Here is a 114311-nt window from a genome sequence, read left to right as displayed (position 1 = left end):
AGCCGTACGCGTCCTGCACGATCGCCTTCACGGCGCCATCCCTTCCCGATCCCCGTATTGAAATACTTGTTCGAGTGGCACCGCGAAGACGCGGGCGATCCTGAAGGCCGTCTCCAGCGAGGGCGAGTAGCGGCCCTTCTCGATGGCGATGACGGTCTGGCGGGTCACGCCGATGCGCTCGGCCAGCTCCGCCTGGGTCATCTCCGCGGCCTCGAAGCGCAGGATCCTGATCCGGTTCGTGATGCCGGTCGGCTTCACCACGACTGGAACCCCACGCGGTAGGCGGCGAGCTTGACGAGCGAGCCGAGCACCGCCGAGAGGACGAAGCCCAGGTAGAGGGCGTTCGAGATCCAGAAGCGGTCCGCTCCGGCCATCGAGAGGATCAGCGCGGTCACGGCGCCGATGGCGATGAAGGACTGCCCGGCGTGCTCGCCGAGGAGGCCGATCTCCTTGTCCCGCTGGTCCTTGACGTCGGCCTCGCCGGGCTTGGCCACCGCCATCGCGATGTTGAGGAGGATCGCGGCCCCGATGGCGCCGCCGACCGTCCAGAGCAGCGGAGTGACGTACGGGACTTCCGTGAGCGGGATCCCCTCGCCGGACCGGCCCAGCACGAGCGCCAGGTAGACCGCGTACCCGATGACCGCGACCACCCCCATGATCCATGAACGCTTCTCTTCGAAGGCCATGCCCGCACCCGCTCCCGTGTAAAAGAACTTTGACATCACGAAGGTAAAAGGATCCATACCTCGTGTCAACAATTTCTTACATTCGCCTCGCGCGGGCTCCTCCCGGCCGCCGCTGTCACCCGGGCGCCCGGCCCCGCTGGCACCGCGGCCGCACCCCGGGCTTGCTGGACGCATGAGACCAGAAGCACCGGGGACGACCCCGGTACAGAGCCTGAGCACCCCCAGGGCGGCGGGGCTCGCGGGGGTCCTCTTCGCCGTCCTCATGGCGGCGGCGATCGTGCTGGCCCGGATCGGCCTGCCCGAGGGAGGCGGCGCGGCCGAGATCGAGGTCACCTCGGGGCAGCGGGACGCGGTGACCACCGCGCTGGAGCTCGTCCCCTTCGCGGGCATCGCCTTCCTGTGGTTCATGGGCGCCCTGCGGGAGCACTCCGGCGAAGCCGAGGACCGGTTCGTGTCCACCGTCTTCCTGGGCAGCGGGCTGGTCTTCGTCGCCTGCCTCTTCGGCGCCGCCGCGGCCGCGGGGACCGTGCTGGACGCCGATCAGCCCCAGGAGTTCGGCCGCCACTTCGCCTACACGCTGCTGACCACGTACGGGATGCGGATGGCCGCCGTGTTCGTGTTCGCGACCTCCACGATCGGCCGCCGGCTCGGTGTCTTCCCGCGCCCGCTGGCGCTGACCGGGTACCTCGCAGGCCTGGTGCTGCTGGTGGCGGGCTCCTCCCTGCCCTGGTCCGAGCTGGTCTTCCCGGCCTGGGCCCTGCTCGTGAGCCTGTACATCCTGCGGTCGGGCCGGGGCCGCCCCGGCCGGGCCCCCGGGCCCGCTGCCTGACGGCGCCGGGACCTCACTCCAACGGCCTCCTCGGACGGGCCCCGCGTCGGCTGCGCGCGCACGCTGGTCCGGGAAGCCCAGGGGGGCACCGAAAGGACCACACCTTGCTGAGGCTCGTCGTCGATCTCAACCGGTGCCAGGGATACGCGCAGTGCGCCTTCCTCGCCCCCGACGTCTTCGCTATGCACGGGGACGAAGGGCTGCTCTACGATCCGCAGGCCGAGGACGCCCAGCGCGAGCGCGTGGCCCAGGCCGTGGCCGCCTGCCCCGTGCAGGCGATCCTCGTCGACGAAATGGACCTGGCCGCCACCGCCACCGCCCGCTCCGGCGCCGGAGGGGAGGCCTCCGATGGCTGACACCGCCCTGGACCAGCTCAAGCGCTCCGGCCGGATCGTGGTCGTAGGCGCCTCGCTGGCCGGCCTGCGGGCCGCCGAGGTCATCCGGGAGAAGGGCTTCGCCGGCTCGCTGACCCTGATCGGCGACGAGCCCCACGAGCCGTACGACCGGCCGCCCCTGTCCAAGCAGGTGCTGCTGGGCAAGGCCGACGCCGAGCGCACCCTGCTCCCCCGGCGGCGGGACATCGACGCCGAATGGCGCCTAGGCGCCGCGGCCACCGGGCTCGACATGGCGGCCCGTACGGTGAAGCTCGCCGACGGCGAGGAGGTCCCGTACGACCGGCTCCTGATCGCCACCGGGGTCCGCGCCCGGCCCTGGCCGAACGAGGCCGAAGCCGAGCTCGCCGGGGTCTTCACCCTGCGCACCCGCGAGGACGGGGCGGGCCTGGCCCGCGCCCTGGCTGCCGGACCGCGCCGGGTCCTGATCATCGGCGCCGGGTTCACCGGCTCCGAGATCGCCTCGGCGTGCCGCGAACGCGGGCTGGAGGTGACCGTCGCCGAACGCGGCAACGGCCCCCTGGTCGGCGCCCTGGGCGGGGTGATCGGGGCCGTGGCCGCCGAACTCCACCGGGAGAACGGCGTGGACCTGCGGACCGGGATCTCGGTGACCGCCCTGGAGGGCGACTCCACCGGACGGGTGCGCGCCGCGCACCTCTCCGACGGCACCACGCTGGAGTGCGACGTGGTGGTCGTCTCGCTCGGCGCCCAGCGCAACACCGAGTGGCTGACCGGCTCCGGGCTCGGCGCGGGTCCGCGCGGCATCGCCTGCGACGCGGGCTGCCGGGCCTTCGACCTGCGCGGGATCGTCACCGACGACATCTACGTGGCGGGCGACGTGGCCCGCTCCCCGCACGCGCTGTTCGGGTACCAGTTCCTGTCCCTGGAGCACTGGGGCAACGCCGTGGCGCAGGCCGAGACCGCCGCCCACAACATGATGAGCGAGAGCACGGACCGCCGCCCGCACCTGTGGGTGCCGGCCTTCTGGTCCTCCCAGTTCGGGGTGAACATCAAGTCCGTCGGCGTGCCCTCCATGGGCACCGAGATCATGATCACCCAGGGCTCCAGGTCCGAGCGCCGGTTCACCGGGGTCTACGGCTACCAGGGCCGGGTCATCGGCGCCGTCACCTTCGACAACGGGCGCTGGCTGCAGTTCTACGAGAAGCAGATCGAGAGCACGGCGCCGTTCCCGCCCCCGTTCACCACGGTGGACCGCCGGCCCGACGGGCAGCGGCCGATCCCGGCCGACTTCCCCGACCCCTCCGTGCCCACGCACGGCCCGACCATCACCCTCAGCGGGTACTCGCCGGCCGACCGCCGGATCGCCACCTTCACCCCCGCCGGGCACTGACCCGCACGTTCCCGGAGGACCCCCATGGCCCACGGCATCCTGAGCCAGATCCTGGACTATTCCAGCCGCGCGAACCCGTACCCGCTGTACGAGGAGCTGCGCAAGACCCCCGTCTTCCACGACGGCACCGGCCCCTACGTCATCAGCACGTACTACGACATCCAGAGCCTGCTGCACGATCCGCGGCTCAGCTCCGACGCCCGCAACCTGGCCGCCACGGCCGGGGACCCGCTGGCCGAGGGCGGGGAGGCGGAGGAGACGGCGCTGCCGCCGAGCTTCCTGAAGCTCGACCCGCCGGAGCACGACCGGCTGCGCAGGATGACCAACCGGCCCTTCGGGCCGCCGCACTCCCCGCGCCGCGTGGACGGGATGCGCGGCGGGCTGAAGGACATCGTCTCCGGTCTCATCGACAACCTCGGGGACACGGAGGACATCGACCTGGTCGACCAGTTCGCGTACCCGTTCCCGGTGACGATGATCTGCCAGCTGCTCGGCGTACCGCACGAGGACGAGCCCAAGTTCCACGTCTGGGCCGACACCCTCGCCGCGAGCCTGGACCCCGATCCGGACGCCGATCCGGCCGAGCGGCAGCGCGAGACCCACGACTCCCGCATGGAGCTGGGCATGTACCTGGCCGGGCTGATCGAGCAGCGCCGCAAGGATCCCGGCGAGGACATGCTCTCCCAACTGGCCGTGGGACACGGGCCGGACGAGTCCATGTCCACGATGGAGCTGCTGAGCACGGCGGCCCTGCTGCTGATCGCCGGCCACGAGACCACGGTCAATCTGATCACCAACGGGATGCTGACCTTGCTGCGCAATCCGGACGTGCTGGCGAACCTGCGGCGGGAACCGGGGCTCGCCGTGCCGCTCGTGGAGGAACTGCTCCGGTTCGAGCCGCCGGTACAACTGCTGCCGCAGCGCACGCCGTTGGTGGACATCGAGGTCGGCGGGATCACCATTCCCAAAGGTTCCTCGATGTGGCTGATCCTGGCCTCCGGCAATCGTGACCCGAATCGCTTCGAGAACCCGGACCGCTTCGACCCGTACCGCAAGGACATCCAGCACCTGGGGCTGGGCAGCGGTATCCACAGCTGCTTCGGCGCCCCGCTGGCACGGCTGGAGGCCCAGCTGGCGCTGACCGAGCTGGCCCGGCGGCTGGAGAACCCCCGGCTGCTGGAGGATCCGCCGCCCTACCGGCAGAACGCGGTGCTGCGCGGGCCCCGGCACCTGCGGATCGCCTGCGACGGGATCCGCGCCTGAGTGGACGCCGGGCGGGCCCTGGACCGCCCCGGTCCGGGGCCCGCCCGGGGCTACCAGCCGAAGCGGCGGTCGACCTCGCGCTCGAACTCATCGAAGGTCAGCACGTCGTCGCCGTCCGCGTTCGCCCGGTCGAAGAGGGCCGATGAGGTGTCGACGTCGCCCACGGCCCAGAAGGGCAGATCGCCCTGGGCGGCGAGGGTGGGGCCCTTGCTGCGCAAGGCCGTGATCACCTCGACCCGGGTCAGCACCCCGTCGCTGTTCAGGTCGAGCGCGTCGAAGAGCTTGCGGGCCTTCTCACTCATGACAGGTCCTTTCGATGGACTGCGCGGTGCGGGAGACGACGGGGCGCGGGCCCCGGGCCCGTCAGCTTATGACCCGCCTCCCCGCCCCCGTCCGCCGGTGTCCCCCGCTACCGCACACCTTCCGCCAGGGCCGCCACCGGCGGCGCCTCGCGCTGCTGCGGGACCGGCGACACCGGGGAGACCAGCGGGACCCCCGCGAGCGGTTCGGAGCGCAGGTCCTCCTGGTGCAGCGCCACCGTCCGCGTGGGGGCGGGGATCGAGATGCCCTCCGCCCGGAACCGGCTGTGCAGCCGCTTGATGAACTCGTGCTTGATCCGGTACTGGTCACTGAACTCGCCGACGCCGAGGATCGCCGTGAAGTTGATCCGGGAGTCCGCGAAGGTGTGGAAGCGTACGGCCCCTTCGTGGTCGGGGACGGCGCCGTTGATGTCCGCCATCACCCCGTCGACCACCTCCAGGGTCACCCGCTCCACGTGCTCCAGGTCGCTCTCGTAGCCCACACCCACCTGGACCATGATCGACAACTGCTGCTCGGGCTGGGTGAAGTTGGTCATGTTGGTGCGCGCGAGCCGCCCGTTGGGGATGATCACCAGGTTGTTCGACAGGTTGCGGACCACGGTGTTGCGCCAGTTGATGTCGACGACGTACCCCTCCTCGCCGCTCGTCAGCCGGATGTAGTCACCGGGCTGCACCGTCTTCGAGGCGAGGATGTGGACGCCCGCGAAGAGGTTGGCGAGGGTGTCCTGCAGCGCCAGGGCGACCGCGAGGCCACCCACGCCGAGCGCGGTGAGCAGGGGCGCGATGGACACGCCCACGGTTTCGAGGGCGACGAGCAGACCCATCGCCAGCACCAGGACGCGCGTGATGTTCACGAATATGGTGGCCGATCCGGCCACTCCCGTCCGCGCCTGAGCCACGGACTGGACGAGGCCGGCCACGACGCGGGCCGCGCCGACGGTGGCCACGAGGATCAGCAGCGCGGTCAGCGACTGGTTCACCCACCCGGAGACGCGCGGGCTCAGGGGCAGTGTCGAGGCGGCCACGGCGGCGCCCGCGATGACGGCCGCCGCCGGTGCGAGCGCGCGCAGCGCGTCGACGATGATGTCGTCGCCGCTCCAGCGGGTCCTGAGGGCGTGCTTGGCCAGCCACCGCACGAGGGCGCGCAGGAGCAGTCCGGCGAGCCCGCCCGCGGCCAGGGCCAGGCCGGCTATCAGCCAGTCGTGCAGGACGAGGTCCCGGGTCAACGGACGCCCTCCGTCACTCGCCGGACCGGGGCGGCGGCGGCATGTCCTGCGGGCCGCCGGATGAGGGGTGTGGGTGTGGGTGTGGTCACCTTGTCACCTGTCAGTTCGTCGTGCGTGGGGGCGCGTTCGCGCACGCGTGCGCATACGGAACGGGGTGCCATCCTGCCCCATGATCAACTCGGCGGCGCAGGTGGGCCCGGCCGGGGGCCGACGTGATCAGGTGCGCGCAGCGATCAGGCGTCCCCGCCCTGTGGCCGGCCTTCGCCGGGAGCCCCGGGGTCCCCGGGTGCCTCGGTCGCCGCCGGGTCCAGGATCCGGTTGAGGAACTCCCTGGTCCGCTCCTCGCGGGGAGCCCCCACCACCTGGGCCGCCGGCCCGTGCTCGACGACGACTCCGCCGTCCATGAACACGACCCGGTCCGCGACCTCGCGGGCGAAGCTCATCTCGTGGGTGACGACCATCATCGTCATGCCCTCGCCCGCCAGGACCCGCATCACCGCCAGCACCTCGCCGACGAGTTCGGGGTCCAGCGCGGAGGTCGGCTCGTCGAAGAGCATCACCTCCGGCCCCATCGACAGGGCCCGGGCGATCGCCACCCGCTGCTGCTGGCCGCCGGACAACTGGGCGGGGTACGCACCGGACTTGTCGGAGAGGCCGACACGGGCGAGGTTCTTCTCGGCCACGGCCTCGGCCTCGGCCCTGCCCCGGCCCAGGACGCGGCGCTGGGGCAGGGCGAGGTTGTCGCGCACGCTCAGGTGCGGGAAGAGGTTGAACTGCTGGAAGACCATCCCGATCCGGCGGCGTACGGCGTCGATGTCGACGTCCGGGTCGGTGACTTCGGTGCCGCCGACGAAGACCCGTCCCTCGCTGGGCTCTTCGAGCAGGTTCACGCAGCGCAGCAGCGTCGATTTCCCCGAGCCGGAGGGGCCGATGACGCACACCACCTCGCCGCGGGCGATGTCGAGGTCGATGCCGCGCAGGACGTGGTGGGCGCCGAAGGACTTGTGCAGCCCCCTGATTTCGATCTCCGGGCCGTCCGTGGCCGTCGTGTCCACCGCTGGGGCCTCCTGTGGCATGTCTTCCTCACACGGCCTTGTCCGCGCGGGCCTCCAGGCGGCGCACCACGAAGCTCAGTGGCACGGTCACCAGGAGGTAGCACAGGCCCGCGACCAGGATCGGGGTGGAGTTGGCGGTCTGGCTGGCGAGGTCCCGCCCGAATTTCGTCAGTTCGCGCTCCGAGAGCGTCACACCGAGGAACAGCACGAGCGAGGAGTCCTTGAACAGCAGGACGAGTTCGTTGGTGAGGGGCGGGATGACGATGCGGAAGGCCTGTGGGATGACGATGGAGACCATGGCGCGCGCGTGCGAGAAGCCCAGCGAGCGGGCGGCTTCCATCTGCCCCTTGGGCACGGCCTGGATGCCGGCCCGAATCGTTTCCGCCATGTAGGCGGCGGCCACGAGTCCCAGCCCGATCGCGACCTTGCCGTACGTGCCGCCGGGGATTTCCGTACCGGGGAAGGCCAGGGGCACCGCCACGCCCACGAAGATGAAGATCAGCAGGGCCGGGAGCCCCCGGAACAGCTCGATGTAGACGCTCGCGACCCACCGGTACGGGGCCACGGAGGACAGCCTCATCATCGCGATGACGAGGCCGAGGACCAGGCCGAGGAGGAACCCGGACGTCGTGTAGATGACCGTGTTGCGCAGGGCCGTGGTGATGATCTCCGGGAAGAGCCGCAGCGCCAGGTCTTTCTGGGCGAACTGGTTCTGCAGTCTCCCCCAGTCCGCGGTGACGGCGATCAGCACCAGTACCGCGACGAAGAGCGCGTACTGCAGTCCCTGCGAGACCCGGCGGCGCTGGCGCCGGGTCAGCCGGGAGGTCACGGGGTGGTCTGGGGCAGCGGGCCGATCCACTGCTCGTAGAGCTTCTTGTAGGTGCCGTCGGCCTTGGCGTCGGTGATCGCCTTGTCGATCGCGGCCACGAGGGCGGTGTTGCCCTTCTTCACCGAGAAGCCGTACTGCTCGCCGGTCTCGATGTTCTGTCCGAGGGTGAACTCGGCTGCGTTCTTGGGGTCCTTGAGCCAGCCCTGGACCACGGGGTAGTCGATGACGACCGCGTCCACCTGGCCGGTGCGCAGTCCGTTGATGACCGCGTCCGAGCTCTCGAAGGCGACGGGGTCGAAGCCCTGGGCCTTGGCGTAGCTCTCACCGGTGGTCTCGGCCTGGGCGCCCAGCTTCTTCGACTTCGCCTTGAGGTCGGCGAGCGAGGTGACGCCGCTCTTCTTGGTGGCGAGCAGCGCCTGCGTGGCGTCGAAGTAGGGGACGGAGAAGTCGACGTTCTTCTTCCGCTCGTCGGTGATCGTCATACCGGCGGCCGCGAGGTCGCATTCGCCGGAGTTCAGGAAGGCGCCGGTCTTGAAGTTCTCGAAGGGCGTGTCGAGGATCTTCTGCTCCACCTTGAGCCGGCTCGCCACCAGGTCGACCAGGGCCACGTCGAAACCGACGACCTTGCCGTCCTTCTCGAACTGGAACGGCGGATAGGGCAGGTGGGTGCAGGTCGTCAGTTTGCCCTTCTCCACGACGGGCACCCCGCCGGCCGCCTCGCTCGGGCCGTCATCGCCCGAGGAGCATCCCGCGACGAGGAACGCGCCCGCCGCCGCGGCCGCGGCGACCATGCGGATTCGGGGGCCTGCGGGGCGCTTGCGGTTTCCTCTGGCCGTCCGGAACACGGTTGACCTCCACGAGTGCGGGGCGAGCGGCGATCACGGAACGGGACCGTCCGCGGCGATCGTAAGCCACGGGAAGTGCCCGCTGAGGGATCTTCCGCCATGCGTTCCGGGGGCGCCAGGGCGGATCCGGCCATGATCGCCCGGCTGCCGGGAGGTTCCGGTCGATCTGCCGCCGCACGGACCCGCCGGGGCGGATCCGTGCGGGGCCCTGGCCTACGCGCTGGACCCCGCCCCGGCATCACGCCCCGGCGGCCCCCGCCGTAGCCGCCGTCAGCGGGTCCAGCTCGCGGCGGCGCCGGCTGATCGAGTCGGGGTCCCAGCCCGGACGGGGTACGGAGGCCAGCAGGAGGCGGGTGTAGGGGTGGCGGGGGTCGGTGAGGAGCTCGTCGACCGGCCGGTGTTCCATCGTGCGGCCGCGGTACATGACGAGCGCCTCGTCGCAGACGTAGCGGACGACGGCCAGGTCGTGGCTGACGAAGACCAGGCCGATCCCGGTGTCGCGCCGGATGTCGGACAGCAGGTTGAGCACCTGTGCCTGGACGGAGACGTCCAGGGCGGACACCGCTTCGTCGAGCACCAGGACTGCGGGTTCCACGGCCAGGGCCCTGGCGATCGCGGCGCGCTGGCGCTGCCCGCCGGAGAGCCGGCGGGGCAGGGCGGCCGCCTCGCGGTCGCCGAGGCCGACCTGGGCCAGCAGTTCCCGTACCCGTGCGGTCCGGGCCGTCCGGTCGGACATTCCGTGCAGCCTGAGGACTCCGTCGACCGTCTCGCCGATGCTCAGTCGCGCGTCGAGGGAGAGATAGGGGTCCTGGAAGACGATCTGGACCGCCTTGGCGCGGGCCAGCCGGGCCGGCCTCCCCCGTACGGAGGCCGCCAGCGGCCGGCCCTGGACCAGGATCTCGCCCGCGTCGGGGCGTTCCAGGCCGATCAGCATCCGGGCGGTGGTGGTCTTGCCCGAACCGGATTCCCCCACGATGCCGAGCGCCCCGCCGGCCCGGACGGAGAACGACAGGTCCTCGACGGCGACGACCTCCGTCCCGCCGGTCCGGTAGGTCTTGCGCAGCCCGGTCACCCGGAGGAGCTCCGGGGCGGTGTCCTCGTGCGACTCGGTCTTCAACGGTCCTCCTTGGGCGCGAGCTCGGTTGCGGGATCGGGCCCGAGCTCGGGCGCGAGCTCGGCGGCGCGGTGGCAGGCGACCTCGGCCGGTCCGTGCCGCAGGAGTCGCGGCGGGGACTGGTCGCAGCGGCCCGGTTCGGCGAACCGGCAGCGGGGTGCGAAGGCACAGCCGGGCGCCGACTCCAGCAGGCCCATCGGCGCCCCGGGGATGGGGGTGAGGCGGTCGAGGGGGCCTTCGAGGGGTGGAGAGGAGCCGAGCAGGCCCGCGGTGTAGGGGTGGCGCGGGGAGGAGAAGAGTTCCGCCACGGGCGCGGTTTCGACGATCCGGCCCGCGTACATGACGTAGATCCGGTCGCTGACGGAGGCGGCGAGTTCGATGTCGTGGGTGATGAGGAGGAGTCCGAGGCCGCGTTCGCGCTGGAGCCGGCCGAGCACGGCCAGGATCTCGGCCTGGGTGCTGACGTCGAGCGCGGTGGTCGGTTCGTCGCAGAGCAGGAGCTTCGGCTCGGCGGTGAGGGCCGCGGCGATCACGACGCGCTGGAGCATGCCTCCGGAGAGCTCGTGCGGGAATTGGTTGAGGTGGCGGACGGGGTCGGGCAGGCCGACCGCGTCGAGCAGTTCGGCGGCCCTGACGTTCGCCCGGGCCTTGGACCAGCCGTGCACCAGGCGCAGCGGTTCGGTGAGGAAGTCCCCGACCCGGCGCACCGGGTTGATGGCGGCCCGGGGGTCCTGGTAGATCATCGCGGCCTTGTTCGTACGCACCTCGCGCAGGCCCGCGGGGGTGGCGCGTACCAGGTCGGTCCCCTCCACCCGGACCCGGCCGCCGATCTCGGCGCCCTGGGGGAACAGGCCGAGGGCGGCGCGGGCGGTGACGGACTTGCCGGAGCCGGATTCGCCGACCAGGGCGACGACCTCGCCGGCCGCGACGGTGAGGCTGACGCCGTCGAGGAGGGGGCGGGCCATCGCGGGGAGGGTGACGCGCAGGGCTTCGTAGGCGAGCAGTGTCATCGGGAGTCCCTCCCCGCGAGCCGGTCGCCGAGGTCTTCCCCGACGACGTTGAAGGCGACCACGACGAGGACGACGGCCACGGCCGGCGCGATCGCGGAGAGCGGCTGCCCTTGCAGGACGGCCGCCTGACCCTGGTTGATCATGGCTCCCCAGTCGGGGGTGGGCGGCTGTACGCCGAGCCCCAGGAAGGAGAGGGCGGCGAGGTCGAGCAGGGCGTAGCCGAAGTTCACCGTCGACTGGGCGAGCAGCGTCGGGGCGATGTTGGGCAGCAGCCTGCGGACGGTCACGTACAGGGGCGAGTGGCCCTGCACCTGGTAGGCGGCGATGTAGGGCCGGGATTTCTCCCGGACGGCCAGGCCTCGTACGAGGCGTGCGGTGTACGGCATGTAGGCGATGGCCATGGCGATCACCGGAGCCGTCATCCCCTTGCCGAACAGGGCCACCGCGAGGATCGCGAGGAGCAGCGCGGGGAAGGCGAACAGGACGTCGAGGACCCGGCCGACGGCGGTGTCGATCCAGCCTCCGCGCCAGGCGGTGAACAGGCCGACGGCGACGCCGAGGACGGTGGAGAACAGGACGACCGCGAGCGGTCCGGCCAGGCTGGTGCGGGTGCCGACGAGCAGCGCCGAGAGGGTGTCGTGGCCGCCCTGGTCGGTGCCCAGCCAGTGCTGGGTGCTGGGCCCCAGGAGGGTGTCGCCGAGCTGTCCGAAGGTGGGGTCGTACGGGGCGATCCAGGGTCCGAGCAGTGCGATGAGCACGAACAGGACGAGGAGCGCGAGGCAGGTCCGCTGGAGCCGGCTGCCGCCGAGGCGGCGCAGCCGGGCGAGCGGGTCGCGCCGGGTGCGGGGGGCGAGGGGCGTGGCGCCCGTTTCGGGAAGGGTGCTCATCGGATGGCTCATCGGGCGCTCCCGGCCGCGGCCGTGCGCGGATCGATCAGTGGCTGGACCAGGTCCACCAGGGCGTTGACGACGACGAAGGCGGCGACCACCAGCAGCACGATGGCCTGGACGACCTGGAAGTCGAGCTGGTCGACGGACTGCACCAGCAGGGAGCCCACGCCGGACATTCCGAAGGCGGTCTCCACGATCGCGGTGCTGACGAGCATGCCGGAGACCAGGAGGGCGGAGACGGTGACGATCGGTCCGAGCGCGTTGCGCAGGACGTGCCGCCGGATGACGGTGCGCCGTGGCGCTCCGCGGCTCAGCGCGACCTCCACGTGGTCCCGGGAGAGTTCGTCGAGCATGGCCGAGCGGGTCACCCGGGTCACCAGGGCCGTGAAGGTCACGGACAGGGCGGCCGCCGGGAGGATCACGTGGTGCAGCCGGTCCATCAGGCCCTCGCCGTTGCCGATGGTGGGGAACCAGCCCAGCTGCACCCCGAACACCGACCTGAGCAGCAGGGCGGCGACGAAGGCGGGCGCCGCCGCGCCCACCGTGACGAGCAGCATCAGGGAGCGGTCGGTGCGCGAACCCCGGCGCAGGGCGCCGACGATGCCGGAGCCGATGCCGAACACGGCGATCATCAGGCCGGATACGGCGATCAGCAGCAGGGAGGAGGGCAGGCGCGACCAGATGACGGAGGAGACGTCCTGGTGGAAGAGGTAGGAGCGGCCGAAGTCGCCGTGCAGCACCCCTTCGAGCCAGTTCCAGTACCGGACCAGGAAGGGTTCGTCGAAGCCGTACTGGCCGCGCAGCGCGGCGAGGTCCTCGGGGCTGGGGCTGCGTCCCTTGATGAGGAAGCTCGCCGGGTCGCCCGGGGCCAGGAAGAGGGAGGAGAAGACGAGGAAGGAGGTGACGAGCAGGGTCGCCGCCATGCCGGCGAGGCGCCGCAGCACCCGTACGGCGCGGGTGGTCGCGGCCGTGGCCGCGGCCGTCATCCCCTGGCTCCGATCTCGGCCGCCCACGGGTAGTAGAGGTAGGCGATGGAGGGCTGGACGCCGGTGATCTTCTTGCCCATGAACACGCTGACGGGCAGCGTGTAGAGGGGCAGCCAGGGCAGTTCGCGCGCGGCGATCTTCTGCGCCTCCGCGTTGGCGGCCGCGTGGTCCGCGGGATCGTAGGCCCCGACGGCCTTCTCGACGGCGGCGTCGAAGGCCGGGTCGGACCAGTTGCCGTAGTTGCTGAAGGCTCCGGTCTCCAGCGAGGCGAACATGTCCAGCGGGTCGGTGATGGACGTGTACCAGAAGGTGAGGAAGAGGTCGATGCCCTCGCGGGCCGCGGGGTCGGTGAAGAGGGTCGTGTACTTCTCCGCGGAGAGGGAGTCGATCTGCGGTTTCAGTCCGATGGCGGTGGCGGCCTGGGCCACGGCCTGGGTGATGATCGTGGTCTGCGAGTCCAGCGGGCTGGTCGCGATCACGACCTTCTGGCCGTTCACTCCGGCCTCGGCGGCGAGCGCCTTGGCCTTGGCCGGGTCGTACGGGTACTTCGGCAGGTCCTTCAGGAGTGCTTCGCGCGTCGCCGGGGGCGCGTCGGCCCACAGGTTGTCGGTGACGAGCGAGTCGGAGACCTCGCCGACCCCGCCGGCGCCCGCCTTGACGATGCCCTTGCGGTCGATGGCCATGAGGAGGGCCTGGCGGACCTTGGGGTCGCCGAGGGGGCCCTTGAGGTTGGCGACCACCTCGTCGGCGACGGTGGTGTTGCGGCCGAAGTAGAGCTTTCCCGCCTGTGTGGAGCCGAGTTGGGCGTAGGCGTTCGGAGGGACCATCCAGCCGCCGTCGACCTCACCGCTCTGGAAGGCGTTGACCCGGGTGGTGGCGTCGGTGAGGAAGACGAACTTCACCTCGCCGGACTTGGCCTTCAGGTCCTGGTTCCAGTAGCCGTCGAACCGCTCGAGGGTGAGGGACTGGCCGGAGGTCCAGGATCCGAAGGAGAAGGGTCCGGTGCAGTTCACGCCGGTCTGCGGATTGCCGTAGTCCTTGCCGGACTTGGCCAGGGTGGCGGCGGATTCCACGGTGCCGGGGCCGGCGGCCAGGTACTTGTTGAAGGTGGAGTCCGGCTTGGTCAGCGTGACGGTGACTTCCATCGGGCCGGTCTTGTCGATGGACTTGACGTTCTTGTACTGGTTCGCCCAGACGCTGGCGGTCGCGGGGTCGAGGTTGCGGCTCAGGGAGGCGACGACGTCGTCGGCGGTGAGCACCGTCCCGTCGTGGAAGTGCACGCCGGGGCGGATCTGGTAGACCCAGGTCGTGGGCGTGGGGTTGGTGTACGAGGCCGCGAGGCCCGGGGAGGTCGTCAGGTCGGGGTTCCAGCGCAGCAGGCTCTCGCAGACGTTGGAGAGGATCTGGTTCGGCGGGAAGTCGAAGGAGTACGCGTAGTCGATGGTGGTCGGCTCCGCGTAGACGGACCAGGTGAAGGAGTCCACGTTCCCGGTGGCGGCGGGCGTCTTGTCCGTGATCTCGTACGCGGCGGCCCGGTCCGCGCCTTCCTTGTCGGGGGCGGCGGCGCCGCTGCAGGCGCTCGTGACGAGTAGGGCGGCCGAGGCGAGGGCGGCGGCCGCGGCCTGGCGGAGGCGGCCGCGGCCGCGGTACAGCGGGTATCCCGATCGGGTGGATGACATCGTCTGGCTCCCTGAGGGATGAGCTCGGTGGGGTGGGTGACGCCCGGCCGGTGGCGGCCCGGCCGGTGAGTCGCGTGCGGTGACGACTCAGGCGGTCTCGACTCAGCGGTCTCGACTCAGCGGTCTCGACTCAGGCGGTCGCGGCGAAGACCAGTTCGCCGTCGATGTACGTGCGCAGCACGCGGGTGTCGGCGATCTCCATCGGGGGATGTGCGAAGGGGTCCCGGTCGAGGACGACGAGGTCCGCGTACTTGCCCTCCTCGACGGTGCCGGTGACCTCGTCGAGGTGGTTCACCCAGGCACTGCCGGCGGTGTAGGCGGTGAGCGCCTGGGAGAGGGTGAGCGCCTGCTCGGGGAAGAAGGGCGGCGCCGGTTCGAAGGTCCCGGTGGCGCCCGGCGCCTCGTCGGGTACGGAGCGGTTGACGGCGACGTGGATGCCCCACAGCGGGTTGGGGCTGCTGACCGACCAGTCGCTGCCGGCGACCAGGCGGGCTCCGGCGCGCTGGAGGTCGCCGAACGGGTACTGGAGGCGGGCCCGTTCCGGTCCGAGGAAGGGGATCGTGAGCTCGTCCATCTGCGGTTCGTGCGCGGCCCACAGGGCCTGGATGTTGGCGGCCGCGTCCAGGCTCGCGAAGCGGGCGATGTCGTCCGGGTGGACGAGCTGGAGGTGCGCGAGGTGGTGGCGGTTGTCGTTGGCGCCGTTGGCCCCGCGGGCTTCGGCGAGGGCGTCGAGCACCTCGCGGACGGCCCGGTCGCCGAGCGCGTGGAAGTGGATCTGGAAGCCTGAGCGGTCGAGCCGGGCCACGGCCTCGGTGAGCACCTTCGGATCGATGAAGCTGAGCCCGGAGTTGTTCGTGGCGCAGCCGCAGCCGTCGAGGTAGGGCTCCAGCATGCCCGCGGTGAAGTTCTCCGCGATGCCGTCCTGCATCATCTTCACGCTGGTGGCGTTGAAGCGGCCGACCCGTCCGGTGCGGCGGCGCTCCTCGATGTCGGGTATCTGTTCCAGGCCGCGTTCGCGGTCCCACCACAGGGCGCCGACGACACGGGCGCGCAGGGAACCCTCGCGGGCGGCGCGCAGGTAGACGCCGTAGTTGTCGGGGTTGCCGGGGAAGGAGCCGATCATGGCGTCCTGCCAGCTGGTGACCCCGAGGGAGAAGAGGTGCTCCTGCGCCGCGAGCAGGCCGGCGAGCGCCTCGTCCGGGGTGGCGATGGGCACGTGGTGTGCCACCAGCTCCACGGCGCCCTCCTGGAGGGTGCCGGCCGGGCTTCCGTCCTCCTCCCGCTCGATCCGGCCGTCCGCCGGGTCGGGGGTGGTGCGGTCGAGGCCGGCCACCTCCAGCGCCCTGGTGTTGACCCAGGCGCCGTGGCCGTCCCGGTTGGTGAGCAGGACGGGCCGGTCCGGGACCACCGCGTCGAGCAGGGCGCGGGTCGGCGTGCCGCCGGGGAAGACGTCCATCGACCAGCCGCCGCCGCGGATCCAGACCGCGTCGGGATGGGCGGCGGCGAATTCCGCGACCACCGCGAGGTAGCCGTCGACGGTGTGTTCCTCGCTCAGGTCGCAGCCGAGCATCTGGACGCCGGCCACCGCGGGGTGCACGTGGGCGTCCTGGAACCCGGGGACGAGCAGTCCTCCCGCGAGGTCGACGACCTCGGTGTCGGCGTCCGCGAGCGAGCGCACGGCGGCCTCGTCGGCCACGGCGACGATCCGGTCGCCCGCGACGGCGACGGCGGCTTCGATCGGGGTGGGCGAGGTTCCGGTGAAGACCCGGCCCCCTACGAAGACGATGTCGGCACGCGGCCTGACCGGCTGCCTGGTGTTGCCCATCGACGCATCCTTCGGCTCGTTCGGCTCGGCGGGCGAGGCCCGCACGGCTGGTTCGTTGAGGAGGAGTGAACGGGAGCGCAACATTGTTGTCAACGGTGTTGCGCTCGCTCTGTTCCACATCGTTACACTGGCCCCACCATGCCGAAGTCATCCGACACACCCGCCCGGTCCAAGCGCGCCGGCAGCCAGCTCACGCCCGACGCGATCATCGAAGCGAGCCTGCGGATCGCGGCTCGCGGCAGCGAGGACGCCTTCACCGTGCGGCGCCTCGGCGAGGAGCTCGGCGCCGACCCGACCGCGATCTACCGGCACTTCCGCGACAAGGACGAGCTGCTGCTCTCCGTCGCCGACCGCACGCTCGGCGAGGTGCTCGACCGCATCCCCGAGGGGCTCGACTGGAAGGACCGGCTGCGGGCACTCGCCGACGGCTCCCTCGAAGTGGCGCTCAGGTACCCGGTGGTCGGCTCGACCATGGCCAGCCGGACCACCCGCAGGCCCAACGAGTTCCGCGTCGTGGAGCTGATCCTCGGCGCGGTGACGGAGGCGGGCCTCGAGGGGGCGGAGGCGGCCGTCCACTACCGGATGGTCGGCGACTCCCTCCTGGCCTACGTCGGCCAGCGCGCCGCCTACCTGCTGTTCGACCCGGAGGTCCGGGCCGCCGACGAGTCCTCCTGGAACCGCGAGTACCGCCTGGTCGATCCCGCGGGCTTCCCCAACATCACCCGGCTCGGTGCCCAGCTGGCCGAGGTCACGGACGAGCAGATCTTCGAGGCCAGGGTCGAGGCCCTGATCACCGCGATCGAGAACCGGGTCGCGTCCCTCGGCGAGGCCTAGAGGCCAGGCAGTCCCTTTCGGATCGTGCCCGGTCACCCGGCCGGGGAACGCGGCGCGGCCCGGGATCAGGTGCCGTACCTGATCCCGGGCCGCGTTCAGCCGTCCACCCACCGGGCCGGAGCCCGTGCGGTCATCTCCGCGGAGCCAGCCGCTCCCACAGGAAGGTGTGGACCAGCGCCCCGTTGAAGGCGGCCTGTCCGTGGTCGGTGGCGCCCGAGTGCCCGCCGCCGAGGTGCTCGTGGAAGAGCACGGGATGCCCCGCCTCCCGCAGCCGGGCCGCCATCTTGCGGGCGTGCCCGGGGTGGACGCGGTCGTCGCGGGTCGAGGTCAGCAGGAGCAGCGGGGGGTACGCGGGCCCGTCCGTCCGGACCTGGTGGTACGGGGAGATGCCCTCCAGGTGGGGCCGGTCGGCCGGACTGTCCGGGTCCCCGTACTCGGCGATCCAGCTCGCCCCGGCGAGCAGCTTGTGGAAGCGGAGCATGTCCATCAGCGGCACGTGGGCGACGACCGCACCGAACAGCTCGGGATCGCGGGTGAGCATCGCGCCCATGAGCAGCCCGCCGTTGCTGCCGCCTTCGATGCCGAGCTGGGCGGGGGTGGTGACGTCCCGGGCGATGAGGTCCCGGGCCACGGCCGCGAAGTCCTCGTAGGCCCGGACCCGGTTCGCCCCGAGCGCGGCCTTGTGCCAGTCCGGCCCGTACTCGTGCCCGCCCCGGATGCCGGCCACCACGTAGGTGCCGCCGCGCGCGAGCCAGGCGCGGCCGGTGACGGCGCTGTAGCTCGGGACCATGGAGATCTCGAAGCCGCCGTAGCCGTAGAGCAGGGTGGGGCCGGGACCCGTGCGGTCCTCGGGGCCGACGACGAAGTACGGGACCCTCGTGCCGTCCGCGGAGGAGGCGAAGTACTGGCGCACCGTGAGGCCGGCGGTGTCGAAGAGGGCCGGGCCCTGCTTGACGGTCTCGTCGGCGCCCGCGGGGGCCGTGCCCCGGTAGAGCGTGGACGGCTGGAGGTGGCCCGCCACGTTCAGGAAGAACTCGTCGCTCACGTCCGGGTCGGTGCCGGTGACGGAGGCCGTGGACAGCGGCGGAACGCCGGACAGGGGCGTGCGGCTCCAGCCGTCGGGGCCCGGCCCGGGGGTCAGGATCTCCAGCCGGGAGGAGACGTCGACGCTGGTGGTGAGGATCAGGTGGTGGCGGGTCCAGTTCCAGCCCGCGAGGGCGGTGTGCTCGTCCGGGGTGAAGAGCACCGCCGCCTCGCGCTCCCCCGCCCGGAAGGCCTCGAAGTCGAAGGCGAGCAGGCTGCCCGCGGCGTGGCCGAGCCACGGCGACTTCGGCGCGACGATCAGCCACTCCCGGTGGACGGAGGCACTGGCGTCGTCCGGGACATCGATCTTTTCGGGCTCGGCCGCCCGATCCGGAGTTCCGGCCCCGGGAAATCCGTCACCGGGATGTGCGTCGCCGGGGATTCCGTCCCCGGGGATTCCGCCCCCGGGGAGGAGGAACAGCTCCTGCTTCCAGAAGTCGATCTGCCGGTGGGCGAAGTCCCGTTCAAAACCGGGCGTGTCATCGCGCCAACCGGTTGCGGAGATGTCCGTCGGCCGGCCCTCGTAGACCGTTTCCGCCTCCGCGAGGGGGGTGCCGCGCCGCCACTGGCGCACCTGGAGGGGGTAGCCGCACACGGACATGGAGCCGGGGCCGAAGTCCGTTCCGATCCAGACCCGGTCCCGGTCGATCCAGCCGATCTGGGTCCTGGCCTCGGCGACTTCGAAGCCGCCGGCGACGAACTCCCGGCGCTCGAGGTCGAACTCGCGCACCACACAGGCGTCCGCGCCGTCCCTGGACAGCATGACCAGGGCGTGGCGGTGATCGGGAGCCAGGACGGCGGCGCCCGCCCAGGCCCACTTCTCCCCCTCGGCTTCGGCGAGCGCGTCCAGGTCCAGGACGGGCTCCCAGTCGGGCCGCTCCTCGCGGTACTCCTCCAGGGTGGTGCGCCGCCACAGACCGCGCACGTGGTCGGCGTCCTGCCAGAAGTTGTAGAGGTGGCGTCCCCGGCGGCGCGCGTACGGGATCCTGCCGTCGTCGTCGAGGACCTCACGGATCCCCGACTCCAGCACCTTGAACCCGGGATCCGAGGTCAGCGCGGACACCGTTTCTTCATTGCGGTCGCGCACCCAGGAGAGGGCGGCCTCGCCGGTGACGTCTTCCAGCCAGAGATGGGGGTCTTCATTGCTCATCCGCCGATTGTGCAGGATCGGAGGGCCGCCGCGGATCGTCCGTAAATCGGTTGCTCCGGGACCGTCGGCCGCCGACGATGGCCCGTCGTGAGCAGATCCCGTTTCGCCTCCGTACTGCCCGACCTGTCCCCCCTGCGGTCCAGCCCCGATTTCCGGCTGTTGTTCTACCAGGGCACGGTCACCTATTTCGGCTCGTTCATGGCGATGATCGCGCTGCCGCTGCAGATCAAGCACATGACGGACTCGCCGTTCGCGGTCGGCGCGATGGGCCTGGTGGAACTGCTCCCGCTGGTGGTCTTCGGCCTCTACGGCGGCGCCCTCGCCGACGCCGTGGACCGGCGGCGGATGATCCTGCTGACCGAGGCCGGGCTCGGGGTGCTCGCGCTGATCCTCCTGGTGAACTCGGCCCTGCCGACCCCGATGCTGTGGCCGCTGTACGTGGTCGCGGCGTGCGTATCGGCGCTGACCGGCCTGCAGCGGCCGGCCATGGACTCGCTGATGGCGCGGATCGTGCCGCACGACCAGCTGACGGCCGCCGCCGCGCTGAACGGGCTGCGCTACCAGTTCGGCGCCATCGCGGGTCCCGCGGTGGCCGGCCTGGTCGTCGCGTACGCCGGGTACGCCTGCGCGTACGCGGTCACCGTGGCCGGGTTCCTCGTCTCCGTGCTGCTGTGCCTGCGGCTGCGTCCGGCTCCGCCCGCACGGGACGCCGAGCGGCCCTCGCTGCGGGGGATCGCCGAGGGGGCCCGGTACGCGTGGAGCCGGCCCGTGCTGCTCGGGACGTACGCCGTGGACATGGCGGCGATGCTCTTCGCCTTCCCGAACGCCATCTTCCCCTTCCTCGCGGACGAGCTCGACGCGGTGTGGGCGCTGGGTCTGATGTACGCGGCGGGCGCGGTGGGGTCACTGTTGCTGGGGCTGACGAGCGGCTGGGCCTCGCGGGTACGCCGGCACGGGCTCCTGGTGGTGTGCGGGGCGGCGGTGTGGGGGCTGGCCATCGCGGCCGCGGGCTGGTCCGGGAACATCTGGCTGGTGCTGCTGTTCCTCGCGGTGGCCGGTGCGGGCGACATGCTCAGCGGGCTGGGGCGCGCCACGATCTGGAACCAGACGATCCCGGAGGAGCTGCGGGGCCGCCTCGCGGGCATCGAGGTGCTCTCGTACACCGTCGGCCCGCAGCTCGGTCAGGTCCGGGCGGGCACGATGGCCGGCTGGACGGGCACCCGCGCCGCCTTCTGGAGCGGCGGACTCGCCTGCGTGGCCTCGGTGGCGGTGCTGGCCGCCCTGCTGCCGAAGCTGATCTCCTACGACGCGGAGACGGACGAGGACGCACTGCGGCGGCGGGCCGCGAAGGAGGAGCCGCAGCCGAGCGGGGCTCCGGCCTGACCCCGCCGCTCATCCCTCGGGGGTTTTCTCCCCCGGGGCGGGGCCGCGGCCCGGGAGGGCGGCCGTCAGGGTGAGGGCCAGCAGCAGTCCGCCGGCCGTCGCGGCCAGCGCCGGACCCGGTCCCCACAGGGTCCAGGCCGCGCCGAAGAGCAGGGAGCCCGCGAACCGCGCCAGGGCCTGCGCCGTCTGGAGCACCGCCAGCCCGGTGGTGCGCAGCTCCGGGGGCAGCAAGGGCCCGGCCGCGGCCATCAGCACCCCGTCGGTGGCCGCGTAGAACAGGCCGAGCAGGCCGAGGACCCCGCACACGAGCACGGGCCCGGGCGGCAGCGGAGCCAGGAGCAGCAGGCAGGCGCCGAACAGCAGCAGGTGCCCGCCGAGGAAGACCCGGCGGCGGCCCAGCCGGTCGGCGAGCCGGCCGAATGGCAGGGCGGCGAGCAGGAACACGGCCGCGGTGCCGACCGGCAGCAACGGGAACCAGGCGACCGGCAGCTCCAGGCGCCGCTGGAGCAGCAGATAGAGGAACGCGTCCCCGACGGTGAACAGGCCGAGCACGGCGGCGGTCAGGCAGAGCCGCCGCAGGCCCGGTATCCGCAGGAGGGTCCGGGCCGGGGGCGTCCCGGCCGCCGGTGCGGGCGCGGGGCTCTCCCGTACGAACAGGGCCAGGACCAGCACGCCCAGCACCGCGAGGCAGCAGCTCACGGTGAAGACGGCCTCGTAGCCGTCCACCGCCACCCACAGCACGCCGAACGCGGCCAGCGGCCCCAGCAGGGCCCCGGCCGTGTCCAGCGCGCGGTGCACGCCGAAGGCGCGGCCCTGCTCCCCCGGCGGGCAGGACAGCGAGATCAGCGCGTCGCGCGGGGCGGTGCGCAGGCCCTTGCCGGTCCGGTCGGCGGCGAGCACCGCCGCCACCGACCAGGGCGTGGTGACCGCGAGCAGGGCCGCCTTGCAGGCGGCGGAGATCGCGTAGCCGGTGCCGGCGACGAGCTTGCGGCGCCGCGTGCGGTCCGAGACCCGCCCGCCCACGAGGCGCAGCAGCGCGGTGGCTCCCTGATTGAGCCCGTCCAGGGCGCCGAAGGCGAGCGGGGACATCCCGAGTCCGGCCACCAGGTACAGCGGCAGGACGGCGGTGACCATCTCGGCGGAGACGTCCGTGACCAGGCTGACCGTGCCGAGGGCGAACACCGTGCCGGGGACGGCCCGCAGGGGGCCCTTCGGAGCGGGAGGGTCTGCGGTGATGTCCGCCGCACGGCTGGTCGACAGGTACACGGGTGCCTCCTTTAGAACCAGGTGAGGGTGAGGGGGAAGGTGGTGGTGGCGGTGGTTGGGGTGGTGTCGGTGGCGGTGGCGGTGATCTGGAGGGTTCCGGTGGCCCAGGGTTTGCCGGTGATGCGGCCGGTGGCGGCGTCGAGGGTGAGGCCCCAGGGGAGGCCGGTGGCGGTGTAGCGGACGGGGGGCTTGCCGCCCGTGGTGGTGAGCTGGATGGTGCAGTTCTGGTTGAACTTGCAGGACTGCGGGCCGGGGTTGGTCAGCTTCAGGTCCGCCGAGGTCGGTGTCGGCGTGGGCGTGGGCGTCGGGGTCGGGGTCGTGGTTGAGGTCGAGGTGGGCGTCGGGGTCGGGGTGGTCGAGCCGAACACCTCGCTGATCGGCTGGACGTTGGCGGCGTTCCCGGCGTGGGTCGCCGTGCCGAACAGGTCCTCGAAGGTGCGCAACAGGTGGTGGTGGTTGAAGGCGGTGGCGTAGGTGCCCGTCTTGACGTTCGCGCCGTAGAAGACCGTGGCGATCTGGTTGGAGCCGAGGTAGTTGTCCTCGTCCCAGGTCAGCACGAGCAGGCTGTTGTTGGCCTTCGCCCACTGCGCGTAGGCGTCGATGTTGTTCTTCGTCCACGTGTCGCCCGTGCCGACCGAGCAGGAGTGCATGTCGTTGCACTGGTTGGGGACGACGAACGACAGGTTCGGCAGGGCGGCGAAGTTGTTCTGCGGGAACTGCGCCCAGGTCTTCCCGGTGTTCAGCGGCACGTTCTTGAAGGCGAACCACGGGTTGTGCTTCTGCGCGTACTGGCCGTTGGTGCACGCCGTGGAACCCTCGCTCGGCAGATCCTCGTTGTACGTCGCGAAGGTCTTGCCGGCCGCGATCAGCTCCTGGCCGAGGTTGGGCGCGGTCATCGACTGCGGGGTGTAGCAGCCGTCCCCGGTGATGCCCTGGGTGGCGCCGGAGAAGAGGTTGAAGTAGTTCGGCTGGCTGGGGTGGGTCAGCGCCTTCATTCCGGTCAGGCTCGCGCCGCCGCCCGCGAGCTGGTTGATGTACGGGGCGTTGGCGCTGCCGATGATCTCGCCGTACTGCTTGTTCTCGTACACGACGACGACCACGTGGTCGTACGCGGGGAGCGCGGCCGCGACCGTTGGGGCCGCGGAACCCCGCTCGGCGGCCTGGGAGTTGGCGATGGTGAAGGCGCCCAGGAGAGCCAGGGCGCCGAGGGTGGCGATGCCGGCGGCCAGGGCGGACCGGTGGGCCCGGTGTCTCGCGCGTGCGGTCGTGCCCGGACTCGGGCTCGTGCCCGGACTCGGGCTCGCCGGCGTCGGGGGGCGGAGGGGCATGGGTGGTTCCTCCTCGTGATGAGTGGTGCGGCTCGGGGTCGGGACCGGTGTCGGGACCCGAGGGGTGCGGTCTCACGCCTCGCGGCGGGCCGCGCCCGCGACGGTGACGTTCAGGAACCGGGGTACGGGCAGGGCCCGGTCGCGGAAGTCCTCCGCGACCGCCGCCCGCACCTCCGTCAGCCGGGCCCCGGGCAGCAGGACCAGGACGCTCCGCCCCGGCCGCTGCCCGGGCTGCCAGGCGCTGAGGGCCCCGGCCCGGCGGGCGCACGCGACGGCCCGGGCCAGTTCGGCCGTACGGTCCTGCGCGCCGTCGGGGTCCGGCCGGAGGGCCAGCAGCACCAGGCGGGACCCCGACGCGGCGGGGTCGAAGGCCACGTACCGCCGCCGGCGCCGCCGGGGCTCCGGCCGGGGCGGGCCGTGGCCGAGCAGCAGGGCCCTGCCCGGCCGGGCGAAGAGGGCGCCCCGGCGCAGGGCGTCGTCGCCGTCCGGCAGTGCCCGCGCCAGCAGCCGGGCGAGCCCCGCCCGGTCCGGGTCCTCGCCCGGCGGTGTGTGGACGTCGGCCACCGCGAGCGCCACCGCACAGGCGGCGGCCTCCTCCGTGGCGAGCCCGGCGGCCGCGGTGAGGGAGCCCTGCACGTGCAGGTCGGTCCCGCCCCGGCCGTACCCGGCCCGGGCCAGCGCGCGCAGCAGGGCGTACGGGCGGGCGGCCCAGGCCGGGGTGGCGGGCTGCGGCCCGGACAGGATCAGCGGCAGGTCGCAGCCGTCCGCCGGGTGGGCCAGGGAGCTGAGCCGTACGAGGCCGTCCGTGCGCGGGGCCGCCGCGGCCGCCACCGGCCAGCCGGCTGCCGCGACGAGGCCCGGGGAGCCCAGGTGGAAGGTGTACGGGGCGCTCCAGACCGCGGCCGGGGGCCGGCCGTGCGCGGCCTCCAGGGCGTAGGCGACCAGGCGGAAGAGCGGGTCGGCGGTGGCCCGGCGGGCCAGGTCTCCCCCGATGGGGGCCTGGGGGCCGGTGGGGGCTTCTCCTCTGCCGGAGGCGGGGCCGGTGGTGGTGGTGTCGGTGGTGGTGGCGGCGCCGGTGGTGGAGTCGGCGAGCCCCGTGTCCGGGGCCGGCCCGGTCCGCGCACCCGGGCCCGTCACGGCTGGTCCTTGCGGGCCAGCATCCGGTAGGCGTTGCCGCCGTCCATGGTGCGGGCCACCGCGGTGCGCAGCCCGTCGAGCACCGCCGCGGCGGCGAAGCAGGGCAGCGCCGCCACCCGTACGCCGCCGGCGAGGGCGCGCCGGCCGGTGGTGGCCGGGGGCCCCCAGGGCCGGTCCGGGTCGGGGGCCAGCCGGGTCGCGGTCAGGGCCACCGCGCCGAAGAAGTCGTTGCCCTGGTGGGCCGGTCCGTGTTCCTCGGCGAGGACGGTGAAGCCCCGTTCGGCCAGTGCCTCGCGCAGGTTCGCGGCGGGGATCAGGTGCTGGTGCTGCGGCTGGAACCAGGGCAGCCAGGCCGGTCCGAGCAGCCGGGCCATCCGGGAGTCGGGGTCGGGGAGTTCGATGGCGAGATGGCCGCCGGGGGCGAGGACGGCGGCCGCCGTGTCCAGTTCCGTGAGCGGGTCCCGGGTGTGCTCCAGGTAGTGGTACATGCTGACGACCTCGTACTGGCCGGCCAGTTTCACCGCGAACTCCGGGAACTGGCCCTGGTATCCGGTCTCCACCCAGCCGCGCCGCTCGGCCTCGCGGACCCCTTCGCCCATGTCCAGCCCGTCGAAGCGGGTGTCGGGCCAGACGGCCCGGGCCGCGTTGCAGAAGTGGCCGTGGCCGGTGCCGACATCGAGCCAGGACCCGGGCTCGGTGTGGGGGCGGAGCATCTCGGCCCGGCCGCGGTAGGCGGCGCCGAGCCGGCCGAAGACGGTGGCCGCGCCCTCGCCGCCGCGGCCGTCGTAGAAGTCCCTGTAGTAGAACTCCAGTCCCTCCGGGGACAGCCGGGGGTTCTGGAAGACGTGCCCGCAGGCTCCGCACTGTTCCAGGGTGAACCGGCCCGGCTTGCCCTGGAGCAGGTCGGGCACCCGGACCCGGACGGTGAGCCGCGGGGACCCGCACCAGGGGCAGTGCGGCCGGCGCGGTTCGAGGAACCGGTCGGTCCCGGCGGCCAGGTCGGCCCGGTACGCCCGGACCGACTCGGCGCGGACCGCCCCGGCCACCGCCCCGGCCACCGCCCCGGCCTGCTCCGTGTCCGCTGCGGTGGCCCGGCCGTTCGCGGGCGGGTAGCCCCCGGGTCGCGGGGTACGGGCCGTCGCGGCGGCCGTACGCAGGGCCGCGCCGAGGGAGCGGACCGGCCGGGCGGCCGTGGCCCGGGCGAGGTCGCCCGGGCGCAGGGCTGCGCCGGGCCGGCCGAACGCCAGGTAGGGCTGGATCCAGTACAGCCCCGCCGCGGCGGCCCCCCACCGGCCCTGGCGTGCGGCGACCCCGGCCAGCAGGGCCAGCCCGGCGAGCTGCGCGGCGGCGAGCGGTCCGGGCGGCAGTCCCTGGGCCCGCAGTTCGGCCGCCCGCGCGGCGCCGCGCCCGTCGGCGGGCGGGCCGCAGCTCAGGGCGGGCGCGATGGCCAGTCCGGTGGCGTCGGCGGCGTACTCCTTCACGCGCCGGGTCATCGCCATGAGGTCCGCCGGAGTGGTATCCGGGCCCGCCGGGTCCACCCCGGCCCGGGCGAGCACCTCCTCGGCGACGAGCACGGCGAACCCGGCCCCGCGCCCCTCGCCGAGCCGGTCCTGCCGGTATCCGGCCGGGTCGACCAGGCGCAGCAGGCCGAGCAGCCGCTCGGTGGGCAGGTCCCCGGGCAGCAGGTCCAGTACCCGCAGTCCCTCCCGGTCGGCGTGCGCGCAGGCCGCGAGGAAGGTGGCCGCGTCGGACTCCACCCCGCTGGCGGTGAGCAGCCGCCACCCGGCGGCGCGCGGTACCCCGGCCTCCCTGTACTCGGCCATGGGCAGCACCGGGACGGCCGCCAGCCGGCGGGCGGCGCGCACGGTGCCCGCGCCGAGGGCGGCGAGCAGCAGGGCGGAGGTCCACCGGATGCCGGGCAGGAGCGGGGGCGCGGCACGGGGGATCCGGGCGGGGGAGGGGGGCGGGGTGGGCGTCACAGGAGTTCCTCCAACCGGTCGGCCGCGGCGGCGGCCCCGCCGGCCGCGGCGAATGAGGCCTGGATCCGCCGGGCGCCCCGGCGGTGGCCGGGTTCGTCCAGTACGGCGGTCAGCGCGTCGCGCAGTTCCTCGGCCCTGGTCCTGCCGAACCGCACCCGCACCCCGGCTCCGGCCTCCACGACCTGCCGGGCGACGATCGGCTGGTCGTCGCGGATCGGGGCGACCACCAGCGGCAGGCCGTGCGCGAGGGCCTCGCAGACGGTGTTGTGGCCGGCGTGGCAGACGACCGCGTCCAAGTGCGGGAGCAGTTCCAGCTGCGGGACGCTGTCGCGCAGCAGTACGTTGCCGGGCACCGCCCCGACCAGTGGGGCCGGGGCTGCCAGGATCAACTGCACCTCTTTCTCCAGCCGTTCGGCGGCGCCGAGCACCGCACCGTAGAACCGGCCTCCGGCCTCCTGGTTGAGGGTTCCCAGCGAGACGAGAACCCGTCGCCGCTCCGGATCCAGCTGCTCCCAGGGGAAGCCGGGAGTGGGCGGACGGGCCCCGAAGGCCGGCCCGACGAAGGCGTAGTGCGGCGGGAACTCCCGCCCGCCTCCGACCAGTTCGCGGCTGGAGAAGACCAGGACCAGCCGCTCCGAGAACCGCGGGTCCCACGGCTTGCCCGTCGGCTCGGGCTCGGCCCCGCACTCCGTCAGCAGCCCGGCGATCCGCGCGGCCACCCACTCCCCGACCTTCGGGAAGTCCGCGAAGGGGAGGGTGAGTTCGGCCGAGGTGCTGGCGGAGGTCACCCAGGGAACCCCGAGCGCCCGCGCGGCCACCGGACCGGCCAGGGCCTGCTGATCGGCGACCAGCAGGTCCGGCCGGAAGGCGTCGACGGCCCGGACCACGCCGGGGAGCATCGCCCTGGCCAGCGGGACCAGCGCCTCCTCCCAGAGGAACCGCAGTGCCGCGACCCCGCGCAGATCGCGCCAGCGGGCGTGGAGCAGGGCGTAGTCGCCGCCCGCTTCGGCGCCCGACGAGAGGATCCTGGCGTGATCGGGCAGCAGCCGTGACAGTGCCCCCGGCGGACCGGTCCAGGCGACTTCGTGGCCTCGGGCGGCCAGTTCGCTGCCGACCGCCACGGTCGGGTTGACGTGTCCTGCCAGCGGCGGCACCGTGAAGAGCACCCTCATCGGACCAGCGCTCCCGCCCGCGACCGCACCGGTGCCGTCGCTGTCGTCGTCGCAGCCGTCGTCGCCGTCCCTGCGTGCGCCTCCGCCGTGGCCACCCGGTCGAGGTGGGCGAGTACGGCCGCCCGCAGCGCCCCGCTGCTCTCCTTCAGCACGTCGTGCCCGAGGCCCGGCAGGATCTCCACGGAGGTGACGTGCGGGGCGTGGCGGGCCAGTTCCCGGGCGCCCGGAACCAGTTCGGAGTGCTCGCCGCAGACGATCAGGACGGGGCAGCGCAGTCCCGCGTAGTTCGCCGGGGTGAAGGTGCGGCTCGCCGCGATGTCGTCGATCAGGGTCGTGCGGTTGAGCAGGTCGTCGGCGATGGCCGTGAGGTTGGCCGCCTTGCGCAGCCGCAGCGTGAGCAGTTCGGCGGGCACGGCACTGTCTTCCAGACCGAGTGCGGCCGCCGACAGGGTGTCCACCATGTTGTCCACCCAGGCCCCGCTGAGCGGGGGTTCGAGCAGGGTGAGCCCGGCGACCAGGTCAGGCCGGGCGAGGGCCGCGTGCAGTGCCAGGGTGCCGCCGTAGCTGTTGCCGACGAGGTGTACCGGCCGGTGCGCGAGGCCGAGCGCACCGAGCAGGGCGAAGAGGTCCCGTACGGCGGTGCGGCTGTCGTAGCCGGTGGCCGGGCGCTCGCTACGGCCGTGGCCGCGCAGGTCGTAGAGGACCACCTCGTGGCCGGCCCGGGCCACCGGGACGGCCAAGGGACAGTAGAAGGAGGACAGGTTGTCGACGACCAGCCCGTGCAGGAACACCACCAGGGGGCGGTCGGCCGCGTCGGGGCCGGCGGCGGACGCGGTGGCCGGGAGCCGTTGGACGTGGAAGCGGACGCCGCCCGCGGCAACGAAGGCCATGGCGGGATCAACCGTCCGATCCGGGTGCGGCGGCGGATCCCGCCGAGGCGCGGGCGAGGGACGCGTGGGTGCGGGAGGTGTGGGTGAGGGAGGCGTGGGTGAGGGAGGCGTGCGTGATCCGGCCGATGTGCGTGACGAGTTCACCCACGGACATGGCGAGGATGCCGTCCATGTCCTTCTCGGACAGGAAGCCCATCAGGTCGACTTCGGCGCCGTAGCGGTGGTGGAGGAGTTCGGCCAGGGCCACGAACTCGATGCTCTCCAGGGCGAGGTCCTCGTTGAACGTCGTCTTCATCGTGACCTCGTCCGCGAGGAGGTGCTCGTCACCGACGATCTCCACGAGCATGCCGGTGATCTCGGCGAGGATGTCAGCTGCCATGACTGGTCTCCGTGAGGTGGAAGGGGACGGGGGGCGGGGAGAGGGTCGTGGGACGGTCGGTCCAGGCGACGACGTGAACGGGGTGGTGGCCCTGGTGGCCGGGGTGGCCGGGGTGGCCGGGGTCGTCGAGTGGCGCGTCCGCCATGTAGGTGGTGCGGACGGGGTACGGGTGCCCGTCCGGGGAGAGCACGCACAGCTCGCCGGAGCCCGGGTCGCCGGTGACCCGCCAGTCGCGCGGGCGGCCTCCGAGTCCGGTTCCGGCGGCCTTGGCGGCCGCCTCCTTGGCGCACCAGAGTGCGGTGAGCGCGGCCGGCAGGCCGGTGCCCTCCCGGGCCGCCAGCCCCTCGGCGAGGCCGAGTTCGCCCGGCGCCAGGGCGATGCGGACGAGGGCGTCCGGGTCGGTGGTCACCTGTTCCACATCGATGCCGACCGGCAGACCGGGGTGGGCCAGGGCGACGGCGATCCGGTCCTTGTGGGCGATCGTCAGGTGGAACCCACCGGCCAGGGTTCCCCCGGCCAGGGGGCGCCCAGCCGGGTCGTTTCCGATCGGCACCTCGGCGGGGAAGACCGGCCCGGCTCCGCCGTCCCAGAGCAGGTGGCGCAGGGCGTCCTTGGCGGCGATCCGGCCCAGCAGCCAGGGTGGCCGGGCGCGCGGCGACAGCCGCTCGTAGGCCGAGCGCTCGGCGGCGCCGAGGTAGCGGCGCATGACCAGCTCCTGCGAGGCGGGGTCGGTCCAGCGGCGCCGGGCCAGGCACCAGCCCTCGGGGCGGGGTTCGCCGATGCCGCAGACCTCCGGGGTGAACTTCATCGGCCAGACCCGCTCGTCGGCTCCGAAGCGGCGGTACGTCCAGCCGTCGATCCGGGCCCAGACCCGGCCGTCGGCGCGGAGCAGCTCGACATCACCGCGCACGGTGACATCGCGGACCTCCCGGATCCGGGCGGTGGCCCCGACGAGCTCGTACGGCGAGGGCGGCGGCCCCGAGAAGCGGATGGCGTCCACGGTCGCCGGGAACACCAGCCGGTCCACGGGGAGCCTCAGCTGCATCCAGTGCCCGAAGAGCTGCCCGGCGGCGTCGAGCAGCGCGCCCGGGTCGGGCAGTGCCCGCAACACCCCGCGGATGCCGTCCGCGCCGACGGCCCGCACCTCGTGCACCCCGGCGAAGCGGGGGCCGTGGAACATCCACCGGTCCCGGTAGAGCGCCTCGGCGCTGACGGGGGCCGGCCGCGGATCGCGCAGCGGGGCGGGATCGGGGCCGGGCAGGGGCTCGTACCTCTCGCCGAGCAGCACGCACACGTCGGCGTACTCCCCGAGGGTGACGCGCACGCGGCCCGGACCGTCGGGCCGTACGGTGACCTCCACGTCGAGGGCCGGTTCCACGGGGAGCCAGCGCAGGGCCCGTACCCGGTCGTAGCCGATGACGGCCAGGCCGGGCGGTGCGTCCCGCAGGGCGGCTTCGGCCGCCAGCTCCAGCATGGTCGTCATGGGGACGACGGGGAACCGGTCGGAGTCCTCCGTCCACCCCTCGGGCTGCAGGTAGACGCAGTGGTCGCGTACGTAGGGCAGCGTGGCGAGGGAGAGGTGCAGCGTGTGGGTGCCGGGGCCGACGCCTGGCTGGGCGCCGGGGTGGGTGCCGGGCCGGGCGCCGGGGTGGGTGCCGGGGTGCGGCGCATCGGTGTGCCCTTCGGCCGGGGCCGGAGCCGCGTCCAGGGCCGAGAGCAGGACCGGCCGGGGATCCGCGGCCACCGGGACGGGCCCGGCTGGGGCGGCCGGGGTGGCAGGAGCGGCTGCCTGGGTGGCGGGGGCGGCTGCCTGGGTGGTGGCCGGTGGCACCGGGGCGGTGGTCTGCGGCAGGAGTCCGGCGAGGGTGGTGCGTGCGGCCTCGCCGAGGCGGACCAGCGGCGAGCCGAGGTCCAGGAGCACGCCGCGCCCGGCCGCGGGCGCTGCCGGTGGTACGGCGGCCCGGTCGGGGGCTCCCGTCCCGTCGGGGGCCAGCCGGTCCCAGCGCGGGGCGTGCCCCTCGGTCCACAGGGCGGCGCAGGTGCGCCGCAGGGCGGCGAGGCCGGTCAGCCGGGGCGAGGAGGCCGCCACCGAGAGGTGGGGGCGGTCGCGCAGGGTGTCCTCGACGAAGCCCGGCAGGCTGCCCGGACCGAGGGTGACGAAGCCGCGGACGCCGGCGTCCTCGTACAGCCGGAGCGTCAGCTCGCGGAAGCGGACCGGCTCCAGCAGATGGCGGAAGACGAGCTCGCGCACCGCTTCGGGCTCCGGGGGGAAGGGCGCGCAGGTGGTCGCCGACCAGAGGGGCAAGGTGGCGGGCTGGAGCGGCAGTCGGGCGAAGGCGGCGCGGACCTGCCCCAGGTAGGGCTCCCACATGGGGGTGTGGAAGCCGGAACGGAAGGGGAGTTCCTGGCCGAGGACACCCTCGGCCTTCAACCGTGCTAGTGCCGTGACCACTTCGGCCGGATCTCCGCAGATCACCGACTGGTGGGGGCAGTTGTCGTGGCTGACCACCACCCCGTCCAGTCCGTGGAGCGCGGCCTCCGCCCGCCGGGTCCCGCATCCCAGCGCCGCGTAGACCAGGTCCGGCACCTTCACCGACCCGGGTCGCAGCGAGTCCAGGAAGGTGTCGGCCGCGTCCTGCCGGTACATCCCGGCGGTCACCATCGCCGCCCACTCCCCCAGGCTGTGGCCCGCCAGCACCTCGGCACGGATGCCGAGTTCGGGCAGCACCCTGGCGAGGAACCGGCCCGTCGCGATGGCGTCGAGCGCCCGCTCCGTGAGCTCCTCGCCCCGGTTCAGCCGGGGCCGCTCCAGTCCGAGCCGGTCCGCCACGTCGTCCAGCGCCGGGGCGAACTCCGGTTCCAGGCCCGGAAACAGGAACGCCAGCCGGCCGCCCAGCGGCGCGGGCGTGAACCACACCTCCCCGCGCCCCCGCCAGGCGCGGCCCCGCGCCACCACCTTCGCGGCCAGCGCGAGCCGCTGGGGCGTGGGGCCGAGAACGGCGAGCCGGCAGGGCCCGTCGCCGCCGGACACCGGGGAGTTGGTGCCGGTGCCGGACCGGGTGCCGAAGCGGGTGCCGGTGCCAGTGCCGAAGCCAGTGCGGGAGCCGGAGCCGAAGCCGAAGCCGGTGCCGGTGCCGGACGCCAGGAGGGCGGACAGTTCGGCCGGGTCCGAGGCCGCGAGGAGGAGCAGCTCCTCGGGCGCGGGCGCCCCCACCGGTGCGGCCGGTCCGTCCAGGGGCAGGAACCGGCGCACGGGCGCGGCCGGTCGCGCGGGCGCCGTACGGCCCGGGGGCGCGTCCCGGCGTCGCGCGGCGCCCGGAGCCTCCTCCAGCACCACGTGCGCGTTGATTCCGCCGAAGCCGAAGGCGTTGACCCCGGCCCGGCGCGGCGCCGGCCCGCGTTCCCACGGCCGGGCCGCCGTCACCGGCCGCATCCGGGTCCGGGCCAGGCCGGGGTGCGGCTCCTCCAGGTGCAGGGTCGGCGGCAGCACCCCCTCGTACACCGCGAGTGCGGCCTTGATCAGCCCGGCCATGCCGGAGGCCTGCATGGTGTGGCCGAGCATGGACTTCACGGAGCCGAAGCCGATGGCGTTCCCGGCATCGAGGCCGACCGCGGCTCCGACCCCGGAGCCGGGCCCGGAGCCGGGCCCGGAGCCGGCCCCGTCGTCACCGGTCCCCTCACCGGCGGCGCCGCCCGCGTACGGCCCGAACACCTGCGCCAGTGTGTCCAGTTCGGCCGTGTCCCCCACCGGGGTCCCGGTGCCGTGTGCCTCCAGCAGCCCCAGCGCGCCGGGCGCGCGGGGGTCGAGACCCGCCTCCCGCCAGGCCCGTTCCAGCGCCCGTACCTGGCCCGCGACGAGCGGGCTCATCAAGCTCGCCGCCCTGCCGTCCCCGGCGACTCCGGTGCCGCGGATGACCGCGTAGATCCGGTCGCCGTCGCGCTCCGCGTCGGCGAGCCGCTTCAGCAGCACCACTCCGGTGCCCTCGGACAGCAGGGTTCCGTCGGCGCGCCGGTCGAAGGGCCGGATCCGCTCACTGGGGCTCAGGGCGCGCAGCTGCGTGAACACGCTCCACAGGGTGGCGATGTGGCAGTGGTGCACGGCCCCGGCGACCACCGCGTCACAGCGCCCGCCGGCCAGTAGACCCACCGCCTGGTCCACCGCCAGCAGGGAGGAGGCGCAGGCCGCGTCCAGGGTGTAGGCCGGTCCGTGGAAGTCGAGCCGGTTGGCGGTCCGGGCGGCCGTGAAGCTCGGTACGAGTCCGATCGACGCGTCGGGGCGTTCGGGACCCAGGGCCTCCTGGAAGGCGGACCGCACCGCGGCGATCCGCCGCTCGTCGAGATCGGGCGCGAGTTCGCGCAGGGTCTGCGCCAACTGGTGGGCGGTACGGACGCGTTGATCGAGCCGGGCGGTGGCCACACCCATGAACCCGCCGCGCCCCAGTACGATCCCGATCCGCGAACGGTCGGCCGGCAGGCGGCTCTCGCCGCCCGCGTCGGCGATGGCCTCGGCCGTGGCGTGCAGGGCGAGCATCTGGTCCGGTTCGGCCCCTTCCACGGTGGCCGGCATGATGCCGAACCGGGTCGGGTCGAAGGCGGCGAGCCCGTCCACGAAGCCCCCGCGCCGGCAGTAGAACCGGTCGCCCGCGACCGGTCCGTCGGCGCCGTCCGGGTCGTAGTACACCTCGGGGTCCCAGCGCCCGGGCGGGACGTCGCCGATGCAGTCCGTACCGGCCAGGAGGTTGCGGCGGTAGGCGGCGAGGTCCGCGGCGCCCGGGAACACGGCGCCCATCCCGACGATCGCCGCGTCGGTGGGCCGCGGACCGCGGTGGTGCCGGCGCTGACCGGATCCCACGCCTTGCTGGTGGCGGTCAGGCACGCCGCTCACCCCCCTCGTCTCCCCCGGCCGCCATCAGGACCACCTGTACGTCCGTCCCGTGCGCGAGTTCGGCGAGGAACGCGGCGCCGCCCGCGTCCGGGTCGATGAGCGGAATGCCGCGGCGGCCGTACACACGGGCCAGTTCGGGGCTGACCATGCCGCCCGCCTCGGCGGCCCAGGGGCCCCAGTCGACGGACAGCACCCGGCCCGGGAAGCTTTCCGCCCAGAGGTGCGCGAGGCCGTCGAGGGCGTCGTTGGCGGCGGCGTAGTCGGTCTGTCCCCGGTTTCCGTACACGCCCGCGATGCTGCCGAACAGGGCGAGGAAGCGCGGTGCGGGAGCCGCGCCGTGCTCGGCCGCCGCGGCGGCGAGATGGCGCGCACCGGTCACCTTCGTGGTGAACACCTCGGCGAAGGAAGCCGGTTGCTTGTCGCGGAGCAGGCCGTCGTTCAGGGTCCCGGCTCCGTGCACGATCCCGTCCAGCCTGCCGTGGCGGGCCCGTACGGCGGCCACGACGGCGCGTACCGCCTGCTCGTCCGTGACGTCCGCGCAGTGGTAGCCGACGGACGCGGCCACCGTCGCGAGGGCCGCCAGGGTGGTCCGCACCTCCCGCTCGGCGAGGATCCGGGAGGCCGCGGCCTCGATCTCCGCGGGGGTGCGCAGACCGGTGGCGATCAGTGCGGCGCGCAGGGCGACCCGGTCGGCGGCGTGCCCGAACTCGTCCGCCTCGGACGGTGGTTCGGGTGTTCGCCCCATCAGCTCTACGTGGCATCCGGTGGCCCGGGCCAGCGCCAGGGCGGTCCGGGCGGTGATCCCGCGGGCCCCGCCGGTGAGCAGGACCACCGAGTCCGCGTCGAGGGGCGGTGTCCCGCCGCCGGGGACGAGCGGTGCGGGCACCGGGCGGGGGGTGACCCGTAGACCCTCGGCGGTGTAGGCGACGGAGGCGGGTGCGGGGGCCTCTCCGGTCGGATCAGTCTGGCCGGTCGGGCCGGACGGGCCGGACGGATCGGTCGGGCCGGACGGGCCGGACGGATCGGTCGGGCCGGACGGGCCGGACGGATCGGTCGGGCCGGACGGGCCGGACGGATCGGTCGGGCCGGACGGGCCGGTCGGATCGGTCGGGCCGGACGGGCCGGTCGGATCGGTCGGGCCGGACGGGCCGGTCGGGCCGGTCGGATCGGTCGGGCCGGACGGGCCGGTCGGATCGGTGGCCGGTGCGCAGCTCAGCTCGGCGAGCAGCTGCGCCGCGATCCGCTCGGGGTCTTCCTTGGGGTGGACCTCCACGGCACGGATCAGCCGGCCGGGGTACTCGAGTGCGGCGCTGCGGGCGAAGCCGTGCACTCCTGCTCCGGCGGACTCGCCCCGGACGGTGACCAGGAGGAGCCGGTGCACACCGCCGGTCAGGGCCAGCCGCAGCCCGGGAAAGGCCTCCGGGAGGACGGGCGGCGCGCCCGGCCGGAGGGCGGACAGGTCGATCAAGGCGTCGAACCCGGCCTCTGCCCGGGCCAGTTGATGCACGTCCACCCCCCGGGCCCGGAGGGCTCCGGTGACCGCGGGCCCGATGCCTTGGCCGTCTCCGGCGGCTCCGGCGTCTCCGACGGCTCCGGCGTCCCCGACGACCCCGATCCGCAGACCCCGCAGGACCTCCGGGTCCCCGGGCGCGGGCGGCAGGGCCTGCAGTTCCACCCGAAGGCGGCCGAGCGTCGCGGGCGGGGCCGTGGCCGCGGCCAGCGCTTCGGCAGCCGAGGGCTCGGGGCGGGCGGTGTGGCCGGAGACCCAGTCCACGATGCCGCGCAGGGTCTTGATCCGGGACAGCTCCTCGATGGCGCTCTCGGCGGAGCCGCCCGCGTCCTGCGGCAGGCCGATCCGATCGGCCAGGGCGCCGATGATCTCGACCCGCTTGATGGAGTCGATGGAGAGGTCGGCCTCCAGGTCCAGCTCGGGAGCGAGCATGTCGCGCGGGTACCCGGTCCGGGTGTGGACGATCTCCACGATCACGTCCATCACCTCCTCGGCGGACCGCGGCCCCCCACCGGCGGCGCCCTCACCACCGACGGAGCCTTCACGGCCGCCACTCCTGGGGACCGCGCCCCCCGGGGCTGCCCCGCCCGGGCCACCCGAACGTGAGGCCGCGCCACTGGGCACGCGGGAACCCGGGGCAACCCCCCCGGCCACGCCTCCGCCCGGAGCCACACCGCCAGGCATCCCGGAACTCGCGGCCGCGATCCCGCCTCCGGCGGACCGGGAGCCGTCTGCCCCGGCCGCAAGGCCAGCGCCGTCGGGCCGGTACCCGGCACGGGCACGGGCGGAGGGAGCGTCCGTGCCCGTGTCCGACACCGCCGCCGGACCGCCGGGCAGTCCGGCGCCCGGGACCCCGGCCTCGGGCAGTCCGGCGCCCGGGACCCCGGCCGCAGCGGCTGTCGCCCATGGACCGGTGTCGGTAAAGGCGTGCGGCGGGCCTGCCGGGGCCGCGCCATGGCCCGTGGACCCGGCTCCCCCGGCTCCGCCGGTACCTCCGGTCGGGCCTCGGCCGTCCACCGGCGTCCCGGCCCAGTGAGCAGGCGAAGTCGTGTCCGGGAACACCCCGGAGCCCGTCTCCCCGCCACCGGACGGCCCGGAACCGCCGGCCGCGCCGCCGGGGGTCCCGGCGACGGAGGTCGTGGGCCACGGCCCCGGACTCCCGGCGCCGGAATCGGTAGCCACCGGGGCCGCGCCGAAGGCTCCGGGCCGGGCGCCATCGGCATCCGCGGGCAGGCTTCGGCCATCCGGCCGGGGCTCGGCCCAGGGGGTGGCCGGTGCCGCGCCCTGGTACGTCCCCGGGGCGTCCCCCGCACCCTGGGGGCGCGCGAACCCCTGTCCGGCGTCCCCCGCCGAGGCCGCCCCCTCGCCCTGGGGGCCCGCGGAGCCGTGGAGGACACCGAAGGAGGAGGGCTGGACCGCGCGGGCCGGGCCGGCTGCGGCGGGGTACCCGGGCAGGGCCGGGTCGGGCCCGCTCCAGGGCGGCGCCGTCGCCGTCGACGCCAAGTAGCTCATCATGACGTCCCGTTGGGCCTGAACGAGTTCGCGCGACCCGCGGAGGTACGCCAGGACGGCTTCCTCCCGCCGGTCGGCCGGGGCGGGTGCGGCGTGCTCGGGCAGGTGGCCGGAGGGAGCTCCCGTCCCGGCGGGTGAACCCTCCGGTGCCTGGAGACCTGCGGCAGGGCGGGCGTTCGCCCTCCAGGGGGTTCGGCCGCCCCCACCCCCGACGGCCGAACCGGCCACCAGCACAGCGCTCCCGGGGAGGACCGACGCCCCCTCGGCCGCCGGAACCCAGGTCCGGCCGTTCCGCACGCCCGCGTGCCCGTCCGGTGTTCCCCCCGTCGGACCGGGCCCGCCCGAGCCGGCCGCACCTGGCCGCCCGCCCACCAGCCAGTCCCCGCCCCCGCCCCCGCCGGGGACCGTGCCGTGCCAGTGGCCCGGGAAGCCGCCGCCCTCGCTTCCGGCCGCCAGCCGCGCCTGCTCCCGGGCGGCGCTCCCGGCCGATCCGGCCTCCCCGGGGCCACCGGCCGCCGGCCACGGCCCGGCCCCGCCCCCGCCCACAGCCCCGGCCCCGGCCCCGGCCCCAGCCCCAGCCCCAGCCCCAGCCCCAGCCGGCAGGCTTCCGGGCCGGCCGTTCCCGTGGGCCGGCGGGGAGTCGGGGCCCCCCTGCACATGCGCCCCCGACGGAACGGTCCCGCCGTTCGCGTGTACCCCCACGGGGTGGACGCCCGTACCCGCCCCGGCCCCCACAGAGTCGAAGCTCGCGCCCGCCCGGGCCCCCGTGGGGTCGACGCCCGTGCCCGCCCCGGCCCCCGAGGGGACCGCTCCGGCCTTCACCCGGGCTCCCAGGAGGGCCGAGCCCCCCTCCGGGCCGGTGCCGTTCGTCGGCTGTGTCATCTGGTGGGCTCCCTTTCCTTCGGTTACCGCGACGTGGACCCGGCGGGCCGGGCGGAGGCCGCCGGGGACGGGGTCGCCGTCCCGGGTGCGGACCAGGTGGCCGTCCACCAGCCAGCCCGCGCGGCGCGGAGCGCGCTCGGGGAGCCGGGTGGTGCGGCCGCGGAACAGGGCTTCCGGTGCCACCGGCACGCCGGCCGCCGCCAGTTCGGCCAGGGCCGTGACCAGGCGGAGCAGTCCGTGCTCGCCCGGCACGTCCAGCGGCACGACCGTGTGCGGCCGGTCGCACAGGATGCGGCCGACCAGGCCGGACAGCACCCGGCCCGGCCCGGTCTCCACGAAGGTCCGTACTCCGGCGGCGTACATGTGCTCCACCTGCTCCACGAACCGGACCGGCTCCGCGACCTGACGGGCCACCAGCTCGCGCACCGCATCGGCCGGCACCGGGTACGGGCCGGCCGTGGTGTTCGACCAGACCGGGAGGGTGGCGGCGGACAGGTCCGTCCGGGCGAGCTCCTCGGTCAGGGCCGTGGCCGCCCCCGCGACCACCTGGCTGTGGAACGCACAGGCGACGGGGAGCGGGGCCGCCGTCAGGCCCGCTTCCCGCAGGGCGGTCACCGCCTTCGCCACGGCGGCCGCCGGTCCTGAAATCACGCACTGGCGGGGGGCGTTGTGGTTCGCGATCACGCACCCGGCCCGCTCCGCGATCTGCCGCACCTCCTGCGGCGCGGCCGTCACCGCCGCCATCGCCCCCGGCTCCGCACCGGCCGCCGCGAGGATGGCCTCGGCCCGGCGCGAGCTCAGCCGCAGCAGGCTCTCCTGGTCCCACACCCCCGCCGCCCACAGCGCGGTGAGCTCGCCGTACGAGTGCCCGGCGACGCAGTCCGGCCGTACGCCCAGCTCCCCCAGCAGCAGGTGCGCCGCCGAGCCCGCCAGCCCGAGGGCCGGCTGGGCGATCCGGGTGTCGGTGACCGCGGCCCGCTGCGCGGTCCGCTCCTGTGCGGTGAAGGCGGCGGGAGGGAACACGGCGGAGACCACCGCGCGCGGCGCCCCGTCGAGGAGTGCCCTCAGCCGGGGGAAGGCCGTGAACAATTCCCCCAGCATTCGCGGTCGTTGACTGCCCTGGCCGGGGAAGAGGAAGGCCACCTGTCCCGGGTCCGCCGATTCCTCCCGTACGTGGACACCCGCGCCCGGGGTGAAGGCCCGCGCCTGCTCCAGCCTGGCCGCCAGCTCGTCCAGGTCGGCGGCCACGACCGCCACCCGTACCGCGCCGGCGCCGGCGCCGGCCGCGACTTCGGCGGCGAGGTCCCGCAGCGCCCACGGGCGCCCGGCCCCGTCGTTCTCCTCCAGCCGGGCCGCCAGCCGGGCCATGGCCCGGCCCGCCGCGCGCCGGTCCTCGCCGCGGAAGCAGAACAGCTCGGCCGGCCACTCCTCCAGTCCGTGCCGGGGCTCCTCGGCCCCGGCGTAACCGGTCAGCACCGCGTGGTAGTTCGTTCCGCCGAACCCGAAGGCACTCACGCCGGCGATCCGCCGCTCGGCGGGGACCGCCCACGGCCGGGCCACGGTGTCGAAGGAGAAGGGGCTGGTCCGCGCGTTCCAGGACGGGACCGGGGTGTCGAGGTGCAGGGTCGGCGGCCGTACGCCCGCGTGGACCGCGCGGACCGCCTTGATCAGTCCGGCCAGACCGGCCGCGCACTTGGTGTGCCCGATCTGCGATTTCACCGAACCCAGTGCGCAGGCTCCGGGAGCTGCCCCCGACTCGGTGAACAGTGCGGTCAGTACGCTCAGTTCGGTGGTGTCACCGACCACGGTTCCGGTGCCGTGCGCCTCGAGCAGACCGACCTCGCCGGGGTTGATCCCGGCCCGTGCGTAGGCCCGGTCGAGGGCCCTGCGCTGCCCCTCCGGCCGGGGCGCGGTGAGGCCGAGGGAGCGTCCGTCGCTGGCGGCTCCGACCGCCTTGATCACGGCGTACACCCGGTCGCCGTCCCGTTCCGCGTCGGCGAGCCGCTTCAGCACGAGCGCCCCCACCCCCTCGCCGAGGGCGATCCCGTCGGCGGCCGCGTCGAAGGGCCGGCAGCGGCCGCCGGGGGACAGTGCGCGGACGGAGGAGAACAGCAGATAGTCGTTGATGCCGTTGTGGACGTCGGCGCCCCCGCACAGCACCATGTCGCTGTCCTCGTCCCGCAGTTGGCGGCAGGCGAGGTCGAGCGCGGCCAGCGAGGAGGCGCATGCGGCGTCCACCGTGCAGTTCGCGCCGCCGAGGTCCAGCCGGTTGGCGACCCGGCCCGCGATGACGTTGGCGAGGACCCCGGGGAAGGAGTCCTCGGTGAGCCGCGGGAGCTGTTCGTCCAGTGCGGCGGGGAGTTCGCCCAGGTATCCGGGGTACAGGGCGCGCAGTCCGTAGGCGCCCGCCAGCTCGGTGCCGGCCTCCGCGCCGAAGACGACCGAGGTCCGCGACCGGTCGAACTCCCGGTCCTTGCCGTACCCGGCGTCCGCGAGGGCCCGTGCCGAGATCTCCAGGGCCAGGAGCTGTACCGGCTCGATCCCGGCGAGCGAGGCCGGCGGGATCCCGTGCGCGAGGGCGTCGAAGGGCATCGGGCCGAGGAAGCCTCCCCAGCGGGACGGGGTGCGTTCGCCGGCCCGTGCCGGGTCGGGGTCGAAGTGGAGCGCCGGGTCCCAGCGTTCGGCCGGGACCTCGCTCACGGCGTCGCTCCCGTCCAGGATCCGCGCCCAGTAGGCGGCGAGGTCCGGCGCGCCGGGGTAGGCGCAGGCCATGCCGACGACGGCGACGTCCAGCGGGTCGGGCCGCGAGGCACCGACGCCGGACCGCGCGTCCGCCTCGCCGACCGCGTCCGCCTCGCCGGCCACGCCGGCCACGCCACCCTCGGGGTCCCCGCCGGCGAGCTCCCGGGCCCGCCGCGCGAGCAACTCGGTCGCACCCTGGGTGACTTCGGCGTGCAGCGCGGCGATCGTGGTGGTCCCGGAGCGCAGGGTGGCTGCCTGGCCGAGCATGAACAGACCTTCGGCGTGCTGCTGTTCCTCGCCCACGGACTCCAGTGCGGAGCCGTCGGCCGCGCGCCGCAGCCCCTTGCTGGCGATCCGGAGCCTTCCCAGATTGAGCCGCTCCAGCTCCTCCCACACCTCGCGCGGCTCGGCGCCGCCCTCCGCGAGCCTTTGCCGGGTGGCCTCGAAGGTGTCCGCGTACGGGGTGATCGCACAGCGGGTGGCGTGTCCGGGCGCGGTGTGCAGCAGTACGGTGTCCCCGCACTCCAGCGCCGCCCGCTGGAAGCGGGGCAGGACCGCGCCCGCCGCCACCGCCTCCTCGGTGAACAGGTAGGCGGTGCCCATGAGCACCCCGATGCGCGCACCCCGCTCGGCCAGTGGGGCGGCCGCGGCGGCGGCCATCGCCGCGGAGCGGGCGTCGTGGATCCCGCCCGCGAACAGCACGTCCAGCGCGGCCGGTTCGGGGCAGGACAGCAGCAGCTCGATCTGTTCCTCCCACAGCGGGAACGAGGCGCGCGGCCCGACGTGACCCCCGCATTCCAGCCCCTCGAATACGAACCGCCGGGCCCCGTCGGCGAGATACCGCTCCAGCAGGCCCGGCGAGGGCACGTGCAGATGGGTCCGGGTCCCCGCGGCCTCCAGCGGGGCCGCCTGTCCCGGGCTGCCGCCCGCGATGATCGCGTACGGCGGGCGCACGTCGGCGACGGCTGCGAGCTGCTCGGCCCGGAGCTCGGCCGGGACGAAGCCGAGCATGCCCACGCCCCAGGGCCGTTCCCCGAGCCGCTCGGCGGTTTCGGCGAGGAGCCGGCGCACCTGCGGCCCCTCCATGACCGCCAGCGCGAGATAGGGAACCGCGCCCCCGTCCGCCACCGCTTCGGCGAAGGCGGCCTGGTCACTGACCCGGGTCATCGGCCCCTGCGCCACCGGGAGCGGTCGCCCCGGGCCGTGGCCGCCCCCCAGCGGCCGGGCCCGTACGACGGCCGCCAGGTGTCCCGCGACGGCCGACCGGATGCCCTGGAGGATGCCTCCGGTCGTCCGGTGGCGGGCGGCGAGCCGGGCGGCCGAGGCCCCGTCCTGCCCGACCGGCAGCAGCTGTGCGCGCAGGTCCCGGGCCCCCAGCAGGGCGCTGACCGGGCCCTGCGGCGGGGTCAGGTCGGGGCGCGCGTACACCCGGTGCCCCTCCAGCAGCTTGGTCTCGGAACCGTCCATGGCCCCTACGGCCGCCGCCACTTCGGAGGTGAGTCCGGCCTCCCCCTCGGGCGTGAGGGCCAGTTGTACGTCGACCAGCACCCCGGCGGCTCCGCCCGCGACGGCCGCGGCTGCGGTGTGCGGCCCGATCCCGCCGTAGGCCCGTACGGGCAGCCGCGACGCCGGTCCGGCGGCGAGGAGGTGTTGGAGCAGCACGAAGGTGGTAGTCCCGCCCACCCGGCCACCGGCCTCGTGCCCCTTGGCGACGAGCGCGTCGACCCCGGCGTCCACCGCGGCCCCCGCCTCGACCGGATCGGTGATCTCGGCCCACACCCGGGGCCGCCCGGGTGCGGCCGCCCAGCCGGCCACCTCGTCCGGGGTGTGGCCCGCGGGGTCGGCGAGCAGCACCGTGTCCACCTCCGCCGGCAGCTCCTCGGGCCCGAGCGGGCAGCCCGCGGGCACCCGTACCCCGTAGCGGGCCGCTCCGAGGCGGCGGGCTACCTCGGCCATGGCGCTCCGCGCGGACCCGGCGTCCCGGCCGAGGTCGAGCAGGCCCAGGGCTCCGGCGCGCTCGGCGGCGATCACGATCCGCGAGTTGGGCTCCGCGAACGGGCTGACCGCGACGACGAGGTCACGGTCGGCGTCCCGGAGCCGCCCGGAATGCCGCGCGGCGCGGCGGGCCGACGGAGACTGCCGGGGCGGAAGGGCACGCGAAGGCTGGGAGGCACGCGAAGGCTGAGAAGCACGCGAAGGCTGGGGGGACGGCTCGGGCTGGGGGGACACGGACGCTCCTCTTCCAGTGCTGTGTGACATGGCGCAGTGGGGGACGGAAGACGGGGGAAAGCGCGTGAAGGACGTGCGAGAAGGACGGCGGACGAGGCGCCCTCCCCCTGGCTGTCCAAGGTGGGGCGACGCGCGAAACGGCCGGACGATTCGGCGGGGACAGGGTTGAGCGGCGGTCAAATTCCCTGTTGCCGGGATGCATCGTGCGGTGACGGACCCGCACTGTCAACGGTCATCCGGAGCCGTTCGCTTCGCGTTCCGGACGCCCCCCACCCGCCGGGGCGGCTCCCCGGCCACGGCGTTGGCGCGCTCCCTCCGATGCCGTGGCCTGCGGCGTTGCGGCGCGGACGGCCCGGAAGTCCCGTCTCCGGCCCACCGGTCGGGGCACCCGCGCCGCCCGGGCTCATGCCGCATGGGTATGGGTTGTCACCGGTCCGGCATGAACACCTTTGCGGAGTCTGTCGGTTGTTCACCCGACGCGCTCTTACAGGTACACCCTCGCCCGGTTACCGTCCGGTCATGACCCCCACCCTCGCCCAGCTCCGCTACCTCGTCGCCGTCGCCGACTGCCGTTCCATCACCGGCGCGGCGGCCTCCGTCTTCGTCGCCCAGTCCGCCCTCTCCCGAGCCGTCCAGGCCATGGAGCGCGACCTCGGGGTCGATCTCCTCGCCCGCCGGGGAAGGGGGGTGGACCTCACGCCGGAAGGGGCCCGGGTCGTCCGGCTGGCCCGCACGGTGCTCGACGCGGTGGAGGCCATCGACGACATCGGCACTCCGCACGGACTGGGCGCCAGGGCCGCCCTGTCCATGGTGACCACGCCCACCCTGGCCCTTGATCTGGCCTCCGAGCTGGTACACACCTTCACTGAGCGACACCCCGGACTCGACGTCAGGCTCCACCAGTACGACAGCCGCGAGGCCGTGGTCCAGGAACTGACGCAGGGCAGAGCCGAGTTGGCACTCGTGGATCTCCCCCTCGACAAGGAGCTCAGCACCCACTACATCCAGGAGCGCGAGGTGGTGCTGATCTCCCCCGTCGGCTCGGCGCTGCCCGACCCCTTACCGTTCCGCGCGCTGGACGGGCTGCCCATGGTGCTGCCCACCCCCGGGACCGGCCGGCGCACCGAGATGGAGGCCATGTTCAGCTGTCTGGGCGTGCGCCCCGTGCCCTGTCTGGAGGTCGACGAACGTCTCGGCTGGGTGACGGGGGTGACCGACGGCCGCGGCTCCCTCATCTGGTACCGCGACGTGGTCGCCCGGGCCTTCGGCAGTAGGGCGGAGATACGTTCCTTCACCCCGCCCCTCCTGCGTCCGGTGGGGATCGCGCACGCACGCCGGCCACTCAGCCGTGCGGCTCGCGCCTTCATCGCACACGCCCAGCACAAGGCCCCCGTGCGCGAGCCCTCCCGGTGACCGCGCGGGCCGCGGGAACCGCGTGCAGGCAGCAGCCGCGCGGAGGGAGGGGTCGCGGGGGCCGCACGCGACACGGGCCCCGGGCGGGCCGACCGGAGGGAGCCCCTCGGCGGCCGGACATGCCCGCCCGGCATTGAACGATGCTCGAACGGAGGGCGATTGACCCTGGCGCCGTGAACCGACTCCCCCTCACATGGTGGGCATGTTCCGACTACTCCTCACACCCCCGCGCGCCGCAGCCCTCGCCACCGCGGTCCTCGCCGCCGCCCTGCCGGCCGCGGCCTGGCTGACCGGCCCCGCCGCCGGGGCCGCCGGCGCGGCCACCGCGCCGCCCTCCTCCGCACCCCCGGCCGGCGTCGCCGCCGCTCCCGAGCGCCAGTGCACCCTCCCCGGAGGCACGGCCGAGATCAGCGGGCTCGCCATGAGCCGAAAGCACGCCGGCGTCTTCTACGCCGTCAACGACAGCGGGAACACCAACCAGGTGTTCGCCATCGACTGCAGCGGAGCCACCGGCCTGCTCAGGGCCACGTACACGGTCTCCGGGGTGGGCAACACCGACTGGGAGGGGCTGGCCCTCGGCAAGGACTCCTCGGGCCGTCCCGCCATCCTGGTCGGCGACATCGGCGACAACTTCGGCAGCCGCGCCGAGATCACCGTGCATTCCTTCCCCGAACCCGACCTGCTCGCCAACGCCTCGGTGACGCCCGTGACGTACCGCTTCGCCTACGCCGACGGGAAGCACGACGCCGAATCCCTGCTCGCCGACCCCGTCACGGGACGGATCTACATCGCGAGCAAACTCATCGGAGCGGCCGGCCAGTTGTACCAGGCCCCGCTGCCGCCGGTCCCCGGGCAACTGGGCACCCTGACCGCCGTCCGGCCGGGCCCGGTCTTCGCCACCGACGGCGCGTTCTCCCCCTCGGGGGCCTCGTACACCCTGCGCAGCGGTGGTCCGCTGGGAGCCAACACGGCCTCGGTGTACGACACCTCGGGCGCCAAGATCGCGGACGTGGCCCTGCCCGCCCAGTCCCAGGGCGAGACGGTGACGTACCTCGACTGCACCACCCTGCTCGTCGGCTCGGAGAACGACACCCAGATCTGGCGGGTCCCGCTCCCCCCGGAGGCCACTCCGGGCTGCGGCGGCACGCCGACGCCCACGCCGACCCCGACACCCACTCCCACCCCCACTCCCACGCCGACACCCACTCCCACGCCTACGCCCACGCCCACGTCGACGCCGACCCCCGGTGACCTGAAGCTGACCAACCCCGGCCCGCAGTCCTGCAAGTTCAACCAGAACTGCACCATCCAGCTCACCACCACGGGCGGCAAGCCCCCCGTGCGCTACACCGCCACCGGACTCCCCTGGGGCCTCACCCTCGACGCCGCCACCGGCCGCATCACCGGCAAACCCTGGGCCACCGGAACCCTCCAGATCACCGCCACCGCCACCGACACCACCCCAACCACCGCCACCACCACCTTCCCCCTCACCCTCACCTGGTTCTGACAGCAGCCGGCGGCGGATCCCGTACCGCCCGGGATCCGCCCCTCCCGGGTTCAGCCCGGCATGTTCCCGCAGAAGTGGCCGTCCGCCCCGAGCCCGATGAGCATCAGGTCCAGCCCGCCGTTCCCGTGCAGTTCACGGGCGACGGACGCGTGGTTGGCGACCGTGAGCGGGTGGATGTTGGCCTCCGGCACCCCTCCGGGGCCATAGAGGTGCTCCTGCAGCGCGGAGAGGGTCAGCCCGTGTTCCCGCCCGGCGAGGGGAACCTCGTCGAAATTGTAGAAGTGGACGTCGGAGAAGGCGCCGGGGTTCCGGCGCAGCCTCTCGGTGACGATCTCGTACGTGCCGGCGGGGCTCGCCCCGGCGGTGAGGGCCATGTTGACGCGCCGGTCGTGCAGCATCTCGCCGAGCACGATGTCGGCCGCGGTACGGCTGAGGTCCTCATGGTCCCGCGCGATGACGATCTTCATTGGGTGTTCCGTTCTCGTGGATCGTGAGCCTGGGCGCCCGGGTCTCAGGGACGCGGGGCGGACTTCTTCACGTACTGCTCGGTCTTCTTCAGCGCCTTCTTCCCGTCGACGGAGCTCCCGTAGGTGCGGTCGGAGGTGACGGGTGTGACCGAGACGGCCCCGCCGAGGGCCGCCGTCGAGTCGGCGTCCGGGCGGCCTTCCGCGCATTCCGCGCTGCCGGGGTTGGCCGACGCGCAGTCGCCGAGGGCGATGCCGAAGCTGTCCCCGCCGCCCTCCTGCACGTAGGCGTGGTAGGCGTACGCGCCCGAGCCGACCCGGGTCCAGACGGGCGGCCGGGCCTGGGCGCCGGCGCTGATGTCGGGGTAGTCCACCTTCAGGGCGAACGCGTCGGTGAGCAGGCGGTGTTCCTTCAGTCCCGCGAGGAACTTCGCGCCGAAGGCGGCGGTGGCCCGGTAGTTCTCCACGGGGTGCGCACTCATGTCGGCGTTGGCGGAGGCGCTGAAGGCCACGGCCGGTACGCCGGTGTCGATGGCGGCGATCGCGGCTCCGACGGTGCCGGAGTCGTTGACCGAAGAGCTCACGTTGAGACCGGAGTTGATGCCGGTGACCACCAGGTCGGGGGCTCCGCTCCAGCCCGCCTTGGCGGCGAGCCCGCCGCGCAGGGCCAGTTTGACGGTGTCGGCGGGTGTGGCGCTCGGCGAGTCGGGGCCGCACGGGCCGTCCGCCAGGCAGACGCCGAAGACCGGCGCGCCGGAGGGCGCGCCCGCGCAATCGTTCTCGTAGCCGGCGGGCATCCGCTCCCGCTGCCGGACGGTCAGTACGCCGTGGTTGGTGACGGCGGTTCCGCGTCCGCTCTGCACCTGCCACGGCGCCATCACCACGACGTCGGCGCCGGCGGCGCACAGCGCGCGCCGCATCTCGTAGGCGCCGAGCCCGTCGGAGTGGTTGGGTTTGGCGGCCTGGATCCCGTCGTCGTTGGAGATGAGGATCCGCATCCCGTCCAGCGGGCCCGCCCCCGATGCCCGCGAGGGCGCGGCGGAGCGTACGGAGTCGGCGGAGGCCGCCGCCCCGGTGGTGGCGGCGAGCGCGCACGCGGCGGCCACGGCGAGGAGTTTGCGAGGAGCGGAGCGCATGAGGGGCCTGCCTTCTGGTGGATCGAGCCCTGGGGTACATCGAGCACGTGGCCGCCTCGAGCACTTGGGCACGTCTCGATGTCACGGAGCCCGGGAGACAACGTCTCGGGACCGGGCCCTCCCCGTGCACTCTTCCGCCGTCCGCCCACTCGGGGACAGGGGTTGAAGGTCCTTCCGGGAGGACCGATGGGCCCGATACGGGCCATGTCGCCGCACAGTGAACTCGCCTGAGGAAAGGCCTTGTTGATGAGTGAAAGCACATAGGGCACAAAGGTCGCCCCATTCGGGACTTTCGGCTTCCTTTGCCTTCCGTTGACCTCGTCGAGACTGAGGGGACCTCGGACCGAAGACGTTCCGGGTTCGTTCCACGCGATGCAGGGAGAACTCATCGTGGATTACGGAAAGACGGCGTCCGCCGTACTCGAAGGCGTCGGCGGCGAATCGAATGTGGAGTCCCTGGGGCACTGCGCCACGCGACTGCGTTTCGTCCTGAAGGACGCGTCGAAGGCGGACAGAGCGGCGGTCGAGTCGACACCCGGGGTCATCACGGTGGTCGAGAGCGGCGGCCAGTTCCAGGTGGTCATCGGGAACGACGTGGCCAAGGCCTACGCGGAGATCGGCAGGATCTCCGGGCTCGGAGCCGACAAGGCCCGGACGAAGGACGCCGCGACCACGGCCACAGGCACGGGCCCGGGCAAGGGCCCGGGCAAGGGCACGGGCAAGGGCCCGGGCAAGGGCCCGGGCAAGGGCCCGGGCAAGGGCCCGGGCAAGGCGAGCGGGAACCCGCTGACGCTGCTGGTCGACGTCATCTCCAGCATCTTCACCCCGTTCCTCTGGACGCTGGCCGGCGCGGGCCTGCTCAAGGCCACGATCGTGCTGGTCACCAAGCTCGGCTTGGTCGCCGAGACCTCGCGGGAGTTCACCGTCCTGAACGCGGCCGGCGACGGCGTGTTCCACTTCCTGCCGGTGCTCCTGGCCGTGACCGCCGCGAAGCGCTTCGGGTCCAACCAGTGGACCGCCATGGCCATCGCGGGATCGCTGGTCTACCCCTCGATCGCGGCCATGAACGAGGCCGGCGACCCCGTCTCCTTCTTCGGCATTCCGATGGTGATGGTCGCTTACGCCTCCTCCGTCATCCCGGTCATCCTCGCCGTGTACGTGCAGAGCTTCGTGGAACGCGGGCTCGACAGCGCGCTGCCGTCCAGCATCCGCAACTTCATCACCCCGATGCTGACGATTCTCCTCATGGTCCCGCTGACCCTGCTCACCATCGGCCCGGCCTCCGACTGGGCCGGCCAGGGAGCCTCCAGCCTGATCGGGTGGCTTTTCGGTCTCAGCCCGGCCGTCGCGGGAGCCGTCCTCGGCGGCACCTGGCAGATCATGGTCGTCTTCGGCATCCACTGGGGCCTGGTGCCGATGATGGCCAACGACCTGGCCGTCCAGGGGCATTCCCTCCTCTACGGCCCGCTGGTCGCCGCTTCCGCCGCACAGGGCGCGGCCGTACTTGCGGTCATGCTCCGCACCCGCAGCAAGAGCCTCAAGAAGCTCGCCGGTCCGGCCGCCGTCAGCAGCTTCCTCGCCGGCATCACCGAGCCCGCGGTCTACGGCGTCAACCTGCGCCTGAAGAAGCCCTTCGTCTACGCCTGCGTCGCCGGCGCGGTCGGCGGCGGCATCGCCTCGGCGGGCGGCTCGGCCTCGACCGCGTACATCATGCCGGGTCTGCTGTCCCTCTCCGCCTATCTGGAGGTCGGCAGCTTCGCCCTCCAGCTGATCGGTGTCGGGGTCGCCGTCGCCCTGTCCTTCGGTCTCACCATGGCCCTGGGCTTCCAGGACGTCCCGGAGGACGCCGCCGAAGCCGGTGAGCCCCGTGAGGCCGCCGACGCCACCCCCGTACGGGCCGCAGCCGAGCCCTTCGAGGTCGCGACCCCCGTCGAAGGCAGGGTCGTCGCCCTGACCGACGTGGCGGACCCGGTGTTCGCCTCCGGCGCCCTCGGTCGCGGTGCGGCCGTCGCCCCGACCTCCGGCGAGGTGCACGCCCCGATCGACGGGACCGTCGTCAGCGTCCTGCCGCACGCCTACGGGCTCCGCTCCCCCGAGGGCGTGGAGGTCCTCGTCCACATCGGCATCGACACCGTGCGGCTCGGCGGGGAGCACTTCACCACCGCCGTCGAGCAGGGCGATGACGTCCGGCTCAGCGACACCCTCGGCGAGGTCGACCTGGCCGCGGTCGAGGCCGCCGGCTACGACACGACCACGATGGTGATCGTCCTCGACACGGCCGGCACGGGAGTCGTACGGACCACCGAGCACACCGAGGTCGAGCACAGCACGGTGCTGCTGTCCCTCAGCCCGGAGCGCGAACTCAGCCCGGAGCGCGAACTCACCCCGGTGGGCTGAAGCCCCGACCCGCGGCGCCCTCGTCCCGCGCGCCGCCCCGTACAGAACACACGGCGCCCCGCGCCCTGATCCACGTACCCCCGAAGGAGATCCGCACATGGACCACAAGACCCCCGCCGACTTCCGCCCCGACTTCCTCTGGGGCGCCGCGACCTCCGCCTACCAGGTGGAAGGCGCCTGGGACACCGACGGCAAGGGCCCGTCCGTCCAGGACGCCCGCGGCAATTACCCGGAGGGCACCACCGACTTCAAGGCCGCCGCCGACCACTACCACCGCTTCGAGGAGGACGTGAAGCTCTTCTCCGAGCTGGGCCTGAAGGCCTACCGCCTGTCCATCGCCTGGACCCGGATCGTCCCGGACGGCGACGGCGCGGTGAACCCGGACGGCATCGCCTTCTACCACCGGCTCTTCGACGCCCTGCTCGCGCACGGCATCGAACCGGTCGTCACCGTCTACCACTTCGACCTGCCGCAGGCCCTCCAGGACAAGGGCGGCTGGACCTCCCGCTCGACCATCGACGCCTTCGCCCGCTACTGCGAGGAGCTGTTCGAGGAGTACGGCAGCAAGGTCAAGCACTGGCTGACCATCAACGAGCAGAACATGATGATCCTGCACGGCGCCGCCATCGGCACCAGCGCGACCACCTCCGACGACCCGAAGCGCGAGCTGTACCAGCAGAACCACCACATGATGGTGGCCCAGGCACGCGTGACGAAGAGGTGCCACGACATGCTGCCGGCCGCCAAGATCGGTCCGGCGCCGAACATCTCCGTCGTGTACCCGGCGAGCAGCAAGCCGGAGGACGTCCTCGCGGCCTCGGACTACAACGCGATCCGCAACTGGCTGTACCTGGACATGGCCGCGTACGGCACCTACAACCCGACGGCCTGGGCCTGGATGACCGAGCGCGGCATCGCCCCCGAGATCGCGGAAGGCGACCTGGAGGTCCTGGCGGCCGGGCGCGCCGACTACCTGGCGCTCAACTACTACTCGAGCGCCACCGTCGCCGCGCCCCTCGACGACGGCGCCGTCACCTACGAGGGCGGCGACCAGCAGCTCGCGGTCGGCGAGAGCGGGGTGTTCCGCGCGGTGAGCAACCCGCACCTGGCCACCACCGAGTTCGGCTGGGAGATCGACCCCGTCGGCTTCCGCACCACCCTGCGCGACGTCTACGACCGCTACCGGCTGCCGGTCATGGTGACCGAGAACGGGCTGGGCGGCTTCGACACGGTCGAGGACGGCGAGATCCACGACGACTACCGGATCGCCTACCTCTCCGAGCACATCGAGCAGATGCGCCTGGCCGTCTCGGACGGGGTGGACGTCATCGGCTACCACCCCTGGTCGGCCATGGACCTGATCTCCACCCACCAGGGCGTGGCGAAGCGCTACGGCTTCATCTACGTCGACCGCGACGAGTTCGACCTCAAGGAGCTCCGCCGCATCCGCAAGGACAGCTTCTTCTGGTACCAGCAGCTGATCAAGGGCAACGGCTCCCTCTGATCCCGTGCGCCCCCGGGCCGCCGGCCGTTCCGCTCACCCGGCGGACGGCCGGCGGCCCCGCGGCGTTCCCCCGGCGCGGCCCCCGCGAGCGGGCCGGGGCGACCTCCCCCGTCCCGACCCCCGACCACCGACCCCTTCCGAACTCCCCCCACTCAGGAGACCCCTTCCATGCCCCGCTTCCCCTACCAGTTGATCGCCACCGACCTCGACGGCACCCTCGTACGCAGCGACCACACCGTCTCCGCGCGCACCACGGCCGCCCTCGCCGCCGCCGTCGCGGCCGGGGCCCGGCACGTGGTCGTGACCGGGCGGGTCGCCCAGTGGACCAGGCCCACGCTGGCCGAAATCGGTTACCGGGGACTGGCCGTCTGCGGTCAGGGCGGCCAGCTCTACGACGCCGGGCAGGACGCGCTCGTCTCGTCGGTCCCCCTCGACCGCGAGCTCGCGGCGCAGGTGGTGGCCCTGGTGGAGGCCCGTACCGGTCCGCTGTCGGTGGCGGTGATGCCCCTGGAACTGGCCGATCCCATCCTCGTGGGCCCCGGGTTCCCCCTCCCGCCGATGGCCTCGACCGGGATCGAGCGGGTCCACGACGCCGCCCGGCTGTGGGACCGGCCGATCGGGAAGGTCCAGATCCAGCACCCGCACCTGACGGACGACGAGCTCACCGAGGCCGCCCGGGAGGCGGTGGGTGACCTCGTCACCGTGGTGATGGCCGGCCCGACCTGCGTGGAGCTGCTCCCCCTCGGCCTGTCGAAGGCGACCGGACTGGCCCTGGCCGCGCAGGCGCTGGGCGTGACGGCCGAAAGCACCATCGCCTTCGGTGACATGCCCAACGACATCCCCATGTTCGCCTGGGCGGGCCGCTCGGTCGCCATGGCCAACGCCCACGACAGCCTCAAGGCGGTCGCGGACGAGATCACCACCGGCAACGACGAGGACGGCGTGGCGGCGGTCCTGGAGCGTCACCTCCTCTCGCTCGCCGGAGCCTCGATGCGGTAATTCCGTAATCGCGTAATCCCATGCGGCAATGCGGCAATGCGGCAATGCTCGCCGGCACGGCGCAGGCCGGGCTCGGAGTCGTGCCGGGCTCGGAGTCGTGCCGGACGAGGCGCCGGCCGACATCCGGCGGGCTCCGGTGCCCGCCGTCGAGCGGATCCGGGAGCTGGGCCCGGTCGCCGAGGGCACGGAACGCGGGCAGGCGTACCGGCTGGTCCGGGCGGCTGCCGACGAAACGGCGTACAACGGTTCCATTGGCCGATGCCCTGGCTTCCCCCGGGGGTCTCCGTCCCCGCCGGCCTCCTCGCCCCCGGCGGTTCCCGGCCAACCGGAACCACCTCAAGTCCCGACTCGAAGAACTCAGCGAACGACTCAGCAGGGAGCAGCACCAGCATGTGGAAGTGTGAACAGGTCATCGGCGGCGCCCTCAACGTGGAGGAGGCGGCCGCCCTTTACCGGGCGTCCACCCTCGCCGAACGCCGCCCCGTAGAGGACACCCAGCGCTTCACCCGGATGCTCGCCGGCGCCAACCTGGTCATCGTCGCCCGCGACGAGGACGGCCGGCTCATCGGGATCTCCCGCTCGATCACCGACGGCGCGTACTCCACCTACCTCAGCGACCTCGCCGTCGACTCCGCCTACCAGGGCAAGGGCGTGGGCAAGGACCTCATCCGCGCCACCCGGGAGGCCGCGCCGCAGGCCAAACTGATCCTGCTCGCGGCCCCGGCGGCCGTGGACTACTACCCGCACGTCGGGTTCACCGCACACCACTCCGCCTGGACGATGGACGGTCCGGCCGCCCGGGCCTGAGCCGTACGCACGCGTACCCCGGCGCCCGCCGGCTCCGGAGTACGCGGTTTCAGCCCGCGGGAGCGGCGTCAGCCGCGGGCGGGACGGGTGCGGGCGCGGTGGGCGGGGTGAGCGCGGGCGGGGCCGGCACGGGCGGGGTGAGCACGGTGTCCAGGCGGCGGACCGCGGAGCGCCGCTGGACCACCGACAGGACCGCGATCCCCGCACCGAGGGCCAGCCAGCCCGCCGGCCCGGCCGTCATCACCACGCCGGTCAGGAGCAGCGGACCGGCCGACTTCTGGACGGACATGGCCATGCCCGCCACTCCCAGGTACGAGGCCCGCGCCTCCTCGGGGGCGAGCGAGACCGCCAGCTCCCAGGAACTCACCGACCGCAGCAGTTCCGCCCCCGTGACCAGCCCCGCCGCGGCGAGCAGCACCACCGACGCGGCCACCGCCCCGGTCCCGGCGCTGAGCGCCAGCAGGAGGCAGCACACGAGCATCGTCAGCCCGTACACGGATACCGCCGCCGCGGCTTGCCGGGGTTGTTCGAACCTCGCCGAGACGCGGAGCTGGAGGACGACGACCAGCACGGTGTTGATGACGAGGAAGGCCGGGACCAGGGCGTGCGGCGCGTCGGTGTGGGCCACCAGCCACAGCGGCAGTCCGACGGCCAGGACCGAGTCGTCGAGGCTCATCGGGATGTCGAGCAGGACGAAGCGCAGGTAGCCGCGGTCCCGCCACGGGCTCGGCGCCCGCGTCCGGCCGGGATCGCCATCACCGGCCGGCCCGACGCCAGCCACCCCGACGCCAGCCACCCCGACCCCAGCCACCCCGACGCCAGCCACCCCGGTCCCGGCCGCCACGGTCCCGGCCGCCACGGTCCCGGTCTCCGCTCCCGCGCCGGCCGCGGCCACCCGCCCCTCGGCGCGCGGCTCCCGGGTGCGCCGGACCAGCGCGGCCGCCGCGAGGAACGACAGCGCGTTGGCCAGGATCAGTGCCCGGTAGGCCTCCGGGGTCCCGACCACGAGACCGGCCGCGGCGATGCCCGCGCCCACCGCGTAACCGGCGTTCGCGGAACTGCGCGCCAGCGCCTGGTAGGTGCCGCGCCGTTCGCCCGCCACCCGCGTGGCGAAGAGCATCTCCAGCGCCTTGGCCGCCCGGTCCCCGAGGCAGGTGACGGCGACCAGGGGCAGGAGCACGTCGAAGCGGGTGACCACGAGCAGGGTGCCGAGGGTTCCCAGGCGCAGCAGGTGACAGCCGATCAGCAGGGAGCGCACCGGGAACCGGCCGGCCAGGTGCCCCGCCAGGGGCGATCCGGCGATGCCCGCCACGGCCGCGGCGCCCAGCAGGAGGCCGATCCGGCCGGCGTCCAGGCCGAGGACGAAGGTGAAGTAGAGGACCGAGGAGGCGGCCCACAGGCCCGTTCCGGTGCGGTCGAGGAGCAGGGCGAGCAGCATGATCCTGGCGTCCCGGCCCCCCGGCGGCCGCCGCAACTGGGCCACCAGGCCCGGCCGTCGCGGCTTCCGCGCCCGCCCCGGCCGCCCCCACCACCCGTACGAACCTTTCCGGATCCCCGTACCGCGCCGCCGCATCCCATGGCCTCCGAACCCCCGCGAAAGTATCTCGACATCGAGATACCAACGGAAGCCTGCCCGAGATCAATCTTGACGTCAAGATACTTACGGGCGCGGAATCGGTGGCCCCGGGCGCCCGCAACCTCCTCACCGGACTGGGCCGCCGCCCCCCGCATTCCGGCACGGGATCGGGGCAGAAGCAGCCTGCGAGATGGGAGAACATCATGATCGCGCTTGGCATAGTCCTGTTGATCGTCGGCTGGCTCCTCGGGATTTCGATCCTGTGGACGCTGGGAATCATCCTCGTCGTCATCGGGGTCGTCCTGTGGGTGCTCGGATCCGTCGGACACGCCGTCGGAGGGCGGCGGCACTATTGGTAGCGCGGGCGCGCCCGGGCGCGCCCGCCACGCGTGGCCGCGCCCCACACGCGTGGACACGCGCGGACGTTTCCCTGGAGACGGTTCCATGATCCAGATATCCATACCGCTGATACCCGCGGATGACGGCGCCCTGCTGATCCCCGCCGATCACGTCACCGACCTCTTGCGCCGACTCGCGGCCGACTGGCTGGAATCGGAGCACACCGGTGAGATGCGCGGCGACGAGCGGACCGTCCGGGACTTGGCGGGCGTGCTGACCGAACTCGCCGATCAGATCGACGTCGAATGCATCGGGTTCGCCTCGGCCGCTCGTCACCCGTAGGGCCGCGGAGCAGGACCTGTTTGCCGACCGGCTCGCCACGTCCTCACCCCGCCGATATGGGCCTTCGCCGCCGTCTGGGTGAGCACCCTCGTCCGGCTCGGCCGGCTCGCGATCGGCTGGTGCCGCACCCGCGACATCGGCATGTGAGTCGCCGTCAGTAGACGGGTTCGCGCTTCGGCCCGGCCGTGTCCACGGGACAACCGCCGGGCGGATCGCCCCGCTTGGCGCTGTCGTGCATCGGCCCCCGCACCCCGGAGCGAGCGCGGCCCGCCGCGCCCTGCCGAGGAGGTGTCCTGCCTGCTCCCACCGCACCGGGCAGCCGAAACAGCGGACGATTCGCCACGGATTGCAGGCCGCCGTCCCCTGCCGCATGGTGGCAGCAGTACCCCCTCAGGAAGGAAGAGCACGTCATGAGCAAGGCGAAGGCGAAGGCGAAGCAGGCCAAGGGGAAGCTCAAGGAGACCCTCGGCGACACGATGGACGACAAGCGCATGCAGGCGGAGGGCAGCACCGAGCGGATGGCCGGCAAGGCCGAGGAAATGGCCTCCGACGCCGCGAACAAGATGAAGAAGGCCAAGGGCCAGCGCTGAGGATGCCGCACGAGCGCGGTGAGCACGATCCAGCCGGGCCGCCTCCCTCTTCCGCGGAGGCGGCCGTGGTGCGCGTATCGGGCGAGATGGACATCAGCCGGGTCGACGAGGTGCGCGCCCTGCTGCTCGAGGCGGTCACCCGCGCGGGCGGTCCCACCGACATCGTCGTCGACCTCAGCGGGCTCTCCTTCTGCGATTCCGCCGGACTGAACCTGCTGCTCCGGGCCCGCCTGCAGGCCGAGGAGTCGGGCCACACGCTGCGTCTGGCAGCGCCGAGCGCCCAGATGCTGCGGCTGCTGGAGATCACCGACTCCCTCCCCCTCTTCCCCATCGACACCGCCCCGCCCGGGTTTGGCGACCCGTGACGGGGTAGGCGCCGGACATACCCGTTGTCGAGACCCGAACCTCCGGGGAAGGGGGTACGTGATGCCCCCGACGGACGATGACCGCTTCGCGGTCGAGGTGCGGCCCCTCGGCGGGGCCACCGTCCTGGCCCTGGCCGGAGAGCTCGACCACGACACCGCGGAGCCCTTGCGAGCGGCTCTCGAAGCCGCGCGGGCGGGCGGTGAACGGCGCCTGCTGGTCGATGTCAGCGGGCTGGCGTTCTGCGATTCCACAGGATTGAACGTGTTGTTGCACAGCCGGCTCGCGGCCCGGGAAACGGGCGGCAGCCTCGAACTGATCGGCCTGCACCGGCCGGTCGCACGCATGTTCCACGTCACCGGCGCCGACGGGCTCTTTCCGCAGCACCCCGATGTGGAGGCGGCTATGGCGAGCCACCGGCACACATAGCGGAGGCACACGGATGAGCGAACGCCGGTCATCGGAGTGGACCCGGCGTCTGCTGTTGCACGGCACCACGGACGTCGTCGGCCTCTGCCGCGACTTCACCCGCCGGGCCCTCACCGAGTGGCAGTGGCTGCCGGGAGCCGGCAGCGGCGCCGGCGGTCTCGCGTACGGGCACGCAGGCGAGGACGAGACGGCCGAAGCCGCGGACGACGTCCTGCTCCTCGTGTCGGAAGTGGTGGCCAACGCCTGCATGCACGCGGGCGGGCCGGAGTCACTGCTCCTGCGCTACACCGCGGAGCGGCTGCGCATCGAGGTCACGGACCCCAGCCCGGTCGTGCCCGTCTACCGGTTCCCGGCCGACCCGGCCCGGCCCGGCGGCCACGGACTGCTCATCGTGAAGCGGCTGGCCGGCGCGTGGGGGGCGGATCCGGTCGACAACGGCGGGAAGTGCGTCTGGGTGGAGGTCGCCACTCCACGGGCCCTACGGGAGAACGGCGACATCCCCTCCCGGACACCGGGCCGGTCTCCCCGCCCGGCGTGAGCGCACCGCGGCCGGTCGAACGGGTCGGTTGACGGAGGCGGCCGAACGGGTCAGCCCGTTTCCGCCGGGCCCGCGCCCTCGGCCCCGTACTCGGGGTCGTCCTCCAGCATTCCCGTCCGCAGCCTGGCCATGATGCGGCTCAGCAGTCGTGAGACGTGCATCTGGGAGAGGCCGAGCCGCTCTCCGATCTCGGACTGGTTCAGCTCCTGACCGAAACGCAGCGAGAGGATCTGCCGGTCGCGGTCACTGAGCGTGGCGAGCAGCGGCTTCAGCGTCTCCAGACATTCGATCCGGTCGTACGCCGCCTCCTCCTCGCCCAGCGGCAGCCCCCGGGGGCCGGCGTCCGCCTCGGGTCCTGCCGGAGCGTCCAGGGATCCCGCCATGTAGCCGTTGGCCGCCCGGCGGCCCTCGTCCAGTGCCTCCGTGGTGATGCCGAGCCGCTGGGCCAGTTCCAGGTCGGTGGGGTGCCGTCCGAGGCTCTGTTCGAGCACGTCGTACGTCTTGGCGATGTCGAGACGGAGTTCCTGGAGGCGCCGCGGGACCTTCACGGACCAGCTGGTGTCACGGAAGAACCGCTTCATCTCGCCGGTGATGGTGGGAATGGCGAACGTGGTGAACTCGACCCCGCGCTCGACGTCGTACCGGTTGATGGCCTTGATCAGGCCCACCGTGCCGACCTGGACGATGTCCTCCAGCGGCTCGGACCGGTTGCGGAACCGGCGTGCCGCGTACTTCACCAGGCTGAGGTTGAGCTCGACGAGCGTATTGCGCACGTACGAGTACTCCGGCGTGCCTTCGCTCAGCTCCTTCAGGCGTCGAAAGAGCGCGACGGACAGGGTCCGCGCCTCGCCGGTGCTCACGGAGAGCGGGTCCTCCGGAACATCGGGCGTCTCGCTGCGGAGGTCGGTGTGGAGCAGATCCGCGGTCTCGCTGGAAACGGGTGCCATGAGGTTCCTCCGACGGATTGGTGGGCACCGGCCGCCCCGAGCGGGCGGCGGGAACCGTCGTGGTCTTCAGGAGGGGATATACCCGCACGGGGGAAGGCTGACCCCTTTTTTACGGAACATCGCCTTCCGGTGCCGCCGCGCCCGGGGCCTCCTCCTCCGGTGCCTCCGCGTCCGGGACGTGGACGTGCAGGACGCAGATGTCGTCACGGTGCGCCGCGCACAGCGCGGCGAGCGTACGGGCGAGGGTTTCACCGCGGCCCTCCCGGAGGAGCCGCACCGCCGTCTCCGCGAGGCGGCCGAGGCCGGTCTCGATGTCCTCACCCGGTTCCTCCACGAGCCCGTCGGTGTAGAAGAGCAGGTCGTCGCCGGGCAGCAGGTGAATGGAGGCCTGCTCGTAGGAGGCTTCGAAGGACGCGCCGAGCAGGGCGCCCCGGGGCTGTTCCAGGAACTCCGCCCGGTCGCCGCGGACCAGCAGGGGCGGCAGGTGGCCCGCCCGTACCCAGATGAGCCGCCGGTCCCAGGGCCGGTAGCGGGCCATGACCATGGTGGCGGTGGCACTGCCGGACGGGTCCGAACCGTTGTGCAGCAGCAGGGTGTTGAGCCGCCGCAGGACGTCGGGCAGGGGCGATCCGGTGACCGTCATGCCCTTGGTCGTGAACCGGAGCTGGGCCATGGTCCCGACGGCGGCCAGCCCGTGGCCGGCCACGTCCCCGACGACGAACAGGGCGCTCTCGTCGGGGAGTTCTATGGCGCTGTACCAGTCGCCGCCCACGTTGATCCCGCTGTCGGCGGGGACGTAGGCCACGTCGACGCACAGGCCGGCCAGTTCCAGGGACTGCTCGGGGATCGGCAGCAGGGTGTCCTGGAGGCTCGCGGCGAGAGCGCGTTCGGCCTGGAGCATGCCCCGCTGGAACAGGACGGCCCGCTCGCTCTCCTGCAGCGCGACCTCGACGTCGTGCTGCGTGGTCAGGTCCTGGAAGAAGCCGTGCACCTCGACGGGTGTGCCGTCGGCGTCCGTCTGGGCCTCGGCGACGATCCGCAGATGGCGCACTCCGCGCCGGGTGGTGATCCGGAACGGCTGGTCGACGGCCTGCCCCTCGCTCAGCAGCCGCTCGACGGCCGCGCCCAGCTGCTGGAGGTCCTCGGCGACGACGTGACCCGGGAGTTCCTCCAGCGGCATCGGCCCCCGGCCCGGATCACGGTCGAAGATCGCATAGACCTGTTCTGACCAGGTGACGGTGTCGGTGACCAGGTTCCAGCCCGCCCAGCCGAGGTTGCCGAGGCGCTGCATGTCGGCCAGCCGGCGGGTCTCGCGCTGGCTGGTGTCATGGCAGATCCACGACACGACCAGGTGGTCTCCGAGCCTGGACGCCCGGACCGAGTAGACGGACCGCCGGGGGACGCCCGCGGTCACTTCCTCGTAGGTGAAGGGTTCCCCCTCGTACCTGGTTCCGGTGGTGAGCGTCCTGAGGTACCCCTCCCAGAGGTCGGTGCCCGCCACGGTGGGGTACGTCTCCAGGATGCGGCGGCCCACGAGTTCCTTGCCGCGCCGGCCGGCCACGTCCACGGACTCGGGTGCGGCCGCGTCGATGCGGTAGTCCTCCACCTCACCCGTCGCCGACCGCAGCGGGGTGAGCAGGGTCGTGGGGCCGGCCATGGTGTCCATGATGAGCTGGACCGCCTGCACGTAGTCCCCGACGGCCGCTGCCGCGCCCTCCGGGTCGCGGGGACCCGGCGTCCCCAGGGGCCCCGCGCACAGCCGGGTCGCCTGGCGCAGCAATGCCCGGGTGTCGGCGGCGAAGGGGCCCGGTCGGGTGCGCAGGAACCCGACGGCCGCCCGGGGAGGTCCCTCGCCGGGCACCGGGACCCAGGCGCGCGAGGGCCACCGCTCCGGCGGGTCTCCGATCAGCAGGTAGCGCCGGGCGTCCTGTTCGACGTCCTCCAGCCAGAGGGCGCGGCGACCGGCGACCGCTTCGAGGGCGGCGACCCCGCTCAGCGGGGGAATGTGGCGCCACTGCTCGGCCAGGGCCTCGTCGATTCCGGCGCTTCCGGTCAGATCCAGGCTCCCGGCGGCGGCCATGGTGTAGATCATCACCGCGTCCACGCCGGTGGCCGCGCCGAGCACGGTCACCAGCAGCTCCGCGATGCCGTCGCCGTCGTGCGCGGCGGCCAGACCGTCGGCGACCCGCGCCAGCAGGCCGTTCAGCTCGCCGTCGTGGTCGTGGTGACCGCCGACATGGCGGCGACGGCTGAAGGCCGAGGCAGCCGGCTCGGTCTGCGGGCCCGTGGCCGGGCCCGTGGCCGGGGCAGTGGACGCGACCCCGGAAGCGGCCGTGGAAGCTGCCGCCGGCAACGAGATCCGGGCGGTCCCCCGCGGCCGGCGCACGCGGACCTGCCCGAGCGTGATCCAGCACTCTTCCAGGACGGTGCGGCCGCTCCGGGCGGCCCGTTGGAGGAGCAACGCGTACGCCGCGTCGGCGGAGACCCCCGCGTGGGCCATGAGTACGCCCTTGGCCCGCTCGACCACGGCCGTGGTCGAGGCGACGCCTTCCAGGCCGACGACTTCCGACCGGAGTCTGGCCACGACCCTGGCGAGCGCCACCACCTCGGGTGCGGCGCCCTCACCCTCGGGCGCGGCATCGCCCTTCACTCCTTGAGCATCCCACGCGCGCCTCCCACCCGCCCAGGTGCGACCCCGGCGTCACTCGCGCTCACTCATCGCGCGGCCCCACCCACCGCGTGCCCTTCCGGCCCGGCTTCCCGCCCGGCTTCCCGCCCGGCTTTACGGGCTGCTGCGGACGGTCCAGCCGGCTGGCCTCGTCCGTATCGGCCGCGGGCGTGGTCGTGGCCTCGCGGCGGCCGGTGCGTCCCGTGTCGTCGCGGCGGTCGGAGTGCGCCTTGCGGCGCCGATCCTGCTCTCCGCCGCCCTCCAGCGGCACTCCTCCCGCTCCACCCTGCTCGTCCATGGCTGTCCTCCTCGGTCGACGGGCGGCTGCCCCGCTCCGGGCCGCGCAAACCGGGCGTTGACCGCGCCCGCCTGGGTAGGCGCCCGGTGCGGGGTGCGGCCTCGGCCCTCATGGCTGCGACGGGGGCCGCACTCCGTCGTCGGGGCGCGGGGGAGGCGTACCGGGGTCCGCGGCTCCGGGCCACCCGGCGCCCAAGACCAGGACGCGGCCCCGGGTGGCAGCTCCGGCAAGTGCGCGCCCGGTCAGTCCAACCAGGCTGGTCCGTCGCTCCCCCCATCGCACGGCACGGGGCCGCACGGGCACCGAAGCGGGACGGATCTCCCGGGGCCGGACTCAGCTCGTCGGACTCGGGTCACGGACCCGGGTCAGGGGCTCAGGTCAAGGGCTCCGGTGCCGGCACCGGTCCCGGGAGGGGCCCCGGCGGAGGATTCCGATCGGGCAGCGGTACGGGCGGCGGGGCGGGCTCGGGCTGCGGAGGCGCCGGAGGTACGGGGTCCGGCCCGGGTGCCGGTACGGGACCCGGCAGCGGCCCGGGTTGCGGCCCGGGGCCGGGACCCGGGGCAGGGGTCGGGCTGGGCGGCACCGGGTCGTGGGGCGGCGTCCCCATGGACGCCGCCCCTCCCGGGGCCGGCCCGGGGCGGGTGGGCGTGCGGCTCTTCGGATTCCTCACGGTGCGTCCGATCGTTCGTCCGGAAACCGGCGGCCCGGGCCTCCGGACCGTCCGGCCGGGCACCGTCCGGGTGCCCGCGGCGCGCGGGTCGCCGCCTCACGGCGGCAGGCGCGACGTACCGCGCATACCCGCGGCGCCGGGCCGTAGACACCTCGCCGCAGACGTCGCCGGAGCGGCAGCCTCCGAGCGGGCTGCGAGCGGGCCGCGGACCTGAACCACAGGCCGGAGCCGCGGACGCCGGGCCGCGGCAATACCGGGGACGTGGACCGGGGGCCACGGGCGCCACCGCGGCCCTCCTCCGCTGCCGCCGAGCGGCCCTGTGTGACCGCGCGTACGGGTGACACGGGCAGCGGGGTGCGCACGCCCGCCGGCGGGCGTGGCGAAACATCTCTGGCGGCCGGTCACGCGCCGGCCCCGCACCGCCGATCCGACCGGGCACCCCCGTGCCGCGGCACGGGTCCGTCGCAGGGAGTCCCCGTGCACGTCCTGCTCGTCGCGAGCGCCTTCAACAGTCTCACCCAGCGGGTCCACGCCGAGCTGCGCGACCACGGCCACAGCGTCTCCGTGGAGCTGGCGCTCCCCGGGGTCGACCTGGCGGCGTCCGTCGGCCGCCACCGCCCCGACCTGATCGTCGCGCCGATGCTGACCTCGGCCGTACCGGAAGAGGTCTGGTCCGCCCACACCTGCCTGATCGTGCATCCCGGTCCCGTCGGGGACCGGGGGCCCTCCTCCCTCGACCGGGCCGTGCTGGACGGGGTCCCGCGGTGGGGCGTCACGGTCCTGCAGGCCAATGCGGAGATGGACGCGGGCGACGTGTGGGCCTCGGTGGAGTGCCCGGGTCCGGACCCGGGCCGGTCCAAGAGCGTCTGGTACCGGGGCGAGGTCGCCGACGCCGCCCTGGAGGCCGTCCTGCTCGCCGTGGACCGCTTCGGCTCCGGAACGTACGTCCCCGAACCGCAGAACGGGGGCCTGGCCCGCCCCCTGCTGCGCCAGGAGCACCGCCGGATCGACTGGCTGCGGGACGGGACCGAGCGGGTGCTGCGCACCCTGCGCGCGGCGGACTCCCGGCCCGGCGTACGGGACGAGTTGGCGGGCGGCGTCTGGTACCTGCACGGGGGCCACCCGGAGGACCGGCTGCGCGGCCGTCCCGGCGAACTGCTGGCGACCCGGGCGGGAGCGGTCTGCCGGGCCACCGCCGACGGGGCCGTGTGGATCCCGGAGCTGCGGGCCCACCGCGCCCCGGGACGGCCGTCCGCCCCCAAGCTCCCCGCCACCCTGGCCCTCGGGGACCTGCTGCCCGAGCTGCCGGAGCTGCCCGCCCCGGCGGAAGCCGGCCCGGGCCCCGGGCCCCGTACCTGGTCCGACATCGGCTACCACGAGGAGGGCGGGGCCGGGTTCCTGTCGTTCTCCTTCCCGGGCGGTGCGATGAGCACCGCCCACTGCCTGCGCCTGCTGGACGCCTACCGCGCGGCCTGCGCCAGGCCGACCTCGGTGCTCGTGCTCGGCGGTGGACGGGACTTCTTCTCCAACGGGATCCACCTGGGCGTCATCGAGGCCGCCGCCGATCCCGGCGAGGAGTCCTGGGCCAACATCAACGCCATGGACGACCTGGTGGAGGCCGTCCTGACCACCACCGACCGGCTCGTGATCTCGGCGCTGGGCGGCAACGCGGCCGCCGGCGGAGCGGTGCTCGCCCTCGCCGCCGACGAGGTGTGGTGCCGTTCCGGTGTGGTCCTCAATCCGCACTACCGGCTCATGGGCCTGTACGGATCGGAGTTCTGGACGTACGTCCTGCCGCGCCGGACCGGCCCGGCAGGCGCGGAGCGCCTCACGGCGGAAGCCCTGCCGCTCAGCACCGCGGCGGCCCGGCGGCTGGGCCTGGTCGACCGGACGGTCGACTGCCCGCCCGGGGAGTTCGCGGCGCGGGCCTCGGCGCTCGCCGCGCGCCTGGCCGGACACGCCGCCACCACCTCCCGGATCGCCGCCAAGAAGGCGCGCCGCGAGCTGGACGAGGCCCGGCGTCCGCTGGCCTCCTACCGGGCGGCCGAGCTGGAGCGGATGCGGCAGACCTTCCTCGACCCGCGGGCCCCGTACCACGCGCTGCGCCGGGCCTTCGTGGGCAAGGTGCGCCCGGCCGCGACGCCGCCGCACCTCGCGCGCGCCGTGCCGGCCCGGCACGGCGCGCCGCGGCCCGCGCGACCGGTCGCCGTCACCGGACCGGGTGTATCCGACGCGGCACCGGACCCCGGTCGGTGCTAGCAAGAAAGGTGGGGCCGATGAGCCCCTCGCGGTGACGGGCCTCCCCTGCGGGCCCCGCCGCTCCTCCCCCTCCCCCTCCCCAAGGAGGCCTCCGCATGGACGCAGCAACGCCGGCCCCAGTGGCGGACGACCCGGCAGCGGACGACCCGCTGATCCACATCCTCTGGATCAACGCGGGCCTGAGTTGTGACGGGGACTCCGTGTCCCTGACCGCCGCGATGCAGCCGAGCATCGAGGAGATCGTGACCGGGACGCTGCCCGGGCTGCCCCGGATCGCCGTGCACTGGCCGCTGATCGACTTCGAGTGCGGTCCCGTCGGGGGCGCGGACACGTTCATCGAGTGGTTCTTCAAGGGCGAGCGGGGCGAGATCGATCCGTTCGTGCTGGTGGTCGAGGGCTCCATCCCCAACGAGAAGATCAAGGCCGAGGGTTACTGGTGCGGGTTCGGTGACGATCCGGCGACCGGCCAGCCCATCACCACCAGCGAGTGGATCGACCGGCTGGCGCCCAAGGCGCTGGCCGTGGTGGCCATCGGCACCTGCGCCACGTACGGCGGCATCCACGCGATGGAGGGCAATCCGACGGGTGCGATGGGCCTGCCCGACTACCTGGGCTGGGACTGGAAGTCGCACGCGGGGATCCCGATCGTGTGCGTGCCGGGCTGCCCGATCCAGCCGGACAACTTCTCGGAGACCCTCACCTACCTGCTCTACCAGGCGGCGGGCTCGGCCCCGATGATCCCGCTGGACGACAAGCTGCGGCCCACGTGGCTGTTCGGCAGCACGGTGCACGAGGGGTGCGACCGGGCCGGCTACTACGAGCAGGGCGAGTTCGCGGAGACCTACGACTCCCCCAAGTGCCTCGTGAAGATCGGCTGTTGGGGTCCGGTGGTCAAGTGCAACGTGCCCAAACGCGGCTGGATGAACGGCATCGGCGGCTGTCCGAACGTGGGCGGCATCTGCATCGCCTGCACGATGCCGGGCTTCCCGGACAAGTTCATGCCGTTCATGGACAAGCCGCCGGGCGCCACCGTCTCCACCAAGGCCAGCGGCGCGTACGGCGCCGTGATCCGCAGGCTCCGGGCGATCACCCTGCACACCCTCGACCAGGAGCCCAAGTGGCGCCACACCGGCGAGAAGCTGACGACGGGCTACCGCCCGCCCTGGTGAACAACCTTGCCACAAAAGCCTGTTCGCTCCGCACACCTCCTCCACCCGCGCTGATGAAGGGTCACGGCAGACACCATGGAACCGAAGACGAAGGCGGCCGGCGACGGCAGCGGCCTGGTCGAGATGGCCTGGGATCCGATCACCCGGATCGTGGGCAGCCTCGGCATCCACACGAAGATCGACTTCAAGCAGAAGCGGGTCGCCGAGTGCTACAGCACCTCATCGGTCTTCCGTGGCTACAGCGTCTTCATGCGCGGCAAGGACCCCCGTGACGCCCATTTCATCACCAGTCGCATCTGCGGGATCTGCGGCGACAACCACGCCACGTGCTCCGTCTACGCGCAGAACATGGCCTATGGGGTGAAGCCCCCGCACCTCGCCGAATGGATCATCAACCTCGGCGAGTCCGCGGAGTACATGTTCGACCACAACATCTTCCAGGAGAACCTGGTCGGGGTCGACTACTGCGAGAAGATGGTCCGCGAGACCAATCCCGGGGTCCTGGAGCTGGCCGAGCGGACCCCGGCCCCGCACGCGGGCGAGCACGGCTACCGCACGATCGCCGACATCATGCGCTCGCTCAACCCCATCGAGGGCGAGTTCTACCGCGAGGCCCTCCAAGTAAGCCGCTACACAAGGGAGATGTTCTGCCTGATGGAGGGGCGCCACGTGCACCCCTCCACGCTCTACCCGGGCGGCGTCGGCACCATCGCCTCGGTCCAGCTCTTCACCGACTACATGAGCCGCCTGATGCGGTACGTGGAGTTCATGAAGAAGGTGGTGCCGCTGCACGACGACCTGTTCGACTTCTTCTACGAGGCCCTGCCCGGCTACGAGGAGGTCGGCCGCCGGCGCGTCCTGCTGGGCTGCTGGGGCGCCCTCAACGACCCCGAGCACTGCGACTTCACGTACGCCAACATGACCGACTGGGGACGGAAGATGTTCGTCACCCCGGGCGTGGTGGTGGACGGCAAACTGGTCACCAACGACCTCACCGAGATCAACCTCGGCATCCGCATCCTGCTGGGCAGTTCGTACTACGACGACTGGCAGGGGCAGGAGCAGTTCGTCACGCACGACCCGCTCGGCAACCCGGTGGACCCGCGCCACCCGTGGAACCAGCACACCATCCCGGCCCCGCAGAAGCGGAACTTCGACGACAAGTACAGCTGGGTGATGTCGCCCCGATGGTTCGACGGCAAGGACCACCTGGCGCTGGACACCGGTGGCGGCCCCCTCGCCCGGCTGTGGTCCACGGCGCTGTCCGGGCTGGTGGACGTGGGCTACGTCAAGGCCACCGGGCACAGCGTGGTCATCAACCTGCCGAAGACGATGACCAAGCCCGAGACGACCTTCGAGTGGCGGATCCCCCAGTGGAGCAACGCCCTGGAGCGCAACCGGGCCCGTACCTACTTCCAGGCGTACGCGGCCGCCATCGCGCTGCACTGCGCCGAGAAGGGGCTGGCGGAGGTCCGCGCCGGACGCACCCAGACCTGGGAGAAGTTCGAGGTGCCGGACCAGGCGATCGGCGTCGGCTTCACCGAGGCCGTACGGGGCGTCCTGTCGCACCACATGGTCATCCGCGACGGGAAGATCGCCAACTACCACCCGTACCCGCCGACTCCGTGGAACGCCAGCACCCGCGACACCTTCGGCACCCCGGGACCGTACGAGGACGCCGTGCAGAACACGCCCATCTTCGAGGAGAACACCCCGGAGAACTTCAAGGGCATCGACATCATGCGGGCCGTCCGCAGCTTCGACCCCTGCCTGCCGTGCGGGGTGCACATGTACGTCGGCGGCGGCAAGACCGTCAAGACCATGCACGTCCCCACCGGCCTGAGCGGACTGGGCGGATGAGCCCCGCACGCACGGGCGTCGCGGTCGACGCACGGGAGGCGGGGCGCCGGGTGGACGAGGTCCTCGACCGGCTCGCCGCCACGGGAGACCGGGCGGCCTGCGCCGCCGCCGAGGAACTGGTCCGCGGACTCATGGAGTTCTACGGGGCGGGGCTCGCCCGGATCACGGAACGGCTCGGCGACCACGGCCTGGCCCCGCTGCTGGACGACGAGCTCGTGGCGAGCCTGCTGGCCCTGCACGACCTGAACCCCGAGGACGTGGACGTCCGGATCGGGCGGGCGCTGCGGTCCGCGCCGGAGCCCGCGGAACTGCTCGGCTTCGACCCGGCCTCGGGCGTCCTGCGGCTGAGCGTGCCCGCCGGCGGCGGCTGCGGCTGCGGCGGTTCGGACGCCGGCGCCGACGGCGTCCCGGGCGGCGTGGTGGACGCCCTGGCGGCCTTCGCCCCCGAAGTGACCTCCGTGGAGGTGGAGAAGGCGGCCCCCGCCCCGGCCCTCCTCCAGATCGGCGCCCGCCCGCAGACCCCGGCACGGGTGCGGTGAGCGCGCCGGCCCCGGCCGCGCGCGGCCTGCGCAGGTTCGCCGAAGCCCGCCCGCCGCGCCCCGAGACATGCGAACTGTGCGGGGTGGCGGTCGCCGAGGACGGGCACCGCCACCTGGTGGAGACCGAGCGGCGGGCCCTGGTCTGCGCCTGCACCGCCTGCGCCCTGCTCTTCGACCGGCCCGGGGCGGCCGCCGGCCGGTTCCGCGCCGTCCCGGACCGCTACCTCACCGACCCGGAGCGTCCCCTGGGCGACGGCGCCTGGGAGGCCCTCCAGATCCCCGTCGGGGTGGCCTTCCTCTTCCGCAACGCCGCCCTGGACCGCCTGGTCGCGCTCTATCCGAGCCCCGCCGGGGCCACCGAGAGCGAGCTCGACCCGGAGACCTGGCAGCGCGTGCTCGGCGCCGGACGCCTGGCGGGCCTGCTGGAGCCCGACGTGGAGGCGCTGCTGCTGCACCGTGCGGCCGGGGACACCACCTGCCACCTGGTCCCCATCGACATCTGCTACGAACTGGTGGGCCGGATGCGGATGCTCTGGCAGGGGTTCGACGGGGGCGCCGAAGCCCGGGAGGCGCTGCGCGTGTTCTTCGAGCGGGTGGAGCGGCGGGCCCGCGTGCTCGCCCCGGACCCGGCGGAAGCGGGGCGGCCGTGACGGACTTCGCCTTCGACTGCACCGGGGTGCGCGCGGATCCGTACGCCGCCGGACCCACGCTGGTGTTCCGGCTGCGGCTGACCGCCTCGCCCGGGGTGCGCGTGCACGCCGTCGCCCTGCGCTGCCAGCTCCGCGTGGAGCCCGCCAAGCGGCGCTACGGCCCCGCCGAGGCGGACGGGCTGGCCGACCTGTTCGGCGATCCCTCCCGCTGGGGGTCCACCCTTCAGCCGGTGCAGTTCGCGCAGGTCTCGGTGATGGTCCCGAGCTTCACCGGGGAGACCGAGGTGGACCTCGTGGTGCCGTGCAGCTACGACATGGACATCGCTGCGACCCGATACTTCGCGGCCCTCCAGGACGGCGAGGTCCCGATGCTGATGCTGTTCTCGGGCACCGCCTTCACCGGGGCGGGCGGCTTCCACGTCGAACCGGTGCCCTGGGACCGCGAGGCCGCGTACCGGATGCCCGTGGCCGTCTGGCGGGAGATGGTCGAGCAGCACTTCCCCGGCTGCGGCTGGCTGCGGCTGCCCGCCGACACCATGGCCGATCTGCTCGCCTTCCGCTCGCGGCACGCGCTTGCCTCCTGGGAGGCCACCGTACGGACCCTCCTGGACGGCGCGGCCGATCCGTTGCCCGCCCCGGTCCGGCTGGGGACGCCGGCGCCGCTCGTCGTCGAGAGGACCGCGCCGTGACCACGACCGCCCCCGGAGCGGCGGGCGCCGTCGACATCGACGCCGCGGACTGCCGCTTCGCCACGGCCCGGCAGGTGGCCGACGCCGTCCTCTTCGAGGGGTACGTCCTCTACCCGTACCGGGCCTCCGCGGCGAAGAACCGGATGCGCTGGCAGTTCGGCGTGCTCGTGCCGCCCGCCTGGGCTCCCGCCCACGGGGAGCACTCCTTCCAGCGGACGGAGATCCTGCTCGAGCCCCGTGGCGCCGCGACGCTCTTCCTGGAGCTGCGCTTCCTGCACGCGCAGCGGCGTACGGTCCAACGGTGCCGCTCCGACGGCTCGTTCGAGGAGGTCGCCGAGCTCCAGCTGGCCGACCGGGTCCTGGTCCCCTGGGACGAAGGGACCGAGGAACGGGTCGAGGTGTCCGTGGCCGTGGCCGAACTGGCGCATTCCGAGGCCGTGTTCCCCTTCTCCCGGCCCGCCCGCGAGGAGGTCGAGCCGGTCCTCGACGCGGCAGGCCGCACGGTCGGCCGCCTGGTGCGGCGTACGGAGCGGATCGACGGGATCCTGCGGCTGTGCGCGGCCGAACTCGAAGGCCCCTACCGGGTGTCGAAGCTCACCGCCGTGGCGGAGAACACCAGCCCGTGGGCTCCGGAGGATCCGTCCGCGACCCGGGAGGAGGCGCTGCCCCGCTCCCTGGTCGCCGCCCATCTCCTGCTGGCGCTGAGCTCCGGTTCCTTCCTGTCGATGACCGACCCGCCCGAGTGGGCCAAGGGGGCTGTCGCGACGTGCGAGAACCGGCACACCTGGCCGGTACTGGCGGGCGAGCCCGGCCGCGCGGACGTGGTCCTGTCCTCCCCCATCATCCTGGAGGACCATCCGGCCATCGCCCCCGAGAGCGCCGGCGCCATGTACGACGCCACCGAGATCGACGAGATCCTGGCCCTGCGCACGGCGGCCCTCACCGACCAGGAGAAGCGCGAGGCCCGGGGTACCGATCCCCGGGCGGCCGCCGTGATCGAGCTGGCCGATTCGATGCCGCCCGAGGTCCTGGAGCGGCTGCACGGGGCCGTACGGGGCCTGCGCGACATCACCGGCGAGTCCGCGGGCGGCGCCGCGGGCAGAACCGCGGGCGAGGCCGGCGCACCGGACCCGGACACGCTGTTCCGGCCCGACACCCCCTGGTGGGACCCGGCCGGGGCGGACTCCGCCGCACCCGTGCCCGAGCACGTGACGGTCGACGGTGCCCGGGTGGGCGCCGGAAGCCGTGTCGTACTGCGCCCGGGACTGCGCCGGACCGACGCCCAGGACCTGTTCCTCCAGGGCCGCAGCGCCCTGGTGGAGGCCGTCCTGCACGATGTCGACGGAGGCGTGCACCTCGCCGTGACCGTGGAGGGCGACCCGGGCGCGGACATCCGCCGGGAGCAGGGACGGTTCCTGTACTTCCAGCCGGACGAGGTCACCGTCGCCGCGGCCGTCACCCCCGGGGAGCCGGCGTGACCGGCCGCACCCTGGTCGCGGGCATCGGCAACGTCTTCCTCGGGGACGACGGCTTCGGTGTGGAGACCCTGCGGGCCCTGTCCGCGCACCCGCTGCCGCCGGGCGTGGAGGCGGTGGACTTCGGGGTCCGGGGGGTCCACCTCGCCTATCAGCTGCTGGAGGGCTACGACACGGTCGTCCTCGTCGACGCCACCGCGCGCGGCGGGGCCCCGGGCACCCTGTACCTGATCGAGGTCGGCGAGGAGGACACGGCCGCTCCCCCGGGCGGGGCCGCCCTCGACGGCCACGACATGTCGCCCGCCACCGTCCTCGCCCTGCTGGACACCCTGTGCGCCGGGACGGGCGCCGAGGCACCCCGGCGCGTGCTCGTCCTGGGCTGCGAACCCGCCTGCGTCGAGGAGGGCATCGGGCTGAGCGGGCCGGTGGCCGACTCGGTGCCGCGGGCCGTGCGGACCCTCCTGGACCTGCTCGCGCGGGAGGAGCCTTACGCACCCGCGACGGACGACCCGAACCGCCGAGAACTGAGGAGCACCCCATGAAGAAGGCAGTCGTCGGCGGGGCCGCCGCTTTGGCCCTGGTCGCCGTCCTCAAGCAGATCCTGCCGGACATCAGGCGCTACTTGCGCATCCGCCGCATGTGAACGCGTACGCCCCGCCCTCCGAATGGAGTACGGGGCGTACGGGCTCCCGGCGTGCCCGGCCGCGGTGCCCGGGTCCTGCCGGTGTAATGAGCCCCGGCAGGACGGAGACCGAATCCGATGCACGAGATGTCGATCGCCCTGGCCGTCGTCGGCCAGGTGGAGGAAGCGGCCCCGGAGGCCGGAAGCGTCGTGAGCCGAGTGGAGCTCCAGGTCGGCGAGCTGGCCGGCGTGGTCCCGGACGCACTCGGCTTCTGCTTCGAACTGGCCTGCGCCGGAACGGTCCTGGAGGGCGCCGAGCTCGTCGTCCGGTCCGAGGCGGCCCGTGCGCGCTGTGGCGCCTGCGCGGGTGACTGGGCCGTGGGGATGCCTCCCGAACTGTGCTGTCCCACGTGCGGGAGGGCCACGGAGGTGGAGCTCCTCTCAGGGCGCGAGCTGCGCATCCTCACGGTGACCTGGGAGGACGCGCAGTCCACCGCGGCCACCGGGGCCGCTGCCGCCACCTGCCGCGCACCGATCTCCGAGGAGGCCTGACCCATGTGCCGAGTGGTCGACCTGAAACAGGCGGTACTCGCCAAGAACGACGGGGCCGCGCAGGCCCTGCGCGCCGAACTCACTTCCCGCGGCACGACGGTGGTCAACATGCTGTCCAGTCCGGGCAGCGGCAAGACCGCACTGCTGGAGCGGGAACTGCTGCTCGCCGGGGAACGCGGGGTGGCCGTCGCGGCCCTCACCGCGGACCTGGCCACCGAGAACGACGCGGTGCGGCTGGCCCGTTCGGGGGCACCCGTCAAGCAGGTGCTCACCGACGGGCTCTGCCATCTGGAGGCCGTGATGCTGGGCCGCCACCTGGACGGCTGGCTGCCCGAGGACACACGCCTGCTCTTCGTCGAGAACGTCGGCAACCTGGTCTGCCCGGCCTCCTACGACCTCGGGGAGTCGCTGCGCGTGGTCCTCGCGTCGGTGACCGAGGGCGAGGACAAGCCGCTGAAGTACCCGACGGCCTTCGGCCTGGCCCAGCTCGTCGTCGTCACCAAGACCGACATCGCGCAGGCCGTCGAGTTCGACGAGGCGGCCTTCCGCGCGAACGTCGAGCGGGTCAACCCGGGGGTGGAGGTGGTGCTCACCTCGGCCCGCACCGGCGAGGGCCTCGGCCTGCTGCTGGACCGCGCACAGGCGGTCGGCGCGGGAGCCGCGGCGCACACCCCGGTGATGGCCGGCGCCCGTGCAGGGACACAGGGCGGCGGCGCGGACGGCCATGAGCACAGCCACGGCCACGACCACGACGGCCACACGCACGGCCCGGCGGACGGACACGATCACGGGCACGGCCACACACCGAGGCCGTCCAGTCCCCCAGCGGCAGCGCAAGCGCACACCCGCTGATGGAGTCCGTACAGCGCCGCCGGGTCACCGTCCAGGGCGTGGTGCAGGGCGTCGGCTTCCGGCCGTACGTCTACGCACGCGCCACCGGGCTCGGTCTGGCCGGGCACGTCACCAACACCCCGGAGGGAGTGGTGACCGAGGTCGAGGGAGCGGCGGCCGCCGTCTCCGCCTTCTGCGAGCGCCTCGCGGCGGACGCCCCGCCGCTGGCCGTGGTGGACGCCGTGGACCACTGCGAGGTGCCGGTGGTCGGCGGCGCGGGATTCTCGATCATCGCCTCCCGGAGCGGCGGCCCGGCCCGGACCCTGGTCTCCCCGGACACCGCCACGTGCGCCGCGTGCCTCGCGGAACTGGCGGATCCGGCCGACCGACGCCACCGGCACCCCTTCATCACGTGCACGCACTGCGGCCCCCGCTTCACGATCGTCACCGGACTGCCCTACGACCGCGTGCACACGACCATGGCCGGTTTCCCGATGTGCCCCGACTGCGCCCGCGAGTACGCCGACCCGGCCGACCGCCGGTTCCACGCCCAGCCGGTCGCCTGCCCGGCCTGCGGTCCCCGGCTGCGACTGCTGGTCGCCGGGGTCGGGGCCGGGGCCGGGGCCGAACCGTACGAGCCCGCCGGTACGGATCCGGTCGCCGGGGCCCGCCGCTTGCTGGCCCGGGGCGCGATCCTGGCGGTCAAGGGGCTCGGCGGCTACCACCTGGCCTGCGACGCCACCCTGCCCGGGGCCGTGGCGGAACTGCGCCGGCGCAAGTCCCGCGGCGACAAGCCGTTCGCGGTGATGGCACGCGACCTCGCCGAGGCGGAGCGGCTGGCGCACCTCGGCCCCGCCGAGCGCGCCCTGCTCACCGGGAGCGTCCGGCCCATCGTGCTGCTCCGCAGGCGCGCCGGTGTCCCCGGACCGGCCGAGGAGGTCGCGCCGCGCAGCCCCGACCTCGGCGTCATGCTCCCGTACACCCCGCTCCACCACCTGTTGTTCGGGCTTCCCGGCGATCCCGCGGGGCCCGCGCTGCTCGTCATGACCAGCGGGAACCTCGCGGGCGAGCCCATCGTGACCGGGGAGGAGGAGGCCCTGGAGCGGCTGGCCGGCCTCGCCGACGGCTGGCTCACGCACGACAGGCCCATTCACGTCCCGTGCGACGACTCCGTGGTGCGGGTCTGCGACGGCGCCGAGCTGCTGGTCCGGCGTGCGCGCGGATACGCCCCGCTTCCGCTGCCGCTGCCCTTTCCCGTCCCCGCCACGCTGGCGACGGGGGGCGACCTGAAGAACGCCCTCTGCCTCGGGGAGGGCCGCCGGGCCTGGCTGTCGGCCCACATCGGCGACATGGACGACCTGTCCACCCAGATCGCCTTCGAGCGGGCCGAACGGCAGCTGGAGTCCGTCACCGGCGTCTCTCCGGTCCTGCTGGCCACCGACCGGCATCCCGGGTACCGGTCGGGCCGTTGGGCGGTCCGCAACGCCGGGGGCCGGCCCCTGGTGCGCGTCCAGCACCATCACGCGCACATCGCGTCCGCGCTGGCCGAACACGGCCTGGACGGCGGCCGCCGGGTGATCGGCGTCGCGTTCGACGGCACGGGCTACGGCGACGACGGCGCGGTGTGGGGCGGCGAGGTGCTCCTCGCCGACTACGCCGGGTACACCCGCTTCGCGCACCTCGCGTACGTGCCACTGCCGGGCGGTGACGCCGCGGTGCGCCGGCCGTACCGCATGGCGCTGTCGCACCTGCGGGCGGCGGGCATCCCCTGGGACCCGGACCTGCCGTGTGCGAGCAGCTGCCCGGACGAGGAACTCCGAGTGCTGTCAAGGCAGTTGGAGCGCGGTGTGAACTGCGCCGCCACGTCCAGCATGGGACGGCTCTTCGACAGCGTCTCCTCCCTGGCGGGCATCTGCCAGCACTCCGGGTACGAGGCCCAGGCCGCGATGGAGCTCGAATCCGCCGCGCTGCGGGGAACGGGACGCTCGGACCGGCACCCCTACGCCTTCGCCCTGAACCACCCGGCGCCCGGCCGGGGCGGCCCCGTCACCGCCGATCCGGCTCCGCTGCTGGCTTCGCTGGTGGCCGATCTGCGGGCGGGGGTGGATCCGTCCGTGATCGCGGCCCGCTTCCACGACGCCGTCACCGCACTCGTCGCGGAGCTGTGCGTTCTGGCGCGCGAACGGCACGCCCTGGACACGGTGGCGCTGACCGGCGGGGTCTTCGCCAACACCCTGCTGTCCTCGTCCTGCGCCCGCGCGCTGAGCGGGCTCGGCTTCACCGTACTGCGGCACCGCAAGGTCCCGCCGAACGACGGCGGGCTGGCACTCGGTCAGCTCATGGTGGCGGCCGCCCGCGGCGCCACCGACCCCCCACAGCGAGGAGAGGTCCATGTGCTTGGCGGTACCCGGCAGAGTGCTTGACATCGCGGAGAAGGACGGCACCCGCATGGCCACGGTCGACTTCGGCGGCGTGCAGAAGGAGGTGTGCCTGGAGTACCTGCCCGACCTCCAGGTCGGCGAGTACGCCATCGTCCACGTGGGCTTCGCCCTCCAGCGTCTGGACGAGGAGTCCGCGCAGCAGACCCTCGCCCTGTTCGCGGAACTCGGCATGCTCCAGGAGGAGTTCGGCGACCCGTGGGAGCTGGCGGCGGACGCCGCCGACGGTGGCGAGGGAGAGTCGCGGTGAAGTACATCGACGAGTTCCAGGATCCCGCCCTCGCGCGCCGGCTCCTGGACGAGATCCACTCCGCGGTGACCCGCCCCTGGGCACTGATGGAGGTGTGCGGCGGTCAGACGCACACCATCATCCGGCACGGCATCGATCAACTCCTCCCCGATCAGGTGGAGTTGATTCACGGACCGGGCTGTCCCGTCTGCGTCACCCCGCTGGAGGTCATCGACAAGGCGCTGGAGATCGCCTCCCGGCCGGGCGTGATCTTCTGCTCCTTCGGCGACATGCTCCGGGTCCCCGGGACCGGCCGCGACCTGTTCCGGGTCCGCAGCGAGGGCGGTGACGTACGGGTGGTCTACTCCCCGCTCGACGCCCTGACCATCGCCCGGCAGAACCCGGACCGGGAGGTGGTGTTCTTCGGGATCGGCTTCGAGACCACGGCCCCGCCGAACGCGATGACGGTCCACCAGGCGAAGCGGCTGGGCATCCGCAACTTCAGCCTGCTGGTCTCCCACGTACGGGTTCCCCCGGCCATCGAGGCCATCATGCGGTCCCCGAGCTGCCGGGTGCAGGGCTTCCTCGCCGCCGGGCACGTGTGCAGCGTGATGGGCATGGCTGAATACCCGGAACTCGCGGCGCGCCACCGGGTGCCGATCGTGGTGACGGGCTTCGAGCCGCTGGACATCCTCGAAGGCGTACGGCGCACCGTGCTCCAGCTCGAGCGGGGCGAGCACACCGTGGAGAACGCGTACGAGCGCGCCGTCCGCCCGGAGGGCAATCCCGCCGCCCTCGCCATGCTGGAGGACGTCTTCGAGGTCACGGACCGGGCCTGGCGCGGGATCGGGGTCATCCCGGACAGCGGCTGGCGACTGTCCGGGCGCTACCGGGAGTTCGACGCCGAGCACCGCTTCTCGGTCACCGGGATCACCACGCGGGAACCCGCCGAGTGCCGCAGCGGCGAGGTGCTCCAGGGGCTCATCAAACCGCACGAGTGCGAGGCCTTCGGCACCCTGTGCACCCCGCGCAACCCGCTCGGCGCCACGATGGTCTCCAGCGAGGGCGCCTGCGCCGCGTACTACCTCTACCGCCGGCTCGACCTCCAGGCCGCGCCGGCCGCCCCGACGACGCCGCTGGAGGCGAGCCCCGTTGGCTGAGACCGCACCCACCGAGACCGCACCCCTGGACATCACGGGCTGGACCTGCCCGGCGCCGCTGCGCGACCACCCCCGGGTGGTGATGGGCCACGGCGGGGGCGGCGCGCTGTCCGCCGAACTCGTCGAGCACCTCTTCCTCCCGGAGTTCGGCGGCCCCGCCCTCGCCCAGCTCGGGGACTCCGCCGCGCTCTCCCTCGGGGGCGTGCGGCTGGCCTTCTCCACGGACTCCTACGTCGTGCGCCCGCTGTTCTTCCCGGGCGGCTGCATCGGTGACCTCGCGGTCAACGGCACGGTCAACGACCTGGCCATGTCGGGGGCCGAACCGGCGTACCTCTCCTGCGGGTTCATCCTGGAGGAGGGCGTCGAGATGTCCGTGGTCGCCCGAGTCGCCCGCGCGATGGGCGATGCCGCGCGGGCCGCCGGCGTGGAGGTGGTCACCGGGGACACGAAGGTCGTGGAGAGCGGGCACGGGGACGGCGTCTACATCAACACCGCGGGCATCGGCGTCATCCCCGCGGGGGTGGACCTGCGCGCCCAGCGGGTCGTGCCGGGCGACGTGGTCATCGTCAGCGGTGAGATCGGGCTGCACGGCGTCGCCATCATGAGCGTGCGCGAGGGTCTGGAGTTCGGGGTGGACGTGGAGAGCGACTGCGCTCCGCTGGGCGGCCTGGTCCGGAGCATGCTCGCGGTCACCCCCGATCTGCACGTCCTGCGCGACCCCACCCGGGGCGGTCTGGCCGCCGCGCTCAACGAGATCGCCACCGCCTCCGGCACCGGTGTCCTCGTCCACGAGTCCCGGGTGCCGGTGCCCCCGGCCGTCGCGAACGCCTGCTCGATCCTCGGCCTGGACCCGTTCTACGTGGCCAACGAGGGCAAGCTCGTGGCCTTCGTACCGCGCGAGCACGCCGAAGCCGTGCTCGACGCGATGCGGGCGCATCCCCTGGGGCGGGGGGCGACCGTGATCGGCGAGGCCGTGGAGGCCCACCCGGGCATGGTCGTGGCCCGCACCGGGCTGGGCGGCACCCGCGTGGTGGACCTGCCGATCGGGGAGCAGCTGCCGCGGATCTGCTGATCCCGGCCCCGGATCCGCCGCGGCGCCCCGCCGCGGCGGATGCCAGGACCGCGGCCGCGTACGGGGTTAGGCTCGGAGCAGGCCGCGAAAGGGAGGTACGCATGTGCCGCTGGCTCGCCTACTCGGGTTCGCCCATGCTGCTCGACGCCGTGCTCTACCGGCCCGAACACTCGCTGATCAACCAGAGCCTGCACGCCCGGATGGGCGTGGAGACGACGAACGGCGACGGCTTCGGCCTCGGCTGGTACAGCGACAACGGGGACGGCACCCCGGCCGTCTTCCGGGACATCGCCCCGGCCTGGAACAACCGCAACCTGCGCGAGCTCGCCGCGCACGTCCGCTCGCCGCTGTTCTTCGCGCACATCCGCGCCTCGACGGGTTCGGCCGTACAGCAGACCAACTGCCACCCCTTCCGTCACGGCCGGTGGCTGTGGATGCACAACGGGGCCATCGCGGACTTCCCCCGGCTGCAGCGCGACCTCTGCCTGGCCGTCGATCCGGCGCTCTTCCCGGCCATCGAGGGCTCCACCGACTCGGAGGTCATGTTCTACCTGGCGGTGACCTTCGGGCTGGACCAGGACGTCCCGGGGGCCGTGGCCAGGATGACCGGGCTCGTGGAGCGGCTCGGCAAGGAGCACGGCGTCGCCGAACCGGTTCAGATGACCCTGGCCATCAGCGACGGGGAGCGCCTCTGGGCATTCCGCTATTCGAGCGTCGGCGCCTCCCGGTCGCTCTTCTACAGCAGCCGCGCCGATACCGTGCGCCACCTGCACCCCGAGGTGAAGTTCCTCGAAGACATCTCCGACGCATCGCGCCTCGTGGTCTCCGAACCGCTGGGGGACCTGCCCGGCGTGTGGAACGAGCTTCCCGAGGCCAGCTACACCGTGATCCCGTCCGTCGGGGACCAGGACTACCTGCCCTTCTTCCCCTCGCTCGCCTGACGGCCGCGCGGCCGCGCCCGATCCGGCCGCCGTCGCCCGGACCTGCGCGTGAGCGGCGGTCCGACGGGTAGACGCCCTTGACCAGCCGGCCCGGGGCCCGGGGCCCGGGCCCCGATCGACCTTCCCGGGCCGGACGATCCGCCTCGATCCACGGAGGGGGCTTTCGATGTCACTGACCGTATCCAGGGCGACCGCGACGGACGCGGGGCGCGAGGCCGTTCCCGGCCGGGTCCCGATCCTGACGATGGGAGTGGAGGAGGAGTTCCTCCTCGTCGACCGCCGCAGCCGGGCCCCGGTGGGGCGCGGCCCGCGCGTCATAGAAGCCGCCGCGCGCACGCTGGGGCCGCTGGTGCAGCCGGAGTTCTTCACCGCCCAGGTGGAGGTCTGCACGAGCCCCACCACGAACCCCGCCGCGCTCAGATCGGAGCTCTCCCGGATCCGGGCCGAGGTGATCCGCGCCGCGGCCGCCGAGGAGTGCCTGCTGCTGGCCGCGGGAACCTCCGTCGTGCCGCCCGAGCACCCGCTGACCGTCACGCCCGACGAGCGCTACCGCCGGATGGAGTCCCGCTTCGCCCGGATCCTCGGCAACTACGACCAGGCGGTCTGCGGCTGCCACGTCCACATCGGCGTGGACAACCGGGCGGAGGCCCTCGACCTCGCCAACCGGATGCGCCCCTGGCTGCCCGTCCTCCAGGCCCTCGCGGCCAATTCCCCCTTCGACCGGGGCCGGGACTCCGGGTACGCGAGCTGGCGAGCCGTGGAGCACGCCCGCTGGCCGACCGTCGGGCCCGCCCCGGTCCTCGACGAAGCCGCGTACGAACACTGCGCCGAGGAGCTCGTGCGCAGCGGCACGGTGCTGGACCGGCGGATGATCTACTGGTACGCCCGCCCGTCCGAGCACGTGCCGACGCTGGAGATCCGCGTGGCCGACGTGAACGCCCGGATCGGCACGGTCGTCCTCCTGGCCGTTCTCGTACGGGGCCTGGCCGCGACCCTGCGCGCCGAGGCGGCCGACGGGGCGCCGGCCCCCGCACCGCATTCGGCGAGGCTCCGCGAGGCGCACCTGCTCGCGGCCGCCCACGGCCTGTGCGGCGACGGCCTGGACCCGGTCGACGGCGTCGTGGTGCCCGCGTGGACGCTGATCGCCCGGCTACGGGCCCGGGCCGGCCCGGGCCTCGCGGCGTCGGGCGACTCGGAGCTGGTCGACGCCCTGCTGGCGGAGGTCCGGACCGAAGGCGGCGGGGCGGCCCGGCAACGCGCCGCGCACCGGCGTCACGGACGGCTCAGCGGAGTCGTCGACAGCCTCGTCGAGGCCGTGGCCGCGGACTAGGGATTGCCGCCCGGGGGCGCCGCGGGGGCCGGGCCCGTCGGCCGGGCGGGTCATGGCGGTTGTTCGGGCCCTGAACCAGCGCGCCGCGGCGCCCGTGTTCAGACGGCGGGCATAGCGTCCCTAAGCGGAGCACCGCACCACCCCACCGACCCGGACCGGAGGACCCCCGTGCCGACACCTGAAACCACCCCACCGAGCCGACAGGCCCCCGCCGCCCGGACGCCCGGGCACCCGGTGCCCGCGCCGACGGGCAACTGGGCCGTCGGGATGCTCATGGCCACGACCCCCTGCTCGGCCCGCGACGCGCTGCGCATCCTCGCGACGGCCGCGGACCTGGCCGACGTCGCCGTCCGGGACCTCGCGGCCGCGATGACCGCCACCTCGTGCGGCACCGCCCTGCCCGCCCGCCTCGAACGCGCCCTGCGCCGCGCCGTCGAGGCGGCCCGGACCCGCGGCCCGGCGGGCGGTCCGCGCGGCGCCGGGCTCGCGCCGAATCCCGCCCGGACCGAGGAAGTCCTGACCCGGCTGCGCGGCTGCCAGGCCCGCCTCGCGGCCTCCCCCCACGACCCCGGTGCCCTGCGGGCCATGGACGACACCGCGTACACCCTGTGCGTGCTGATGGGCAGGGCCACCGCCCTCGAAGCCATCGCCGCGGCGGAGGCACAGCTCGCCGCGACGGGATAGGCGGCCGTTTCCGAAGGTCAGTGCGTGGCGGTGTAGCGGACCCGTGCCCACAGGGGCAGCACGAACCAGCACAGCACGTACCAGGCGAACACCCCGCCGACGAGCCACGTCGCGAGGCCGTTGTCGGTCGCGACCCTGAGGACGAGGAGCAGGGCCGAGGTGCTGGTGGCGAGGAGCAGCAGGAGGCCCGTGACGGTCAGGCGCGATGCCCATGCGACGGCCTCGGGCTTGATCCTGCGCCCCGAGACGAGTCGGTGTAGGGCCACGGGACCGATCAGGGCGCCGGTCGCCAGGGATCCCAGCACCACCGTCACCACGTAGATCACCTTCTCGCTCTGCGCGAGCCCCGCGAACACGGGGGTGAAGGCCACGGTGAGCAGGAATCCGAACAAGATCTGGACACCCGTCTGGGCGACCCGTATCTCCTGGATGAGTTCCTGCCACTGCCGGTCGGCGCGCTCCTCCGGCGACTCGTCGCGTCCCTGCTGGTCCGTCCCGTTCGTCATCGGTTTCCTCTCTGAAGGCCTATGCATGGCAGTGGCCGCCGACCGTCTCTCCGGGGGCGGGCGGCGCCGGCGCGGTGCCGTCGCCGAAGGGGCGCTCCGGTCCGAGGAGGCGCCGTACGATGACCGCCCGGCTCGCCCACGGACAGGCCCCGCTGACCACCAGGCGGTAGCGGCCGGGCCGGGTGTATTCCCTGCCAGGGCTCACGTAGCTCACGACCGGCGCCTACCCGCGATCGGCCGGACGACGCGTCCCGAGCCGGCACGGCGAGGCGTGGCGCGACGGCAGGCGGAGAAGATCCAGAATTCTGATGATTGCGCCTTGCCGCACGGCTTCGATGATCGCTCCCTGACCCGCGACGGCCTCGCGGCCCGGCGGGTCTCGGACACGGATCACCGCTGTGCGGCCGCCGCCGCACGGGCTCCCGGGAGCCGCGGCCGGAACCGGTGTCGGAGGCAGTGCCGGAGGCGCTGGGCGCGTCGCGGAGTTCGTCGCGGGTCATGCCGGAGCGCTCTGGGATCCCCGCCGCCGCGGCCGGCGCTTCCACTGCCACGCGTGGACCCTGACGCCCCGCTCCCGTGCGGTCCGCACGAAGTCGAGCAGGTGGTGCGGTCCGGCCGCGTCCGTGAACGGCACCGTGCGCACAGATGACCACCCCGATGGCCGCGCCGAGCGCGGGGCGCAGGCGGTCGAAGACGGCGGCAACCTCCTCGTCCAGCTCGCCTTGGGGTATCAGGTGCACGGTCCGGCCGTGGGAGGCAGTCGCAACACCCGAGGCGTTCCCCTGACGCTCACCTCGCCTCGCCTCGCCCCGCCCCGCCCCGCCCCGCCGGGATCGGTTCCCGCCGAACGCAAGCGGGCAAGCGCCCGTGCGGACCGCTCACCGGTGGCCGGGCGTACCCGGGTCCACCGCTTCGGCGGCGGCCCGGTCGACGCGTTCCTGGTCGGAGGGCGGCGAGCCGGAGCCGGTGCCCGTCCGCGACGGGACGCCGGGCGGGCGCCCGTGCTCGTCGACCATGGCGCCCTCGTCGGGCAGCAGCACCGGCTGCCGGGCTCCCCCGGGCCGGCCCCCCTGAGGGCGATGCGGGCGTACCTGCTCCTCGCGCCCCATCCCCGGACGCCGGCGCTTCGCGGCGTCCCCGCCGGTGCCGCCTTCCGCGGGCTCGGTCCCCGCGGGCTCGTCCGTCGCGGATCGGCTCTGCTCGGACGCGCTCTCTGCCCCGTCCCGTCCGTTCCCGCTCATGGCCGCCTCCTCCGTCGTGTCCCTCCCACCTGGTCCCTGGTCGCCTACCCCGCCCGACCGCTACCAGACAGTGCCGCCGCCCCGCCGGGGATCGGCGGCGTCAGGGACGGGTGCGCCGCCGGCGCGGAGGGCCTGAGTCTCGCGAGTTCCTCGAGCGGTGCGCGCTGGACGGCTTCGACCAGGCGGCGGCTGTGGGCCCAGACGGCCGCCCGTGCGCGCACCGGGGAGCAGCCGCTGCGCTGCGCGAGCACGGCGCCGAGGACCAGCCTGCGGCTGCCGTCGACGTCCTTGTACGCGGCCCACAGGACGTTGCCCCCGGCCGGCGTGCTGGTGCCCGTCTTCAACCCGGCGACACCGTGCCGGCCGAGCAGCCGGTTGGTGGTGCGCGCCTCGCCCCGGTCTCCCGGGAGGCGGACCGACGGGGTGGCGACGATGGTCCGGAACACCTCGTCTCGCATGACCGTGCGGGCCAGGACGAGCAGGTCGACGGCCGTGCTGGTGTTCCCGGTGTCCATGCCGCAGGAGCTGGTGAACCGTGTACGGGCCATGCCGAGTTCCGCGGCCGCCTCGTTCATCCGGCGCACGAAGGACGCTTCGCAGCCGGCGGTCCAGCGGGCGAGGAGCCTGGCGATGTTGTTTCCCGAGGGGATCAGCAGGTACGCGAGCAGCTGCCGCAGGGAGAATTCCTGCCCTTCCCCGACGGGCACCACCGATTCGATCGTGGAGCCGGACTCGCGGGCGGCGGCCCCGTCCACGCGGACCACGGGCCCGGACTCGCCCGGGCCGAGCGGGTGCTCGCGCAGGACGACGTAAGCGGTCATCACCTTGGTGAGGCTGGCGATCGGCACCGGCCGCTGCTCGCCGACCGTGCCGAGGCAGCCGATCCCCTCCACCTCCACGCTCGCCTGACCCTCATGGGGCCAGGGCAGCGGCGCCGCCGACACCGCGCGGCGGACGGCGGCGACGGCCGCGTCACCGGCGCGGCAGGCCGCGAGCCGGGCCCGCCCGGGCAGTTCGGCGGAGCGGCGGAGGACGGCGTGGACGGACATGACACTCCCGGGATCGGGTTCGCGGTGGGGGCGGGTGCCCTGCCGCGCCCGAACGCTCCGGGCCCGGGTCGTCCGGAGGCGGAGGGCGCACACCGAGGATGGCCGCCCGACCCATCGGAATCCCGGCCGCTGTCCATCGGCGGGCGCTCCACCGTGTACCGGTTCCGCAGCGGGCCGCCACCTCGGCGGCGCACCGCACCGGCTGCGTGCGGCTGCGCCGCCCCGGTCCGGGTACGAGGTCCCGTAGCGAAGTGTCCTTGGCCTCTACGCTGCTTCCTCCCCGGGATTCCTACAGGGACGGGGTCACGCCTTCACTTGGTGTGCGTCCGGCCCGCCGCGCGGTGGGCACCTGGGGGCCTCACGCCCTGGAACTTCCCGCTGCGGATGTTCGCCGAGTTCGCCGCCCGCGGCCTGGCCACCGGCGACGCCCTGATCGCAAGCCCCTGGCCGATACCCCGCTGACCGTGCGGAAGGCGATGGAGGCGCTCGCCGCGGCCGGGGTCCCGGACGTCCTCGTCAACATCCTCACCGGCGGTAGGCACCGCGCCGGGATGCCCGCCGAGGTCGACGACGTCCCCGTCGACAGCCTGTTTTCGAAGGAACATCGAGGGGATCGCCACCATGGAGTCCTTCTTCGTGCTCGAACTCCACAAGCTTGCCTACGGCTGGGGCGTCGGCCAGGTCGAGACCCTCGCACTGGACACCCAGGACGGGTCCGCGGCCGACGTCGACCGCGGCAGGCTCAGGGACCTGGCGCACGCGTACGGCCACGGCCTCCGTCGCCCGTCCGGGGGAAGGAGGCCGTGGCCGCTCATGCCTTGGCTTCGGCTTCTGTTTCTGTTTCTGCTTCGGTGAAGTCGGTCTGCCGCGGTGAAGTCGGTCTGCCGCGCTAGTCCTTGAGGACGTCCTTGGCCTTCTCCTTGGCCTGGCGGGCATCGCCCTTCATCTGCTCCGCGCGCCCCTCGGCGGTGAGGCGCTCGTTGCCGACGGTGCGGCCCATCGCTTCCTTGGCCTTGCCCTTGGCCTGTTCCTTCTTGGCCTTCATCTTCTGCTCACCCGACACGGCTCTCACTCCGATCGTTGGCGATCATCTGACGTGGTGCGTCTGTCCCGATGCCCGTCCGGTAAACCTGCCCGCCCGGCTCCGCGCGTTAGCCGCGAGCGGCTCGGGGCAGGCGCCGGGGGAACGGCAACGAAGCGGAGGCAGCGGTGGAGACCTCGAAGATCGCCTACAAGCCCGTGGGTCTGGCGCTCGGCGCCACAGGGGGTCTGCTGGCCGGTTTGGCCTTCAAGCAGATCTGGAAAAGGCTCGGCCACCAGGACGACGCGCCGAGCGCCACCGACGAGGACCGTACGTGGCGGGAGATCCTCATCGCCGCGGCCCTCCAGGGCGCTGTGTTCGCCGCGGTCAAGGCCGCGATCGACCGCGGCGGCGCGGTGGCCGCCAAGCGCCTGACCGGCACCTGGCCCGCCTGAGGCGGCGGCCGGCCGGTTCAGGCGGCGCCGGCCGGTTCAGGTGGCGTGGTGCCGGCGAAGCCGCGGCCTCACGCGAGCGGGTCCGCTCGGACGGGTGACGTGGGTGCGCTTGCGGCGGGTCGTGGGCCGGGACGGGCCGGGGGCGTCAAGCTGTCCCCGGTCGGCGGGTAGCGCCCGCCCTGTGAGAAGGAGCAGTACGTGCTGGAGCGCAAGCGCCGCAAACACACGACCGACGTCACCTTCGTCCTTCCCGGGGACCTCCCGCCCGGGCCGGTGAGCGTCGTCGGCACGTTCAACGACTGGCATCCCGGCACGCACGTCCTCGCACCCCGGACCGACGGAACGCGCGCCGTGACCGTCGCCCTCCCCGCCAAGACCACCCACAGCTTCCGCTACCTCGCGGCCGGCGACTACTGGTTCGACGAGCCCACCGCCGACGGGCACGAAGAGGGCAACAGCCGCCTGCACACGTAGGCGCGCAGCTGGTTCACGTGCCGGCACAGAACCTCCGGCTCCGGCGGCGACCACGCCCCGGCGGGAGGGCCCGGCAGGGTGCGGGTCCGGGCGAGCACATCGCGCAGGGCGTCCTCGACGGCGGGTGCGAGGGGTTCGCCGGCCTGCGCGTCCGTGGGGTTCTGCTGTGGAACAGACGGCGCGCCGCACCTGCTCGCGCACACGCGCACGGCACGGCATGGCACGGCACGGCGACAACCGCCCGATCCGGCTCTGTGGAGCGGTTTCGGCTGACGCCTCGTGTTGTCTTCCCTTCAGCCCGGCGGGGGCCCCGTGTCCTGGACGGCGCCGGCGGGGTGGGCCCGTAGGTGGGTGATCACCGTATTCGCCACGGCGACGAGCGGGACCGCTACGACGGCCCCGCCGATCCCGGCGATGGTGCCGCCCGTGGCGACGGCCAGGACGACGGCGAGCGGGTGGACCCGGACCGCCCGGCCCAGGATGAACGGTTGGAGCACGTGCCCTTCGATCTGCTGCACCACGAGGACGACCATCAGCGCCATCAGGGCGGTGAAGACCCCATCGGTGACGAGGGCGACCACGACCGCGAGTGCTCCGGAGACGACGGCGCCCACGAGGGGCACGAAGGAGGACAGGAAGATCACCACGCCGATCGGAACCGCGAGCGGTACGCCCAGGAAGTAGATGCCCACGCCGATGAAGACCGCGTCGATCATCGCGACGATCATGGTGCCGCGCACGTAGGCGGTGAGGGTCCGCCAGGCGGGCGGGCCGGCGCCGGCGACCCTCGGACGGGCCGCGGCGGGGACGAGCCGCAGCGTCCACCGCCAGATGCGCTTGCCGTCGTACAGGAGGAACAGGGTCGCGAACATGGCCAGCAGCAGCCCGGTGATCACCTCGACCAGGACGGTCACGCCCTGAAGGCCTGTGGAGGTGATGTCGCTGGTGCTGGTGCCGACGCTGTCGCTCAGGCTGTCGGCGATGTCGTTGATCTGTTGTTCCGTGACGTGCAGGGGACTGTCGATCAGCCACTGTTTGAGCTCGCCGATGCCCTCCTGAACCCGGTCCGAGAGGTTGTCGAGGTTGTCGAGCACCTGCCAGACGACGAACCAGCCGACCAGTCCGAGCATCACGAATCCGCAGGTCGCGGTCAGGGCCGTGGCCGCGCCCCGGGACAGTCCGCGCCGGTGCAGCCGGGCGACGGTCGGCTGGAGCAGTGCGGTGACCAGGAGCGCGACCACAAAGGCGAGGGCGACGAGCCGCACCGCGCCGATGACCCTCATCAGCACCCAGACGGTGGCGGCGAGCACCAGGAACCGCCAGCCGGCCTCGGCGGCCACCCGTACCCCCCAGGGCACGGCGGCCGCGGGATCCCGCGCTCCGGTGCCGGCCGGCCCGTGCGGCGCCTGCGGCGGACCGCCTTCCTCCCACGCTTCGGCGGCCTCGGCCTCGGCCTCGCGCTGCGCACGGAACCGGGCCCGGCGCTCGCCGAGTCCGGCGGCGCCCTTCTTCACGTGCCCGAGCCATCCGCGCACGCCGGGCAGAGATCGGTCCACGGTCTGATCCCTCCGGGTCGTCGCTTGGGTTGCGTGGGAGGACTCCCTCCAGGCTGGACCGTGCGTGGCCCACCGGCACCTCGGCACCCGGGCCGGCGGGGGTTCGGGCCTGGTCTCCGGGGTCGATCGCCCTCACGTCGGCTCCGCGAGGTCGGTTTCCGGGTCCCCCTCCGTCACGACATCTCCTTCCATCTCCTTCCGCGGCGTGCGGATCCCCGTCCCTGGTGCCAGGGTGGGAAGCGGGTAACCGCGCGAGTGGAGGCTTCACGATGCCCATCTCGGACTGGCTCCTGGCACCCGGAGAACGCGGCAACACGGCCACCCGGCTGGAACATCGCCGGGCGGGCGGGGCGGCATGGTCCGAGGGCAACGAGGCCCGTCCGCTCGTCCACGGCGCCACGTACTTCGCCGAGCTCCTCGAACGCGTCCGGGCGATGCGCGCCGGCGACCTGCTCCTGTTCACCGACTGGCGCGGCGATCCCGACGAGCGGCTCCGCGGACCCGGTACGGAGATCGCGGCCGTGCTGGGCGCGGCGGCCCGGCGCGGTGTCATCGTCAAAGGGCTGCTGTGGCGCTCCCACCTGGACGGCTTCCGGTTCAGCGAGGAGGAGAACCGGTCCCTCAGCAAGGACGTCGAAGCGGCCGGCGGCGAGTGCCTGCTCGACCTGCGCGTGCGGCCCGGCGGCTCGCACCACCAGAAGATGGTGGTGCTGCGGCACCCCGGCAGCCCGGAGCGCGATGTCGCGTACGTCGGCGGCATCGACCTCTGCCGCAACCGCAACGACGACGCCGACCACCGCGGCGACCGCCAATCGCTGCCCCTGGCTCCCGGGTACGGCCCGCACCCCCCGTGGCACGACGTCCAGCTCGCCCTGAGCGGCCCGGTCGTCGGCGACGTCGAAGCCGTCTTCCGCGAGCGCTGGGAGGATCCCGCACCGCTCAGCCGCAGTCCGCTGATGCGCCTGCGCGAGCTGCTGGACCGGGAGGACACCCGGGCGGACCCGCTGCCGCCGCAGGAGCCCGATCCGGCGCCGTGCGGCACGCACGCCGTCCAGGTGCTGCGCACGTACCCGAACCGGCTGCTGCGCGGCTATCCCTTCGCCCCTGATGGCGAGCGGAGCATCGCCCGGGCCTACCTCAAGGCGCTGCGGCGGGCCCGGACGCTGATCTACGTGGAGGACCAGTACCTGTGGTCCCCACGGGTCGTGGACTGCTTCGCTCAGGCCCTGCGCGCGCGTCCCCGGCTGCGGCTGGCCGCCGTCATCCCTTCCGTTCCGGAACAGGACGGCCTGCTCACGGGGCCCATGAACCTGATCGGACGGGTCAACGCCCTGGAGGAGCTGCGCCGTGCCGGAGGCGACCGGGTCGCGGTGTACGGCCTGGAGAACCATGCCGGCACCCCTGTATACGTACACGCCAAGGTGTGCGTGATCGACGACATCTGGGCCTCCATCGGCTCCGACAACGTCAACCTGCGTTCATGGACGCACGACTCCGAGCTGAGCTGCTCCGTCCTGGACCGGGCCGCCGATCCGAGGCCGCCGGTCGACCCCGGCGGCCTCGGGGACGGGGCCCGCCCGTTCGCGCGGGAGTTGCGCCTGGAGCTGATGCGCGAGCACCTCGACGCCGGCGACGGGGAGGCGGCGCTGCCGACGGACCCGCTGTGCGATCCGTCGGCCGCCTTCGACCGGCTCCGCGAAGCCGCCGCGGTGCTGGACGCCTGGCACGCGGCCGGGCGCCACGGCCCGCGCCCCGCGGGGCGGCTGCGCCGCTATGCCGCTCCGCGGCTGCCCACCGTCCGGCGCCTGCTCGCGACCCCGCTGCACCACGCTCTGGTGGACCCCGACGGCCGCCCCGTCGGCATGCGGCTCCGCGGTGGCTTCTGACACCGCGGTCCGCCACGCTCAGGTCTTGAGCAGGCGGTTGAAGAAGGAGCGGTAGTGCTGCAACGCCTGCCGCAGGTCCTCCGTCTCCACTTCCTCGCCCCGGCCCCACTGCGCCTCCAGCTCCTGCTTGTGCGCTGCGAAGGTGCCGGCCAGGGTCTGCATGACCTCGGCCACCAGGGTGTCCGCGGACCTGACCGCGTCCTGGGGGTCGTCGACGAAGCGGCCCTGGATGTCGGTCCACGACTGTCGGAACTCCTGGGTGTCCGAGGTGCCGAGAAGCGGCTCGGAGTCACCCTCGGGAACTCCGCCGGGCGACGCGTCCCCTCCGGCGGGGGCGACCGTACGGTCCTCCTCCGGGGGCGGGGTGGCCTCGTCGCGCATCTCGCGGTTCCCGTAGCCCTCGCGGGCCTCGAAGCCCTCCCGGTTCCCGTAGCCCTCCCGGTTCCCGTAGCCCTCGCGGGTCTCGAAGTCCTCGTGGGCTTGCGGGTCCTCGCGGGTCCCCGGGGTCTCACGGACCGCTCGGTCCCGGGTGGCCACACCCGGGTACACCGGGGCCCCCGCCCCGTCGTCCGTCACGGGGTGTGCCAGGTCTTCGGTGGTCGGGCCGGTTTCGGTGGTCCGGCCCTCGGTGTCCGCACGGTTCTCCATGTCACCGGTTCCTTTCGTCAGTGAGCAGCTCCGTGAAGAGGGCGCGGTAGTGCACCATCGCTCCCCGGAGTTCCTCGGTGGTCGCCCGCCCGTCAGCGCTCCGTACCTTGACGTCGTGGGCGGAGCGGTAGTGGTCCAGGGTGCCCGCGTGTTCGACGGACAGGTGGCTCAGTTGCCGGCCGTACCCGTCGGTCGGGTATCCGCGCTCGCTCATCAAGCGGGACACCAGCTCGTCCGCCTCGGCGACGGAGCCGTCCGGCCGGTCCACGAAATTCTCCTGGACGGTGGTCCATTCGTCCGTGTACTGGCGGCGTCGCTCGGCGGGGAGTTCCTTGATGTCCAGCCGGTCGTGCCGCTGCTCGCGGGCGCGCAGTTCGCGCTCCGCGGCCAGCGCGCCGCCCTTCTCCTCGACGGTCCGCTCATACTCCGGCCCGAAGCGGTCGCGCAGGTGGCGCCGGCGCGCCAGCAGGGTCAGGGTCAGGGACAGCGCCACGACCACGACTACGGCCGCGACGATGATCGCTATGAGTGTGCTGGTGGACATGTGCCGCCTCCATCGAGCGGTTCCCAGTGGTCTTCGCCCCTCGGCTACCCGCTGAGGGAAGGGGAAACCTCTCCTCGTCGCATATGCCGTACTCGGCTCCGCCCGCCGGCCGGCCGGTCGCCGGGCGGAGGGTTCGACCCGGCGTAGCCGGGCACACGCCGGGCATGACCTTGGAGCATCCGGCTGAAAAGGGCAGAGCGGGGCGGCTCGGCCGCTTCGAGAAGCTGGCGGAACTCGCGTCCAATTTCACGAGTTCGGCACTCTTCTCCCTCCTGTGCGTCCTCTTGGTGGCGGGCTTCATCACCGTCCACCTCCTCCACCTGCCGATGGAATGGCAGCACCTCGCCGGTGATGCCATGGCCTCGGTGTCCTTGCTGCTGCTCGCCCTCCTCAAGAACTCCGAACGCCGGGCCGAGCACGCGATCCAGCGCAAGCTGGACGCCATTGCCAACGCCCTGCTGGACCAGCAGGAGGGACCGAAGAGCAAGGCTCACCGGGACCTGGAAGAAGCCGTCGGGATCGAGGAGCAGGAGTAGACGAGGCGTGGCCCGACCGGCGGGGTGGACCACAGCTGTCAGAGGTTGTCCCAGAGCCGGCGCCAGAAGTTGGCGCGCACGTCGCTGATCCAGTGCCCGGTGTTGCAGTGGAGTTTGCGCACCACCGGGAAGCGCTGCGGTACAGGGCGCCCGCACCACTGGCACGGCTTCGTGCGCGGCGCCGAAGAGCCCTGCGCGGCCGCGGGGTTGGTCTCGGTCATGGCCCCAGGGGACAAGGCCCGGTCGCGCAGTACCACGGCGCCCCTCCTCAGATCCCCTGCGCGTGATACTCACGGCGCGGGCCGCGCGGGGGCGGTCCGCCCCACCCGCCGTGCCCACCCGGTTCGGCGATTCGGCGCGCGTGCGGTGTGGCGCCACGGACGGCGTGGAAGACATTCCGCCGAATCCTTCCTGTCGAACTGCCGAAGCTGCCGAAGCTGCCGAAGCTGCCGAACCGTCGAACCGTCGAACCGTCGAAAGGTCACCCCATGCACTTCACCCTCCGCAAGGACCTCGGACTGCTTTCCCTGCGCCTGGCGGCAGGCGGCGTCCTGATGGCACACGGCACGCAGAAGCTCTTCGGCTGGTTCGGCGGCGGCGGCATCGAGGGCACGGCCCGGGCGATGGAGCACATGGGCTTCACTCCGGGCAGGCGCAGCGCCATCGCCGCGGGGCTCGGCGAGGCGGGTGGCGGTGCGCTGCTCGCCCTGGGGCTCGCCACGCCCGCGGCGGGCGCCGCCGCGGCGGGCGCCATGGCCGGGGCCGTCTCGGTGCACGCCCCCGCCGGCTTCTTCGCGCAGGAAGGCGGCTTCGAGTACCCGGCCCTGCTCGGTGCGGTCGCGGCCGGTCTCGGTGTCACCGGGCCGGGGCGCATCTCCCTCGACCACATCAGCCGGCACCGGCTCGACCGGCCCGCCGTCATCGTGGCCGCGTTCGCCCTCAGCGCGGTCGCGGCGACCCTCGTCGTCGGCCGGCGCGTCGTCGCGATGGAGTCACCGGCCGGAGCCGACGAGGTGCCGGAATCGAACTGATCGAACCAAGGAGAGGAAACCCCTGTCTGACTCAGGCTCCGGATGGCAGGCTCTACTCCTCGACGCACGTCCTGGGGGGCACACGTGAGAGAGCCGGGTACGGGCATGGGCCTGCGGGGGCGCAGCGGCATCCTGTCGCTGGTCGACTCGTGCCTGCAGGAGAGCCCGGAGGCCGAGCGGCCCCTGACCATGCTCCTCGGTCCGGCCGGCAGCGGAGCCAGCGAGGCGCACAGCGCGCTCATGGAGCGCTTCGGGCCCGACTACCCCTTCGCCTTCGTCAACTTCGGCGGGGCCCAGTCCCTGCTGCCGCGCTACGCCCTCGGACTCCTGGCCCGCCAACTCGAACGCAAGCTGCCCCGCTACGGCCGCTCCCACTTCCCGCTGCTCAGCCTCGGCCTGCTCGCCTCCGACCAGGAACTGCGCATGCGCAACCTCGCGGAGGGCCGGCGCGCGGTACAGCGCCAGCTGGACCGCTTCCAGGAGGAGAACGAGGCCCGCCACGGCGACTACCTGGCGGCCTTCTTCGAAGTGGGAATGGGCGCGGTCGGCATGCCCGAGGGCGCCTCCACGGCCGCACTCGCCCTCTTCCAGGACGCGCTGCGGCGCGGCCGCCGCACCGTGCCCCGCCTGCTCGCCGGCGGACTGGGCAGCCGGCTGACGGCGGGCGCCCACTGGTACGGACGCCACCCCATGACCCGTAGCGCGGACCCCATGGAAGCCCTGGTGGAGCTCAACCTGTGGCGCCACGAGGGCGACGAGAACGAACAGGAGCGGCTCGACCTCGTCCTCTTCTCGGCCTTCCTGGAAGACCTCAGGCGCAATACCGCCCGCAACTTCATGCCCCGCTCCTACCTGCTGCTCCTGGACAACTCCCACACCGAGTACGGACGCCACTTCCTCGACCTGTTACTCCGGTCCCGGCACGACCAGACCGTCGTGGCGGGGCACGCCAGTGATCCGCTGACCGTCGTCGCCAGCTCCAACCGCTGGCTGCCCCGCTGGGGTCCGGCCACCGGGGACTCCTGGCCCTGGCAGCTGCGCGGACCCGACCGGGCCTCGCTGGCCGACTGGCACGCCCACCGGCCTCCCCGCGACAGCGAGGACAGCTGGTGGTACCCGCTGCGCCTGCGCGACCTGAATCTGGACGAGGTGCGGATCCGGATAGAGCTCCAGCTCGGCCCGAACAGCGGCCTGGCCCCGCTGACCCGCCTCACCCCCTTCGTGCACCGGCTCACCGGCGGGCTGCCGCGCGCCGTCCACCAGGTGCTCGACGTACTGCGCCAGGCCGGGCCGCTGCCGGACTCCGGCCCCCAGCAGGACCGTTGGCTGCGCGTCCTGCCCGACCGGCCGCTGCGCACCGGGGAGCGCTCCGCCACGCTGGCCGACACCGCCCTCGGGCACCTCCTGCGCGACTTCGACGGCGCCCAGCAAGCGGCCCTGGCGGAATGCGCCGCCGCCCGGGACTTCTCCGTGGGCACGCAGCTGCTCAGCCCCGACGACTCCCTGTTCGGCGACATACGGGCCCGCTGGCTGCTGACCGGGCCCGTCGCCGTGGTGCCCGTACTCCACCCGTGGCTGCGCCGGCTGCTCCTGTGGCGGCTGGCCGCGCGCCCCGACGGGTGGGAGGCCGCGCACGAACTGCTCGCGGAGCACTACCGCGGGGAGGGCAGGCCGGTGCAGGAGATGTACCACCAGCTCGCCCGTGGGCGGACCGAGGAGGTCACCGCCCATCTGACCAGGCGCTTCACCGCCGTACCGGCCGCGCAGTGGATCTCCGAGTTCGACGCGATCACCTCCGCTCCGAACCGGCTCCCCTCCGGCAGCGGGCCGCTCGAGCTCCTCTCCGGGCTCGTCCCGCGCCGGGCGGGGCGCGTGGTGGACACCGAGTCCGTGATCCACACCCTGGTGACCACCCGCTGGGTGTGGAGCGATCCGCTCGCCGACCCCGCCATGCGGCTGGGGAACCTGATCGCCGACGGCTACACCCAGCTGTCCCAACTCCGCAGGAGCGACATCGTGGCGCTGTTCAACGAAGCCGAGCGGTACCGCAATTGGCTCGATCCCCAGACTCCGGGCTGGGAGGGCTGAGCGCGTGCCCAGACTCGAATGGCCCCTGCACGTCGTCCGCCGCGTCGCGCTGGCCACCGCGGCGGCCGTCACGCTCGTCGGGGCGCTCTGGCTGGGTGTGGGCTGGCTCCAGGAACGCCAGGCCAGATGCGCGGACGGGGTCGTCGAACGGGGGCCGGACGACGAGTGCGTGGGCGTGAGCGACGGCTCCTACGTCTTCGCGCCGCACCTCGACGCCGTCAGCGCGAAGATCGAGGAGGAGAACCGCCGGGTCGTCGCCAACGCGGACAAGGAACCGTACGTCAGCGTCGCCTACTTCACCTCGTTCACCACCACCGCGTCCGACAGCAACTCCGCCGAGGGCGTCCGGCACGAACTCCAGGGCGCCTATCTCGCCCAGTACCGGCACAACCAGGGCGACTTGGCCGCCGCGCCCAAGATCCGGCTGCTCATAGCCAACCCGGGCAGCAAGTCCACGCAGTGGAAGCACACCGTCGACGAACTGATCGCCCGCAAGGACTCCCCGGACCGGCTCGTCGCGGTGGCCGGCCTCGGCCCCAGCACCAAGGCGAACCTCGATGCCATACGGCGCTTCTCCGAGAACGGGATCGCCATGGTCGGCGCCACCATGACCGGCTCGGCCATCCAGGACATCAGCGGCTTCGTGCGGATCGCCCCCACCAACGAGGACGAGGCGTACGCGGGGGCCGCGTACCTCAAACGGCGCGGGGTCACCACCGCCATCGTCATCCAGGACGTGGCGGAGGGAGACCTCTACTCCGCCACCCTCGGCACCGCCTTCACCAAGGCATTCAAGGACGACACGCACAAGATCGTCGCCGAGCACATGACCTACGACTCCTCCATCAGCAGCGCCTGGCAGAACGAACTGCAGTTCATGCCGCCCCAGTTGTGTCAGCAGCGCCCACAACTCGTCTACTTCGCGGGCCGCGGCCTGCACCTCACCCGGTTCCTCGACGCGCTCGCCAACCGCAGCTGCACCGATCAGAAGTTCACCGTGTTCACCGGGGACGACACCACCAACCTGAACGCCGCACAGCTCGCCCTCGCCGCCGAGACGGGCATCGAGGTGCTGTACACCGGCCTCGCCCACCCCGACATGTACCGCGCGGCGCCGCAAGCGGTGTCCGCGCCCTCCGCGAAGAACTTCCAGCCGGGTGGGCTGACGGACCAGTGGTTCCCGCACGACACCCGTGAGGACGGCGGGGCCCTGATGGGCCACGACGCGGTGCTGACCGCGGCCCACGGCATCCGGATGGCCGCCCACTGGCAGGGCAAGGTCGTCGGCGAGGCCGTGGGCCGGATGTTCCACCAGATGGACGGCGCGCAACAGGTGGCCGGGGCCAGCGGTTTCATCTCCTTCCAGAACAACGGCAATCCGCGCAACAAGGCCGTCCCCGTGCTGCGCCTGAGCGGCAAGGGACAGGTGGAGTTCGTGGAAGTCTCCGCGGCGGAGGGCAGACCGCCGCAGCAGCAATGACGCGTCGGGGCGCGAAGGGCGCGGCATCGGGCTGATGACCGCCGGGGTCGGGAAGTCCGCTGGCTCTGGGCGATAACTCGCCATATTCGCACGGAATTTCGTCAGGGGCCGCGGACGTCCCGCTTCCGCGCAGACCATGTCCGCACAGTGCGAGGACGTCTCGGGAACCAGGAATGAGGGAACGGGTGGTCGACCCAGGAGCGGTGGCGCAAGCCGCCGGGGCCGCGCTGGTCGCCGCGGCCGGTACGGATGCGTGGACGGCCTTGCGGCAAGGCCTCGTACGGTTCTTCAGCCGGTCCGAACCGGAGGCCCAGGCCGTCCTGTTGCGGCTTGAGGGCGCTCCCGCCGAAGTGGCCGGCGCCGACCCGGAGCGGCTCGACCGTGTCACGGCGGTGTGGCGGACGCGGTTCGAAGCCTTCCTCGGCTCCCTCCCGGAGGAGGAGCGGGCCGTGGTCGAACAGCAGCTGCGTGACCTCCTGCCTCCCCTGGCCGGGGAGGATCCGGCGCGGGAGGCGCTCCGGGTGGTTTCGGGCCGCGACACCAGCGTCCGGGCCGAGGACGGATCCGTGGCCGCGGTCTCCCTGACCGTCAACGGAGGGCTGACGATCGGGCACCGCCCTCCGGCGCCGGGCCAGGCTCAGGGCTGACCTCGCCCGGCGCACCCGCGGCCCCGCGCACCCCTCCCGAATCCACGACCGCACCCGGTGCCGCCGTGTCCGTGACCGTCACCGCGACCGGCGGAGGCGTCGCCGCGCACACGCTGGTCGTCCACGAGGCTCCGGCGGCGCCCGCTCCCCCGCCCTTCACCCTGGAGCGGGCCTCCGAGCACTTCCTGGGGCGCCAGGACCACACGGACCGGCTGCGGCGGATCCTCACCGATCCGGACCGCGGCGCCCGGCTCGTCCTCATCTGCGCGGTCGACGGCATGGCCGGGATCGGGAAGTCGGCGCTCGCCTCGCACGCCGCCCACGCGGTCTCCGCCTCCTTCCCCGACGGGTGCCTCTGGATCGACCTGCACGGCTACACGGCCGGCGTCGAGGCGCTGACGCCCGGGGCCGCGCTGCGTTCGCTCCTCTTCCAGTGGGGCGTGGACTCCGAGCGGGTGCCCGAGGGCACGGACGATCGGATGGTCATGTGGCGGCGGGAGCTCGCCCACAAGCGCGTCCTCCTCGTACTCGACAACGCGCGGGACGCGGCGCAGGTCGGGCCGCTGCTCCCGGGTACGCCCGGGAGCGCGGTCCTGATCACCAGCCGGAGCCGGATCTCCTCGCTCGCGGACACCGAGCGGCTGCCGCTGGACGAGTTGTCGCACGAGGATGCCCTGGACCTCTTCAGGGCCGTCGCCGGAGCGGAGCTGGTCTCGACGCACCTGCCCGCGGTTGAGATGATCGCGCGGCAGTGCGGTTACCTGCCCCTCGCGATCCGGCTCATCGCCCCCGCGTTGCGGGACACGGCCTGGCCCGCCGAGCTGCTGACCGATCTGAGCAAGGAGTACACGCGGCTGATGGAGCTCGAGGACGACCGGCACCCCGGCATCGGTACCGCTCTGCGGGTCTCTGACGAAGCACTCACGGAGGCCCAGCGGCGGATGTTCCGGATGCTGGGCCTGATCCCGGGCCCGGACTTCGAACTGCACGCCGCGGCGGCCGTGTCCGGCACGAGCCCCTCCGAAGCGCGCCGGCTCCTCGATGCCCTGGCCGGCGCCAGCCTGCTGCTGGGCGGCGGCGGGCGGATGCACTTCCACGACCTCGTGCGCGAGTACGCCCGCCGGCTGGCCGGGGACGAGATCGCACCGCGGGAGCGTGCCGACGCGCTGAGCCGGCTGCTGTACGCGAGCCTGGCCACCGCGTACGCGTCGGGGCTGCTGCTGCCCGCCCACGAGATGCACGTCGGGGACCGGCCCGCCGGAGTGCCCGCGTCGACCTGGGAGCCGTCCACCGAGGAGCAGGCCCGGACCTGGCTGGAGGCCGAGCAGGCCAATCTGCTCCAGCTGGTCACCACCACGGGCGGCCGGGAGTCGGCGAGGCTCGGCTTCATCGTGGGCCACGGGCTCTTCGAACTCGGCGTCAGCGAATCGGCGCACACCTGCTACGCCCATGCCGCCGCGCAGTTCGCCGCGCTCGACCGCGACGAGGACCGCCAGGGCCGCGCCGAATCCGAAGCGGGGCTGGGTCTCTGCGCGATGCGGTCCGGCCGGTACGACGACGCGCGGCGCCACTACCTCGCCGCCGGGGAGCTCTCCGGGTCGATCGGGGACACGGTCGGCCGGGCGCACGCGCAGCGGCTGCTCGGCCACATGGAACTGCGCCTCGGCCACCACACCGAGGCCGAGGCCGCGTTCACGGCGGCCGACGCCACCTTCGCCAGGCTGGACCAGCCGGTGGGTCACGCCCAGACCCAGCGCGGGCTCGGTCACATCGCGAGGCACCGGGGGCGCCATGCCGAGGCCAAGGAGCACTACCGTGCGGCGGACCGGATCTTCCTGGCGACCGGCGACCGGATAGGGCACGCCCACACGCTGCGCGCGCTCGCCGGGATCGCCCTGCACGAGGGCGACCACGAGGCGGCCGAGCGGCTCTACGGCGAAGCCGACCGGATCTACCTGGACGCCCGGCTCGACGTCAGCCACGGGGCAGCGGTCTGGGGCATGGGCCGGGTCGCCCTGGCCGCCGGCCGCCACGAGGACGCCGCACGGCGCTTCACGGAGGCCCGCGACGTGTACCGCCAGGTGGGAGACCGCGCCTACGAGGCCACGGCGGAACGGGACCTGGGGGAGACGGCCCTGCGCTCCGGCGACCACGACGCGGCCGCCGCCCACTTCGGGCGGTCGCTGCGCATCCGACACCATCGTCGCCCTGGTCCTCGACGACACCCCGCCTGACGGGACCCCGGCCGGCGAGGGGCACGACACGCCACCCGCCTGACGGCACTCTCTGACCGCGCAGCCTCGTACGCGAAGGAGTTCCTCCTTGACGCACGGACCGAGCCACCACCTCTCCGGCAGGCTGCCCCGCTGGGCCCTCGCCGGCGTGATCGCCGCGGCACTGACGCTGTCGGGCTGCACCCGCGGCGGCGACCGGAGCCCGGAGGGACGCACGGTGTCCACGCCGGTGCCCGAGGGCGACGCGTTCTACGACCCGCCGCACCCGCTGCCCCCCGGCAAGCCCGGCACGGTGATCCGCCAACGCCCCTACGCGCCGCCGGAGGCGGCACTGACGACGCCCTCGCACACCGTCCTGGTGATGTACCTGAGCACCGGGACCGACGGCAAGCCGGTGGCCGCGAGCGGGCTGGTGACCGTTCCGGACGGCCCGGCGCCCGCCGGTGGGCGGCCCGTCGCCGCCGTGGACCACGGCACGATGGGCATCGGGTCGGCGTGCGCCCCCTCCCGCATTCCGGCCTTCGCCGGCCTCCAGGACTCCAGCCCGGTCGGCAAACTGCTCGCGCGCGGGTTCCTCGTCGTACAGCCCGACTACATCGGCTTGGGCGTGACCGGGGTCAGACACCCGTACCTCGACGGGGAGTCCGCCGCGCACGCCACCCTCGACATCGTCCGCGCCGCTCGCGCGATCGACCCCGGCTCGGGCCCGGCCACGCTCCTCTACGGCGGATCACAGGGCGGGCACGCCGCCCTGTGGAGCGCGCACCACGCCGCCGCCTACGCCCCCGACGTCGACCTCAAGGGCGTGGTCGCCAACGCGCCGGCGGTCGGATTCGAGTGGATGCCCGCCCTGTTCGCCCAGCAGGACGCGATGGCCACCACGTACACCGGGATCCTCCTGCTGCTCGTCAACGGGGCCGCGGCGGCCGACCCGGCGGTCCGCCCCGCCGAACTCCTCACCCCCGCCGGCCTCGCCGCCGCGGACCGTGTCTGGACTCTGCCCTGCATGGCGGCCGACCCCGAGCTTCCGCCGGCCTCGGACATCCTGCGGCCCGGCGCCGATCTGGGGCCGCTCAACACCGCTCTCAAGAGGAGCGCCACCGGCGAGGTCGCCATCACGGTTCCGGTGCTGTTGCCGCAGGGCGGGAACGACGTGCTGAGCAACCTCAACCAGACGCTCGCCCGGGAGCTGTGCGACAAGGGCGTGAACCTGGAGTTCGCGTACTACGCCGACCAGGGCCACACCATCGGCGACGGTCCCCTGGACGATGCCATCGCCTGGATGGACGCACGGCGCCTCGGCACTCCGATGGCGCCGAGCTGCCGGTTCTGAGCGAATCCGTCCGGCAAACGGGTGAGTTAGCGCCACGTGCGTCCCGCTCGGGCGTTGCCAGGGCGAACCACCCGACGGGTTCCCACCCGCTCCAGCGAAGGATTTCCAGCTCATGCTGAAGAAGATGATGGTCACCGCTGTCACCACTGCCGCCGCCATCGGCGCCGGCGCCGCCATGGCCGCTCCGGCCATGGCGATCGGCAACGACAACGGGATCAACACCGTCAACGGCAACGGTGCCGTGCAGGCCTACGGCAACCAGAAGACCCACGGCGAGAAGAGCCCGCAGCTTTCCGTGATCCAGGGCACGGCCAACAAGCCCTGCATCGGCCTGCCGGTCAAGGTCAACGCGCAGTCGCTCGTCGCCATCCTCGCGAACGTGGGCGTCCAGGACGTCAACGTCCTGTCCAACCCGCAGAACCAGCAGTGCACCGAGAACTCCACCCAGGCCAAGGGCGACGAGGCCCTCTCCCACATCCTGGACAACATCCCGGTCCTGTCGGGCAACGTCTCCGCCGGAAGCTGACGCCCGGGTGCTCCGCGGCCGCGGTCCCCGGCCGCGGAGCACCGGCCGCGGAACACCGGCTTCGATCAGTTGCCCGGTGCCATGTCGTGAGTGACCCACATCGTACGCGTGGCCACTTGGTCGTACTTGGACCGCGTCCTGGGGCCGTGACGGCGACCGGTCAGGGGCAGCCGTCGGCCAGGCCGTTGGTCAGCCGTCGGCCAGGCAGTCGGCGACGAGTTCCGCGAAGGCCTCCGGGGTGAGGACCGTGACGCCCAGCTCCGTGGCCCTGACGGCCTTGGAGCTCGGCTTCCCGCTCGCGGAAGGCGCGCAGACCAGGTAGGTGGTCCTGGAGTTGACGCTGCTGCCCGCGGTGCCGCCGGCCTTCTCGATCAGGGCGTTCATCTCCGAGCGGCCCGCGCCGGCCAGCGGGCCGCTCATCTTTCCGGTGACGACGACGGTCTTGCCGGCGAGCGGGCCCTCAGCCGTCGCCTCCGGCTGCCGCGGCTCCCGCATGTTCACCCCGGCGGCGATCAGCTTGTCGATGACCGCGGCCAGGGAGGCGACCTGTTCGACGATGACCGGAGCCTTCTCCCCGCCGATGCCGTCGACCTCCTGCATCTGTGCGGCGTCGGCCTGACGGATGGCATCCATGGTTCCGAAGTACGCGGCGATGCGCCGGGACATGCTGCGCCCGGTGCCGAGGACGCCCAGCGCGCAGAAGACGCGGCTGAGCGGCCTGGCCTTGGCGGCCGCGATCTGCTCGGCCAGCTTCGCCCCGCGCTTGGCGCTCCCGGCGGCGGCGGTGAGCTGGCCCTCGGTGAGGGTGAACAGGTCGGCGACGTCGGTGACGTCACCGGCCTCGATCAGGGCCCTGACGTACGTCCTGCCCAGGCCGTCGATGTCGAGCATGTCGCGGCCGGCGGCGTACTCGATCAGCGCGGGCAGCGCGCACGCGGTTCCCTTCGCGCAGCGCCAGCGCTCCTGGTCCTTGTTGATCTCTCCGCCGCACTGGGGGCAGGCCGTGGGCAGCGGCACCTCGCGCGCGCCGTCCGGACGCAGGCTCGCGACGGCGGCCTGGACGCGCGGGATGATGTCGCCCGCCTTGTACACCGTCACCGTGTCGCCGAGGTGGAGGTCGCGGCGGCGGATGTCCGCGGGGTTGTGGAGGGTGGCCCGCGTGACCGTGGTTCCGTCGAGGTCCACCGGGTCGAGGATCGCCGTGGGGGCGAGTACGCCGGTGCGGCCCACCTCCCAGACCACGTCCCTGAGCAGCGTCCGCCGCTCGACGGCCGGCAGCTTGAAGGCGATCGCCCAGTACGGGAACCTGCTCCCGTACCCGGCCGCGGCCTGCTCGGCCGCGTCGTTCGCCTTGATCACGACCCCGTCGATGCCGAACGGCAGTCCCGGGCGCAGCGCGGCGATCGCGTCGACCTTCTGCTGCGCCTCGGCGAGGGTGGCGACCACGTGGAGGCCGGCGGGCGTGTCGGCCGTGGTCCGTACTCCCGCCCGGGCCACGGCGGCGAGGGCCTCGGCGTGGCCGGCTCCGGAGGGCGCGAGGGCGACGCCGTCGAGCTCGACCGCTCCGTAGGCCCAGAACGTCATCGCCAGCCGGTAGGGCCGGTCCTTCGCCCGCAGGGTGCCCGCGGTGCCGTTGCGCGGGTTCGCGAAGACCTGCGCGCCGTGCGCGGTGCGGACCTCGTTGGCGGTCTCGAACTGCTCCTGGGTGAAGAGGACTTCGCCGCGCACCTCGAAGGTGGCGGGTACGGGCAGGTGCTCGGGCAGGCCCTCTATGGTGCCGATGACGTGGCTGACGTCCTCGCCGTGCGTGCCGTCGCCGCGGGTGATGACCTGTTCGAGGCGCCCGTCGCGGTAGCGTGCGGCGATGGCCGCGCCGTCCATCTTCGGCTCGACGGTGAACCCGCCCGCGGGCTCGTGGCCCAGGCGGCGCTGGAGCGAAGCTCCCCAGGCGACCAGGCCGTCCGGATCGAAGACGTTGTCGAGGCTCAGCAGCCGCGTGGTGTGCGCGATGTCGCCGACGGGAGCGGCCCCGTCCCCGACCAGGCCGGTCGGGGAATCCCGGGCGACCTCGTCCGGGTGCTCCGCCTCCCAGGCGAGCACCGACAGCCGCAGCCCGTCGTACGCGGCGTCGTCGAGCAGCCCGCTCTCGCCCCCGTAGTACGCCCGGGAGGCCTCGCGCAGCCGCTGGAGCGCGGCGGTGTAGTCGAGGTGGGTGGACAGGCCGAACGACGCCTCAGCGGCGGAAAAAATCGTCATGGAAGGATCTTCTCCCGGGGCACTGACAACGGGGCCGCGGTGATCCCTGTGACGATCCTTGACACCTGTTGATTAATTCGGCTTCTATTCAAATTAATTGACGCCCTGTTGTGAGCCGGTGGATCTTCACCCTCAACGGCGACGGCCCCTACCGCATCTCCAACGCCGCCACCCGTCAACTCCTCGGCGTGGACTCGAAGGCGAACGCGGGACGCGCCTGGGCGGCCAAGCCCACCGCGACCAAGGCACCAAGGAGCGGGCCTTCCGTCGGACAGCAGTGGTTCGTCATCCCGAACTTCACGGCCGACGGCCGGCCCACCGGCACCCATCGGCTCGTGAACCGCTACAGCGGACTCGTGCTCGGCCTCTCCGACGCATCCGGCCGCCTCGCCCGAGACCACTCCCACCCGCGCGTGGACCGACACCACCGGCAGCCCGGTCGGCGGCGCCCGGACCTCCGCGGAACAGACCCTCACCCTGTCCGCGGCGGCCTTTTAACCCCGCAGCCGCGAACGAAACCCCGGTCCGCCGAGGAAGACGTCACATTCAAGGGGCATATATGAGACACGGCAAAGAAGTTATCCGCTCGTTATAAACCTGAGGGTGGGGTGGGAATGTCGGCATTTAAGGCGTAAAGCCAGGCGCTTGATCGATAGCTTCGTCACCCCGGGGAGGCGTTTCCATATATCACGGGCAACATCCTCCCCGTAACCCCTGAGGGCCGTGCAATCCAATCAAACCCTCGGTAGCTTCGGCCCGCATGACTGCTCATGCAGAACTGGCCCATTACCGGAAGACACCGCCGACCACCCCGACTACATCGTCCACCCCGTCCACGCCGTCCACGCCGACGACGCGCATCGACCGCCCCCGCCCGGGTGACGGCCGGCTGCTGTGGCGCCTCGCCCGCGACTCCGGGACGCTGGACCTCAACTCGGCCTACAGCTATCTCCTCTGGTGCCGTGACTTCGCCGGCACCTCCGCGGTGGCCCGCGACGCGTCCGGGCGTGCCGTCGGATTCGTCAGCGGATACCTGCGGCCCGACAGCCCCGGCACCCTGCTCGTCTGGCAGATCGCAGTCGACGAATCTGTCCGGGGTCTGGGGATCGCCCGGGCCCTGCTCGACGGACTCTCCGCCCGCGTGGCGGCGGAGCACGGACTGAGTTCCCTCGAAACCACCATCTCTCCCGGAAACCTCGCGTCGGAGCGACTGTTCGCCTCGTACGCCGCGCGGCACGGCGCCACGCTCACGCGCGAAGTGCTGTTCGCCCCGGAGGAGTTCCCGGACCGCGGATACGCCCCGGAGGTCCTGCACCGCATCGGGCCGCTCTCCTTCTGAGCGCGCAGCCCGAACACGCCGGGGGCCGGGCCCCCGTAGGCACCCTTTTACAACGAACACCCCTACTTTCATTGGAGAGTTCCCTTGACCATGACCGAGCCGGTCCTGTCCGTCTTCGAGACCCTGGAGTCCGAGGTGCGCAGCTACTGCCGCGCCTGGCCCGTCGTCTTCGAGCGCGCCACGGGAAGCCGGCTGTACGACGAACACGGCTCCGCCTACCTGGACTTCTTCGCGGGCGCCGGGTCCCTGAACTACGGGCACAACAACCCCGTTCTGAAGCGGGCCCTGCTCGACTACCTGGAGCGGGACGGGATCACGCACGGGCTCGACATGTCGACGACGGCCAAGCGGTCCTTCCTCGAGGCCTTCCGGTCCCACGTCCTCGAACCCCGCGCGCTGAACTACAAGGTGATGTTCCCGGGCCCCACCGGGACCAATGCCGTCGAAGCGGCGCTCAAGCTGGCACGGAAGGCCAAGGGCCGCGAGTCGGTCGTCTCCTTCACCAACGCCTTCCACGGCATGTCGCTCGGCTCCCTCGCCGTCACGGGCAACGCCTTCAAACGGGCCGGCGCCGGCGTCCCCCTGGTGCACGGCACCCCGATGCCCTTCGACAATTACCTCGGGGGCAGGGTCCCCGACTTCCTCTGGTTCGAGCGCCTGCTGGAGGACCAGGGATCCGGCCTCAACCACCCGGCGGCGGTCATCGTCGAGACGATCCAGGGCGAAGGCGGGATCAACGTGGCGCGCGCGGAGTGGCTCCGCGCCCTCGCGGACCTGTGCCGGCGCCGCGACATGCTGCTGATCGTCGACGACATCCAGATGGGCTGCGGCCGGACCGGCGAGTTCTTCTCCTTCGAGGAGGCGGGCATCACGCCCGACATCGTGACGCTGTCGAAGTCCATCAGCGGGTACGGACTCCCCATGTCCCTGTGCCTGTTCAAGCCCGAACTCGACCTGTGGGAGCCGGGCGAGCACAACGGCACCTTCCGCGGCAACAATCCGGCCTTCGTCACCGCGACGGCGGCGCTGGAGACCTACTGGGCCGACGGCGTCCTGCGCGAGCGGACCCTCGCCCAGGGCAAGCACATTGAGGGCGCGCTGCGCGAACTGTGTGCCGAACACGCCCGGCTGGGGGCCGCGTACCGCGGCCGCGGACTGGTCTGGGGAATCGAGTTCGCCCACAAGGAGCGCGCGGCGGCGGTGTGCCGGAAGGCTTTCGAGCACGGTCTCCTCGTGGAGACCTCGGGCCCCGAGGGCGAGGTCGTCAAGCTCCTGCCGCCGCTCACCGTCACCGCGGACGAACTCGACGAGGGCCTCGACATCCTCGCCCGCTCCGTCCGCGAAACCGCCTGACCACCGGCACCGCGCCACACACCACGAAGGGCACACCACCATGATCGTCCGCTCGTTCCGGGACCTCGAGGGAACCGACCGCCACGTCAGGGCGGCATCCGGCACCTGGGAGAGCAAGCGCATCGTCCTGGCCAAGGAACGCGTCGGCTTCTCCCTGCACGAGACCGTCCTGTACGCCGGCACCGAGACGTCCATGTGGTACGCGAACCACGTGGAGGCCGTGGTCTGCACGGAGGGAGAGGCCGAACTCACGGACGAGGAGACGGGCCTGACCCACACGATCACTCCGGGAACCATGTACCTCCTGGACGGCCACGAGCGGCACACCCTGCGCGTGAGGCGGGAGTTCCGCTGCCTGTGCGTCTTCAACCCGCCGGTCACCGGCCGGGAGGACCACGACGAGAACGGCGTGTACCCGCTGCTCACCGAGCCCGGCCGGGGCTGAGTCGGGCGAACGCACGCGGAACAGAGCCGAACAGAGCAGAACAGAGTGGAGAGGCAGGCACCACCATGACCTACGCATCCACACGCACGGCGAAGGACCTGTATCCGACCCGGGGCTCCGAAGAGGTGCTCACCGGCCGCGCGGACCCCGTCGTCTGGTCCGAGCCCGGCACGCCGGGCCCCATCTGGGCCCACGAGCTGGAGAGCTTCGAGCGCGACGGCTTCCTGTCCGTGGACGAACTGATCACGCCCGAGGAGACGGACGTCTACCGGGCCGAGATGGACCGGCTGCTCCGTGACCCCTCGACGCTGGCCGACGACCGGTCCATCGTGGAGCCGAAGTCCCGGGAAGTGCGCTCCGTGTTCGAGGTCCACCGGATCAGCGAGGTGTTCGCGGCCCTCGCCTCGGATCCGCGCGTCGTGGGGCGCGCGCGGCAGATCCTGGGCTCCGAGGTGTACGTGCACCAGTCCCGGATCAACGTCAAGCCCGGTTTCGGTGCCAGCGGCTTCTACTGGCACTCCGACTTCGAGACCTGGCACGCCGAGGACGGCCTGCCGCACATGCGCACCGTGTCGGTGTCCATCGCGCTGACGCCGAACTACACCAGCAACGGCGGCCTGATGATCATGCCCGGCTCCCACCGGAGTTTCCTGGGCTGTGCCGGTGCGACGCCGAAGGACAACTACAAGAAGTCCCTCCAGATGCAGGACGCGGGCACCCCTTCGGATGAGGCGCTGACCAAGTTCGCCTCGGCCTGCGGCATCAAGGTCTTCACCGGCAAGGCGGGCTCGGCCACCTGGTTCGACTGCAACGCGATGCACGGCTCGGGTGACAACATCACGCCCTACCCGCGCAGCAACGTGTTCCTCGTCTTCAACAGCGTCGAGAACCGCCCCGTGAAGCCCTTCGCCGCCCCGGTGCGCCGCCCCGGGTACATCGCCGCGCAGGACTTCACTCCGGTGCGCTGACGGACCCCTCCGCTGCGCGGCCGGGCCGGCGGCCGGGTGTGCGGTGCCCCGTTCCGAGCGGGGGCCGCTGAACGCCGCCCCCGCTCGGAACGGGGACGGCCGGCCCGGGTCTCAGGCGTGAGACCCGGGCCTGTTGCCTAGCGGTTGGGCTCCTGCATCGTGACGCAGTGCGCGCCACCGCCGCCGTTGCCGTAGAGGTTGTCCAGGTTGAGCTGGACGACGGGCCTGCCGTAGGCCGCCGCGATGGCCGTCTTGGCCGCCGCGTCCTTCGCGGTGTCGCCGAACTGCGTGGTGATGATCGCCTGGTTGGTCACCGTCCAGTTCATGTAGGAGCTGAGGAACGCCGCCTGCTTGCCCCGCGAGATCCGCGGCAGGGTGTCCGGGCCCTCGATGGTGAGGACTTGGAGTCGGCGCCCCCTGGCGTCGGTCGCGTTCGCCAGCACGTTGCGGATGGCGCTGGCGTTGGCGGTCCAGACGGCCGGCCGCACCGCACCGGCCAACTGCACCATCACCACACCGGGCTTGATGTAGCGGGCGGTGCCGTCGATGTGGCCGTCGGTGACGTCCTCTCCGGTGACGCCGGGCAGCCAGATCATCTTCGTGGCGCCGAATCGGGTGAGCAGTTCCGCCTCGATCTGGCTTCGCGTCTTGCCGGGGTTCCGGTTGGAGTTCACCCAGCAGCTCTCCGTCGCCATCAGCGTGCCGTCGCCGTCGTACTCCACACCGCCGCCCTCGCCGACCACGGAAGTCCTGGCGAACGGGGTCCCGTTGTAGGCGGCGAGGTTCTGCTCGAGCACGCGGTCCTTGTTGTAGGCGGACGCGGGGATGCCGTAGAAGCTCGTGGCGTTCTCGCCCCAGGCGTTGAAGTTCAGGCCGATGGCGTCCAGGCCGCCGGCACCGTCCACGCGGAACAGCGGGCCGGTGTCCCGCATCCAGCAGTCCGAGACGGGAACCGAGCTGATCACCGTGACGGTGGACCCGCACATGCTCCTGGCCGTCGACGCGGCCGACGAGCCGTCCGCACACATGATGACCGGCTCGTACTTGGCGATCTCCTTGGCGAGCTTGGCGATGTCGGTCTGGATCTTGGACAGCACACTGCCCCAGATCGTGGAGCTGGACGGCCAGGCCATCCAGGTCCGCTTGTGCGACGCCTCTTCCCCGGGTACGCGCCAGGACGCCGCCATGGCGGGCTGGATGCCGCCGAGGACCGGACCCACCGCCAGCGCGGCCGCGGCCGCTCCGGTGCGGGCGAGGAGGCTTCGGCGGCTCATGGCCGGCTTCTGGCCGTCGTTCTCTGTCTTCACGTGGTGCTCCCTTTCGTGGCAGTTCTGTGCGTGCGGGCACGGTGTTGCCCAGTGGATTTGGTCAGTGGAGTTGGTCAGTGGAGTTCGTCGAGCAGGCCCTCCTCCCGGACCATCCGGCGTTCGGTGTCCAGGTCGAGGCTTCGGGCGAAGAACCAGTAGAGGGCGCCGGACACCGGCAGGCCGACGAAGATCGAGTAGTCGACGCCACCGAGGGATTCCGCGACGGGGCCGACGTAGAGGCCGGTGATGACCATGAACGGCGCCATGAAGGCCAGGCCGATCACGTACGCGAGGTTCCCCCGCCATCCCCATCGGCCGTAGATGCCGTGCGGGTTGAAGATCTCCTTGACGACGTACTGGCCGCGCCGGACGAAGAAGAAGTCGACCAGGTTGACGGCCGTCCAGGGAATGAACAGGTACGTCAGCACCACGACCACGTTGGCGAAGAACCAGTTGAACTGATCGATTCCGACGAGGATGGAGACCGTCCCGACGGCCACCATCATGATCCCGATCGTCGCGATCCTGATGATCCGCGTCGGCTTGACCGGCCGGAAGGAGTCCACGATCGAGATCATGGTGAGACTGCCGCCGTACTGGTTGATCGCCATGATGGACAGCAGGCCGACCAGCAGCACGACGACGGCGATCGTGCCGAACCCGCTGAACAGCCGGTCCGCCGCAAGCTTCAGGGCGGTCACCGGGTCGGTGCCCTCGGGGGCACCGGCCGAGACGACGGCGCCGAGGACGAACACCCAGATGCCGGAGACCGCACTGGGGAGGTAGGTCCACCAGAAGGTGCTGCGCACGGGGACGTCGGGCCGGAGGTAGCGCGAGTAGTCCGAGACGTACGGCGCCCAGCCCAGCTGGAAGCCCGCGACGAAAACGAAGACGAGCATGAACGGGGCGAGTTCGAACGGACCGGCGTCCCAGACACCCTCCGGCAGCCCTCCGCCGAACAGGGCGGCCCCGGTGATCGCCGCGGTGATCACGACGAAGGGCCAGGTGAGCCACTTGTTCAGCCGGTGGATCCATTCGTATCCGAACAGGGCGATGACGGCCGCCACCACGGCGGCCAGTGCGTAGCCGATGCCGTTCGGTATGCCGGTGAGCGTGTTCAGCGCCTGCCCGGACAGCAGGGCGTCGGACGTATTGAAGGCCACGTAGTTGACCAGGGCGAAGACCCACACAGTGAAAGCGGCGCCCAGATATCCGAACTGGGGCCGCGACTGCACCAGTTGGGGCAGGCCCAGTTGAGGCCCCTGGGCCGAGTGGAATGCCATGAAGAACGTTCCGAAGAGCGAACCAAGAACCGTGGCGACCACCGTCCAGAGGAGCGAGGCCCCCATGGAGAGCGTCACGACGCCGGTCGCCAGACCCGTGAGGTTGAGGCTGCCGACGAACCAGATGGCCCCGACGCTCGAAGGTTTGCCGTGCCGTTCCTCGAGGGGCACCCAGTCGATCGAGTGCACCTCGATGCCCGCAGGAGGTGTCGAGTCCGATACCTCTGAGGCGATTGTTCCCATTTGATCTCCCATATGCGGGCATGCCCACGGCCGTTGAGCCGCCTCGCCCCTCCAGAGCCGATCAGGCTGCGCTCACCGTAGGGACTGACTGAAATTCCAGTCAATGGGCAAGTCGCATGTTCCTTACAAACAAGGCGACACTGGTGGCGGCGGACGCGACTGACGATGCCTATGTCTTGATCTCGATCACCGGGCCTGCGATGTAGGGCCTCAGATGGCTTGGGGCCTCACACCACCCCTACTGACGGAATTTTCAGCAGGGGGAGTCTCGGGACCAGGGCGCGGGGCCGGCCCGTCCGGGTCGCGCGGGAGGGGCGGGGGCGCCGGGGGTGGGACGCGGTTCGCCGCAGCGCCCTTTCGCGCCGTCTCGAAAGCAAATGACGAGCCGTCGGTGCGGCCCGGCCGCAGTGCACCGTCACACCGCCGGGACCGGATGGGCTCCCGTACGGCCGCGGCCCACTCCCCCGTGGACCACGACGACGACATCCAGCCAACCAACAGGGGATGACGAACCGTCAAACGTGTTCACTCGGGAGGATGTTTGGGAGGACTCCGGTACAGATCGACCGCACATGGCAGCCGAATCCGGGCAATGGACGCCCCTTGACGCTCCATGGGCGTTGTGCGAATCTCTCGACAGGTCTGGACCAATTGTCTTCATCGGGCGGGGGCCCGAGCCGAGGCACCGGACGTCCCGGGAGACCCCTGGACGCCCGGCGGCCCTGACCGTTCACGGCCGTCGGCCGGCCCCCGGGGGAGGGCCGGACGCCAACCGTTGCCGATCCCGTCACCGAACCCGCTTGCTGCAGCCTGCCGTTGGTGCCCCGGGCCCCACCGTGCGGCAGCCCGCGCCCCATGACGCGTCCGCACGTTCACCCGTGCTGCTCCGCCACCCTGCTCCGACGTCCTAAGTGAGCCGCCGATGTCCGAAGTACTCCCCCTGCCCGACCGCACGCCGGCCTCGCCGGCCCAGCAGGGCGTCTGGCTCACCGAACGGCTGGGAGTGGCCCGCGAGGCCTTCCACATGCCGGTGCGGATCTCCTTCGACCGGATCGACCCGGCGGCGCTGGCCCATGCGGTGGACGCGGTGATCGGGCGCCATCCGGCCCTGGCCGCCCGGCTGGTGGAGCGCGACGGCCGGGTCTGGCAGGAGCCCGCGGCGCAGCGGCCCGTACTGGTGCGGCTCGAAGCACCCGCGGACGAGGCCGATGTGGAGAAGCGGCTGGAGGAGGAGGCCGCCCGCCCGTTCGCCCTGGAGTCCGGACCCCTCAGTCGCTTCACCCTGCTCCGGCGCGCCGACGGCAGCGCCGAACTGCTGGTCACCGCCCATCACGCGGTCTTCGACGGCAACTCCAAGGACGTCCTGACCCAGGACCTCGCGGCCGCGTACGGTTCGGCGGCCCTGTCCCCGACCGAGGATCCGGCCTGCGCGCCGGGCGGCGCGCGGACGGCGGTGGTCGCACCGTCCACACCGGCCGCCCCTGCCGCACCGGCCGCGGATCCGGGTGCCGTACGCAGCGCCGCCGAGTGGTACGGCCCGCGCTGGGCCGCCGCCACCGATCCGGTACTGCCCGGTGCGGTGCGCAGCCCGATCGTCGCCGGGGCCGGTGAGGCGGTCGAGTGGCGCCTCGACGGCGCCGGGGCCGACGAGCTGGCCGCCGCGGCCGGCCTCGTCGGCACCACCGTCTTCGAGTTCCTACTCGCGGCCCTGCACGGGCTGCTGCGCCGGTACGGCGGCGAAGCGGTGCCGGTGTCCGTCCCGTTCTCCACGCGCACGCCCGAACTGGCCCGGGAAGTAGGCCTGTTCGTCAATGAGCTGCCCGTGCACGCGCCCGCGGTCGAGGCGTCGCGGATCTTCACCGACTTCGCCGGCGCCGTCCGGGCAGAGTTGCGGGCCGGTTACCCGTACCGCGGCGTACCCTTCGGTACCGCCGTTCCCGGGCTGAGCCCCCGGGTCGGCCTGACCGCGGTCTCGTTCGGCTACCGCCGGCGTGGCACGGAACCGGAATTCGCCGGCACCGGCGCCCGGGTCTCCTGGGCCGTGCACAACCGCACCGCCCGCAACACCCTCCACCTCCAGGCCGTCGAAGCCCCCGGCACGGACGGCGCCCCGGGCGGCGGCATCGACTTCAGCCTCCAGTACGACCCGACCGTGCTCGCCCCGGACACCGCCCGCCGGATCGCCGGTCACTTCCGCACGCTGCTCGCCGGCGCGGTCGCCGCCCCCGGCGCCCGGCTGGTGGACCTTCCGCTGCTGGACGCCGCGGAGCTACGTGCCGTCACCACCGCGCCGAACGCCACCGACCGGCCCTATCCAGCCGACCGGACCGTCCTCGACCTGATCCGCGCCCAGGCCGCCGCCACCCCCGAGGCCATCGCGGTCAGCGCTTCCGGCCGCCATCTGTCCTACCGCGAACTGATGCTCCGTAGCGCACAGTTGGCCGAGGCCTTGGACGCCGGAGGCGTTCGTCCCGGTGATCTGGTCGCCCTCCACCTGGACCGCACCCCGGACCTGCCCGCCGCGCTGCTCGCGGTCCTCGCCACCGGCGCGGCGTACCTGCCGCTGGATCCCGGCTATCCGGCCGAGCGCCTGGCTCTCGTCCTGCGCGACTCCGGGGCCGTCGTGGTGCTCGCCGACCGTGAGCCCTCGCCCGTGGTGGCCGCCGCGGCCCCCGTGGTCCTACGGGTCCTCGCCCGGTCGGCGCAGGACCCGGCCGGGTCCGTCCCCGGGTCCGTCCCCGGGTCCGCCCCCGAGTCCACCCCCGGGGTCGCCCCCGGCCCGGAGGACGTGGCGTACGTCCTGTACACCTCAGGCTCCACGGGCCGCCCCAAGGGTGTCGCGGTCGGCCACCGGGCGCTGGTCAACCTGCTCACCTCCTTCGCCGACCGGCTCGGCTCCGGCCCCGAGCACGCCTGGCTCGGGTTGACCTCGCTCTCGTTCGACATCTCCGCGCTGGAGCTCTATCTGCCGCTGATCACCGGCGGCCGCCTGGTCCTGGCTCCGGACGGGCTGTCCGTCGACGGCCCCGGCCTGCTCTCGCTGATCGCCGCCGAGGGCGTCACCCACGTCCAGGCCACCCCGTCCGGCTGGCGGGTGATGCTGACGGCGGTGAGCGGGGCCGGCGCGCCGCCCGCCGACGCGCTGGCCGCCGTCACCGGCCTGGCCGGCGGCGAGGCGCTGCCGCTGCCGCTCGCCCGCGAACTGCGCGCACGCACCGCCCGGTTGTTCAATGTGTACGGGCCCACCGAGACCACCATCTGGTCCACCTGCGCCGAACTCCCCGCCGATCCGCGGCAGGTCAGGATCGGCCGCCCGATCGCCAACACCCGGACCTACGTGGTCGACGAGCAGCTGAGCCCGACCCCGCTCGGCATCCCCGGAGAGCTGCTGATCGGCGGGGACGGCGTCGCCCACGGCTACCTCGGCCGACCCGAACTCACCGCCGAGCGGTTCGTGCAGAGCCCCTTCGGCCCGCCCGGCGCCCGGCTCTACCGCACCGGGGACCGCGCCGTCTGGACGGCCGACGGCGAGCTCGACTTCCTCGGCCGCATCGACGATCAGGTCAAGATCCGCGGCCACCGGATCGAACTCGGCGAGATCGAGTCCGCCCTGCTGGAGCACCCGGCCCTCGCCCAGGCCGCCGTCGCCGTCCGCACCGAGGCGGACGGCGAACCCTTCCTGACCGGCTACCTGGTCCCGGTCACCGGCGGCCCGTCGCCCGCCTCCGCCGACCTGCGCGAGCACCTGACGCGCACGCTGCCGGCCGCGATGGTGCCGCAGCGCTGGCTCATCGTGGAGCGCCTGCCGCTCACCCCGAACGGCAAGCTGGACCGGCGGGCCCTGCCCGTACCCCCGCCGCGCGAGGCTCCGGCACCGCGGGCCACCGAAGTGTCCGCCGCCGCAGACGAGACGGCCTCGACGGTCTGCCTGATCTGGGCCGAGGTGCTCAACCTGCCCGAAGTCGCCCCCGAGGACGACCTGTTCGACCTCGGCGGGCATTCGCTGACGGTGATCCAGATCGCCGCCCGGATCCGCGACGCGCTCGGCGTGGAACTCGACTTCGACGTCTTCTTCGACATCCCGACCCCGGCCGGCATCGCTGCCGCCGTCCGGGAACTCCAGTAGGACGTCGTCCTCGGCCCGACCCTGCGTCCGGTACGCCGGGCGCAGGGCGCCGGGCCGCCTCCTGCGGGCCTTGCCCGGCCCCGCCGGGTCCGCACCCTCCGACTCCCCCGCCGCACGTCCGAACAGGAACTCGATGACGGATACCCAGGACCTGCCCACCGACTGGTCCGCAGCCAAGCGCGCCCTCCTCAGCCAGCGGCTGCGCGGCGCCTCGGCCCCCGCCCGGGTGGTGGACCCCCGCCCGGCTGACACCGCACCACCGCTCTCCAGCGGCCAGGAACGGCTCTGGTTCATGGACCAGTTCTCTCCCGGCTCCACGGCCTACACCCTGGCGCCGGCCCGCCGGCTCCGGGGCCCCTTCGACCGCACCGCGCTGGACTCCGCACTGACCGACCTGGCGGCCCGGCACGAGAGCCTGCGGATGACCTTCCGCACCACCGAGGCCGGCACCGCCGAGGTCCGGGTCTCCGAACCCGCGCCGTTCGCGGCCCGGCACCTCGACGCCAGTGCGGACCCGGACCCGCGGGCGCGCGCCGCCGCCGAACTCGGCGCGCTGATCGCCGAACCCTTCGACCTCCAGACCGGCCCGCTGGTGCGCGCCCTCGTGGTCCGGATCGCGGAGGAGGACCACGTCCTGGCCCTGGTGATGCACCACATCATCTGCGACGGCTGGTCGATCGACCTCCTCAACCGCGAGCTCGACCTCCGCTACGCCCACCACGCCCACGGCACTCCGGGTGAACTCCCGCCACTGGCTGTCCAGTTCGGCGACTACGCGGCCTGGCAGCGGGACCGCCTGGAGAACGGGCAGCTCGCCGCCTCCCGTGAGCACTGGCGCAATGAGCTCGACGGCGTCCCGGCGCTGGAACTGCCCTCGGACCGGCCCCGCCCGCCGCTGTTCACCTTCGACGGCGCCGCGGCCGAGTTCCGCTGGAGCCCCGAGCTCTCCCGCCAGGTCGCCGAGGTCGCGCGGTCCTTCGGCGCCTCCACGTACATGGTGCTGATGGCCGCGTTCCAGGCCCTCCTCGGCCGGCACTCCGGCCAGCGCGACTTCGCGGTCGGCTCCGCCGTCGCCGGCCGTCTCCACCATGAACTCGAAGGCGTGGTCGGCGCGTTCGTGAACATGCTGCCGATCCGCGCCCGGCTCTCCGCCGATCTCGACTTCGGCCGGCTGATCAGCCGGGTCCGCGAGACCACGCTCGAGGCGTACGCGCACCAGGAGGTGCCGTTCGAGCAGATGGTCAGCGATCTCGCGGTCGAACGCGACGTGAGCCGTGCGGCCGTCTTCCAGACCACCTTCGCGTTCCAGAACTACGGCGACCGCGCCGGCGCCCCCACGGCGGGCCTGGACACCGAGGGCTTCGGCTACGAAGCCACCACCACCCACGCCGACCTCGCCCTCTACATGCGCGAGGAGCCGGGCGGCGGCCTCTACGGCCTGCTCACGTACCGCACCGACCTCTTCGACGCCGGCACCGTCGACCGCCTCGTCGAGCGCTTCGAGCTGCTGACCGCCGCCGGGGTCGCCGACCCCGCGCTTCCGGTCGACCGGCTCCCGCTACTGAGCGCGTCCGAGCGGTCGTCC

At 73.1% G+C, this 114311-nt stretch carries 97 protein-coding genes and 1 pseudogene (2 of these 98 only partly in view); 55 read left to right on the top strand and 43 right to left on the bottom strand.

The window, feature by feature from the left end:
* The 3 genes in view from ACIQV3_RS02205 to ACIQV3_RS02195 are tightly spaced (at most 53 nt apart) and all read right to left on the bottom strand, a layout consistent with a single transcriptional unit that may run on beyond the window.
* A protein-coding gene (locus tag ACIQV3_RS02205) for an NAD(P)-dependent alcohol dehydrogenase (protein ID WP_403708831.1) crosses the window boundary here: on the bottom strand, positions 1-31 show its 5' end (the start). Its footprint begins 941 nt before the window's first position; 31 of the gene's 972 nt are visible here — the first part of the coding sequence; the start codon lies at positions 29-31; its stop codon lies beyond the left edge, outside the window.
* Positions 28-201 carry a helix-turn-helix transcriptional regulator gene (locus ACIQV3_RS02200; RefSeq protein ID WP_403709152.1) on the bottom strand — a complete coding sequence of 58 codons (174 nt, stop codon included), beginning with the start codon at positions 199-201 and terminating at the stop codon, positions 28-30. Before ACIQV3_RS02200 ends, ACIQV3_RS02205 begins: the two co-directional genes overlap by 4 nt.
* A 53-nt stretch (positions 202-254) precedes the next feature.
* Complete coding sequence (locus ACIQV3_RS02195; RefSeq protein ID WP_403708829.1) at positions 255-722, bottom strand: hypothetical protein; 468 nt, start codon at positions 720-722, stop codon at positions 255-257.
* Positions 723-858: 136 nt separating this feature from the next.
* Here ACIQV3_RS02195 and ACIQV3_RS02190 point away from each other — a divergent pair, with 136 nt between their 5' ends.
* The 4 genes from ACIQV3_RS02190 to ACIQV3_RS02175 all read left to right on the top strand — a co-directional run bounded on the left by ACIQV3_RS02190 (position 859) and on the right by ACIQV3_RS02175 (position 4521).
* Positions 859-1515, top strand: a complete 657-nt coding sequence (locus ACIQV3_RS02190; RefSeq protein WP_403708827.1) for a hypothetical protein — start codon at positions 859-861, stop codon at positions 1513-1515.
* A gap of 107 nt (positions 1516-1622) precedes the next feature.
* Positions 1623-1871 carry a ferredoxin gene (locus tag ACIQV3_RS02185; RefSeq protein WP_403709150.1) on the top strand — a complete coding sequence of 83 codons (249 nt, stop codon included), beginning with the start codon at positions 1623-1625 and terminating at the stop codon, positions 1869-1871.
* Positions 1864-3258: an NAD(P)/FAD-dependent oxidoreductase gene (locus tag ACIQV3_RS02180; RefSeq protein WP_403708825.1), complete on the top strand. Its 1395-nt coding sequence runs from the start codon at positions 1864-1866 to the stop codon at positions 3256-3258. Before ACIQV3_RS02185 ends, ACIQV3_RS02180 begins: the two co-directional genes overlap by 8 nt.
* Before the next feature lie 24 nt (positions 3259-3282).
* Positions 3283-4521: a cytochrome P450 gene (locus ACIQV3_RS02175; protein WP_403708823.1), complete on the top strand. Its 1239-nt coding sequence runs from the start codon at positions 3283-3285 to the stop codon at positions 4519-4521.
* A 50-nt stretch (positions 4522-4571) separates the two neighbouring features.
* On the opposite strand, the gene ACIQV3_RS02170 is transcribed toward ACIQV3_RS02175, so the two are convergent.
* The 11 genes from ACIQV3_RS02170 to ACIQV3_RS02120 all read right to left on the bottom strand — a co-directional run bounded on the left by ACIQV3_RS02170 (position 4572) and on the right by ACIQV3_RS02120 (position 16300).
* On the bottom strand, positions 4572-4823 hold the full coding sequence (locus tag ACIQV3_RS02170) for an EF-hand domain-containing protein (RefSeq protein WP_403708821.1): 252 nt from the start codon (positions 4821-4823) through the stop codon (positions 4572-4574).
* A 107-nt stretch (positions 4824-4930) separates the two neighbouring features.
* Positions 4931-6067: a mechanosensitive ion channel family protein gene (locus ACIQV3_RS02165; protein ID WP_403708819.1), complete on the bottom strand. Its 1137-nt coding sequence runs from the start codon at positions 6065-6067 to the stop codon at positions 4931-4933.
* 233 nt (positions 6068-6300) lie between these two features.
* The gene (locus tag ACIQV3_RS02160) at positions 6301-7143 is read right to left on the bottom strand and encodes an amino acid ABC transporter ATP-binding protein (protein WP_403708817.1); all 843 of its coding nucleotides are present in this window, start codon (positions 7141-7143) and stop codon (positions 6301-6303) included.
* Between the two features lie 7 nt (positions 7144-7150).
* On the bottom strand, positions 7151-7981 hold the full coding sequence (locus ACIQV3_RS02155) for an amino acid ABC transporter permease (protein ID WP_403708815.1): 831 nt from the start codon (positions 7979-7981) through the stop codon (positions 7151-7153).
* Positions 7948-8742, bottom strand: a complete 795-nt coding sequence (locus ACIQV3_RS02150) for an ABC transporter substrate-binding protein (RefSeq protein WP_403709148.1) — start codon at positions 8740-8742, stop codon at positions 7948-7950. The genes ACIQV3_RS02155 and ACIQV3_RS02150 overlap by 34 nt, the downstream gene beginning before the upstream one ends.
* Positions 8743-9034: 292 nt before the next feature.
* A complete protein-coding gene (locus ACIQV3_RS02145) occupies positions 9035-9913 on the bottom strand; it encodes an ABC transporter ATP-binding protein (protein ID WP_403708813.1) in 879 nt (292 codons plus the stop codon).
* Positions 9910-10920 carry an ABC transporter ATP-binding protein gene (locus ACIQV3_RS02140; protein ID WP_403708811.1) on the bottom strand — a complete coding sequence of 337 codons (1011 nt, stop codon included), beginning with the start codon at positions 10918-10920 and terminating at the stop codon, positions 9910-9912. Before ACIQV3_RS02140 ends, ACIQV3_RS02145 begins: the two co-directional genes overlap by 4 nt.
* On the bottom strand, positions 10917-11807 hold the full coding sequence (locus ACIQV3_RS02135; RefSeq protein ID WP_403708809.1) for an ABC transporter permease: 891 nt from the start codon (positions 11805-11807) through the stop codon (positions 10917-10919). Before ACIQV3_RS02135 ends, ACIQV3_RS02140 begins: the two co-directional genes overlap by 4 nt.
* A gap of 8 nt (positions 11808-11815) precedes the next feature.
* On the bottom strand, positions 11816-12796 hold the full coding sequence (locus ACIQV3_RS02130; RefSeq protein ID WP_403708807.1) for an ABC transporter permease: 981 nt from the start codon (positions 12794-12796) through the stop codon (positions 11816-11818).
* On the bottom strand, positions 12793-14475 hold the full coding sequence (locus tag ACIQV3_RS02125) for an ABC transporter substrate-binding protein (protein WP_403708805.1): 1683 nt from the start codon (positions 14473-14475) through the stop codon (positions 12793-12795). The genes ACIQV3_RS02130 and ACIQV3_RS02125 overlap by 4 nt, the downstream gene beginning before the upstream one ends.
* Before the next feature lie 130 nt (positions 14476-14605).
* Positions 14606-16300 carry an amidohydrolase gene (locus tag ACIQV3_RS02120; RefSeq protein WP_403708803.1) on the bottom strand — a complete coding sequence of 565 codons (1695 nt, stop codon included), beginning with the start codon at positions 16298-16300 and terminating at the stop codon, positions 14606-14608.
* Positions 16301-16438: 138 nt separating this feature from the next.
* Between ACIQV3_RS02120 and ACIQV3_RS02115 the strand changes: the two genes are divergently transcribed.
* Positions 16439-17134, top strand: a complete 696-nt coding sequence (locus tag ACIQV3_RS02115; protein ID WP_403708801.1) for a TetR/AcrR family transcriptional regulator — start codon at positions 16439-16441, stop codon at positions 17132-17134.
* 130 nt (positions 17135-17264) lie between these two features.
* On the opposite strand, the gene ACIQV3_RS02110 is transcribed toward ACIQV3_RS02115, so the two are convergent.
* Complete coding sequence (locus ACIQV3_RS02110; protein WP_403708799.1) at positions 17265-19367, bottom strand: prolyl oligopeptidase family protein; 2103 nt, start codon at positions 19365-19367, stop codon at positions 17265-17267.
* A gap of 87 nt (positions 19368-19454) precedes the next feature.
* On the opposite strand from ACIQV3_RS02110, the gene ACIQV3_RS02105 reads away from it, so the two are divergent.
* Positions 19455-20750 carry an MFS transporter gene (locus tag ACIQV3_RS02105; protein WP_403708797.1) on the top strand — a complete coding sequence of 432 codons (1296 nt, stop codon included), beginning with the start codon at positions 19455-19457 and terminating at the stop codon, positions 20748-20750.
* Between the two features lie 9 nt (positions 20751-20759).
* Here the strand turns inward: ACIQV3_RS02105 and ACIQV3_RS02100 are convergent, their stop codons facing one another.
* From ACIQV3_RS02100 to ACIQV3_RS02060, 9 genes are all read right to left on the bottom strand, one after another.
* Complete coding sequence (locus tag ACIQV3_RS02100; RefSeq protein ID WP_403708795.1) at positions 20760-22016, bottom strand: MFS transporter; 1257 nt, start codon at positions 22014-22016, stop codon at positions 20760-20762.
* An 11-nt stretch (positions 22017-22027) separates the two neighbouring features.
* A complete protein-coding gene (locus tag ACIQV3_RS02095; protein WP_403708793.1) occupies positions 22028-23344 on the bottom strand; it encodes an alkaline phosphatase family protein in 1317 nt (438 codons plus the stop codon).
* Positions 23345-23416: 72 nt separating this feature from the next.
* On the bottom strand, positions 23417-24481 hold the full coding sequence (locus ACIQV3_RS02090) for a galactokinase (RefSeq protein WP_403708791.1): 1065 nt from the start codon (positions 24479-24481) through the stop codon (positions 23417-23419).
* Positions 24478-26460, bottom strand: coding sequence for a methyltransferase domain-containing protein (locus ACIQV3_RS02085; protein WP_403708789.1), 1983 nt, complete (start codon positions 26458-26460; stop codon positions 24478-24480). Before ACIQV3_RS02085 ends, ACIQV3_RS02090 begins: the two co-directional genes overlap by 4 nt.
* The gene (locus ACIQV3_RS02080) at positions 26457-27632 is read right to left on the bottom strand and encodes a glycosyltransferase (protein ID WP_403708787.1); all 1176 of its coding nucleotides are present in this window, start codon (positions 27630-27632) and stop codon (positions 26457-26459) included. Before ACIQV3_RS02080 ends, ACIQV3_RS02085 begins: the two co-directional genes overlap by 4 nt.
* Positions 27629-28522 carry an alpha/beta fold hydrolase gene (locus ACIQV3_RS02075; RefSeq protein WP_403708785.1) on the bottom strand — a complete coding sequence of 298 codons (894 nt, stop codon included), beginning with the start codon at positions 28520-28522 and terminating at the stop codon, positions 27629-27631. Before ACIQV3_RS02075 ends, ACIQV3_RS02080 begins: the two co-directional genes overlap by 4 nt.
* 7 nt (positions 28523-28529) lie before the next feature.
* Entirely contained in the window at positions 28530-28901 is a 372-nt protein-coding gene (locus ACIQV3_RS02070) for an acyl carrier protein (RefSeq protein WP_403708783.1), read from the bottom strand.
* Positions 28891-33690, bottom strand: a complete 4800-nt coding sequence (locus ACIQV3_RS02065; protein WP_403709146.1) for a beta-ketoacyl synthase N-terminal-like domain-containing protein — start codon at positions 33688-33690, stop codon at positions 28891-28893. Before ACIQV3_RS02065 ends, ACIQV3_RS02070 begins: the two co-directional genes overlap by 11 nt.
* Before the next feature lie 79 nt (positions 33691-33769).
* Positions 33770-42691, bottom strand: a complete 8922-nt coding sequence (locus ACIQV3_RS02060) for an SDR family NAD(P)-dependent oxidoreductase (protein WP_403708781.1) — start codon at positions 42689-42691, stop codon at positions 33770-33772.
* A 489-nt stretch (positions 42692-43180) separates the two neighbouring features.
* On the opposite strand from ACIQV3_RS02060, the gene ACIQV3_RS02055 reads away from it, so the two are divergent.
* Both ACIQV3_RS02055 and ACIQV3_RS02050 read left to right on the top strand, forming a co-directional pair.
* Complete coding sequence (locus ACIQV3_RS02055) at positions 43181-44074, top strand: LysR family transcriptional regulator (protein WP_403708779.1); 894 nt, start codon at positions 43181-43183, stop codon at positions 44072-44074.
* 202 nt (positions 44075-44276) lie between these two features.
* Positions 44277-45584 carry a putative Ig domain-containing protein gene (locus tag ACIQV3_RS02050; RefSeq protein WP_403708777.1) on the top strand — a complete coding sequence of 436 codons (1308 nt, stop codon included), beginning with the start codon at positions 44277-44279 and terminating at the stop codon, positions 45582-45584.
* A gap of 50 nt (positions 45585-45634) precedes the next feature.
* On the opposite strand, the gene ACIQV3_RS02045 is transcribed toward ACIQV3_RS02050, so the two are convergent.
* Both ACIQV3_RS02045 and surE read right to left on the bottom strand, forming a co-directional pair.
* Positions 45635-46051 (bottom strand): 6-phosphogluconolactonase, encoded by a 417-nt coding sequence (locus ACIQV3_RS02045; protein WP_403708775.1) that lies wholly within the window; start codon positions 46049-46051, stop codon positions 45635-45637.
* A 44-nt stretch (positions 46052-46095) separates the two neighbouring features.
* The gene (gene surE / locus ACIQV3_RS02040) at positions 46096-47184 is read right to left on the bottom strand and encodes a 5'/3'-nucleotidase SurE (RefSeq protein WP_403708773.1); all 1089 of its coding nucleotides are present in this window, start codon (positions 47182-47184) and stop codon (positions 46096-46098) included.
* 372 nt (positions 47185-47556) lie between these two features.
* Between surE and ACIQV3_RS02035 the strand changes: the two genes are divergently transcribed.
* The 4 genes from ACIQV3_RS02035 (at position 47557) to ACIQV3_RS02020 (ending at position 52891) form a co-directional block, all read left to right on the top strand.
* Positions 47557-49581, top strand: a complete 2025-nt coding sequence (locus ACIQV3_RS02035; protein WP_403708771.1) for a glucose PTS transporter subunit IIA — start codon at positions 47557-47559, stop codon at positions 49579-49581.
* 97 nt (positions 49582-49678) lie between these two features.
* A complete protein-coding gene (locus ACIQV3_RS02030; RefSeq protein ID WP_403708769.1) occupies positions 49679-51085 on the top strand; it encodes a glycoside hydrolase family 1 protein in 1407 nt (468 codons plus the stop codon).
* A gap of 168 nt (positions 51086-51253) precedes the next feature.
* Positions 51254-52084 (top strand): HAD family hydrolase, encoded by an 831-nt coding sequence (locus tag ACIQV3_RS02025; protein ID WP_403708767.1) that lies wholly within the window; start codon positions 51254-51256, stop codon positions 52082-52084.
* A gap of 390 nt (positions 52085-52474) precedes the next feature.
* The gene (locus ACIQV3_RS02020) at positions 52475-52891 is read left to right on the top strand and encodes a GNAT family N-acetyltransferase (RefSeq protein WP_403708765.1); all 417 of its coding nucleotides are present in this window, start codon (positions 52475-52477) and stop codon (positions 52889-52891) included.
* Positions 52892-52940: 49 nt separating this feature from the next.
* On the opposite strand, the gene ACIQV3_RS02015 is transcribed toward ACIQV3_RS02020, so the two are convergent.
* Positions 52941-54329 (bottom strand): MFS transporter, encoded by a 1389-nt coding sequence (locus ACIQV3_RS02015; RefSeq protein ID WP_403708763.1) that lies wholly within the window; start codon positions 54327-54329, stop codon positions 52941-52943.
* A gap of 341 nt (positions 54330-54670) precedes the next feature.
* Here ACIQV3_RS02015 and ACIQV3_RS02010 point away from each other — a divergent pair, with 341 nt between their 5' ends.
* From ACIQV3_RS02010 to ACIQV3_RS01985, 6 genes are all read left to right on the top strand, one after another.
* Positions 54671-54826, top strand: a complete 156-nt coding sequence (locus ACIQV3_RS02010; RefSeq protein WP_266875260.1) for a DUF6131 family protein — start codon at positions 54671-54673, stop codon at positions 54824-54826.
* Between the two features lie 85 nt (positions 54827-54911).
* Positions 54912-55148 (top strand): DUF6213 family protein, encoded by a 237-nt coding sequence (locus ACIQV3_RS02005; protein ID WP_403708761.1) that lies wholly within the window; start codon positions 54912-54914, stop codon positions 55146-55148.
* Positions 55149-55558: 410 nt separating this feature from the next.
* Positions 55559-55738 carry a CsbD family protein gene (locus ACIQV3_RS02000; RefSeq protein ID WP_266875263.1) on the top strand — a complete coding sequence of 60 codons (180 nt, stop codon included), beginning with the start codon at positions 55559-55561 and terminating at the stop codon, positions 55736-55738.
* Between the two features lie 65 nt (positions 55739-55803).
* Entirely contained in the window at positions 55804-56103 is a 300-nt protein-coding gene (locus tag ACIQV3_RS01995) for an STAS domain-containing protein (protein WP_403708759.1), read from the top strand.
* Positions 56104-56164: 61 nt separating this feature from the next.
* Positions 56165-56530, top strand: coding sequence for an STAS domain-containing protein (locus ACIQV3_RS01990; RefSeq protein ID WP_403708757.1), 366 nt, complete (start codon positions 56165-56167; stop codon positions 56528-56530).
* A gap of 13 nt (positions 56531-56543) precedes the next feature.
* Positions 56544-57068, top strand: coding sequence for an ATP-binding protein (locus ACIQV3_RS01985; RefSeq protein WP_403708755.1), 525 nt, complete (start codon positions 56544-56546; stop codon positions 57066-57068).
* A gap of 50 nt (positions 57069-57118) precedes the next feature.
* On the opposite strand, the gene ACIQV3_RS01980 is transcribed toward ACIQV3_RS01985, so the two are convergent.
* From ACIQV3_RS01980 to ACIQV3_RS01970, 3 genes are all read right to left on the bottom strand, one after another.
* A complete protein-coding gene (locus ACIQV3_RS01980) occupies positions 57119-58015 on the bottom strand; it encodes a SigB/SigF/SigG family RNA polymerase sigma factor (protein WP_403708753.1) in 897 nt (298 codons plus the stop codon).
* Between the two features lie 109 nt (positions 58016-58124).
* Positions 58125-60665: a SpoIIE family protein phosphatase gene (locus ACIQV3_RS01975; RefSeq protein WP_403708751.1), complete on the bottom strand. Its 2541-nt coding sequence runs from the start codon at positions 60663-60665 to the stop codon at positions 58125-58127.
* Positions 60666-60726: 61 nt separating this feature from the next.
* Positions 60727-60981, bottom strand: coding sequence for a hypothetical protein (locus ACIQV3_RS01970; protein ID WP_403708749.1), 255 nt, complete (start codon positions 60979-60981; stop codon positions 60727-60729).
* Between the two features lie 1147 nt (positions 60982-62128).
* Here ACIQV3_RS01970 and ACIQV3_RS01965 point away from each other — a divergent pair.
* The 18 genes from ACIQV3_RS01965 to ACIQV3_RS01880 all read left to right on the top strand — a co-directional run bounded on the left by ACIQV3_RS01965 (position 62129) and on the right by ACIQV3_RS01880 (position 80151).
* A complete protein-coding gene (locus tag ACIQV3_RS01965) occupies positions 62129-63910 on the top strand; it encodes an enoyl-CoA hydratase-related protein (protein WP_403708747.1) in 1782 nt (593 codons plus the stop codon).
* A 95-nt stretch (positions 63911-64005) separates the two neighbouring features.
* The gene (locus ACIQV3_RS01960; protein WP_403708745.1) at positions 64006-65079 is read left to right on the top strand and encodes a hydrogenase expression protein HypE; all 1074 of its coding nucleotides are present in this window, start codon (positions 64006-64008) and stop codon (positions 65077-65079) included.
* A 75-nt stretch (positions 65080-65154) separates the two neighbouring features.
* Positions 65155-66939: a nickel-dependent hydrogenase large subunit gene (locus ACIQV3_RS01955; protein ID WP_403708743.1), complete on the top strand. Its 1785-nt coding sequence runs from the start codon at positions 65155-65157 to the stop codon at positions 66937-66939.
* On the top strand, positions 66936-67478 hold the full coding sequence (locus ACIQV3_RS01950) for a hypothetical protein (protein ID WP_403708741.1): 543 nt from the start codon (positions 66936-66938) through the stop codon (positions 67476-67478). The genes ACIQV3_RS01955 and ACIQV3_RS01950 overlap by 4 nt, the downstream gene beginning before the upstream one ends.
* Complete coding sequence (locus ACIQV3_RS01945) at positions 67475-68128, top strand: DUF5947 family protein (protein ID WP_403708739.1); 654 nt, start codon at positions 67475-67477, stop codon at positions 68126-68128. The genes ACIQV3_RS01950 and ACIQV3_RS01945 overlap by 4 nt, the downstream gene beginning before the upstream one ends.
* Positions 68125-68817 carry a DUF6084 family protein gene (locus tag ACIQV3_RS01940; protein ID WP_403708737.1) on the top strand — a complete coding sequence of 231 codons (693 nt, stop codon included), beginning with the start codon at positions 68125-68127 and terminating at the stop codon, positions 68815-68817. Before ACIQV3_RS01945 ends, ACIQV3_RS01940 begins: the two co-directional genes overlap by 4 nt.
* On the top strand, positions 68814-70295 hold the full coding sequence (locus ACIQV3_RS01935; protein WP_403708736.1) for a hypothetical protein: 1482 nt from the start codon (positions 68814-68816) through the stop codon (positions 70293-70295). The genes ACIQV3_RS01940 and ACIQV3_RS01935 overlap by 4 nt, the downstream gene beginning before the upstream one ends.
* Positions 70292-70834: a hydrogenase maturation protease gene (locus tag ACIQV3_RS01930; RefSeq protein WP_403708734.1), complete on the top strand. Its 543-nt coding sequence runs from the start codon at positions 70292-70294 to the stop codon at positions 70832-70834. The genes ACIQV3_RS01935 and ACIQV3_RS01930 overlap by 4 nt, the downstream gene beginning before the upstream one ends.
* Positions 70831-70935, top strand: a complete 105-nt coding sequence (locus ACIQV3_RS01925) for a DUF6893 family small protein (protein WP_403708732.1) — start codon at positions 70831-70833, stop codon at positions 70933-70935. Before ACIQV3_RS01930 ends, ACIQV3_RS01925 begins: the two co-directional genes overlap by 4 nt.
* Positions 70936-71052: 117 nt before the next feature.
* The gene (locus tag ACIQV3_RS01920) at positions 71053-71466 is read left to right on the top strand and encodes a hydrogenase maturation nickel metallochaperone HypA (protein WP_403708730.1); all 414 of its coding nucleotides are present in this window, start codon (positions 71053-71055) and stop codon (positions 71464-71466) included.
* 3 nt (positions 71467-71469) lie between these two features.
* Complete coding sequence (hypB, locus tag ACIQV3_RS01915; RefSeq protein ID WP_403708728.1) at positions 71470-72318, top strand: hydrogenase nickel incorporation protein HypB; 849 nt, start codon at positions 71470-71472, stop codon at positions 72316-72318.
* Positions 72318-74720: a carbamoyltransferase HypF gene (gene hypF / locus ACIQV3_RS01910; protein WP_403708726.1), complete on the top strand. Its 2403-nt coding sequence runs from the start codon at positions 72318-72320 to the stop codon at positions 74718-74720. The genes hypB and hypF overlap by 1 nt, the downstream gene beginning before the upstream one ends.
* Positions 74689-74985: a HypC/HybG/HupF family hydrogenase formation chaperone gene (locus ACIQV3_RS01905; protein WP_403708724.1), complete on the top strand. Its 297-nt coding sequence runs from the start codon at positions 74689-74691 to the stop codon at positions 74983-74985. The genes hypF and ACIQV3_RS01905 overlap by 32 nt, the downstream gene beginning before the upstream one ends.
* Positions 74982-76124, top strand: coding sequence for a hydrogenase formation protein HypD (gene hypD, locus ACIQV3_RS01900; protein WP_403708722.1), 1143 nt, complete (start codon positions 74982-74984; stop codon positions 76122-76124). Before ACIQV3_RS01905 ends, hypD begins: the two co-directional genes overlap by 4 nt.
* Positions 76117-77196 carry a hydrogenase expression/formation protein HypE gene (hypE, locus tag ACIQV3_RS01895; RefSeq protein WP_403708720.1) on the top strand — a complete coding sequence of 360 codons (1080 nt, stop codon included), beginning with the start codon at positions 76117-76119 and terminating at the stop codon, positions 77194-77196. The genes hypD and hypE overlap by 8 nt, the downstream gene beginning before the upstream one ends.
* 101 nt (positions 77197-77297) lie before the next feature.
* Positions 77298-78137, top strand: coding sequence for a class II glutamine amidotransferase (locus ACIQV3_RS01890; protein ID WP_403708718.1), 840 nt, complete (start codon positions 77298-77300; stop codon positions 78135-78137).
* Positions 78138-78303: 166 nt separating this feature from the next.
* Positions 78304-79467 (top strand): glutamate--cysteine ligase, encoded by a 1164-nt coding sequence (locus ACIQV3_RS01885; protein ID WP_403708716.1) that lies wholly within the window; start codon positions 78304-78306, stop codon positions 79465-79467.
* Between the two features lie 168 nt (positions 79468-79635).
* Positions 79636-80151, top strand: coding sequence for a DUF5133 domain-containing protein (locus ACIQV3_RS01880; RefSeq protein ID WP_403708714.1), 516 nt, complete (start codon positions 79636-79638; stop codon positions 80149-80151).
* Between the two features lie 17 nt (positions 80152-80168).
* Here ACIQV3_RS01880 and ACIQV3_RS01875 read toward each other — a convergent pair whose 3' ends face one another.
* The 5 genes and pseudogenes from ACIQV3_RS01875 to ACIQV3_RS01855 all read right to left on the bottom strand — a co-directional run bounded on the left by ACIQV3_RS01875 (position 80169) and on the right by ACIQV3_RS01855 (position 83570).
* Positions 80169-80657, bottom strand: a complete 489-nt coding sequence (locus ACIQV3_RS01875) for a DUF6328 family protein (protein WP_403708712.1) — start codon at positions 80655-80657, stop codon at positions 80169-80171.
* A 94-nt stretch (positions 80658-80751) separates the two neighbouring features.
* Positions 80752-80862 (bottom strand): annotated as a pseudogene (locus ACIQV3_RS01870) (glutathione S-transferase family protein); the annotation flags it as partial.
* 673 nt (positions 80863-81535) lie between these two features.
* Entirely contained in the window at positions 81536-81898 is a 363-nt protein-coding gene (locus ACIQV3_RS01865; RefSeq protein ID WP_403708710.1) for a hypothetical protein, read from the bottom strand.
* Positions 81899-81942: 44 nt separating this feature from the next.
* Positions 81943-82947: a D-alanyl-D-alanine carboxypeptidase family protein gene (locus ACIQV3_RS01860; protein WP_403708708.1), complete on the bottom strand. Its 1005-nt coding sequence runs from the start codon at positions 82945-82947 to the stop codon at positions 81943-81945.
* A gap of 311 nt (positions 82948-83258) precedes the next feature.
* Positions 83259-83570 carry a hypothetical protein gene (locus ACIQV3_RS01855; protein WP_403708706.1) on the bottom strand — a complete coding sequence of 104 codons (312 nt, stop codon included), beginning with the start codon at positions 83568-83570 and terminating at the stop codon, positions 83259-83261.
* On the opposite strand from ACIQV3_RS01855, the gene ACIQV3_RS01850 reads away from it, so the two are divergent.
* A complete protein-coding gene (locus tag ACIQV3_RS01850) occupies positions 83569-83802 on the top strand; it encodes a hypothetical protein (RefSeq protein WP_403708704.1) in 234 nt (77 codons plus the stop codon). The genes ACIQV3_RS01855 and ACIQV3_RS01850 overlap by 2 nt on opposite strands.
* Positions 83803-83836: 34 nt before the next feature.
* Here ACIQV3_RS01850 and ACIQV3_RS01845 read toward each other — a convergent pair whose 3' ends face one another.
* Positions 83837-83992: a CsbD family protein gene (locus tag ACIQV3_RS01845; protein ID WP_284716012.1), complete on the bottom strand. Its 156-nt coding sequence runs from the start codon at positions 83990-83992 to the stop codon at positions 83837-83839.
* Positions 83993-84156: 164 nt separating this feature from the next.
* Here ACIQV3_RS01845 and ACIQV3_RS01840 point away from each other — a divergent pair, with 164 nt between their 5' ends.
* Complete coding sequence (locus ACIQV3_RS01840; RefSeq protein WP_403708702.1) at positions 84157-84423, top strand: DUF4235 domain-containing protein; 267 nt, start codon at positions 84157-84159, stop codon at positions 84421-84423.
* 198 nt (positions 84424-84621) lie between these two features.
* Positions 84622-84897 carry an isoamylase early set domain-containing protein gene (locus ACIQV3_RS01835; RefSeq protein WP_389436511.1) on the top strand — a complete coding sequence of 92 codons (276 nt, stop codon included), beginning with the start codon at positions 84622-84624 and terminating at the stop codon, positions 84895-84897.
* A 293-nt stretch (positions 84898-85190) separates the two neighbouring features.
* Here the strand turns inward: ACIQV3_RS01835 and ACIQV3_RS01830 are convergent, their stop codons facing one another.
* Positions 85191-86441 carry an AI-2E family transporter gene (locus ACIQV3_RS01830; protein WP_403709144.1) on the bottom strand — a complete coding sequence of 417 codons (1251 nt, stop codon included), beginning with the start codon at positions 86439-86441 and terminating at the stop codon, positions 85191-85193.
* Between the two features lie 281 nt (positions 86442-86722).
* On the opposite strand from ACIQV3_RS01830, the gene ACIQV3_RS01825 reads away from it, so the two are divergent.
* On the top strand, positions 86723-88339 hold the full coding sequence (locus tag ACIQV3_RS01825; RefSeq protein WP_403708700.1) for a phospholipase D family protein: 1617 nt from the start codon (positions 86723-86725) through the stop codon (positions 88337-88339).
* A gap of 18 nt (positions 88340-88357) precedes the next feature.
* Here ACIQV3_RS01825 and ACIQV3_RS01820 read toward each other — a convergent pair whose 3' ends face one another.
* Entirely contained in the window at positions 88358-88987 is a 630-nt protein-coding gene (locus tag ACIQV3_RS01820) for a hypothetical protein (protein ID WP_403708698.1), read from the bottom strand.
* Between the two features lies 1 nt (position 88988).
* On the bottom strand, positions 88989-89531 hold the full coding sequence (locus ACIQV3_RS01815) for a hypothetical protein (protein ID WP_403708696.1): 543 nt from the start codon (positions 89529-89531) through the stop codon (positions 88989-88991).
* Positions 89532-89695: 164 nt separating this feature from the next.
* Between ACIQV3_RS01815 and ACIQV3_RS01810 the strand changes: the two genes are divergently transcribed.
* Positions 89696-90067 (top strand): hypothetical protein, encoded by a 372-nt coding sequence (locus tag ACIQV3_RS01810; protein WP_403708694.1) that lies wholly within the window; start codon positions 89696-89698, stop codon positions 90065-90067.
* Positions 90068-90105: 38 nt separating this feature from the next.
* On the opposite strand, the gene ACIQV3_RS01805 is transcribed toward ACIQV3_RS01810, so the two are convergent.
* Positions 90106-90288 (bottom strand): hypothetical protein, encoded by a 183-nt coding sequence (locus tag ACIQV3_RS01805; protein ID WP_403708692.1) that lies wholly within the window; start codon positions 90286-90288, stop codon positions 90106-90108.
* 267 nt (positions 90289-90555) lie between these two features.
* Here ACIQV3_RS01805 and ACIQV3_RS01800 point away from each other — a divergent pair, with 267 nt between their 5' ends.
* From ACIQV3_RS01800 to ACIQV3_RS01770, 7 genes are all read left to right on the top strand, one after another.
* Positions 90556-91098, top strand: a complete 543-nt coding sequence (locus tag ACIQV3_RS01800; protein ID WP_403708691.1) for a DoxX family protein — start codon at positions 90556-90558, stop codon at positions 91096-91098.
* A gap of 84 nt (positions 91099-91182) precedes the next feature.
* A complete protein-coding gene (locus tag ACIQV3_RS01795; protein ID WP_403708689.1) occupies positions 91183-93186 on the top strand; it encodes a hypothetical protein in 2004 nt (667 codons plus the stop codon).
* 4 nt (positions 93187-93190) lie between these two features.
* On the top strand, positions 93191-94666 hold the full coding sequence (locus ACIQV3_RS01790; protein ID WP_403708687.1) for an ABC transporter substrate-binding protein: 1476 nt from the start codon (positions 93191-93193) through the stop codon (positions 94664-94666).
* Between the two features lie 185 nt (positions 94667-94851).
* Positions 94852-95313, top strand: a complete 462-nt coding sequence (locus ACIQV3_RS01785) for a hypothetical protein (protein WP_403708685.1) — start codon at positions 94852-94854, stop codon at positions 95311-95313.
* A gap of 65 nt (positions 95314-95378) precedes the next feature.
* Complete coding sequence (locus tag ACIQV3_RS01780; protein ID WP_403708683.1) at positions 95379-97547, top strand: tetratricopeptide repeat protein; 2169 nt, start codon at positions 95379-95381, stop codon at positions 97545-97547.
* Positions 97548-97635: 88 nt separating this feature from the next.
* The gene (locus tag ACIQV3_RS01775) at positions 97636-98880 is read left to right on the top strand and encodes a lipase family protein (protein ID WP_403708681.1); all 1245 of its coding nucleotides are present in this window, start codon (positions 97636-97638) and stop codon (positions 98878-98880) included.
* A 112-nt stretch (positions 98881-98992) separates the two neighbouring features.
* Positions 98993-99406 carry a rodlin gene (locus tag ACIQV3_RS01770; RefSeq protein ID WP_403708679.1) on the top strand — a complete coding sequence of 138 codons (414 nt, stop codon included), beginning with the start codon at positions 98993-98995 and terminating at the stop codon, positions 99404-99406.
* Positions 99407-99595: 189 nt separating this feature from the next.
* On the opposite strand, the gene ligA is transcribed toward ACIQV3_RS01770, so the two are convergent.
* On the bottom strand, positions 99596-101662 hold the full coding sequence (gene ligA, locus ACIQV3_RS01765; protein WP_403708677.1) for an NAD-dependent DNA ligase LigA: 2067 nt from the start codon (positions 101660-101662) through the stop codon (positions 99596-99598).
* A 110-nt stretch (positions 101663-101772) separates the two neighbouring features.
* Between ligA and ACIQV3_RS01760 the strand changes: the two genes are divergently transcribed.
* The 5 genes from ACIQV3_RS01760 (at position 101773) to thpD (ending at position 105767) form a co-directional block, all read left to right on the top strand.
* On the top strand, positions 101773-102225 hold the full coding sequence (locus tag ACIQV3_RS01760; protein ID WP_403708675.1) for an RICIN domain-containing protein: 453 nt from the start codon (positions 101773-101775) through the stop codon (positions 102223-102225).
* Between the two features lie 197 nt (positions 102226-102422).
* Entirely contained in the window at positions 102423-103001 is a 579-nt protein-coding gene (gene ectA, locus ACIQV3_RS01755) for a diaminobutyrate acetyltransferase (protein WP_403708673.1), read from the top strand.
* Positions 103002-103085: 84 nt separating this feature from the next.
* Entirely contained in the window at positions 103086-104354 is a 1269-nt protein-coding gene (gene ectB, locus ACIQV3_RS01750; protein ID WP_403708671.1) for a diaminobutyrate--2-oxoglutarate transaminase, read from the top strand.
* A 40-nt stretch (positions 104355-104394) separates the two neighbouring features.
* A complete protein-coding gene (locus tag ACIQV3_RS01745; RefSeq protein ID WP_403708669.1) occupies positions 104395-104799 on the top strand; it encodes an ectoine synthase in 405 nt (134 codons plus the stop codon).
* A gap of 65 nt (positions 104800-104864) precedes the next feature.
* Positions 104865-105767, top strand: coding sequence for an ectoine hydroxylase (thpD, locus tag ACIQV3_RS01740; RefSeq protein ID WP_403708667.1), 903 nt, complete (start codon positions 104865-104867; stop codon positions 105765-105767).
* Between the two features lie 137 nt (positions 105768-105904).
* Here the strand turns inward: thpD and ACIQV3_RS01735 are convergent, their stop codons facing one another.
* Positions 105905-107074 carry an agmatine/peptidylarginine deiminase gene (locus ACIQV3_RS01735; RefSeq protein ID WP_403708665.1) on the bottom strand — a complete coding sequence of 390 codons (1170 nt, stop codon included), beginning with the start codon at positions 107072-107074 and terminating at the stop codon, positions 105905-105907.
* A 74-nt stretch (positions 107075-107148) separates the two neighbouring features.
* Positions 107149-108600, bottom strand: a complete 1452-nt coding sequence (locus ACIQV3_RS01730) for a purine-cytosine permease family protein (protein ID WP_403708664.1) — start codon at positions 108598-108600, stop codon at positions 107149-107151.
* A 922-nt stretch (positions 108601-109522) separates the two neighbouring features.
* Here ACIQV3_RS01730 and ACIQV3_RS01725 point away from each other — a divergent pair.
* Together ACIQV3_RS01725 and ACIQV3_RS01720 are read left to right on the top strand one after the other, a co-directional pair.
* Positions 109523-112726 carry an amino acid adenylation domain-containing protein gene (locus ACIQV3_RS01725; protein WP_403708662.1) on the top strand — a complete coding sequence of 1068 codons (3204 nt, stop codon included), beginning with the start codon at positions 109523-109525 and terminating at the stop codon, positions 112724-112726.
* A 133-nt stretch (positions 112727-112859) separates the two neighbouring features.
* Positions 112860-114311, top strand: the 5' portion of a protein-coding gene (locus ACIQV3_RS01720) for an amino acid adenylation domain-containing protein (RefSeq protein WP_403708660.1). Its footprint extends 4248 nt past the window's final position; 1452 of the gene's 5700 nt are visible here — the first part of the coding sequence; its start codon is at positions 112860-112862; the stop codon falls past the right edge of the window.

Source organism: Streptomyces sp. NPDC099050 (assembly GCF_044759865.1).
Classification (GTDB): Bacteria; Actinomycetota; Actinomycetes; order Streptomycetales; family Streptomycetaceae; genus Streptomyces.
This window is presented reverse-complemented; position numbering and strand designations above follow the sequence as displayed.

What these genes read in the sequence shown, in the direction of transcription:
- ACIQV3_RS02200 (WP_403709152.1), bottom strand. Translation starts at nt 201, where the DNA reads ATGACCCAGGCGGAGCTGGCCGAGCGCATCGGCGTGACCCGCCAGACC.
- ACIQV3_RS02195 (WP_403708829.1), bottom strand. Translation starts at nt 722, where the DNA reads ATGTCAAAGTTCTTTTACACGGGAGCGGGTGCGGGCATGGCCTTCGAA.
- ACIQV3_RS02190 (WP_403708827.1), top strand. Translation starts at nt 859, where the DNA reads ATGAGACCAGAAGCACCGGGGACGACCCCGGTACAGAGCCTGAGCACC.
- ACIQV3_RS02180 (WP_403708825.1), top strand. Translation starts at nt 1,864, where the DNA reads ATGGCTGACACCGCCCTGGACCAGCTCAAGCGCTCCGGCCGGATCGTG.
- ACIQV3_RS02175 (WP_403708823.1), top strand. Translation starts at nt 3,283, where the DNA reads ATGGCCCACGGCATCCTGAGCCAGATCCTGGACTATTCCAGCCGCGCG.
- ACIQV3_RS02170 (WP_403708821.1), bottom strand. Translation starts at nt 4,823, where the DNA reads ATGAGTGAGAAGGCCCGCAAGCTCTTCGACGCGCTCGACCTGAACAGC.
- ACIQV3_RS02160 (WP_403708817.1), bottom strand. Translation starts at nt 7,143, where the DNA reads ATGCCACAGGAGGCCCCAGCGGTGGACACGACGGCCACGGACGGCCCG.
- ACIQV3_RS02150 (WP_403709148.1), bottom strand. Translation starts at nt 8,742, where the DNA reads ATGGTCGCCGCGGCCGCGGCGGCGGGCGCGTTCCTCGTCGCGGGATGC.
- ACIQV3_RS02140 (WP_403708811.1), bottom strand. Translation starts at nt 10,920, where the DNA reads ATGACACTGCTCGCCTACGAAGCCCTGCGCGTCACCCTCCCCGCGATG.
- ACIQV3_RS02135 (WP_403708809.1), bottom strand. Translation starts at nt 11,807, where the DNA reads ATGAGCACCCTTCCCGAAACGGGCGCCACGCCCCTCGCCCCCCGCACC.
- ACIQV3_RS02130 (WP_403708807.1), bottom strand. Translation starts at nt 12,796, where the DNA reads ATGACGGCCGCGGCCACGGCCGCGACCACCCGCGCCGTACGGGTGCTG.
- ACIQV3_RS02125 (WP_403708805.1), bottom strand. Translation starts at nt 14,475, where the DNA reads ATGTCATCCACCCGATCGGGATACCCGCTGTACCGCGGCCGCGGCCGC.
- ACIQV3_RS02120 (WP_403708803.1), bottom strand. Translation starts at nt 16,300, where the DNA reads ATGGGCAACACCAGGCAGCCGGTCAGGCCGCGTGCCGACATCGTCTTC.
- ACIQV3_RS02115 (WP_403708801.1), top strand. Translation starts at nt 16,439, where the DNA reads ATGCCGAAGTCATCCGACACACCCGCCCGGTCCAAGCGCGCCGGCAGC.
- ACIQV3_RS02110 (WP_403708799.1), bottom strand. Translation starts at nt 19,367, where the DNA reads ATGAGCAATGAAGACCCCCATCTCTGGCTGGAAGACGTCACCGGCGAG.
- ACIQV3_RS02095 (WP_403708793.1), bottom strand. Translation starts at nt 23,344, where the DNA reads ATGCCCCTCCGCCCCCCGACGCCGGCGAGCCCGAGTCCGGGCACGAGC.
- ACIQV3_RS02080 (WP_403708787.1), bottom strand. Translation starts at nt 27,632, where the DNA reads ATGAGGGTGCTCTTCACGGTGCCGCCGCTGGCAGGACACGTCAACCCG.
- ACIQV3_RS02075 (WP_403708785.1), bottom strand. Translation starts at nt 28,522, where the DNA reads ATGGCCTTCGTTGCCGCGGGCGGCGTCCGCTTCCACGTCCAACGGCTC.
- ACIQV3_RS02070 (WP_403708783.1), bottom strand. Translation starts at nt 28,901, where the DNA reads ATGGCAGCTGACATCCTCGCCGAGATCACCGGCATGCTCGTGGAGATC.
- ACIQV3_RS02065 (WP_403709146.1), bottom strand. Translation starts at nt 33,690, where the DNA reads ATGGGCGCCGTGTTCCCGGGCGCCGCGGACCTCGCCGCCTACCGCCGC.
- ACIQV3_RS02060 (WP_403708781.1), bottom strand. Translation starts at nt 42,691, where the DNA reads ATGTCACACAGCACTGGAAGAGGAGCGTCCGTGTCCCCCCAGCCCGAG.
- ACIQV3_RS02055 (WP_403708779.1), top strand. Translation starts at nt 43,181, where the DNA reads ATGACCCCCACCCTCGCCCAGCTCCGCTACCTCGTCGCCGTCGCCGAC.
- ACIQV3_RS02050 (WP_403708777.1), top strand. Translation starts at nt 44,277, where the DNA reads ATGTTCCGACTACTCCTCACACCCCCGCGCGCCGCAGCCCTCGCCACC.
- ACIQV3_RS02045 (WP_403708775.1), bottom strand. Translation starts at nt 46,051, where the DNA reads ATGAAGATCGTCATCGCGCGGGACCATGAGGACCTCAGCCGTACCGCG.
- surE (WP_403708773.1), bottom strand. Translation starts at nt 47,184, where the DNA reads ATGCGCTCCGCTCCTCGCAAACTCCTCGCCGTGGCCGCCGCGTGCGCG.
- ACIQV3_RS02035 (WP_403708771.1), top strand. Translation starts at nt 47,557, where the DNA reads ATGCAGGGAGAACTCATCGTGGATTACGGAAAGACGGCGTCCGCCGTA.
- ACIQV3_RS02030 (WP_403708769.1), top strand. Translation starts at nt 49,679, where the DNA reads ATGGACCACAAGACCCCCGCCGACTTCCGCCCCGACTTCCTCTGGGGC.
- ACIQV3_RS02025 (WP_403708767.1), top strand. Translation starts at nt 51,254, where the DNA reads ATGCCCCGCTTCCCCTACCAGTTGATCGCCACCGACCTCGACGGCACC.
- ACIQV3_RS02020 (WP_403708765.1), top strand. Translation starts at nt 52,475, where the DNA reads ATGTGGAAGTGTGAACAGGTCATCGGCGGCGCCCTCAACGTGGAGGAG.
- ACIQV3_RS02015 (WP_403708763.1), bottom strand. Translation starts at nt 54,329, where the DNA reads ATGCTGCTCGCCCTGCTCCTCGACCGCACCGGAACGGGCCTGTGGGCC.
- ACIQV3_RS02010 (WP_266875260.1), top strand. Translation starts at nt 54,671, where the DNA reads ATGATCGCGCTTGGCATAGTCCTGTTGATCGTCGGCTGGCTCCTCGGG.
- ACIQV3_RS02005 (WP_403708761.1), top strand. Translation starts at nt 54,912, where the DNA reads ATGATCCAGATATCCATACCGCTGATACCCGCGGATGACGGCGCCCTG.
- ACIQV3_RS02000 (WP_266875263.1), top strand. Translation starts at nt 55,559, where the DNA reads ATGAGCAAGGCGAAGGCGAAGGCGAAGCAGGCCAAGGGGAAGCTCAAG.
- ACIQV3_RS01990 (WP_403708757.1), top strand. Translation starts at nt 56,165, where the DNA reads ATGCCCCCGACGGACGATGACCGCTTCGCGGTCGAGGTGCGGCCCCTC.
- ACIQV3_RS01985 (WP_403708755.1), top strand. Translation starts at nt 56,544, where the DNA reads ATGAGCGAACGCCGGTCATCGGAGTGGACCCGGCGTCTGCTGTTGCAC.
- ACIQV3_RS01980 (WP_403708753.1), bottom strand. Translation starts at nt 58,015, where the DNA reads ATGGCACCCGTTTCCAGCGAGACCGCGGATCTGCTCCACACCGACCTC.
- ACIQV3_RS01970 (WP_403708749.1), bottom strand. Translation starts at nt 60,981, where the DNA reads ATGGACGAGCAGGGTGGAGCGGGAGGAGTGCCGCTGGAGGGCGGCGGA.
- ACIQV3_RS01960 (WP_403708745.1), top strand. Translation starts at nt 64,006, where the DNA reads ATGGACGCAGCAACGCCGGCCCCAGTGGCGGACGACCCGGCAGCGGAC.
- ACIQV3_RS01955 (WP_403708743.1), top strand. Translation starts at nt 65,155, where the DNA reads ATGGAACCGAAGACGAAGGCGGCCGGCGACGGCAGCGGCCTGGTCGAG.
- ACIQV3_RS01950 (WP_403708741.1), top strand. Translation starts at nt 66,936, where the DNA reads ATGAGCCCCGCACGCACGGGCGTCGCGGTCGACGCACGGGAGGCGGGG.
- ACIQV3_RS01925 (WP_403708732.1), top strand. Translation starts at nt 70,831, where the DNA reads ATGAAGAAGGCAGTCGTCGGCGGGGCCGCCGCTTTGGCCCTGGTCGCC.
- ACIQV3_RS01920 (WP_403708730.1), top strand. Translation starts at nt 71,053, where the DNA reads ATGCACGAGATGTCGATCGCCCTGGCCGTCGTCGGCCAGGTGGAGGAA.
- hypB (WP_403708728.1), top strand. Translation starts at nt 71,470, where the DNA reads ATGTGCCGAGTGGTCGACCTGAAACAGGCGGTACTCGCCAAGAACGAC.
- hypF (WP_403708726.1), top strand. Translation starts at nt 72,318, where the DNA reads ATGGAGTCCGTACAGCGCCGCCGGGTCACCGTCCAGGGCGTGGTGCAG.
- ACIQV3_RS01905 (WP_403708724.1), top strand. Translation starts at nt 74,689, where the DNA reads ATGTGCTTGGCGGTACCCGGCAGAGTGCTTGACATCGCGGAGAAGGAC.
- ACIQV3_RS01890 (WP_403708718.1), top strand. Translation starts at nt 77,298, where the DNA reads ATGTGCCGCTGGCTCGCCTACTCGGGTTCGCCCATGCTGCTCGACGCC.
- ACIQV3_RS01885 (WP_403708716.1), top strand. Translation starts at nt 78,304, where the DNA reads ATGTCACTGACCGTATCCAGGGCGACCGCGACGGACGCGGGGCGCGAG.
- ACIQV3_RS01875 (WP_403708712.1), bottom strand. Translation starts at nt 80,657, where the DNA reads ATGACGAACGGGACGGACCAGCAGGGACGCGACGAGTCGCCGGAGGAG.
- ACIQV3_RS01865 (WP_403708710.1), bottom strand. Translation starts at nt 81,898, where the DNA reads ATGAGCGGGAACGGACGGGACGGGGCAGAGAGCGCGTCCGAGCAGAGC.
- ACIQV3_RS01860 (WP_403708708.1), bottom strand. Translation starts at nt 82,947, where the DNA reads ATGTCCGTCCACGCCGTCCTCCGCCGCTCCGCCGAACTGCCCGGGCGG.
- ACIQV3_RS01850 (WP_403708704.1), top strand. Translation starts at nt 83,569, where the DNA reads ATGGAGTCCTTCTTCGTGCTCGAACTCCACAAGCTTGCCTACGGCTGG.
- ACIQV3_RS01855 (WP_403708706.1), bottom strand. Translation starts at nt 83,570, where the DNA reads ATGGTGGCGATCCCCTCGATGTTCCTTCGAAAACAGGCTGTCGACGGG.
- ACIQV3_RS01845 (WP_284716012.1), bottom strand. Translation starts at nt 83,992, where the DNA reads ATGAAGGCCAAGAAGGAACAGGCCAAGGGCAAGGCCAAGGAAGCGATG.
- ACIQV3_RS01825 (WP_403708700.1), top strand. Translation starts at nt 86,723, where the DNA reads ATGCCCATCTCGGACTGGCTCCTGGCACCCGGAGAACGCGGCAACACG.
- ACIQV3_RS01820 (WP_403708698.1), bottom strand. Translation starts at nt 88,987, where the DNA reads ATGGAGAACCGTGCGGACACCGAGGGCCGGACCACCGAAACCGGCCCG.
- ACIQV3_RS01815 (WP_403708696.1), bottom strand. Translation starts at nt 89,531, where the DNA reads ATGTCCACCAGCACACTCATAGCGATCATCGTCGCGGCCGTAGTCGTG.
- ACIQV3_RS01810 (WP_403708694.1), top strand. Translation starts at nt 89,696, where the DNA reads ATGACCTTGGAGCATCCGGCTGAAAAGGGCAGAGCGGGGCGGCTCGGC.
- ACIQV3_RS01805 (WP_403708692.1), bottom strand. Translation starts at nt 90,288, where the DNA reads ATGACCGAGACCAACCCCGCGGCCGCGCAGGGCTCTTCGGCGCCGCGC.
- ACIQV3_RS01800 (WP_403708691.1), top strand. Translation starts at nt 90,556, where the DNA reads ATGCACTTCACCCTCCGCAAGGACCTCGGACTGCTTTCCCTGCGCCTG.
- ACIQV3_RS01770 (WP_403708679.1), top strand. Translation starts at nt 98,993, where the DNA reads ATGCTGAAGAAGATGATGGTCACCGCTGTCACCACTGCCGCCGCCATC.
- ligA (WP_403708677.1), bottom strand. Translation starts at nt 101,662, where the DNA reads ATGACGATTTTTTCCGCCGCTGAGGCGTCGTTCGGCCTGTCCACCCAC.
- ectA (WP_403708673.1), top strand. Translation starts at nt 102,423, where the DNA reads ATGACTGCTCATGCAGAACTGGCCCATTACCGGAAGACACCGCCGACC.
- ACIQV3_RS01745 (WP_403708669.1), top strand. Translation starts at nt 104,395, where the DNA reads ATGATCGTCCGCTCGTTCCGGGACCTCGAGGGAACCGACCGCCACGTC.
- thpD (WP_403708667.1), top strand. Translation starts at nt 104,865, where the DNA reads ATGACCTACGCATCCACACGCACGGCGAAGGACCTGTATCCGACCCGG.
- ACIQV3_RS01730 (WP_403708664.1), bottom strand. Translation starts at nt 108,600, where the DNA reads ATGGGAACAATCGCCTCAGAGGTATCGGACTCGACACCTCCTGCGGGC.
- ACIQV3_RS01725 (WP_403708662.1), top strand. Translation starts at nt 109,523, where the DNA reads ATGTCCGAAGTACTCCCCCTGCCCGACCGCACGCCGGCCTCGCCGGCC.